General features: G+C 62.4%; 107 protein-coding genes and 5 pseudogenes (1 of these 112 only partly in view). 59 read left to right on the top strand and 53 right to left on the bottom strand.

The features are described from left to right. The 3 genes and pseudogenes from AC58EF_RS08555 to AC58EF_RS08545 all read left to right on the top strand — a co-directional run. A protein-coding gene (locus AC58EF_RS08555) for a glycosyl hydrolase family 28-related protein (RefSeq protein ID WP_497275608.1) crosses the window boundary here: on the top strand, positions 1-2,889 show its 3' portion. The gene continues 162 nt to the left of window position 1, outside the view; only the last 2,889 of its 3,051 coding nucleotides appear in the window; the start codon falls outside the window, past its left edge; it ends in the stop codon at positions 2,887-2,889. Then, positions 2,886-3,023, top strand: a complete 138-nt coding sequence (locus AC58EF_RS08550) for a hypothetical protein (RefSeq protein ID WP_497275606.1) — start codon at positions 2,886-2,888, stop codon at positions 3,021-3,023. Before AC58EF_RS08555 ends, AC58EF_RS08550 begins: the two co-directional genes overlap by 4 nt. A gap of 11 nt (positions 3,024-3,034) precedes the next feature. Continuing rightward, a pseudogene (locus tag AC58EF_RS08545) lies at positions 3,035-3,491 on the top strand (transposase); the annotation flags it as partial. 20 nt (positions 3,492-3,511) lie between these two features. Here the strand turns inward: AC58EF_RS08545 and AC58EF_RS08540 are convergent. Together AC58EF_RS08540 and AC58EF_RS08535 are read right to left on the bottom strand one after the other, a co-directional pair. Beyond that, a complete protein-coding gene (locus AC58EF_RS08540) occupies positions 3,512-4,015 on the bottom strand; it encodes a hypothetical protein (RefSeq protein WP_497275604.1) in 504 nt (167 codons plus the stop codon). Between the two features lie 82 nt (positions 4,016-4,097). Beyond that, entirely contained in the window at positions 4,098-6,947 is a 2,850-nt protein-coding gene (locus AC58EF_RS08535) for a TonB-dependent receptor domain-containing protein (RefSeq protein ID WP_497275602.1), read from the bottom strand. Positions 6,948-7,242: 295 nt separating this feature from the next. On the opposite strand from AC58EF_RS08535, the gene AC58EF_RS08530 reads away from it, so the two are divergent. Further along, a complete protein-coding gene (locus AC58EF_RS08530) occupies positions 7,243-8,007 on the top strand; it encodes an MBL fold metallo-hydrolase (protein ID WP_497275601.1) in 765 nt (254 codons plus the stop codon). 41 nt (positions 8,008-8,048) lie between these two features. Next, entirely contained in the window at positions 8,049-8,351 is a 303-nt protein-coding gene (locus AC58EF_RS08525) for a hypothetical protein (RefSeq protein WP_497275599.1), read from the top strand. Positions 8,352-8,366: 15 nt separating this feature from the next. Here AC58EF_RS08525 and AC58EF_RS08520 read toward each other — a convergent pair whose 3' ends face one another. After that, the gene (locus AC58EF_RS08520; RefSeq protein WP_497275844.1) at positions 8,367-8,828 is read right to left on the bottom strand and encodes a MarR family winged helix-turn-helix transcriptional regulator; all 462 of its coding nucleotides are present in this window, start codon (positions 8,826-8,828) and stop codon (positions 8,367-8,369) included. A gap of 74 nt (positions 8,829-8,902) precedes the next feature. Here AC58EF_RS08520 and hppD point away from each other — a divergent pair, with 74 nt between their 5' ends. From hppD to AC58EF_RS08490, 6 genes and pseudogenes are all read left to right on the top strand, one after another. Next, positions 8,903-9,949 carry a 4-hydroxyphenylpyruvate dioxygenase gene (gene hppD, locus AC58EF_RS08515; RefSeq protein ID WP_497275597.1) on the top strand — a complete coding sequence of 349 codons (1,047 nt, stop codon included), beginning with the start codon at positions 8,903-8,905 and terminating at the stop codon, positions 9,947-9,949. Positions 9,950-10,032: 83 nt separating this feature from the next. Further along, complete coding sequence (gene hmgA, locus AC58EF_RS08510) at positions 10,033-11,325, top strand: homogentisate 1,2-dioxygenase (RefSeq protein WP_497275843.1); 1,293 nt, start codon at positions 10,033-10,035, stop codon at positions 11,323-11,325. After that, positions 11,322-12,620: a fumarylacetoacetase gene (gene fahA, locus AC58EF_RS08505; protein WP_497275595.1), complete on the top strand. Its 1,299-nt coding sequence runs from the start codon at positions 11,322-11,324 to the stop codon at positions 12,618-12,620. The genes hmgA and fahA overlap by 4 nt, the downstream gene beginning before the upstream one ends. Next, positions 12,620-13,258, top strand: coding sequence for a maleylacetoacetate isomerase (gene maiA, locus AC58EF_RS08500; protein ID WP_497275593.1), 639 nt, complete (start codon positions 12,620-12,622; stop codon positions 13,256-13,258). The genes fahA and maiA overlap by 1 nt, the downstream gene beginning before the upstream one ends. Next, entirely contained in the window at positions 13,255-13,653 is a 399-nt protein-coding gene (locus tag AC58EF_RS08495) for a Rieske (2Fe-2S) protein (RefSeq protein ID WP_497275592.1), read from the top strand. The genes maiA and AC58EF_RS08495 overlap by 4 nt, the downstream gene beginning before the upstream one ends. After that, positions 13,650-14,429 (top strand): annotated as a pseudogene (locus tag AC58EF_RS08490) (alpha/beta fold hydrolase); the annotation flags it as partial. The gene AC58EF_RS08495 and the pseudogene AC58EF_RS08490, both read left to right, overlap by 4 nt. Here AC58EF_RS08490 and AC58EF_RS08485 read toward each other — a convergent pair. From AC58EF_RS08485 to AC58EF_RS08475, 3 genes are read right to left on the bottom strand one after another with little or no spacing between them, the layout of a single operon-like run. After that, on the bottom strand, positions 14,388-14,666 hold the full coding sequence (locus AC58EF_RS08485; RefSeq protein ID WP_497275853.1) for a hypothetical protein: 279 nt from the start codon (positions 14,664-14,666) through the stop codon (positions 14,388-14,390). The pseudogene AC58EF_RS08490 and the gene AC58EF_RS08485 overlap by 42 nt on opposite strands. Further along, entirely contained in the window at positions 14,663-16,015 is a 1,353-nt protein-coding gene (locus AC58EF_RS08480) for an ATP-binding protein (protein ID WP_497275590.1), read from the bottom strand. The genes AC58EF_RS08485 and AC58EF_RS08480 overlap by 4 nt, the downstream gene beginning before the upstream one ends. Before the next feature lie 23 nt (positions 16,016-16,038). Then, on the bottom strand, positions 16,039-16,824 hold the full coding sequence (locus AC58EF_RS08475; protein ID WP_497275589.1) for a response regulator: 786 nt from the start codon (positions 16,822-16,824) through the stop codon (positions 16,039-16,041). Positions 16,825-17,094: 270 nt separating this feature from the next. On the opposite strand from AC58EF_RS08475, the gene AC58EF_RS08470 reads away from it, so the two are divergent. The 8 genes from AC58EF_RS08470 (at position 17,095) to AC58EF_RS08435 (ending at position 25,609) form a co-directional block, all read left to right on the top strand. Next, positions 17,095-17,523, top strand: a complete 429-nt coding sequence (locus tag AC58EF_RS08470; protein WP_497275587.1) for a DUF6152 family protein — start codon at positions 17,095-17,097, stop codon at positions 17,521-17,523. 40 nt (positions 17,524-17,563) lie between these two features. Then, complete coding sequence (locus AC58EF_RS08465; RefSeq protein WP_497275586.1) at positions 17,564-18,316, top strand: hypothetical protein; 753 nt, start codon at positions 17,564-17,566, stop codon at positions 18,314-18,316. Positions 18,317-18,343: 27 nt separating this feature from the next. Further along, positions 18,344-18,643, top strand: a complete 300-nt coding sequence (locus AC58EF_RS08460; RefSeq protein ID WP_497275584.1) for a hypothetical protein — start codon at positions 18,344-18,346, stop codon at positions 18,641-18,643. Positions 18,644-18,684: 41 nt separating this feature from the next. Next, positions 18,685-20,712 (top strand): PHB depolymerase family esterase, encoded by a 2,028-nt coding sequence (locus tag AC58EF_RS08455; RefSeq protein ID WP_497275582.1) that lies wholly within the window; start codon positions 18,685-18,687, stop codon positions 20,710-20,712. 41 nt (positions 20,713-20,753) lie between these two features. Next, on the top strand, positions 20,754-22,079 hold the full coding sequence (locus tag AC58EF_RS08450; protein WP_497275581.1) for an MFS transporter: 1,326 nt from the start codon (positions 20,754-20,756) through the stop codon (positions 22,077-22,079). Between the two features lie 154 nt (positions 22,080-22,233). Then, positions 22,234-22,734, top strand: coding sequence for a DUF6644 family protein (locus AC58EF_RS08445; protein WP_497275580.1), 501 nt, complete (start codon positions 22,234-22,236; stop codon positions 22,732-22,734). A 15-nt stretch (positions 22,735-22,749) separates the two neighbouring features. Continuing rightward, positions 22,750-23,238 carry a DUF6644 family protein gene (locus AC58EF_RS08440; RefSeq protein ID WP_497275578.1) on the top strand — a complete coding sequence of 163 codons (489 nt, stop codon included), beginning with the start codon at positions 22,750-22,752 and terminating at the stop codon, positions 23,236-23,238. Positions 23,239-23,545: 307 nt separating this feature from the next. Then, positions 23,546-25,609: a TonB-dependent receptor gene (locus tag AC58EF_RS08435; RefSeq protein ID WP_497275576.1), complete on the top strand. Its 2,064-nt coding sequence runs from the start codon at positions 23,546-23,548 to the stop codon at positions 25,607-25,609. 11 nt (positions 25,610-25,620) lie between these two features. Here AC58EF_RS08435 and AC58EF_RS08430 read toward each other — a convergent pair whose 3' ends face one another. The 4 genes from AC58EF_RS08430 to AC58EF_RS08415 all read right to left on the bottom strand — a co-directional run bounded on the left by AC58EF_RS08430 (position 25,621) and on the right by AC58EF_RS08415 (position 28,928). Beyond that, positions 25,621-26,859 (bottom strand): helix-turn-helix domain-containing protein, encoded by a 1,239-nt coding sequence (locus AC58EF_RS08430; protein WP_497275575.1) that lies wholly within the window; start codon positions 26,857-26,859, stop codon positions 25,621-25,623. A gap of 306 nt (positions 26,860-27,165) precedes the next feature. After that, on the bottom strand, positions 27,166-28,026 hold the full coding sequence (locus AC58EF_RS08425; RefSeq protein ID WP_497275574.1) for a fumarylacetoacetate hydrolase family protein: 861 nt from the start codon (positions 28,024-28,026) through the stop codon (positions 27,166-27,168). A 14-nt stretch (positions 28,027-28,040) separates the two neighbouring features. Beyond that, on the bottom strand, positions 28,041-28,481 hold the full coding sequence (locus AC58EF_RS08420; RefSeq protein ID WP_497275572.1) for a GlcG/HbpS family heme-binding protein: 441 nt from the start codon (positions 28,479-28,481) through the stop codon (positions 28,041-28,043). 9 nt (positions 28,482-28,490) lie between these two features. Then, positions 28,491-28,928, bottom strand: a complete 438-nt coding sequence (locus AC58EF_RS08415; RefSeq protein WP_497275571.1) for a nuclear transport factor 2 family protein — start codon at positions 28,926-28,928, stop codon at positions 28,491-28,493. Positions 28,929-29,333: 405 nt separating this feature from the next. On the opposite strand from AC58EF_RS08415, the gene AC58EF_RS08410 reads away from it, so the two are divergent. Continuing rightward, positions 29,334-32,171, top strand: a complete 2,838-nt coding sequence (locus tag AC58EF_RS08410; RefSeq protein WP_497275570.1) for a TonB-dependent receptor domain-containing protein — start codon at positions 29,334-29,336, stop codon at positions 32,169-32,171. Between the two features lie 271 nt (positions 32,172-32,442). Here the strand turns inward: AC58EF_RS08410 and AC58EF_RS08405 are convergent, their stop codons facing one another. Then, positions 32,443-33,354, bottom strand: a complete 912-nt coding sequence (locus tag AC58EF_RS08405; protein ID WP_497275569.1) for a LysR family transcriptional regulator — start codon at positions 33,352-33,354, stop codon at positions 32,443-32,445. Positions 33,355-33,453: 99 nt separating this feature from the next. Here AC58EF_RS08405 and AC58EF_RS08400 point away from each other — a divergent pair, with 99 nt between their 5' ends. The 9 genes and pseudogenes from AC58EF_RS08400 to AC58EF_RS08360 all read left to right on the top strand — a co-directional run. Continuing rightward, positions 33,454-34,926, top strand: a complete 1,473-nt coding sequence (locus AC58EF_RS08400) for an aldehyde dehydrogenase family protein (RefSeq protein ID WP_497275567.1) — start codon at positions 33,454-33,456, stop codon at positions 34,924-34,926. Between the two features lie 26 nt (positions 34,927-34,952). Further along, entirely contained in the window at positions 34,953-35,831 is an 879-nt protein-coding gene (locus AC58EF_RS08395) for a DODA-type extradiol aromatic ring-opening family dioxygenase (RefSeq protein WP_497275565.1), read from the top strand. Continuing rightward, complete coding sequence (locus AC58EF_RS08390; protein ID WP_497275564.1) at positions 35,828-36,736, top strand: fumarylacetoacetate hydrolase family protein; 909 nt, start codon at positions 35,828-35,830, stop codon at positions 36,734-36,736. The genes AC58EF_RS08395 and AC58EF_RS08390 overlap by 4 nt, the downstream gene beginning before the upstream one ends. Next, complete coding sequence (locus tag AC58EF_RS08385) at positions 36,733-38,133, top strand: FAD-binding oxidoreductase (protein ID WP_497275562.1); 1,401 nt, start codon at positions 36,733-36,735, stop codon at positions 38,131-38,133. Before AC58EF_RS08390 ends, AC58EF_RS08385 begins: the two co-directional genes overlap by 4 nt. Further along, positions 38,130-39,587 (top strand): aldehyde dehydrogenase family protein, encoded by a 1,458-nt coding sequence (locus AC58EF_RS08380; protein WP_497275560.1) that lies wholly within the window; start codon positions 38,130-38,132, stop codon positions 39,585-39,587. Before AC58EF_RS08385 ends, AC58EF_RS08380 begins: the two co-directional genes overlap by 4 nt. Further along, positions 39,574-40,380, top strand: a complete 807-nt coding sequence (hpaH, locus tag AC58EF_RS08375) for a 2-oxo-hept-4-ene-1,7-dioate hydratase (RefSeq protein ID WP_497275559.1) — start codon at positions 39,574-39,576, stop codon at positions 40,378-40,380. The genes AC58EF_RS08380 and hpaH overlap by 14 nt, the downstream gene beginning before the upstream one ends. Beyond that, on the top strand, positions 40,377-41,186 hold the full coding sequence (locus AC58EF_RS08370) for an aldolase/citrate lyase family protein (protein WP_497275558.1): 810 nt from the start codon (positions 40,377-40,379) through the stop codon (positions 41,184-41,186). Before hpaH ends, AC58EF_RS08370 begins: the two co-directional genes overlap by 4 nt. A gap of 15 nt (positions 41,187-41,201) precedes the next feature. After that, positions 41,202-42,185 (top strand): 2-dehydropantoate 2-reductase, encoded by a 984-nt coding sequence (locus AC58EF_RS08365; RefSeq protein ID WP_497275556.1) that lies wholly within the window; start codon positions 41,202-41,204, stop codon positions 42,183-42,185. 38 nt (positions 42,186-42,223) lie between these two features. Then, positions 42,224-42,514 (top strand): annotated as a pseudogene (locus tag AC58EF_RS08360) (transposase); the annotation flags it as partial. A gap of 237 nt (positions 42,515-42,751) precedes the next feature. On the opposite strand, the gene AC58EF_RS08355 reads toward AC58EF_RS08360, so the two are convergent. From AC58EF_RS08355 to AC58EF_RS08340, 4 genes are all read right to left on the bottom strand, one after another. After that, positions 42,752-42,997 carry a hypothetical protein gene (locus tag AC58EF_RS08355; RefSeq protein WP_497275555.1) on the bottom strand — a complete coding sequence of 82 codons (246 nt, stop codon included), beginning with the start codon at positions 42,995-42,997 and terminating at the stop codon, positions 42,752-42,754. Between the two features lie 116 nt (positions 42,998-43,113). After that, positions 43,114-43,644, bottom strand: coding sequence for a GNAT family N-acetyltransferase (locus AC58EF_RS08350; protein ID WP_497275553.1), 531 nt, complete (start codon positions 43,642-43,644; stop codon positions 43,114-43,116). A gap of 21 nt (positions 43,645-43,665) precedes the next feature. Continuing rightward, complete coding sequence (locus AC58EF_RS08345; protein ID WP_497275551.1) at positions 43,666-43,974, bottom strand: type II toxin-antitoxin system TacA family antitoxin; 309 nt, start codon at positions 43,972-43,974, stop codon at positions 43,666-43,668. Between the two features lie 172 nt (positions 43,975-44,146). After that, positions 44,147-44,407 (bottom strand): helix-turn-helix transcriptional regulator, encoded by a 261-nt coding sequence (locus tag AC58EF_RS08340; RefSeq protein ID WP_497275550.1) that lies wholly within the window; start codon positions 44,405-44,407, stop codon positions 44,147-44,149. Between the two features lie 220 nt (positions 44,408-44,627). Between AC58EF_RS08340 and AC58EF_RS08335 the strand changes: the two genes are divergently transcribed. Then, a complete protein-coding gene (locus tag AC58EF_RS08335; protein ID WP_497275549.1) occupies positions 44,628-45,155 on the top strand; it encodes a hypothetical protein in 528 nt (175 codons plus the stop codon). Here the strand turns inward: AC58EF_RS08335 and AC58EF_RS08330 are convergent. The 9 genes from AC58EF_RS08330 to AC58EF_RS08290 all read right to left on the bottom strand — a co-directional run bounded on the left by AC58EF_RS08330 (position 45,139) and on the right by AC58EF_RS08290 (position 57,649). Beyond that, entirely contained in the window at positions 45,139-48,858 is a 3,720-nt protein-coding gene (locus AC58EF_RS08330; RefSeq protein ID WP_497275547.1) for a conjugal transfer protein TraG N-terminal domain-containing protein, read from the bottom strand. The genes AC58EF_RS08335 and AC58EF_RS08330 overlap by 17 nt on opposite strands. A gap of 15 nt (positions 48,859-48,873) precedes the next feature. Next, positions 48,874-50,259 (bottom strand): conjugal transfer protein TraH, encoded by a 1,386-nt coding sequence (locus AC58EF_RS08325; RefSeq protein ID WP_497275842.1) that lies wholly within the window; start codon positions 50,257-50,259, stop codon positions 48,874-48,876. Between the two features lie 127 nt (positions 50,260-50,386). Beyond that, positions 50,387-50,986 (bottom strand): hypothetical protein, encoded by a 600-nt coding sequence (locus tag AC58EF_RS08320; RefSeq protein WP_497275545.1) that lies wholly within the window; start codon positions 50,984-50,986, stop codon positions 50,387-50,389. Next, on the bottom strand, positions 50,983-51,825 hold the full coding sequence (locus AC58EF_RS08315; protein WP_497275544.1) for a conjugal transfer protein TraF: 843 nt from the start codon (positions 51,823-51,825) through the stop codon (positions 50,983-50,985). Before AC58EF_RS08315 ends, AC58EF_RS08320 begins: the two co-directional genes overlap by 4 nt. After that, positions 51,822-52,376 (bottom strand): S26 family signal peptidase, encoded by a 555-nt coding sequence (locus AC58EF_RS08310; protein ID WP_497275543.1) that lies wholly within the window; start codon positions 52,374-52,376, stop codon positions 51,822-51,824. The genes AC58EF_RS08315 and AC58EF_RS08310 overlap by 4 nt, the downstream gene beginning before the upstream one ends. Before the next feature lie 16 nt (positions 52,377-52,392). After that, the gene (locus tag AC58EF_RS08305) at positions 52,393-53,223 is read right to left on the bottom strand and encodes a type-F conjugative transfer system pilin assembly protein TrbC (protein ID WP_497275541.1); all 831 of its coding nucleotides are present in this window, start codon (positions 53,221-53,223) and stop codon (positions 52,393-52,395) included. Further along, positions 53,195-54,280: a conjugal transfer protein TraN gene (gene traN, locus AC58EF_RS08300; protein ID WP_497275841.1), complete on the bottom strand. Its 1,086-nt coding sequence runs from the start codon at positions 54,278-54,280 to the stop codon at positions 53,195-53,197. Before traN ends, AC58EF_RS08305 begins: the two co-directional genes overlap by 29 nt. Beyond that, the gene (locus AC58EF_RS08295; RefSeq protein WP_497275840.1) at positions 54,280-56,139 is read right to left on the bottom strand and encodes a hypothetical protein; all 1,860 of its coding nucleotides are present in this window, start codon (positions 56,137-56,139) and stop codon (positions 54,280-54,282) included. Before AC58EF_RS08295 ends, traN begins: the two co-directional genes overlap by 1 nt. A gap of 454 nt (positions 56,140-56,593) precedes the next feature. After that, a complete protein-coding gene (locus AC58EF_RS08290) occupies positions 56,594-57,649 on the bottom strand; it encodes a TraU family protein (RefSeq protein ID WP_497275539.1) in 1,056 nt (351 codons plus the stop codon). A 33-nt stretch (positions 57,650-57,682) separates the two neighbouring features. Here AC58EF_RS08290 and AC58EF_RS08285 point away from each other — a divergent pair, with 33 nt between their 5' ends. Both AC58EF_RS08285 and AC58EF_RS08280 read left to right on the top strand, forming a co-directional pair. Further along, a complete protein-coding gene (locus AC58EF_RS08285) occupies positions 57,683-57,991 on the top strand; it encodes a type II toxin-antitoxin system TacA family antitoxin (protein WP_497275537.1) in 309 nt (102 codons plus the stop codon). A 12-nt stretch (positions 57,992-58,003) separates the two neighbouring features. Further along, on the top strand, positions 58,004-58,540 hold the full coding sequence (locus tag AC58EF_RS08280) for a GNAT family N-acetyltransferase (RefSeq protein WP_497275536.1): 537 nt from the start codon (positions 58,004-58,006) through the stop codon (positions 58,538-58,540). Between the two features lie 47 nt (positions 58,541-58,587). Here the strand turns inward: AC58EF_RS08280 and AC58EF_RS08275 are convergent, their stop codons facing one another. From AC58EF_RS08275 to AC58EF_RS08220, 12 genes are all read right to left on the bottom strand, one after another. Next, positions 58,588-59,223, bottom strand: a complete 636-nt coding sequence (locus tag AC58EF_RS08275; RefSeq protein ID WP_497275535.1) for a conjugal transfer protein TraW — start codon at positions 59,221-59,223, stop codon at positions 58,588-58,590. Then, positions 59,213-59,383 (bottom strand): hypothetical protein, encoded by a 171-nt coding sequence (locus AC58EF_RS08270; RefSeq protein ID WP_497275533.1) that lies wholly within the window; start codon positions 59,381-59,383, stop codon positions 59,213-59,215. Before AC58EF_RS08270 ends, AC58EF_RS08275 begins: the two co-directional genes overlap by 11 nt. A 62-nt stretch (positions 59,384-59,445) precedes the next feature. Next, on the bottom strand, positions 59,446-59,775 hold the full coding sequence (locus AC58EF_RS08265) for a hypothetical protein (protein ID WP_497275531.1): 330 nt from the start codon (positions 59,773-59,775) through the stop codon (positions 59,446-59,448). After that, positions 59,775-62,294: a TraC family protein gene (locus AC58EF_RS08260; RefSeq protein WP_497275529.1), complete on the bottom strand. Its 2,520-nt coding sequence runs from the start codon at positions 62,292-62,294 to the stop codon at positions 59,775-59,777. The genes AC58EF_RS08265 and AC58EF_RS08260 overlap by 1 nt, the downstream gene beginning before the upstream one ends. Beyond that, positions 62,291-62,911, bottom strand: coding sequence for a TraV family lipoprotein (locus AC58EF_RS08255; RefSeq protein ID WP_497275527.1), 621 nt, complete (start codon positions 62,909-62,911; stop codon positions 62,291-62,293). The genes AC58EF_RS08260 and AC58EF_RS08255 overlap by 4 nt, the downstream gene beginning before the upstream one ends. A gap of 32 nt (positions 62,912-62,943) precedes the next feature. Beyond that, positions 62,944-64,233: a TraB/VirB10 family protein gene (locus tag AC58EF_RS08250; RefSeq protein WP_497275839.1), complete on the bottom strand. Its 1,290-nt coding sequence runs from the start codon at positions 64,231-64,233 to the stop codon at positions 62,944-62,946. Between the two features lie 80 nt (positions 64,234-64,313). Next, a complete protein-coding gene (locus AC58EF_RS08245) occupies positions 64,314-65,087 on the bottom strand; it encodes a type-F conjugative transfer system secretin TraK (RefSeq protein ID WP_497275526.1) in 774 nt (257 codons plus the stop codon). Beyond that, positions 65,071-65,706, bottom strand: coding sequence for a TraE/TraK family type IV conjugative transfer system protein (locus tag AC58EF_RS08240; protein ID WP_497275525.1), 636 nt, complete (start codon positions 65,704-65,706; stop codon positions 65,071-65,073). The genes AC58EF_RS08245 and AC58EF_RS08240 overlap by 17 nt, the downstream gene beginning before the upstream one ends. 8 nt (positions 65,707-65,714) lie before the next feature. Beyond that, positions 65,715-65,981, bottom strand: coding sequence for a type IV conjugative transfer system protein TraL (locus AC58EF_RS08235; protein WP_497275523.1), 267 nt, complete (start codon positions 65,979-65,981; stop codon positions 65,715-65,717). Positions 65,982-66,119: 138 nt separating this feature from the next. Next, complete coding sequence (locus AC58EF_RS08230) at positions 66,120-66,464, bottom strand: hypothetical protein (RefSeq protein WP_192669483.1); 345 nt, start codon at positions 66,462-66,464, stop codon at positions 66,120-66,122. A gap of 180 nt (positions 66,465-66,644) precedes the next feature. Then, positions 66,645-67,427 carry a DsbC family protein gene (locus tag AC58EF_RS08225; protein WP_497275520.1) on the bottom strand — a complete coding sequence of 261 codons (783 nt, stop codon included), beginning with the start codon at positions 67,425-67,427 and terminating at the stop codon, positions 66,645-66,647. Then, entirely contained in the window at positions 67,424-67,942 is a 519-nt protein-coding gene (locus AC58EF_RS08220; RefSeq protein ID WP_497275519.1) for a hypothetical protein, read from the bottom strand. The genes AC58EF_RS08225 and AC58EF_RS08220 overlap by 4 nt, the downstream gene beginning before the upstream one ends. 56 nt (positions 67,943-67,998) lie before the next feature. On the opposite strand from AC58EF_RS08220, the gene AC58EF_RS08215 reads away from it, so the two are divergent. The 6 genes from AC58EF_RS08215 (at position 67,999) to AC58EF_RS08190 (ending at position 72,505) form a co-directional block, all read left to right on the top strand. Then, a complete protein-coding gene (locus AC58EF_RS08215; RefSeq protein ID WP_497275517.1) occupies positions 67,999-68,418 on the top strand; it encodes a hypothetical protein in 420 nt (139 codons plus the stop codon). 251 nt (positions 68,419-68,669) lie between these two features. After that, positions 68,670-69,089: a helix-turn-helix domain-containing protein gene (locus AC58EF_RS08210; protein WP_497275515.1), complete on the top strand. Its 420-nt coding sequence runs from the start codon at positions 68,670-68,672 to the stop codon at positions 69,087-69,089. 10 nt (positions 69,090-69,099) lie between these two features. Further along, positions 69,100-69,732, top strand: coding sequence for a GntR family transcriptional regulator (locus tag AC58EF_RS08205; protein ID WP_497275513.1), 633 nt, complete (start codon positions 69,100-69,102; stop codon positions 69,730-69,732). A gap of 159 nt (positions 69,733-69,891) precedes the next feature. Continuing rightward, positions 69,892-70,026, top strand: a complete 135-nt coding sequence (locus AC58EF_RS08200; RefSeq protein ID WP_497275511.1) for a benenodin family lasso peptide — start codon at positions 69,892-69,894, stop codon at positions 70,024-70,026. Between the two features lie 65 nt (positions 70,027-70,091). Further along, on the top strand, positions 70,092-70,745 hold the full coding sequence (locus AC58EF_RS08195; RefSeq protein ID WP_497275510.1) for a lasso peptide biosynthesis B2 protein: 654 nt from the start codon (positions 70,092-70,094) through the stop codon (positions 70,743-70,745). Beyond that, entirely contained in the window at positions 70,745-72,505 is a 1,761-nt protein-coding gene (locus AC58EF_RS08190) for an asparagine synthase-related protein (protein WP_497275509.1), read from the top strand. Before AC58EF_RS08195 ends, AC58EF_RS08190 begins: the two co-directional genes overlap by 1 nt. An 80-nt stretch (positions 72,506-72,585) precedes the next feature. On the opposite strand, the gene parT is transcribed toward AC58EF_RS08190, so the two are convergent. The 6 genes from parT to AC58EF_RS08160 form a co-directional block, all read right to left on the bottom strand. Beyond that, positions 72,586-73,071, bottom strand: coding sequence for a type II toxin-antitoxin system Prs ADP-ribosylating toxin ParT (gene parT, locus AC58EF_RS08185; protein WP_497275507.1), 486 nt, complete (start codon positions 73,069-73,071; stop codon positions 72,586-72,588). Beyond that, positions 73,068-73,547: a type II toxin-antitoxin system Prs ADP-ribosylating antitoxin ParS gene (gene parS, locus AC58EF_RS08180; RefSeq protein WP_497275506.1), complete on the bottom strand. Its 480-nt coding sequence runs from the start codon at positions 73,545-73,547 to the stop codon at positions 73,068-73,070. The genes parT and parS overlap by 4 nt, the downstream gene beginning before the upstream one ends. Before the next feature lie 86 nt (positions 73,548-73,633). Continuing rightward, positions 73,634-75,697, bottom strand: a complete 2,064-nt coding sequence (locus tag AC58EF_RS08175) for an Atxe2 family lasso peptide isopeptidase (RefSeq protein WP_497275504.1) — start codon at positions 75,695-75,697, stop codon at positions 73,634-73,636. Next, on the bottom strand, positions 75,697-78,261 hold the full coding sequence (locus tag AC58EF_RS08170) for a TonB-dependent receptor domain-containing protein (RefSeq protein ID WP_497275502.1): 2,565 nt from the start codon (positions 78,259-78,261) through the stop codon (positions 75,697-75,699). The genes AC58EF_RS08175 and AC58EF_RS08170 overlap by 1 nt, the downstream gene beginning before the upstream one ends. Positions 78,262-78,351: 90 nt before the next feature. Next, positions 78,352-79,353, bottom strand: a complete 1,002-nt coding sequence (locus AC58EF_RS08165) for a FecR family protein (RefSeq protein WP_497275500.1) — start codon at positions 79,351-79,353, stop codon at positions 78,352-78,354. Next, positions 79,346-79,912 carry an RNA polymerase sigma factor gene (locus AC58EF_RS08160; RefSeq protein ID WP_497275498.1) on the bottom strand — a complete coding sequence of 189 codons (567 nt, stop codon included), beginning with the start codon at positions 79,910-79,912 and terminating at the stop codon, positions 79,346-79,348. The genes AC58EF_RS08165 and AC58EF_RS08160 overlap by 8 nt, the downstream gene beginning before the upstream one ends. Before the next feature lie 776 nt (positions 79,913-80,688). Between AC58EF_RS08160 and AC58EF_RS08155 the strand changes: the two genes are divergently transcribed. From AC58EF_RS08155 to AC58EF_RS08145, 3 genes are all read left to right on the top strand, one after another. After that, complete coding sequence (locus tag AC58EF_RS08155) at positions 80,689-80,841, top strand: hypothetical protein (protein ID WP_497275496.1); 153 nt, start codon at positions 80,689-80,691, stop codon at positions 80,839-80,841. A gap of 159 nt (positions 80,842-81,000) precedes the next feature. Next, entirely contained in the window at positions 81,001-81,777 is a 777-nt protein-coding gene (locus AC58EF_RS08150; protein ID WP_497275494.1) for a hypothetical protein, read from the top strand. A 776-nt stretch (positions 81,778-82,553) separates the two neighbouring features. After that, positions 82,554-83,603: a rod shape-determining protein gene (locus AC58EF_RS08145; RefSeq protein ID WP_497275838.1), complete on the top strand. Its 1,050-nt coding sequence runs from the start codon at positions 82,554-82,556 to the stop codon at positions 83,601-83,603. A 388-nt stretch (positions 83,604-83,991) separates the two neighbouring features. Here the strand turns inward: AC58EF_RS08145 and AC58EF_RS08140 are convergent, their stop codons facing one another. Together AC58EF_RS08140 and AC58EF_RS08135 are read right to left on the bottom strand one after the other, a co-directional pair. Next, positions 83,992-85,065 carry an alpha/beta hydrolase gene (locus tag AC58EF_RS08140; protein ID WP_497275492.1) on the bottom strand — a complete coding sequence of 358 codons (1,074 nt, stop codon included), beginning with the start codon at positions 85,063-85,065 and terminating at the stop codon, positions 83,992-83,994. Positions 85,066-85,081: 16 nt separating this feature from the next. Continuing rightward, positions 85,082-86,281, bottom strand: coding sequence for an MFS transporter (locus AC58EF_RS08135; protein ID WP_497275490.1), 1,200 nt, complete (start codon positions 86,279-86,281; stop codon positions 85,082-85,084). Between the two features lie 107 nt (positions 86,282-86,388). Here AC58EF_RS08135 and AC58EF_RS08130 point away from each other — a divergent pair, with 107 nt between their 5' ends. After that, positions 86,389-87,312 carry a LysR family transcriptional regulator gene (locus AC58EF_RS08130; protein ID WP_497275488.1) on the top strand — a complete coding sequence of 308 codons (924 nt, stop codon included), beginning with the start codon at positions 86,389-86,391 and terminating at the stop codon, positions 87,310-87,312. A 281-nt stretch (positions 87,313-87,593) separates the two neighbouring features. On the opposite strand, the gene AC58EF_RS08125 is transcribed toward AC58EF_RS08130, so the two are convergent. Next, positions 87,594-87,827 (bottom strand): hypothetical protein, encoded by a 234-nt coding sequence (locus tag AC58EF_RS08125; RefSeq protein ID WP_497275852.1) that lies wholly within the window; start codon positions 87,825-87,827, stop codon positions 87,594-87,596. On the opposite strand from AC58EF_RS08125, the gene AC58EF_RS08120 reads away from it, so the two are divergent. Both AC58EF_RS08120 and AC58EF_RS08115 read left to right on the top strand, forming a co-directional pair. Then, positions 87,726-88,676 (top strand): nucleoid-associated protein, encoded by a 951-nt coding sequence (locus AC58EF_RS08120; protein ID WP_497275837.1) that lies wholly within the window; start codon positions 87,726-87,728, stop codon positions 88,674-88,676. The two genes, AC58EF_RS08125 and AC58EF_RS08120, sit on opposite strands and share 102 nt — an antisense overlap. After that, positions 88,663-89,976 carry a hypothetical protein gene (locus tag AC58EF_RS08115; RefSeq protein ID WP_497275486.1) on the top strand — a complete coding sequence of 438 codons (1,314 nt, stop codon included), beginning with the start codon at positions 88,663-88,665 and terminating at the stop codon, positions 89,974-89,976. The genes AC58EF_RS08120 and AC58EF_RS08115 overlap by 14 nt, the downstream gene beginning before the upstream one ends. A gap of 49 nt (positions 89,977-90,025) precedes the next feature. On the opposite strand, the gene AC58EF_RS08110 is transcribed toward AC58EF_RS08115, so the two are convergent. From AC58EF_RS08110 to AC58EF_RS08100, 3 genes are read right to left on the bottom strand one after another with little or no spacing between them, the layout of a single operon-like run. After that, a complete protein-coding gene (locus AC58EF_RS08110) occupies positions 90,026-91,849 on the bottom strand; it encodes a hypothetical protein (RefSeq protein WP_497275484.1) in 1,824 nt (607 codons plus the stop codon). Beyond that, complete coding sequence (locus tag AC58EF_RS08105; protein ID WP_497275482.1) at positions 91,839-92,309, bottom strand: hypothetical protein; 471 nt, start codon at positions 92,307-92,309, stop codon at positions 91,839-91,841. The genes AC58EF_RS08110 and AC58EF_RS08105 overlap by 11 nt, the downstream gene beginning before the upstream one ends. Before the next feature lie 39 nt (positions 92,310-92,348). Next, positions 92,349-94,649 (bottom strand): DNA/RNA non-specific endonuclease, encoded by a 2,301-nt coding sequence (locus tag AC58EF_RS08100; RefSeq protein ID WP_497275480.1) that lies wholly within the window; start codon positions 94,647-94,649, stop codon positions 92,349-92,351. 326 nt (positions 94,650-94,975) lie between these two features. On the opposite strand from AC58EF_RS08100, the pseudogene AC58EF_RS08095 reads away from it, so the two are divergent. Together AC58EF_RS08095 and AC58EF_RS08090 are read left to right on the top strand one after the other, a co-directional pair. Further along, positions 94,976-96,006: pseudogene (locus AC58EF_RS08095) on the top strand (IS110 family RNA-guided transposase). A 100-nt stretch (positions 96,007-96,106) separates the two neighbouring features. Next, a pseudogene (locus tag AC58EF_RS08090) lies at positions 96,107-96,631 on the top strand (tyrosine-type recombinase/integrase); the annotation flags it as partial. Positions 96,632-97,061: 430 nt separating this feature from the next. Here AC58EF_RS08090 and AC58EF_RS08085 read toward each other — a convergent pair. Continuing rightward, on the bottom strand, positions 97,062-97,859 hold the full coding sequence (locus AC58EF_RS08085; protein ID WP_497275478.1) for an SDR family NAD(P)-dependent oxidoreductase: 798 nt from the start codon (positions 97,857-97,859) through the stop codon (positions 97,062-97,064). Between the two features lie 182 nt (positions 97,860-98,041). Between AC58EF_RS08085 and AC58EF_RS08080 the strand changes: the two genes are divergently transcribed. From AC58EF_RS08080 to AC58EF_RS08020, 13 genes are all read left to right on the top strand, one after another. After that, a complete protein-coding gene (locus tag AC58EF_RS08080; RefSeq protein WP_497275476.1) occupies positions 98,042-99,304 on the top strand; it encodes a thiolase family protein in 1,263 nt (420 codons plus the stop codon). Positions 99,305-99,416: 112 nt separating this feature from the next. After that, positions 99,417-99,821: a hypothetical protein gene (locus tag AC58EF_RS08075; RefSeq protein WP_497275474.1), complete on the top strand. Its 405-nt coding sequence runs from the start codon at positions 99,417-99,419 to the stop codon at positions 99,819-99,821. Positions 99,822-100,029: 208 nt separating this feature from the next. Continuing rightward, a complete protein-coding gene (locus AC58EF_RS08070; RefSeq protein ID WP_497275472.1) occupies positions 100,030-100,458 on the top strand; it encodes an organic hydroperoxide resistance protein in 429 nt (142 codons plus the stop codon). A 43-nt stretch (positions 100,459-100,501) separates the two neighbouring features. Further along, on the top strand, positions 100,502-100,660 hold the full coding sequence (locus tag AC58EF_RS08065; protein WP_497275470.1) for a hypothetical protein: 159 nt from the start codon (positions 100,502-100,504) through the stop codon (positions 100,658-100,660). Beyond that, entirely contained in the window at positions 100,654-100,890 is a 237-nt protein-coding gene (locus AC58EF_RS08060) for an OsmC family protein (RefSeq protein WP_497275469.1), read from the top strand. The genes AC58EF_RS08065 and AC58EF_RS08060 overlap by 7 nt, the downstream gene beginning before the upstream one ends. Before the next feature lie 33 nt (positions 100,891-100,923). Further along, positions 100,924-102,120 (top strand): acyl-CoA dehydrogenase family protein, encoded by a 1,197-nt coding sequence (locus AC58EF_RS08055; protein ID WP_497275467.1) that lies wholly within the window; start codon positions 100,924-100,926, stop codon positions 102,118-102,120. A 25-nt stretch (positions 102,121-102,145) separates the two neighbouring features. Continuing rightward, the gene (locus AC58EF_RS08050; protein ID WP_497275465.1) at positions 102,146-102,967 is read left to right on the top strand and encodes an enoyl-CoA hydratase-related protein; all 822 of its coding nucleotides are present in this window, start codon (positions 102,146-102,148) and stop codon (positions 102,965-102,967) included. Between the two features lie 24 nt (positions 102,968-102,991). After that, a complete protein-coding gene (locus tag AC58EF_RS08045) occupies positions 102,992-104,218 on the top strand; it encodes a CaiB/BaiF CoA transferase family protein (RefSeq protein WP_497275464.1) in 1,227 nt (408 codons plus the stop codon). A 15-nt stretch (positions 104,219-104,233) separates the two neighbouring features. Then, the gene (locus tag AC58EF_RS08040) at positions 104,234-105,151 is read left to right on the top strand and encodes a hypothetical protein (protein ID WP_497275462.1); all 918 of its coding nucleotides are present in this window, start codon (positions 104,234-104,236) and stop codon (positions 105,149-105,151) included. 15 nt (positions 105,152-105,166) lie between these two features. Then, complete coding sequence (locus tag AC58EF_RS08035; RefSeq protein ID WP_497275461.1) at positions 105,167-106,138, top strand: 3-hydroxyacyl-CoA dehydrogenase NAD-binding domain-containing protein; 972 nt, start codon at positions 105,167-105,169, stop codon at positions 106,136-106,138. A gap of 13 nt (positions 106,139-106,151) precedes the next feature. Further along, complete coding sequence (locus tag AC58EF_RS08030) at positions 106,152-106,868, top strand: hypothetical protein (RefSeq protein WP_497275459.1); 717 nt, start codon at positions 106,152-106,154, stop codon at positions 106,866-106,868. A gap of 10 nt (positions 106,869-106,878) precedes the next feature. Beyond that, positions 106,879-107,499, top strand: coding sequence for a DJ-1/PfpI family protein (locus tag AC58EF_RS08025; protein ID WP_497275457.1), 621 nt, complete (start codon positions 106,879-106,881; stop codon positions 107,497-107,499). A 72-nt stretch (positions 107,500-107,571) separates the two neighbouring features. Beyond that, positions 107,572-108,504, top strand: coding sequence for a LysR family transcriptional regulator (locus AC58EF_RS08020; protein ID WP_497275456.1), 933 nt, complete (start codon positions 107,572-107,574; stop codon positions 108,502-108,504). Here AC58EF_RS08020 and AC58EF_RS08015 read toward each other — a convergent pair. The 4 genes from AC58EF_RS08015 to AC58EF_RS08000 all read right to left on the bottom strand — a co-directional run bounded on the left by AC58EF_RS08015 (position 108,501) and on the right by AC58EF_RS08000 (position 112,287). Further along, positions 108,501-109,100 carry a TolC family protein gene (locus AC58EF_RS08015; RefSeq protein WP_497275454.1) on the bottom strand — a complete coding sequence of 200 codons (600 nt, stop codon included), beginning with the start codon at positions 109,098-109,100 and terminating at the stop codon, positions 108,501-108,503. The genes AC58EF_RS08020 and AC58EF_RS08015 overlap by 4 nt on opposite strands. Before the next feature lie 4 nt (positions 109,101-109,104). Next, positions 109,105-110,073, bottom strand: coding sequence for an alpha/beta fold hydrolase (locus AC58EF_RS08010; RefSeq protein ID WP_497275452.1), 969 nt, complete (start codon positions 110,071-110,073; stop codon positions 109,105-109,107). Between the two features lie 41 nt (positions 110,074-110,114). After that, positions 110,115-110,903 carry an alpha/beta fold hydrolase gene (locus tag AC58EF_RS08005; RefSeq protein WP_497275450.1) on the bottom strand — a complete coding sequence of 263 codons (789 nt, stop codon included), beginning with the start codon at positions 110,901-110,903 and terminating at the stop codon, positions 110,115-110,117. Positions 110,904-110,985: 82 nt separating this feature from the next. Continuing rightward, positions 110,986-112,287, bottom strand: a complete 1,302-nt coding sequence (locus AC58EF_RS08000; protein WP_497275449.1) for an epoxide hydrolase family protein — start codon at positions 112,285-112,287, stop codon at positions 110,986-110,988. Positions 112,288-112,923: the final 636 nt, after the last annotated feature.

Below are 112,923 nucleotides of genomic sequence, written 5' to 3'. Positions count from 1 at the left end.
ATCCAGGAGGCAATCGACAAGGCGGCGGAGAAGGGCGGTGGTGGCATCGTTTTTTTGCCCGCCGGGACCTATCGGATCAGCCGCACCCTGTTCCTCTGGCCGGGGGTCCGCATCTTCGGCATCGGTGAGAAACGGCCGATCATCCTGCTCGGCAAGAACACGCCCGGCTTCCAGCGCGGCGTCGCCCATATGCTGATGTTCACCGGTAGCACGCGTCAGACCGACAAGGACACCCGGCCTGCCGCCTTCCCGCCTGCCGGCACTGTGCCCTTCAACAAGGACATAGCCGACGCCAATCCCGGCACCTTCTATTCCGCGCTTGCCAATATCGATTTCCGTATCCTGGACGGCAATCCGGCCGCCACCGCGATCCGTTTCCATTCCGCGCAGCATAGCTTCGTCAGCCATGTCGATTTCGACATCGGCTCTGGCCTGGCCGGTCTCTACCATGTCGCCAACGAAGCCGAAGACCTGCATTTCAGGGGTGGCCGCTATGGCATATTGGCCGAGAAGCCGTCGCCCGCCTGGCCGTTCGCGCTGGTCGACGCGACCTTCGAAGGGCAGCGTGACGCGGCCATTCGCGAGCATGAAGCGGGCCTGACCCTCGTCAACGTCGCTTTCCGCAATGTGCCGGTCGGAATCGAGATCGATCGCGGCTATGGCGACTGGCTCTGGGGCCAGGATGTCCGGTTCGAAAATGTGTCGAAGGCCGGCGTCCTCATCTCCAACGAGAAGAATGTCTATACCCAGATCGGCTTCCAGAATGTGCTGGCCGCCAATAGCCCGACTTTCGCCCGCTTCCGCGAGAGCGGCCGGACGGTGGCAGGCGCGGGCGCGGCTTATAAGGTCACATCCTTCACCCATGGCCTGACCCTGCCCGGTCTTGGCCGCATCGGCGAATATAGAACCGAGATGGAGGCGGAACGCATCGCGAGCCTGCCCGCGCCGGCCGCGCCCGCCATTCGTGCGCTGCCGTCGGTATCCGAATGGGTGAGCGTCCGCACATTCGGTGCAAAGGGCGATGACAGCACGGACGATACGGCCGCGATCCAGAAGGCGATCGATAGCCATCGTGTCGTCTATCTGCCCGCGGGCTTCTATCGGGTCAGCGATACGCTGCGTCTACGCCCCGGCACGGTGCTGCTGGGCTTGCACCCCAGCCTGACGCAGATCGTGCTGCCCGACACGACCCCCGCCTGGGCGGGGGTCGGTGCGCCCAAGGCGCTGGTCGAAAGCGCCCAGGGCGGCGATGCGATCGTCGCGGGCCTTGGCCTCAACACCAACGGCGCCAATCCGCGCGCCACCGCGCTGCTGTGGAAAGCGGGCGCCCACTCGATGGTCAACGACGTCAAGTTCCAGGGTGGCCATGGCACCGATCGCTTCGATGGCAGCCGCGTCACGCCCTATAATAACAATGCTACCGCTGATCCCGACGCCGCGCGCCGCTGGGCCGGCCAATATGCCAGCCTCTGGGTCACGCAGGGCGGTGGTGGCACCTTCGCCAATATCTGGAGTCCCAGCACCTTCGGTCATCCCGGCATATTGATATCCGACACGGACACGCCCGGTCGTCTGATCCAGGCGTCGGTCGAACATCATGTCCGCACCGAAATCGGCCTCAACCGCGTTTCCAACTGGGAATTGCTGGCGCCCCAGACCGAAGGTGAAGCGGGCGAGAGCGGCAATGCCGTCGCGCTGGAGATCCGCAATTCCCACAATATATTGGTCGCCAACTTCCACGGCTATCGCGTCACCCGCACCCGTGAGCCTGCGCCGGCCGCCGTCACCCTCTATAATTCCCATGATATCCGTTTCCGCAACGTCCATGTGAATGGCGAAAGCGGCCTTGCCACCTGCGACGAAAATGGCTGCGCGACCTTTTTGCGGCTCACCAAATTCCCGTTCGAGAATAGCATAAGGGACGTGACCCATGGGCTCGACGTGCGCGAGCGGGAGTTTGCCGTGCTGGATGTGCCGGCCAAGCCCGATCCGGTCACGCCCTCCACCTTCCTGGGCGCCAGGGTGGAGAAACTCGCAGCAGGTTTCCACTCTGCCGGCGGCGGCGCAGTGGACGCGCAAGGGCGTTTCTATTTCATCGACCGCAAGTTCCAGCGCATCTGGCGCTGGTCCGATCAAGGACGGCTGGAAATGGTGCGCGACGCCACGCTCGATCCGGTCAACCTGACTGTGGATCGTTCGGGCAACTTGCTGGTTCTTTCCTCCTATGGCCGCAACGGCACGGTCTATAGCGTCAGGCCCGATGCGCCGGACAGCGAGATCAGCGTCATTCCCGCGACATCCGTGGCTCCGCATCCAGGCGCAGCCACGGTGCTGCCCGTCAACTGGTGGAACAATGGTGAGTTCAAGGATCAGATCGATCCCAAGACCTATGCATTCACGACGTTGGCGGACATGTTCGCGCGCGATATGGCGCTGCCCAAGGCCAGGGAATATGTCTCGCCCGACGGCAGCGTCACCCTGCCGGCATGGCGCGTCTTCGCGCAGGGACCGGCGGACCATCGCGGCCTGCGCTTTTCGGACTCGCTCGACAGCTACGGGTTCATCCAGGGCAAGCCGGGCGAGCGCGTCTACATAACCAACGGCTCTGAAAACCGGACATATAGCGCCGTGGTCGGCGCAGGCGGCGCCATGACCGACCTGGCCATCTTCGCGGAGCGGGGCGGCGAGGGCGTCGTGCGCGACCGGGAAGGGCGGGTCTATATCGCCAATGGGCAGATTTTCGTCCACGCCGCCGATGGGCGGGAAATCGGGCGGATCGACGTGCCTGAACGCCCGTTGCAACTGGTTATCGGGGGGAAAGAGGGGCGAACGCTGTTCATCCTGTCCCACCATGGTCTGTATGCCGTGACGCTGGAGCAGGGCGCATGACCATGATTGCGCGCCTGCTTGCCCTTCTGCTGTCCCTGTTCGCGGTCACGGCGGCGCTTGCTATCCCGACCTGGAAGATGGTCAAGGGCGGGCGGGATCGCGCCCTTGCGCATGTCGACCTGGGTCTCGGGTGACGCCAGGCGATATCCTCAGCGATACCCAAGGGTATCTGGTCCATGCCGTCATTCACACCGCCGATATTCAGGATCGAGACGGTGCGCCACTGGTGCTCACAGAGATCCTGGGATGCTTCCCGTGGCTACGCCACGTGTTTGCCGACGGCGGCTATTCGGGAAGCAAGCTCAAGGACGCCTTGAAGCGCACCGGGGAATGGACGGTAGAGATCATCAAACGCTTAGACGCTGCCAGCGGCTTCGAAGTCCTGCCAAGGCGCTGGGTTGTCGAGCGAACTCTTGCATGGCTCAACCGAAACCGCCGCCTGCCAAGGACTTCGAACAGACTATCGCATCCGCGACCGCCTAGGGATCTCCGTCGCCTCGATCCAGCTCGCCACCAGGCGGATCGCAAGGCATCTATGCAGTTTAATTTCGGCACCGACTCTGAGACCACCACAGAGGATAATCGCGATAAAACTGCGATAAAGGAGGTGTCTAATGAGAGCTCATTCCTGTGGCTTGGCGAATGTCGGATCGTAGCGTTCGTGGCAGCTGTCGCAGGCGACATCGAGATCACCTCCGGCTTTCAGAAAAGCGCTCGGGTCCCGTTTTTCCGCTGCCGCGGCGGCCTCCAGCGCGACGCTTCTGACCCGTTTGACTGCCTCGTCCCAAGCCGGCTCTTCTACTCGTCGGCCCGGGATCAGCAGGACATTGGTCATTTCCGCAAGGGCGAGACTTGCACTTTCGGCATCTTCCCATTCGCCATCGTTCTTCGGGAACAATGAATGATCGCCGCTGGCATTGCTCACCCAGCCCTGCCGCTTCCAGATCCCATCACCGGAATATTGCATCACGTGGAGCATGAACTCCTTCGTGGGCAACTTCGTGTAGAAGACGGGTTCGCCCGCTTCGGCCTTATTCTCGACGACGGGTTTGTCCGCTGCTTGATGTTCGGAGCAGCCGGATAGTGCCATCGCGGTCAGGATCAGAGTACGGAATGCTCGAGTCATGTCAGTCCTTCTTGCGACTGTTCACCGAAGGCAGGATAAAGTCGCGGCCCGCCGAAGCGGGCCCCGACCCTGGGAAAGAGCCTCAGAAGTTCAGGCGGAGGCCTGCGGTGTAGTAACGTCCGATCGAGTCGTCGCCAGACACCGCTGGGTTGGCGGTCCCCGGTGCGCTCGTCCTGAGCAGAGCCGGAGAAATGCGGGGAGCGGTGTCGAACAGATTGCCGACGTTGAAGAAGAATTGGGCCGTACCGTTACTGCGGAAGGGCACGTCGTACGACAGGTTCAAGTCCGTATAGAAGGCGGATCGCAGATAGGGATCGGCATACACGGCTTCCAGCGTTTCCTGGCGCTTCTGCTTGCCCAGGTAACGCATCTGAAGGTCCAGGCCGAAACCACCGCTTCTGTAGCTGACCATGCCCGTTAGACGATGCTTGGACATCCCTACCTGGCCCGCATCATCATCAGGAAGGGCGTCGGGATACGACCGAGTCTCGAGATGGGGCTGGTAGCTGTACAAGGCACGAAGTCGCAATTCACCGGGAAGCTTCGCGGCGATTTCGCTCAGAGAGAAATTATAGCTTGCTTCCGCGTCGAGGCCTTCCGTCCTGGCATCGGCGATATTGAGGCTGATCGTCCGCGTCAGTGTCGGGAAGTTCGCTGCCGTCGTATTGGTATAAGGGAACGGGCGAACGATGAGTTGGCACAGCTGCGAGGCGCCACCCGATGCTGCGCATTGCTGCAGGATCGATGCGTTGGTGCCGGCAAGCGAGCTGATCGCATTGTTGATGCGGATATTGTAGTAATCGAGCGCGAGAGTCAGGCGAGGAAGCCATTTGGGCTGATAGACGACGCCCGCGGTATAGGTCCTGGCGACCTCGGGCACGAGATCGGGATTTCCGCTCGTCTGGACGTTGACGTTGCCGGTGACGCCAGTGAGCGGATCGACGATTCTCGTGAAGCTGAGGCCCGTGATCGGAGAAAGGTCGGCGAGGGTGGGTGCGCGGATGTCCCGCGACTTTGCTGCACGGAATTTGAGACCCTCTATGGGTTCGTACGTCAGGCCCAACTTGTAGGTCGTGACGGACCCGCTGCTGTCATAATGGGTGTAGCGCACGGCTCCGTTGAAATCGACCTTTCGGGCAAAAGGCAGGTCTGCCAGAAGCGGGAACAGAATTTCACCGCCGACTTCCCAAACCTCGTTCTGGCCCTCGCGCGGAGGTTCGGTCGTATAGCCCCATAGCGGCGGCAAGCTGGTCGCGTTGACGCCTCTGACCCCCGTGTAGATGCCGGGAGGTAGGTAATTGGGATCGTCGCTCGTCGTCTGTTTCATCGACACCTTGCGATATTCCGCATTGATCGACGCCACGACCTTGCCGGCCCAGTTTTCGAATGCCGTACCCGAGATGCTCGCACCCAGGTCATCCATCTTGTTGACGGCCTGCCACGAGGTGTCGCCCAGAACATAGTCCAGGGCGGCCTGACTCTGGTTGCCGACGCCGAACATATTGATCGGCGCGCAGCCCGCGGCCAGAGGGCTGGAAGGGTTGGTGAGCGTGATGCGGCATACCGCGTTGCCGTTGACGTCGCGTACGGCATCGAGAGCCGCATAGAGATTCGGGTAATTGACGTTGTTCCTCGTGACCGACGTCACCTTCGCTTCATCATGTGAATAGTAGAGCCGCCAATCCAGATCGCCGAAGATCTTGCCTTCCAGCCCGGCACTTCCGCGGTAGACCCTCGTCTTCTGGTCCGTCGAGGCATAGATCGAGAGATCGTTGTTGATCCTGTTCATGACGAATGATGGAGCGTTGGCAGCCGTGAGCATGGCTTGTGCGGATGTCGGTAGAAAGGCGTTGCCACTGTAGATCGTGTAACTCGCGACCCGCTCATTCAGATTCTGGGTCTGGGTCGATCCATCGGAATAGCTGCCTTCGGCGAAGAATCTGAGATCGTCCCCCAATTGATAATCGAACCTGGCGAATATCTGGTTGGTTTCGAGGTTGTTGACCAGGGTCCCCTGGAAGTAACCTCCATCGCCCCCGCTCGCGATGTTCTGGGTCCGCGTGGGCGTGCCGGGATTGAAGGTCGCTAACGTGCCGGAGCCCACGAATTGCCGCCCTGCGAATGGACCGCTCGTGACCAAGCCTCCGAATGCGGCGTTGGACACGGTAGCATGATCGGTGAGGACATAGGGGTTGGTCGCCGTGCCGCCCCCGGTGTAGACCGGGCGATCGGCAGCGAAATCGCGCTCCGATTGTCCGGGTATCCCCTTGTTGTCGTAATGTTCGGCGCTGAACTCGAAGTGTCCGCGATCACCGATGTCGAACCCTCCGGCGACGCCGACGCGCCATGACGGAGCGTCACCGCGGTCCGAAATACCTTGTTGGACATTGAATTTCAGGCCGTTGAACTTCTTGTCCAAGATGAAGTTCACGACCCCGGTCACGGCGTCGGAGCCGTAAACCGCCGAAGCGCCGCCGGTCACGACTTCCACGCGTTCGACCAGCATCTGCGGAATGGTGTTGGTGTCGACCTGACCGTTCACCGCGGTGGCCCCCAAGCGGCGCCCGTCCTGCAACACGAGCGTACGGATGGCGCCGAAGTTTCGCAGGTTGAGATAATTGCCGGTGAAGATGTTCGAGCGACCGGCTCCCGCTCCATTGCCTGCGCCGACGCTCGTGGTCGAGCCAGCGAACTGGGGTAGCTTGTTGAGCGCGTCGGGAATGTTGGACGGCGTCACCTGCAATTGCTGCGCCGAGGTGATCGTCACCGGTGTGGGGGCATCCTGTCCGTCGCGAATGACACGCGAACCGGTCACCACGATATCTTCGAGGGCGGCGGGTTCGGTTTCGGTCGATCCGGCATCCTGCCCCCATGCCGGTGTAGCCATTGCGATCAAGGCTGCGCCTGAAAGCCAAGCTCTCTTGCGGTACATATCTCTCCCTTCGCTCTCATATTTCTAGCAGACTCGGTTGGTCTGTACTTTAATTTTTCCAGTAGAAATTATGATGAGCAATATATTTATTAGTTTGTCATGATTTATCAAAGTTTGTTCGACAAATTATCTTATTTGATGGATATATTATCTTGTGTAAGACTTAAATTGCAGCTGAGTCATCATGACTCGACTCTACCGAAGCGTAGGGGTGGGCCATTGGTCGACCATGGGTAGGGGCTCGGTCGGGTTGCCCGAAGTTGGGCGGAAATCGCAAGTAGGTAGGAGTGAATAAATGGCCTTCGGATCGCGCATTCCTATACTGGCGTTCGTTCTGGCAGCATTGCCGGTGCTCGGCTGCATCTCCGCATCGTTCGCACAGGACCGGCTGCCGACGAAGTCGGGGGATCTGGAGATCCAGCCGATCAAGCATGCGAGCTTCGTGCTGCGATGGTCCGGCAAGACGGTCTTCGTGGATCCTGCCTGGGACAAGTCGCTTTATGACGGATTGCCCAAGCCGGATCTGATCCTCTTCACCGACATCCATCGCGATCATTTCGACGTATCGATCGCCGAAGCCGTCGTGGGTCCCGAGACGCATATCATTGCGCCAGCGGCCGTTCGCGATCTGATGCCACCCGGCTTGCAGGCTCGGACCACGGTACTCGCCAACGGCGCTTCATCGACGGCGCTCGGGGCGAAGATAGAAGCCGTCCCGATGTACAACATCAGCCCTGACAGGCTGCGCTTCCATTCCAAGGGGCGCGGTAACGGTTACGTCCTCGATGTCGGCGGACGCCGAATATACATAGCCGGTGATACGGAAGATACGGCGGAGATGCGTGCGCTCGAAAGGATCGACGTGGCATTCATTCCCATGAACCTTCCATACACGATGACGATCGAGCAGGCGGCGGACGCGGTGAAGGCGTTTCGGCCCGCTGTAGTCATCCCGTATCACTATGGGCAGAGCGATGTCCGCAAATTCGCCGACCTCGTGAAGGCCTTGCCTGGTGTGCAGGTCTGGCTGAGGGATTGGAGAGAGGAAGGGGCGAGGTAGCAGCCTCAGCGCGTTCGCCCCAATCCATTGCGGAGTTAGATTTGAGTTTCCTTATCCCCAATATCCGCCCATTCAACGAAGCTCGCGCCAATCTCGCGAGTGCGCAGGTGACGGCCAACCAGATCGATCCGCTGGCGATAATCCAGCGTCTCGATCCGATATTCGGGGACATCCAGCAGTCGAGCGCGGATCCGCTGGAGCTCCGGCGAGCGCTTGCCGGCGGCGGCGCCATATTCCCGACGAACATACGCCAGGAGCGCGCCGCCAACCTTATCACGCTTTTCCGGGTGATGGGTGGTGATCGTGCAGTAGGCGAGGCAGGAACGACTGACGGAGGCGAGTAGATGTCAGGTCTCTCATCATGCAGCAGTCGAGTCCGAGGCCAATACGATGGCGTCCACTCTCCTGAGCATGTTCTCGAACTGATCAATCTCTTGCTTCGTGAACGCGCCGAAAATGCGCTGTTCGAGATCGAGAGCCTTGGGAACCACCGCTTCGTAGAGTTCGCGGCCGGCAGCAGTGAGCGTGAGGAGGTGCGAGCGTTGGTCCGCAGGGTTGGGCTGGCGCGCGATGAGGCCTCGGTCGATGAGGCTGGTCGCCGCCCGGCTGACGGAGACTTTATCCATTCTGGTCTTGAGACCGATCGCCTGCTGAGTGATCCCCGCCGGGTTCTCCGCGATCACGGCGATGAGGCGCCACTCGGGAATTCGCAAGGCGAACAGCGCTTCATACGCGCTCGCAACGGTGTCGCTCACCAGATTGCTCGTGAACGACAGGCGATAGGGAAGGAATCGTTCCAGCAGCAGAAGTTTCTCGGTCATCGGCATGTAGTAACATTTGACACCAATTCCACAACGCGCATATTGGTTTCAAATGTAACTAAATGGAGATTCGCGTGACTGGCATCGACAATCCCCTGGGCCTTGATGGTTTCGCATTCTGCGAGTTCACTTCGCCCGATCCCGCAGCCATGGCGGCGCAGTTCGAACAACTCGGCTTCGTGGCTGCAGCAAGGGTCGAGGCGCGCGGCCTGACACTCTATCGTCAGGGAAGGACGGCGTTCGTCCTCAATTCCGGTGGAGGTCACGCGGAGCGCTTTCGCGCAGAACATGGTCCGTCCGCGAACGGAATGGCGTTCCATGTCGCGAATGCGGCGGATGCTCATGCGAATGCCCTTCAGCGTGGTGCGAATGCGGCGGATACCTCTGAGAGTGCACTACCGGGGGCGTTCGCTATCGAAGGGATCGGAGGAGCATTGCTCTATCTGGTCGAAGCCGACCCGTTCGCATCTTGGGAAGAAGTCGAGGGATGGAAGGAGAAGGCGGCCGAAGCGTCCGTAGGGCTGGATCTGCTCGATCACCTGACCCACAATGTCCGTCGCGGCCAGATGGGTGTCTGGTCGACCTTCTATGGACGGATATTCGGCTTCGAAGAGCAGAAATATTTCGACATCAAGGGCAAGGCGACCGGTCTTTTCAGTCAGGCGATGATCGCCCCTGACCGTGCCATCCGCATCCCGCTCAACGAAAGCCAGGACGACAAGAGTCAGATCGAAGAGTTCATCAAGGATTATAACGGGGAGGGCATCCAACACATCGCACTGTCTACCGACGATATCTACGAGACGGTCGAAAAGCTTCGCTCTCGTGGCGTCCGGCTTCAGGATACGATCGAGACCTACTACGAATTGGTCGACAAACGCGTTCCCGGGCATGGCGAAGATCTGGAGCGCCTGCGGGGGAACCGTATCCTGATCGATGGGGACGTCGAGAATGAGGGAATCTTGCTGCAGATCTTCACCGAGAACATGTTCGGACCGATCTTCTTCGAAATCATCCAGCGCAAGGGCAATGAAGGGTTTGGCAACGGCAACTTCCAAGCATTGTACGAGTCGATCGAACTCGACCAGATCCGCCGTGGCGTGATCACCGTCGACTCTTGATCCACACCGGGGAGACGAAGAAGATGACCGTGATCCAGAAGATTTCCGACGCTACGGCGTCGGCGACCGGCGACGCGAGGATGATGCCCGGCTTCGGGAACCATTTCGCTACCGAGGCGGTCGAGGGGGCGTTGCCGGTGGGCTGCAATTCGCCGCAGACGGTCCCGTTCGGCCTCTATGCGGAGCAACTCTCGGGTTCGGCTTTCACCGCGCCTCGGGCAGAGAACAGGCGTAGCTGGCTGTACAGGCTTCGGCCGACGGCGCAGCATCCTCCATACAAGCCCTATGCCCAGCCTTCGCACGTTCGGTCGGGTCCTTTCGACGAGCATCCCGCGTCCCCGAACCGTCACCGATGGGACCCTTTGCCGATGCCTACCGATCCGACCGATTTCGTCGATGGATTGGTGACCTATTGCGGCAATGGTGCCGTGGAAACGGGGGCCGGGATCGGCGTTCACCTTTACGCATGCAATCTATCCATGACCGGGCGGGCCTTCTTCAACGCGGACGGCGAACTGTTGATCGTGCCCCAGGAGGGCGGGATCGAGCTGATCACGGAAATGGGACGGTTCGATGTCCATCCGCAGCAGATCGCGCTCGTGCCGCGTGGCGTGAGGTTCTGCGTGAACCTTCTCGACGGTGCCGCTCGGGGGTATGTCTGCGAGAATTATGGTGCGCTGTTTCGTCTTCCGGAGTTGGGGCCGATCGGCTCCAATGGTCTGGCCAATCCGCGTGATTTCGAGACGCCTCGGGCCTGGTTCGAAGATTCCGATGCGCCGGGCGAGTTGATTCAGAAGTTCCAGGGGCGCCTCTGGACGACCGATCTGCCGTACTCACCGTTCGACGTCGTCGCCTGGCACGGCAACTTGGTGCCGTACCGCTACGATCTGCGTTGCTTCAACACGATCAACACGGTCAGCTACGACCATCCGGATCCATCGATCTTCACGGTCCTCACCAGCCCTAGCGACACGCCGGGTACCGCCAACTGCGACTTCGTCATCTTTCCTCCACGATGGATGGTCGCGGAAGATACGTTCCGGCCTCCGTGGTTCCACAGAAACGTGATGAGCGAATTCATGGGGCTGATCACTGGCGTATATGACGCGAAGGCAGGAGGATTCGCGCCGGGCGGCGCTTCGCTACACAATCAGATGGCAAGCCATGGTCCGGATCGGACAAGCTATGAGGCGGCAATCTCGTCCGATCTGGTTCCTCACAAGATCGAACAGACCATGGCGTTCATGTTCGAGAGCCGCTTCATGTTCCGTCCCACGCGCTTCGCGGCAGAAGCACCTTTCGCGCAATACGACTACGACACGTGTTGGGACGGATTCCGCAAGGCTCAGGTGCCTTTCGGAGATACGATCCAGTGACCAGCGACATCGATCAGACCCATTCGCGTACGCTCGAAAGCTGGGTGGAGGAGGCGAACGGGCATCCCGATTTTCCCATTCAGAACCTTCCTCTGGGAATATTCTCTCCGAATGGAGGCATTCCTCGAGCAGGGGTAGCGATCGGCGATCATGTACTCGACCTGACCGCCATCCTGTCCGTGCTCCCAGAGACGCTGCACGCGCCGCTCGGCGATGTCCGCCTCAATCGCTTTTTCGCGATGGCAGCAGAAAAGAGACGAGAGCTAAGGCGTATTCTTTCGATCATCCTGTCCGACAGCCGATATCGTGAAGCATTGCTTCCGGCCCTCCATCGCACGGAAGAGTGCGAGATGCATCTCCCGGCTACCATCGGTGATTATACCGATTTCTATGTCGGTATCCATCATGCGACGAACGTGGGCAGGCTGTTCCGGCCGGACAATCCTCTTCTACCCAATTACAAATATGTACCCATCGGCTATCACGGGCGCGCTTCATCCGTTCTTCCTTCGGGTATCGACGTCGTGCGCCCATCGGGTCAAGCAAAGGGTGGGGACCAAGCCTGTCCGAGCTTCGGCCCTTCCAAACGATTGGACTACGAACTGGAGCTGGGGATCTGGATCGGTCGTGGGAACGAATTGGGCGAGCCTATACCGATAGATCGGGCCAATGAACATATTGCAGGCTTCTGCCTGCTTAGCGACTGGTCAGCGCGGGATTTTCAAGCTTGGGAATATGTGCCTCTGGGGCCTTTTCTCGCGAAGAACTTCCATAGCACCATATCGCCCTGGGTGATCACGCCCGAAGCGCTGGCGCCATTCCGGGTTGCGCAACCAAGCCGCGAGAGTGGTGATCCTCGGCCGCTGCCCTATCTCTGGAACGAGCGAGACCAGAGCGAGGGAGCGTTCGCGATCGATCTTTCCGTCTCCCTTTCGAGCCAGGCCATGCGCGACGAGGGGCTGGAGCCCTTGCGCTTGAGCGAAGGGCCTGCAAAAAACATGTATTGGACTGCAGCCCAGATCGTCACCCATCACGCTTCGAACGGCTGCAATCTAAATGCGGGTGATCTGCTTGGAACCGGGACGATCTCAGGCCCCGAGCGAGATGCATTCGGTAGCCTACTCGAGATCACCCGTGGGGGATCCGACCCGATCTTGCTGCCTTCGGGCGAGCAACGTACGTTCCTCGAGGACGGAGACGAGATCATCCTGTCGGCTTCGGCGAGTGCGCTAGGCTATGTTCCCATCGGCTTCGGCGAGTGTCGGGCTCGGATCCTTCCGGCGAGGAGGAGCTGATGCTTCTCCACGGTTACTGGCGCTCCACGGCCTCATATCGGGTTCGGATAGCGCTGGGATTGAAGGGGCTCCCCTACGTACAGAGCAATCACGACCTGCGATCTGGCGAACAGGAAAGTCATGCATACCGTGCAGTCAATCCGCAGGGCCTAGTGCCGGCCATCGAGAGCGAGGGGCTTGTGATATCCCAGTCCTCCGCCATAATCGAGTGGCTGGAGGAAACGCACCCTCTGCCTCCGCTTCTCCCACCTGATCCAGGTGACCGAGCGATCGTCCGAAGCATGGCGGGGCTGATCGCCTGCGACATTCATCCGCTCAATAATCTGCGGGTGCTCAATAGGTTGCGGCAGATCGCCTCTTCGAGTCCGGAAACTCCGCAGGAGTGGATCGGCCATTGGATCAGTGAAGGATTCGCCGCACTGGAAACGCAGATCCGTCGCTATGGGGGCGATTTCGCGTTCGGTGACGAGCCAGGATTGGTGGATTGTTTTCTCCTCCCGCAACTCTACTCGGCGCAGCGCTTCGGTATCGATACGGACTCCTACCCTTCGATCAGGGCGGTGTGCGACCGCTTCGCGAATATCGATGCTGTCGTCGCCGCGCATCCGTCCCGTCAGCCCGATGCCGATCCGGCATGACAGAGAATAGACGGATCGACCGCACTCCGGTAGGCGTCGTACTGGGGGAGCTCGACCTCATTCCCGTCCTCACGGCTCGCAATTTCGTCGTTCGATCGCGCAACGGACTTTTTCATGGGTTCGTGGTCCGGACGCCCAACGGAATCCAGGGCTATGTCGATCGTTGTCCTCATATGGGCCTGCCGTTGGCTCAGGAGCTCGATGCCTACCTCACTCCGGATGCGACACTCATCACATGCAGTTGGCACGGGGCGTTGTTCGATCCCATCAGCGGTGAATGCATCGGGGGCCCGTGTCGGGGCGCTCGATTGACCGAATGGCCGGTCCACATCGAAGGTGACCGCATCGTCACCGGCCCTGGACCGAAGGACGTCGATGTTTCCCGATCGGGATGAAGCCGGCACCGGAAGACGTCGATCGGAGATGGAAGATACGACTTGGACCGAGACGGCCGCACCCGATCGACGTTCACTTCGGTCGCTTTCCGCGCTCGAGCTGTGCGGATCACCGAGATGCAGCATTTTCAATGCCCACGAAACAGGAAAAGGAAAGGAAAGAGAGGATGAGTAGAACGAGGCGTTTCTGGTCGAGTTTGGCTCTTTGTCCGGCCATCCTGCTGCTCGGCGCGGGAGCAGGAGCGGACGCCACGTCCGTGCGTGAATTGGCTTACGGTAAGGACGTGTCGCAGCGGCTCGATTTCTATCCGAGCCGACGTGCGGAAGCGCCGCTCATCATCTTCGTTCATGGAGGTGGATGGTCGGGCGGAGACAAATCCGACGAAGAGGGCATCCCCAAGATCGGCCACTTCCTCGACAAAGGCTATGCCTATGCCTCGGTGAACTATCGACTGGTGCCCGAGGTGGCAGTGGAAGAACAGGTCCAGGATGTCGCCGACGCTGTGGGCTCATTGGTCTCGCGGTCCGCCGAGTTGGGATTCGCGCGCAACCGGATCTTCCTCATGGGCCACAGCTCGGGTGGGCATGTCGCGGCGCTCATCGGCACCGACCCGGTATTCCTCGAGCGAGCGGGCGTCGACGTCTCGTCGATCGCCGGCGTCATTCTCCTGGACGGCGCCGGTCTCGATCCCTCGGTGAATCCACGTCCTGCGCGGCCTGGCGGGGCGTTCGGATCACCGGCCAACCGGCAACGTCTGGCGCCTGTCGGCCACGCCGCTTTGCCCAACGCCAAAAGTTTTCTCATGCTCAATGCGCAGTCGGCGGACCTGCAGGCTCAGGCGCAGTCGCTCCGGGAAGCGCTTGAAAAGCAAGGTACGCCAGCAGCGGTCCACATCATCCCGGGGCGGGATCACAACGCGCTCAATTATGAGCTCGGCACGAAGGGCGATATGGCGACATCCATCATAGATGCCTATCTTTCGAAATCCCTGAACCGAAACAGGGGCGATCACGCTGGCTGTCGGTTCTCCGGTAGAGGCGTTGGATGCGGGGCGCCGGAGCGGCGTTCTATTCCGCGATTGAGGATCAGGCGCGCCTCTAGGCCACTGCCGGGGATATTGCGAAGAGAAAGGTCCGCTTCGTTCTTTTCCGCCAATGTCTTGGCGATGGCGAGGCCCAGCCCTACGCCTGCTGCCGATGCGTCGTTCGATTGCAGGCGAACGAATGGTTCGAAGACTTCGCCCAGCTTGTCTTCAGGGATTCCCCGCCCTTCGTCCTTGACCGTGATCACCGCACGTCCGCCGGCGTAGCACGCACTTATCTCTGCGGACCCACCATATTTGAGGGCGTTGTCCACGAGATTTTCGAGGCATCGCTGGAGTGCTCTTGGACGGACCTCGACATAGCAGTCGCTGCGGTGCGCGAAGCGTACCTGTGCGTTCCCTTCCGAGCTGTCCTCCACGACCAGATCCAGCAACTGATCCAGATCCAAGCTGGCGAACGGTTCGTTTGTCTGATTGCTCCGGGCGTAGTCGAGGCCCTCGCGGATGAGCGCCTGCATCGCACCGAGGTCGTCTATGAGACGGCTGCGCAATGCCGCATCGGAAACCTTCTCCAGGCGGAGCCGCAAGCGGGTCATCGGCGTCTGCAGATCGTGGGTGATCGATGCAAGGAGTTGGGTCCGCTCGACCAGATATGTTCGTAGTCGCATCTGCATATGATTGAATGCACGCGCCGCTTCTCGAACTTCATGAGGCCCACGCTCCGGCAGGGGGCGTCGGTCGAGATCCGCTCCCAAAGCCGTGGCCGCTCGAGCAAGATCGCCTAGCGGCGCTGCCGCCATACGGGCGGCAGCGAGCGCCAGCGTAGCTACGAGAACGGCCAGAACACCAACCACTACGGGGTTCAAGGCAAGTCGATCCGGCTTCATGTGCCCTCGCAGTTGAAGGTGGATTACGCGGCCATCGGACAATGTCGCGGTCACGACCCAGCATTCGAACCGTTCGCCGTTCAATCTGCCGGCCGGTTGCCGCAAGCAGGTGTCGGGGCGCGCGATGCGAGCATCGACATTTTTCCCCGGCAGACGCGATGCGAGGCTGCGACTGAGATCCTCGTCGAATTTGACGATCCGTTCGTCGCCCGTGGCTTGCCGGATGCCCGTGACACCTTTCTGGAGCAGTGCCTGTCGTAAGGGAGAGGGCACGCTATCGGCGACGGAAAGAAAGTCGCTCATTCTGTCGATCAGTCGTTCGAACCGGATTCTGAAGAGATCTTCCTGCCGCTGTCTGTCGGCGAGTGCCAAGGCCAAAGCGGCGGAGCCGGTGACGCCGATCAGGAGAAACAGGAACAACCAGCCCGACATCGTGCTGAAGAAACGGGGGCGCCTCATTCGAACGTGACCGGCGCGGCCAGGACGTAACCTTGCCCTCGAACGGTCATGATGAGGTCGGAAGCGCGAGCATTCTCGTTCAGCTTCTGCCGAAGTCGACTGATCTGGAGATCTGCCAGCCTCTGTTCTGCGTGAAGACCATGCTCCGCGCGGTGCTCCTCTGCCACGAGCGTGAGTATTTCTTCGCGGGTGAGTATCTCGTTCGCATGTTCGACCAGGAACTTGAGAAGACTATATTCGCTTCCCGACAGCATCACGATCCGACCATCGGCCTTGAACAGCCGTCGGTGCTCGAAATCCAGGATCCAATCCCTGAAGCGTGCACGTTTGGCCGGCGGCGTCTCCGGGGGCTTCATGGGAGTATAGGCCCGCCTGATGACGCTTCGCACCCTTGCGATCAGCTCGCGGGGGTCGAAGGGCTTGGCCAGATAATCGTCCGCACCCACTTCCAGCCCGATGATCTTGTCGATGGCCTCGCCGCGTGCCGTCAGCATGATGATGGGAGTGTCGCGTCGCGTGCGCGTCTCACGACATAGAGAGAGGCCGTCCTCGCCGGGCAGGTTGAGATCCAGAATGATCAGGTCGACCTCGTGTCCGGCAAGCGCCGCCCGCATGGTAGGGCCATCGCAGGCGGCGATCACAGAATAGCCGGCGGCTCCCAGCTGCTCCGCGACGAGCGACCGTATTTCGGTGTCGTCGTCGACCAGGAGCAACGTCTGATGTCGGGCCGGGGCCGGCCCGGTTTCCGGGCCATCGGGGGCTTGCGCGAATTGCGTAATCATTCCTCTCCTCCGGGGACTTGGGTGCCCAGGATTCATTCCTGCGCGATCATAGCATGCATCGGCTGCAAAGACACTAATCTGGCCGACCCATAGTCGGTTCGATCGTGTCGAGCAAATTTATCGTAATGTGTCAAAATATATCTAAGTATAGAATTTCACGGAAATAAGACAAAAGTCGCCCAGATAATAAATAACTATCTTGGAGACTATCGAATAGTTATGTGGACTACTACGCATCGAAAGCATGTGAAGACTGATGGAACAAATAATATGGAATCCATGGAGATGGCAATGCATCGACTAAAGACTCGCCCCAAGCAGGCTGTCATGGCGGGTCTCGCTGTGCTGGTGGCTCTGAGTGGCGTGGTGGAGCCTTCGTTCGCGCACCATTCGTTCGCCGGTTTCGACAAGGATCGCAAAGTGACGATCAAGGGAACCGTCAAGCAGTGGCAGTTCACCAATCCTCACAGCTGGCTGCAGCTGATGGTCACCGAGAATGGTCGGGATGTCGAATATAGCCTCGAAGGGGCGAGCGTTAACACACTGATCCGTCGTGGATGGAATCGCACGACGTTCAAGCCGGGCGACAAGATCACGGTGGACATGTACCCGCTGCGCAATGGTCAGAAGGGCGGGGCGTTCCTTTCGGCCACCTTCGCCAATGGCAGGACGATCAGCTCGGGCATCACGCCCAACTAACGCAATCGCTCGACGCACGTGCCTTCGAGGGGAGGAAATTTTGAAGCAGCATTCTCAAGCGCAGCGCCGTCGACATATGGTGGCCGCCGTGGCCCTGTCCGCGTTGATGTCGTTCTCCGGCGTGGCGATCGCCCAAACCGCATCTTATCCGAGCGGAGCCCCGGAAATACCGGATTTGGCCAAGCTCCCAGATTGGGACGGTCTCTGGGAACGTGCGGACGACAATGTCTGGGACAACCGTCTACCTGTCGGCGTGCCACAGGACCCGCCCTATAACAGCGAGTATCAGGCGCTGGCCAAGAGTATCGCGCCCAATCGTGGTTCGGCATTCAACTCCATGCCGGGTTTCATGAGCATGCTGTTCCCGATGGAGCTCCAGATAAGCCGCATGCAAGTGTCCATCATGTCGGAGAACAAGGACAATTTCCGCCGGATCTTCACGGATGGGCGGGTCCATACTCCCGATACGCTTCCGAGCTCGAACGGCCACTCCGTCGGTCGTTGGGTGAACGGGGAGCTGCATGTCGAGACCTGCTGCATCAGGGAAGATACGCGGCTTCCCGGGAACGGCCCGCATAGTGACGAGCTGCGGATCAAGGAGCGCTTCTACCTTCGCGATTTCAAGACGCTCGTGGACGAGATCACCGTGGAGGATCCCAAGGCGTTTACGAAGCCGTGGACGACCGAGAAGGTCTTCTACCGGCGGCCCGATTGGGAACCGGTCGAATATGATCGCAACGAGAACGACAGGGATCGGCCGGCACAGGCCGCTGGCCGCCCTGCTGCCGACTAGCGCGTCGATCGAGTTTCAGGAGGTCTTATGTCCAAGCTTTCATATGGCGGTGCCTGCCTGGCTGCACTGCTTCTGTTCCAACAAGCGTTGAACGCTCAAGTGACGAGCGACCGGCGCATGTTCTTCAAACCGCACACGCCCGATCAGACCGAGACGCTTCAACGCGCGACGAGCCTCGCCATCGGCAACCTCGCCTGGGAGAGCGTGTCGGTGTCCCAGGTCGAAAAGGCCAAGGGGGTAATCAAATGGATCGGCACGACGCGGTCGAACAAATATTTCTGTTCGGCCGATCCCGACGGTCAGAACCCCGCCTGCCATCGTCCATGACGATCGGCGCTAGTGACAGAAGAATTATAGAGGAGGATCGGGTGCATATTTCGTCGTTCCAGAAGACCAGGCGGGCAATCGGCATCTCGGCCGCCCGCATGACCCTCGCCATGGTTTTAGGGGCTACTCTGGCGATACCGCTCGGACTGATCGCTTCGCCTCAAGCACTGGCGGCAGAAGCTGCACCGCTTCTGCGCAACATGGTCAGCGTCAAGGGGCGCGACCGAGCCTATCTCTATCATGTGCCGGCGAATTACCGAGCCGATGGTTTCAACTATGTCGTCTACGTGCTTGCCGACGACGATCAGCCGGCCGAAGCATTCGCGCGGGACTCAGGGTGGCTCAAGCTTGCGGACGAGCAGAATTTCGTCGTCGTCTTCCTGCAGCCCGAGGGTCGACGGTGGGCTTCCAATAGCGGCGGCGAGGATGCCTATGTGAAGGCGGTCTACGACCACGCGATCGGGCACTTGTTCGTCGGTGGTGGCGCACGACCGGGACGAGAAGGCGCTGGCGGCGGCGGTAATCGGCCCGATCCCCAAGCCGGAGGCCGGCCAGGTGCGGATGGCCCGGCAGCGCCAGGCGCGCGCGCCGCGGCGGGCGAAGGCGAAGGCGGCGGTGGACGCGGAGGCGCGCGCGCGCCTCGGGCGCAGACGTGGGTACCGTTCCACTATGTAACGGGAGTGGGGGCTGGCGCTACCGTCGCTCAGGAATTCGTCATCAACAATCCTGGCGTCTTCGCGGCGATCGCGACGCTCGATGGTGCCCCCTTCGATGCGGCCTATCGCAAGGGCGATGATCCGGCACAGGCATATTTCCAATATATGCGCGCCGACAAGAATGCGCTGCCGGTCTGGAAGCAGCTCAAGAAAGAGGTGCCCGTCGCGGCGTGGCTCTTGACGACGGGCGAGGCTTCTCCGGCAGAGGTCAAGGTCGCCGACTATTGGAAGCGGAGCAACGCTGTCGCTTCCTCCGCGGAAGACCGCGAGGTCGGAGGGATACCTGCTAAGATCTTCCGCAATGCGGTCAATCCCCACGAGCAGGTTCGTATGACGAGCCTCGATTTCAATACCAAATACGACGCGAAGCTATCTAGCGTCATATGGAGCGACTTCTTCGCCCATATCGCTCGATGGACTTCCTCGCCCAATGGGGACCTGGGACGTCTCATGACAGAGGCGGAGGTTCGCTCGACGTTCGACGCTCGAACGCTCCAGGTCGATGGGAAGACATACGGCTACTATGTGAAGACTCCCAGCAACTACACCAAGGGGCAGTCGCTTCCATTGGTCGTCGCGGCGCATGGCGCCTTCTTCCCGGCGTGGATGTATGCGAGTCAGATTCGTATGCACGAGGTCGGAGAGAAGGAGGGCTTCATCACCGTCTATGTGAACGGTCAGCAGAACCGTTGGCAGTTCGATAACCCGGACGGATCCGACGCCAAGTTCATCACCGGTGTCATCGACGATCTCGCCGCGAACTACGGCATAGACCGCAGCCGCGTGTACATGCAGGGCTTCTCGCTCGGCAGTGGCATGAGCTACATGATGGGCACGACCCATCCACAGATTTTCGCGGCCGTTTCGCCCAACAACGGTATTGGGCCGATGGCGAAACCGGTCGTTGATCGCGTGGCGGAGCTCAAGTCCAAGGGAGACGTGCGTCTTCCGATGATCCTTCTCTACGGCGATGTCGACTCCGGCGGATCGACCGACGCGAAGATTCCGGCCCAAGGGGTGCTTCGCGGAGCTATCGACGAGATGAAGGCATACAACAACATCAAGACCGCCGATCGGATCGTGACGTTCAACAGCCCGAACACGGTGCCGTACGAAGTCCTCGTTCCGGGCGCGAAACTCGTGAAGGAGGGGATCGATAAGCGCTACAAGGATGGACGCTTCCAGATCAGCGCCTACATGAGCGCGGATCCCAAGCCCCTCAATCTGTTTAAATTCGTCTGGGTGACCGACATGTCTCACGGTCAGGATCCGCGCAGCGCCCAACTCGAATGGGACTATTTCAAGCAGTGGCGACGCAATCAGGACGGATCGCTGTCCTACAGTGGTCGATGACGAATGTCGGCCGGACAACGGATTACGGGAATGGACCGAAAATGATAAGCACAACCGAGGGCGTGCCGGCGGCCGGCCTGACACCCGAGATCTCGCTCACTCCCCATCAGATCACCACTTTCCTCCTTTGTGCGATGGTGGCGTTGATTGATGGATTCGATACACAGGCGATCGCGCTCGCGGCTCCCGAAATTGCCACTGCGTGGGAGATAGAGGCGGCTCGGTTCGGCAGCGTGTTCGCCGCCGGGCTCTTCGGGGCGCTCTTCGGGGCGCTCGGGTTCGGCATGGCGGCCGATCGCTTCGGCCGCAAGCCGAGCCTGATCGTTGCGATCCTTCTGTTCGGAGCAGTGACGCTTCTGACGCCGTTCGCGACGTCGTTGACGGATCTGTTCGTGATACGCTTCGTGACGGGCCTCGGTCTCGGAGGCGCGCTGCCGGGCGTCATCGCGGTGACGTCCGAATATGCGCCGCCGCGCCGCCGTGCGACGATCGTTTCGCTGATGTTCTGCGGCTTTCCGCTCGGCGCGGTCATCGGCGGTATAGTCGCCGCGCAGCTGATCCCGACCTTCGGGTGGCCGATCCTCTTCTACATCGGAGGAGTGGTGCCGCTTCTGCTTCTGCCGCTGGTCACTCTGCTTGTGCCGGAATCCATGCGGTTTCTGCTCTTCAAGGAGGACCATGCCGCGGCGGACCGCGTGAAACGACGCATGAACTTTCTTCAGGCGGAAGAATTCGGCGATGGCGCCGAGTCCAATCGGGCACCGATCTTCCTTCTCTTCTCTGAAAGCAAACTGGTCGGCACGTCGATCCTGACCGTCACTTTTCTCCTCAGCCTGATGCTCGCCTACTTCCTGGTCAATTGGTTGCCGCTTCTCGCGCGCCAGGCCGGGGTCGGAATGGAAGGTGCGGTGTTGGGCGTGGCGGCTCTCAATCTCGGTGCCATTCTGGGGTGCCTCGTCATCGGCCGTCTAGCCGATCGAATGGGGCCGACACGTCCGATCGGGTGGGGCTACCTGCTCGGCGCCTTCGCGATCGCGGTCATCGGTGCGAGCGCGCACTCGACCGGGTTGCTCCTGCTCACTTGCTTCATCGCGGGGGCATTGAGCATCGGCGCTCAAATGTGCGTCGTCGCTCTGGGGGCGAGCTTCTACGAGACTGCCATTCGGGCGACGGGCATCGGATGGTTGATGGGAACCGGGCGTATCGGCGCCATCATGGGACCCGTGCTGGGTGGTCTGCTGATCGGCGCAGGCATGTCGGCCGCGAATCTCTTCGTCGTCGCCGGCGGGGTCTCGTTGCTTGCCGCCATTGGGGTGTTCGCCATGGGCCGTTTCGTTCTCGGCACGAGCCGTCCGGCCTCGGTTTGAACCAAAATCTCCCTGGCGGAGCGATCGGCCAGGACACTTGGTCCCGATCCGATCCTACGGTCGCACGAGCGATGTCGGCGGCCCGATCTCGCCGCGCGTCAATCGATGCCTCCGCGAACGGTCCGAAACGAAAAAACTAGGCAGAGGAAATAGAATGACCATGCAAGCCATAAGTGATTGGTTATCCTCCACGGACGCTTCGCAATTCATCGCGAACACCGCATGGGTGGTGCCGGTCGTCCAAAGCATTCACATATTGGCGATCGCGATCGTGATGGCGTCCATCGGAATGCTCGATCTCAGGCTCGTCGGATTCATCGGCCGTGAACATTCCCTGCATGGGCTGGCGCAACGCTTCTTTCCTTGGATATGGGGAGCACTGGTCGTTCTGTTCCTAACAGGAATTGCCATGATTCTGAGCGAGCCTGCCCGTGAACTGCTGAATTGGATCTTCTGGACGAAGATGGGTCTGCTCGTGTTCGCCGTCGCAGTGACCCTGCCGGTCCGCAATCTGCTCGAGGACCATCGCTTCCGGGACCTGGCGCCGGACAAGCGTAACCTCATACGACTTTGCGGCGGCCTTTCGTTGGTCGCTTGGGTGGCGATCGTGACCTGTGGGCGCTGGATCGCCTACGCGGGCGGCAATGCGGTCTGAGGCGGGAGACGAGTGATGGATTTTCTTGGTTTTTTCACCTGGCTCGAGAATACAAGCGTGGCGCTCGCGATCGCGGAATCGTCCTGGATGTTTCCGACCATCGAGACCCTGCATGTTCTCGCCCTGGTGCTCGTCGTAGGTTCGATCGCGATGCTCGATCTGCGACTTCTGGGTGTTTCATCCCGGAACATGGGTGTCCTGCAGCTTTCCGACGAAGTCCTGCCGTGGACCTGGAGCGCCTTCGTAGTCGCGGTGATCACCGGAGTGCTGATGTTCGTTTCGTCGGCATCCCGCTATTTCGAGAACATCCCCTTCCGCATCAAGATCGTGCTTCTCTTGCTTGCGGGTATCAACATGGCGATCTTTCACGTCACGAGTTTCCGTTCGGTGCATGATTGGAACAACAATATTCCGACCCCCATCATGGCCCGGGTCGCCGCGAGTTTGTCTCTCTGCTTCTGGGTCGCGGTGGTATTCGCCGGCAGGTGGATCGGGTTCGTGTGACGCGCCTCGGGGAGCAAAACTCCCGGTGTAGAGAAGGGGTAGAGCAAGCCCATCGCCCGATGTGCAGGATATTCCTGCGCGACGACCTCGATAGAACGGTCTCGTCCAAGTCGCTATCGCGGGGGCTCGGCATTCACGAAACCCATGAAACTGCAGAGCGGTCCGGTCGGTGACGATGACGACACGTCTAGAGATCGGGGCCTCGCCTGCTAGATCGGCCACATGGTAACGGAGGCGTGATAACGTTCCGTAACGAATACGGAACTGTTCGTTGCTTGCTGCAGCTCTCGAGAAATGAGGATGCACGATGGCTGAAAGGATCGACCTCATGCCCGTTGCACCGTCTCTCTACCGTTATGCGCTTCTTCTCACCGGTTGTGCTGTTACACCCGGCGTGTTGGCGCAGACCGCCGTCTCCGCCGACCCCGTCCCGAACGAAGCGGATGTGAATGGAGAGAATGAGATAGTCGTGTTCGGGCGGGCGGAGGCGAAGATCGGCGTGGCTCATGCCGCGAGCGAAGGAACCGTTTCGGGCGCCGATCTACTCGTCCGTCCGTTGTTGCGCACTGCCGAGCTGCTCGAAGCGGTCCCAGGCATGGTCGCCGCCCAACATTCCGGCAGCGGCAAGGCCAACCAATATTTCCTCCGGGGCTTTAATCTCGACCATGGATCGGATTTCACGACCTATATCGATGGTGTGCAGATGAACCTGAGAACGCACGGGCATGGCCAGGGCTATCTCGATCTCAATGGTCTCATCCCCGAGATCATAGAGCGGGAGGACTATCGTAAGGGGCCGTATCGCGCCGACGGGGGCGACTTCGCTCTTGCGGGCGCGAGCTACATGCGAACGATCGAGGGGTTCGATCGTCCGTGGGTCGCGGTCGAATGGGGTTCCTTTGGAGGACGTAAGATCGCCGGCGGGGGCACGATCGAGGGGGTCGGTCCGGGCGATCTGACGCTCATCGGTCAGGTCAAGCGATATGACGGGCCCTGGGAGGAGGCCGAGCATCTGCGACACTATGCCGGCTTCGCGAAATATGCCCTTCCTCTCGGAGACAAGCAGCTCGATCTCAGTCTTCAGGGCTATCGCGGTTCATGGAGACCCACCGAACAGATTCCCGAGCGCATCGTCGGGTCGGCACAATGCGCCGACGTCTTCTGTTCCCCCGACCCGAGTGCCAGGGGGGAGACGACGCGTTTCATAGCCAACGCGCAGCTCGCGGCGCCGAGTTTTCGTGGCAACGTCTACGCACAATTCTACGACTGGAAGATGTCTTCCAACCCGACCTACGCCAATGCGGATGGCAGCAGCGCACAGATCACGCAGTTCGACAAACGCTGGATCTTCGGCGTCAAGGCCGATTGGGAACACGCGCTCTCCGATCGATTGACGCTCCGCTTGGGAACCGAGGATCGCTACGACGATATAGGGAATGTCGGTGTCGCGAACAGCGATCAGGGCATCATCATCGCGAGCCTCGGGACCTATTCGGTACGCGAGGCATCGGCCTCTGCCTATGCCGAGACGAGTTGGAAGCCCTTGACGGCATTGCGACTGACGGCGGGCCTGAGGGGCGACTATTATGCGTTCGACGTGTCGGCTCAGGACATACAGGCTGCGGCGTTGGGGGAAGGCAGCGGGCACAAGGCGCTGGTTTCCCCCAAATTGGGTGCCGCTTACGAGATATCGAGCCGGTTCGAACTCTATGCCAATTGGGGGAGGGGGTTCCACTCCAACGATGCGCGTGGAGCGGTGACGCAGACGCCCGTTCCTCTCCTGGTCGCAGGCACCGGCAAGGAGCTCGGGGCCCGCCTTCAGCTCGGTAAGCTCAACATGACGGCTACCTATTGGTGGCTGGACGTCGGCAGCGAACTCAGGTTCGTGGGTGACTCGAACGCCGTAGAACCGACGGGCGCCAGCCGCCGACATGGTTATGAGTTCGTAGCATTCTGGCGACCGTTCTCCTGGCTCGCTATCGACGGGAATTTCACGGCCAGCCATTCGCGCTACGACAATGGCGATTACATCCCGAACGCTTTCGAGAATGCCGGGCAGCTGGGAGCCTCGGTCGTGCGTGGGCGCTGGGAAGGGTCGTTGCGATGGCGGCATCTGGGCCCCTATCCACTGCTCGAGGACGACAGCGTGCGTGACAAGGGCAGCGACGTGGTCAACGCGCGTGCGGGGTTCAAGCCGGGCCGGCTCGAGATCTACGGCGAAATCCTCAACATCTTGAACAGCCGGGACAAGGATATCGCTTATTATTACGAATCCTACATACCCGGTTTCGATGCTGCTCCGACCGATGGTCGACTGAGCCGAGTGGTCGAACCGCGTACCGTCAGGGTCGGCTTCAAATACAAGTTATAGGAGAAGGAGCATCAAAGCGTGGTGCTCTTCGTTCGCCTTGCCAAGACGAGCCGGCTCGACAGATTCTGGTTGCCCAGCGTCTTGACGGCGAAGAGCGCCTCGAAGGAATTCGCCTTGGACACGTCATCAGGGATGGCGGCGAGTTGATGGGGATCCGAGGCGATCTCGGCCGCCTGCATCACTGCCGCATCCCTCGTACCTGCGATCACGATGATCCGGTTGCCGGTAGGGCCGGGCAGGGCGGCGATATAGGCATAGTCGAGGCGCGGCGTTCGGTCCGCCACGACATTCTCCCAATCGGACATGTAGTGAAGTCCGGATTTCCGGTCGACCAATTCATCGAAACTCGAGCCGATCGAAAATCCCGACAGATCGAATACGCTATCGCGCAATTCGCCGAGGCCGCTGAGGAAGCCGACATAGACGATATCCGGATTGCGGATGGCATCCGTGGGTAGCTGCGACATGGAGATAACCCTGGGTCGGGTAGGGGATCGAGCCGCTGCCGCCTCCAGCAGCGGCGATATTCGCTGAAGGGCGGGCGCGATGCTGGTGGGAAGATAGTGGAGATCGAGATCGAGATAGTTGCCGTTCCGCTCGGGTCGCTCCATGATCGCCTGATCCAGATCCTTACGAGAATTGATGGTGAAGGAGCGGACCAGCTTGGTCACGCTGCCGCCCGGCGCCGCTTCGCCGAAGATGTAATAGTCTCCTGTGACGACCAGCTTCAAGCGATCGTCCTTCATCAAGGGAGACCAAAGGCCCGTCGAGGCTGCAGGCGGTCCCGCGCTATATTTGAGATGCGCGGCCCAGTATCCACCGGCGACGAGCAGGAGGGACAAGCCCGCGATCAATCCGATCCTGCGCGCGCGCGATCCGGTCGGCGCGACGATGGCTCGTGGAACCTCGGGTGAGATCGCGATCGGTTCTCCCAACACGATCCGGTAGGCACCGCGGGGAATGACGATGCGTGCGCCCGGACGACCGGCATAATGTTCGTCGAGCTTGCGCCGAAGCCGGTGGACATGAACGCGAACCGACGCGTCGGTCGTGGCATCATAGCCCTCGAACTTCCCGAATACCTCCTGCGCGATCTCCACTTCGCGTGCGGTTCGGCCTTCGAGCGAACGCTGAAAGAGGAATTCGAACACGCGTCGTAGGACGTCCGTCTGTCCCCAGGCCAGATTCTGTCGAAGCTCGTCAGCCGCGGCTTCCAGGGCGGTCTGCCCGTCTCCAACGCACATATCCATGATCTCGGTACCTATTCACCCCGCCCCGCAACGCTCGTCATGCTTCGCGAAGCTGTCCTCTTTACGCGAGCCCGCCGCTCGCTCGAGGCGGGACACCTTTCCTCGATCGGTCCGCCCATATCCTCGCCATCCCCCACTGATCCGGTCACTGGTCGATGGTGCTGCCAGGACGGGCCGGCAGTGGAGCGAAGAGTTGCCGCGAACGTAGATCGATCAGACCACGGCCTTCGTGTCGCGCTCGACGAGGCGAGCCAGGAACGCATGCGGCGGCCTGCCCCAGAATGCGGGTGGGGCGGCCGCCGGACATCACGGCTCTGCCACAACGCTGTTCTCGATATAGCCCAGACCCTCGATCTCGACGCGTACCACTTGTCCGACCGTGAGGAAGCGCGGAGGATCGAAGCCTTGGCCGACACCGGCCGGCGTGCCCGTGGACAAGATGTCGCCAGGCTCCAGAGTAAAGACCGAGGTGAGTTCCTCCAGCATCTGCCCGAAGGTCCAGATCATCTCCTGCGTATTGCCATCCTGTCGAAGTTCGCCGTCCACCCAGGTCCGCACCGCGAGGTTGCCCGGATCAGGAATTTCGTCCGCCGTGGTCAACCATGGTCCCACCGGGCCGTGAGTATCGAACGACTTGCCGAGCGTCGCGGTGGGAGATCGCTGCTGCCAGTCCCGCACCGACACGTCGTTACAGATCATGTAGCCGGCGATCGCGGACGATGCGTCTTGCGCCTTGAGATGTCTGACCTTGCGCCCGATCACGATGGCGAGCTCGCCTTCATAGTCGAGATGCGAGGACACGCGCGGCAGATGGATCGGATCATAGGGACCGTTCAGAGCGGTGACCTGTTTATTGAACCAGACCTGATGCTTGGGGATGACCTGCCCCCTACGTTCCATCTCGCGAGCGTGTGATCGATAGCAAAGGCCGAGACCGAGGAACTTGCGCGGTGTGATGGGTGGACCGAATTGCACGGACGAAAGCGGTCGGCGGATGCCCGATGCCGCTGCACGTCTCGCCAAGGCGAGAGCCTGTTCGCCGCCCGCGACGATCCGGGTGACGGAAGCGGGGACCCCGGCATCGCCCGAGAGCAGGTCGATGATCTCGTCACCCTCCACCGCGCCGGGACGCCATTGGGTGCCATCATGGAATTGAGCGAGCTTCAACTGTCTTCTCCGGGTTAGTGGCTACCGCCGACGTCCGCGTCGAAACCGGCCATGCTGATCCCTTGGACAGCACATGCTTCGTCCTTGTCGGGCATGTCGCCGCTGATTCCGACGGCGCCGATGATGTCGCCGGACGCATCGCGGATGAGTACGCCTCCGGGCACGGGGATGACCCGGCCTGCAGATGCGCCGACGAGAGCCGTGTAGAAGGCCGGTGCGATTTCGCTCCGCTGAGCGAGGGATCTACCTCCCAGGCCCATACCGAGGGTGCCCCAAGCCTTGCCCATGGCGATTTCGGGACGCAATATGCCGGACCGGTCCTGGCGCTTGAACGCGACGAGATGACCGCCTGCATCGAGTACGGCCACGGTCAGAGGATTGAGGCCGAGCGTCGAGGCATGAGCGAGAGCTCCATCCACGATCGTCGCGGCGGTTTCGAGGGTCATTGATGGCATGTTCGATTCCTATCGCGGCCCGGCCGCACTGAGGGGAAGTACGAGAGCGAAGGTCTTTTCGTAGGATTGCTCGGCGAAGAGCCAGGTACCCCGCGCGTCGCGCACGAGCTCACACGTGACCCGACCGATGCGAAGCTGGACCTCCGTTTCGGAGATCTGCGGTTCCAACGCATAGTTCGAGAGTGTCGCGCTGACTGCGACATGGTCTTCGTCGACCCTGTCGATGAGTATGTTGGCCCAGATATGGCTGGTCCTTCGCCGCGGATCGGCAAGACGCCGCTCATAGAAGGCCTCGATCTGCGACACGCCTTCTATGAGTGTTTCCCCTGGACGGAAAGATCCGTTCTCCGCAAAACAGGCCGCCGCTGCCTCGTGGTCGCGCCGATCGACCGCTGCGGTGAAGCGAAGCAGGATATCTGCGGGGTTGTCGTCAGCCTTCATGTCCATGAACTCTCCTTGCAGCCGTCGGCCGGGTATCCGCAGTGTCCGTGCGTCGGAAACCGATCACTTCACTGCGGCGGTCGAAGTCGCCGTGGTGTGAAGAGGCGCACCATACCCCCGGAATTGATCTTGCACCGCTCGGTCTATGAGCGGATATTTCTCCTTTCGAGATGTAATAGTCAAGATTTCTGCCAATAAATATTAATTGTTATCTTTGTGTTCAAAGATGTATATTCTATAAATGAAGATAAGAACCGACAAACTTCGACATAATATCAAAAATACAGAAATTATTTGCTTATTAGTTTCATTTGAAACAAAGCACGGCGCAGCATGTCCAGGCATTTCGAAAAGGAGGCCGGAATGGACTGCAGCCCATCGTTTCGAATCTGAAGACTGCTGGAGGGGAATATGAAGTTGTTCGTGGCTCTAAACGCGGGTGTGTGCCTGCTGGCGCTCTCGCCGACGGCGCTGGCGCAACAGGCCGTCGAAACCGACGCCGGTGGGAAAGCCGAGGAAGCGGCCACTGCGAACCCCGCAGACATCATCGTCACCGGGTCGCGCGCCATCAGAGACGGCCGAGATGCGCCCACGCCCCTCACCGTGGCAGGAACTCAGCAGCTCCAATTGACGCCTTCGAGCATTCCCGAGGCGCTCAACAAGATGCCGCAATTCGCGGGCTCGACGAACAACGTCGGTGCCGGGAACGGTGCCGGCAGCGGACGTTCCAACATATTCTCGGGCAACTTCATCAATCTGCGTTCCTTCGGTGCCATCCGCACGCTGGTGCTACAGGACGGTCGTAGGGTTCCGGCGACTGCATTGAATGGACAGGTCGACGCCAACACGATCCCGCAGATGCTGGTCGAACGCGTCGAAGTGGTGACCGGCGGCGCCTCGGCGGTCTACGGCTCGGATGCCGTCACGGGTGTGGTGAACTTCATCCTCGATCGTGATTTCAAGGGACTCAAGGCCCAAATCCAGAGCGGTATCGCCGAAGCCGGCGACGCCGCTTCCTGGCGAGCGGGCGTCGCCGGCGGTTTCGACATCGGCGATCGGGGACACTTCCTGTTCAGCGCCGAGCGCTACGAGAACAAGGGGATCGCCTCGACCGCGGATCGGGATTGGAGCGCCACCGCGCCGACCTATGCCGGCCTCGGGACGAGTTCGCAGCCTTTCGTGCTGGTGAACAATGGCCGGATCTCCAATGTGTCGGACGGCGGTCTGGCGCGTAGTGGCCCCTTCACCGGTCGTCAGTTCGTGGGAAGCGGCACGCTCGCGTCCTTCAATGCCGGGGTGCCGACTTCGACGCCCAATCTCGCGATAGGCGGCGATGGCTCCTATTATCAGGGGGTCAATCTCGTCCCACCCATCGAAACCAATCAGTTCTTCGGGCGCTTCGATTACGAACTCAGCGACTCCGTGCGCTTCTATGCTCAGGCCAGTTGGGCGGAGTCCAAGACCAACGGAATGCACAATTCCAACGAGAGGCCCAATAATTACCGGATATACAGCGGCAATCCCTTCCTTCCCGCAGACGCCCAAGCGCTGCTCACCGCCACGAACACACCCTTCTTCGGATTGGGGCGCCTCAACAACGATCTGTCGGCCGATTCCACGCTCGATCAAAGCACGCGCTCGCAACGCTATACCGTCGGGCTCACCGGAACCGTGCTGGGTGATTTTCGTTGGGACGCTTATTACACCTACGGTCAGGCAGACGTAGATTCCGTCACGCACAACAATATCAACTACCCGAATTTCTATGCTGCGCTCGATGCCGTCCGCGACAATCAGGGTGCGATCGTCTGCCGTGTCTCCATCACGAATCCCGGCCTCTATCCGGGATGTGCGCCGATCAACATGTTCGGTGTCGGAAACCAGAGCCAAGCGGCCAAGGACTTCATCTACGAAGACACCTCCTGGTCCGCGCGCAACAAGATGCACGACTTCGGAGCGAGCATCAACGGTTCTCCATTCTCGACCTGGGCCGGGCCGGTCTCCGTATCGCTGAACTTCGAATATCGTGAAGAGAGCTTGGTCCAGACGACGGATTCCAGTTCGCTCACGGTCCCCGACTTCACCGGCATCCGGCTCGCAACGCCTCCCACGCTGATGTGGGCCTACCCGACCGAGTCCGCCATGTCGGGGCGCAACGACGTCTGGGAAGTCGGAGGCGAAGTGTTGGTGCCACTGCTCGAGGATGTTCCCTTCGCGCAGCGGCTCGCCATCAACGGCGCGCTGCGCCAGACCCACTACAAGACATCCGGAGACGCCACGACCTGGAAGGTCGGGGCCATTTGGCAGCCGTTCGATCAGTTGCGCTTTCGAGGGGCCGTTTCCCAAGATATCCGCGCACCCACGCTTTCGGACTTGTTCGCGGGTCGTGCGCTGAGTTTCGCCAACATCTACGATCCTCATACCGGTGTGTCGGGCATCGTGGACGTGCAGAAGAGCGGGAACGTCGATTTGGTGCCCGAAGTCGCTCGCACCTACACGGTCGGCTTCCTCTACACCCCGGCATGGCTTCCGCGTTTCTCTCTGTCGGTCGATTATTTCAGTATCCGGATCAACAACGCGATCGGGACGATCAATGGCGCCGACGCCTCGATCCTTCAGGACTGCGAGCAATCGAACGGTGCCTCGCCCGTCTGCGCGGCGATCGTGCGTCCCTTGCCGTTCAGCGACACGTCCGCGGCGAACTTTCCAACGATGGTCCTCAACAGCAACCTCAACGTGGCCGAGACCTTCACCCGCGGCATCGATCTCGAGAGCAGCTACAATTTCGATCTCGGTGCAGGGAAGGTCGATCTGCGGGCATTCTACACCTATCAGCCGGTGCTCAAGACGCGCGCTTTTCCCACCTCGACCCTGCTCAATCTCGCGGGGGCTCCAGGTCTATCGAAGCATCGCGTGACCGGTTTCCTCGGCTACACGGTCGACGGGTTCAATGCCAATCTGCAACTGCGCTATTATAGCGCACAGACGCGGAGCGAGAATCCGAACCTGATCTTCGCGGACGGGGATCTCTCATCGGCTTTCTATGCCGATCTGGGTCTCAGCAAGGCGATCGATGTCGGGAACAAGTCGCTCGAATTGTTCCTGAACGTGAACAACCTGTTCGATCGCGACCCACGTATCGCGCCGTCGACCACCCGCGTCGGGACGCCGGGTACGGGCAATCCGGCCGTGAACGGCGACGACGCGATCGGCCGCTATTATACGATCGGGCTGCGCTTCAAGATGTGACGGACCCACCGAGGCACCAGCCTGCCCTGGCTGTGGTGCGCAAACTGGGCGGGGAAACCTCTGGTTTCCCCCTTTTCTTTGTGCCTCGCTTCGCGGTCTTGGTTCCGTTCAGGGCTCTTCTCCGGGAGGCACGATCCTGCCGATCTGATCGCTCGTCGTCGAACCGGGCAACGCGCACGGCTTCATGATCGAGCTGCGTTCCCCCAGGTGAGGCGTTTCCACTCCGCTTCAGGCCTCGATCGCGATCATGGCGAGCTTTTCGGGTTTCGTGCTATTCTCCGTTCGTCGCGCCGAGTTCGACCGCGAGATAGGCACTGAAGTGACCGGCAGCGGACGATAAGGGTCTGTCTGCCGGCTGATAGAGGGTCATGTATCGAACTACTCGCGGGGAAATGAGTGGCCGTTTCACGAGGCCGAGCGCCTGGGCGAAAGGGGTGACATAGTCCGGTGAGAAGGTGACGCCGAGGCCGGCTGCTGCGATCCCGAGTGCAGTCGAGAGGTTCTCCACGATCTGAACGGGACGAACCTGGACGGCGTCGGATCCAGCCGGCAGATAGGCGCCGATGCTGTGCTCATGATCACGCCCAGCGGCATACACGTCGGCATCGCACAATTCTCGCCACTCTATCTCGTCGCCTTTCGCTGCGAGTGGATGCTGGGGATGACACCAGAGAACCCAGTACGTCGGAAAGATATCCGCTTTGGCGATGTCGACCGATACGGCGCGGTCCGGGCCGAGGGCGAGATCCGCCTCCCCGATCTGAACCCGGTCGGCCAGCCATTCGACGCCGGTATCGAGAATCCGCACGAGCGTCTTCGGCTTGCCGCGGCGATAGGCGGCTATGAGGGGCGGCAATATCAGAGCGGCGATGGCCATCGGAGCGGCGACGCGCACGACGTCGATGGCGCGATTTCCGATGTCTGCAGCGGCGAAGGAGGCTCGGCTGATCTGCTGTTGCACTGCCAGCGCGGAAGGCAGGAATTCTCGGCCCTCCGCCGTCAGAGAGACCTTGCGGGTCGTCCGTTCGAAGAGAGTGAAACCGAACGATCCCTCCAGATCGTTGATGAGATTGCTGACCGCCGATGGAGTCAACCCCAGGCGACGCGCCGTCAATGTGAAGTTGGAGAGCTCGGCTGCAGCGACGAACGCGTCGATCTGCCGGGGCGTGAAATGCGGGGACATGGGCTTAGATTATACAGAAAAATTCAAAAAGACTATCGGATATTTCGCTTCTAGTAGATAAAGCCCGAGGGTAGTTCCTCCTCGGACAGGAGGAACGGCATGACGGAAGCGGTTCTCATCGGCGGCGAACAAATCTCCGCCCTACATTATATCGACGGACGACGCATCGACGCCGACGAGCGGTTCGAGATATTTTCACCCATCGACGGGAGGGTCTTGGGTGACGTGGCGCTCGGTGGGGCGGCCGAGGTGGAACTGGCGGTCGAAGCGGCGTCGCGAGCCTTTCCCGCTTGGGCCGCCCTCGGCGCCGAGGGACGACTTCCCTATCTCGTTCGTTTCGCCGAGGAAATCGGCAAGCGTGCGGATCTGCTCTGCCTTGCCGAATCCAACGATGCGGGTGTGCTTCTCTCGCGCATGCGGCACGGCATCGTGCCCCGAGCGATGCTCAATATCACCTTCTTCGCGGACGCGGCCCTGAGGCTTCAGGACAAGGTCATCGAGACCGCCCAGGCCACGCATCTAATCCGTCATGATCCGGCGGGGGTATGCGTGATCATCACGCCCTGGAACGCACCGCTGATGCTGTCGACATGGAAGGCGGGGCCGGCCCTCGCATCCGGTGACACGGTCATCATCAAACCGCCCGAATGGGCGCCCTTGACCTGTTCGCTGCTTGCCGATGCCGCTTCGGCGGCGGAACTGCCGCCGGGCGTCTTCAATATCGTCCAGGGAACGGGTGCGAAGACAGGGGCTGCCCTCGTGGCGGATCCACGTGTGGCGCGCATCTCCTTCACCGGATCGGTGGAAACCGCGAAGACCGTAGCGCAGGCCGCGGGTGCGAACCTCACTCCCTGCAGTCTCGAATTGGGGGGCAAGTCTCCGTTCATCGTCTTGGCCGATGCCGATCTGGATCGAGCCGCAGAGACCGGTGCGCTCATGTATCGCAACGCGACCCAGGTCTGTCTCGCGGGTACCCGCTTTCTGGTCCACGAAGCCGTGCGCGAGGCGTTCATCAATAAGATGAGCCGGCTTGTCGCCGAACTCGTAATCGGCGATCCGCGAGATGCGGCGACCGAGGTGGGACCGATCATCCATCCTCGCCAGATCGAGCGCGTCGAGGGTTTCGTCGATCGTGCGAAGGCCGCGGGAGCCGAAGTCCTCTGGGGTGGAGGGCGCGACGCCTTCGGTGATCTCTATTACCGACCGACCATGCTGACCGGGGTTGAGCAGGGCTCCGAGGTCGTGCAATCCGAGATATTCGGTCCCGTTCTCGTCATGCAGGGCTTCCGCGACGATGACGAGGCGATCGCGCTGGCCAACGACAGCAGATATGGGTTGGGGGGCGTCTGCTTCGGCGAAACCGAGCGCGCGCGTGCCGTCGCGGAAAGGGTGCGTACCGGTTTCATCTGGGTCAACAGCTTCGGCATCCGGGACCTCGCCGCACCTTTCGGCGGCTGTCGCCAGAGCGGAATCGGGCGTGAAGGAGGCGACTGGAGCTTCGAGTTCTTCAGTGACGTCAAGGACGTCATCCTGCCCAAGCAGCCCTTCGTGCCCAGCTTCAGCCATCGTTGACCGATCGCACGAGCGGAGAACAGATCATGGGACAAATCGTAGGAGCGGCTCTCGTCTCTCACCATCCCGGCCTGATGCAATCGGATGATTTTCGGCTGCAGGTCGGGGCCGGGCGGGATTCCGATCTTATTGCAGGCTATCGGCGGTTGAGGCGAAAGATCGATGAGGTCGCGCCCGACGTCCTGCTGATTTTCGACACCCATTGGTTCACGACCGGCTTTCATCTTCTCGATGCCGGTGAAGGCTATTCGGGCAACTATATTTCCGATGAAATGCCATGGTATCTGCATGGACAGGCGTATGATTATCGGGGGGCGCCGGATCTCGCGCATCTGATCCAAAGCGTTGCGGAGGAGCGGAGCGTTCCCGCTCTGGCGATCGACGCGCCCGATCTGCCGCGCCACTATGCCACGATCAACGTCGTAAATCTGCTGAACGCGAAGGAGAGGGTACTCACCGCGAGCAACTGCCAGAACTGCAAGCCCGATCATTTCATCGCGATGGGGCAAGCGGTCGGAGAGGCCATCGGCCGATCGGATTCGAGGGTCGTTCTTCTGGCAAGCGGAGCCCTCAGCCACAAGTTCAACGACATCGATAGCGTACAACGTCACCAGCGGATATTCGATGCTGCCAACGTCTCGAGCGAAGCGAATAGGTGTAGCGATCTGGAAGTCGTGGAGCTGTTCCGCCAAGGACGCCATGACGTGATCCTCGAGCGCTTTCCCACCGAATACGCGCGCATTCCCTGGGAGGGCTTTGGCGGGCACTATCTCCAGATGATCGGAGCTCTCGGCGGCGCGGCGTGCCGTGCAAGGGGCGAGCCTCTGTCGGAATATGAGAACGCTCGGGGGACGGGCAACATCCACATCTGGTTCGACCTAGAGGACGAGGGAAGTGCGGCATGAGCGTCCTTGATGGCCCACGTATCGAGCGGCGCAAGGTTCTCGTAGAAGGCAGCGCATGCTGGGGAACCATGGTAGGGGCATCTGAGCTGCGGCTCGACGACGGCCGGGTGGTCGACCCAAGCGCGCTCGTCCACCTGCCGCCTTGCGCGACGGCACCAAGCAAGATCATCGCCGTGCATCTGAGCTACGCCTCGCGCGGTGTGGAAACGCGGAACGACCCGAGGCCCACGCTCACGCCCACCTATTTCACCAAGCCGTTCACGTCGCTCAACGGGCACAATGGCACGCTCGTCAAGCCGGCGGACGTCCGCTACCTCAATTATGAAGGCGAGTTCGCGGCGATCATCGGCAGGGTGACGCGGAACATCCTTCCCGAGGAGGCGTGGGATCACATAGCGGGCTTCGCGCCGGTTCTCGATATGGGCGCTCAGGATTTCCGCGATACCGATCAGGGATCGATGCTGCGGGTGAAGGGAATGGACGGCTTCTGTCCGATCGGGCCGGGTATCGTGTCGGGCGTCGATCCGCGCGAACAGACACTGCGCACCTACCGGAACGGTCTCATCGTCCAGGAAGCGGACATCGGGGAGGAGATGATCTGGGGTCCCGACTATATGATCGCCGATATCGCCCGCCACATCACGCTTCTTCCCGGTGATATCGTCTGTACCGGAACACCGGCGCATTCACGCTCCATCGACCCTGGCGACACGATCGAAGTCGAGATCACCAACATCGGTCGCCTCACCAACAGGGTCGTCGAAGGTCCTGCTCCCAGAGCGATCGACATCGGCCATCCGCCTATGGATACGCCCGAAGTAAGACGGGTGGCGCTGGGGTTCGACGAGAGAGTTCGAGCCGATCTCAAGGCGAACTATCGCGCGTCCGTAAGGGAAGCGAGATGAGCGGGCTCGCGAGTCTGTCCTCCCGGTTCTCGGGCCGACTGCTGACCGAGCAGGCCGACGTCGCGCCCTTCCTCACGGACTGGCGGGACATGTGGCACGGTCGAGCGTTGGGCGTCGCCCAGCCGGACACACCACAGGATGTCGCCGCCGTGGTGGGCTGGTGCTCGGAACATGATGTCCCCATCGTGCCTCAGGGCGGAAATACCGGCATGTCGGGTGGAGCTACTCCCGATGGGAGTGGCAATGCTCTCGTGCTTTCGCTTTCGCGGCTCGATCGCATCCGCGGTATCGATCCCGTGAACGATACTATCAGCGTGGATGCCGGATGCATCCTGGCGACGGTCCAAGCAGCGGCGCGCGAGGCAAGGCGCTTCTTTCCGTTGAGCCTGGGCGCTGAAGGATCCTGCACCATCGGCGGCAATCTCGCGACGAACGCGGGAGGCACCGGCGTACTGCGCTACGGCAACGCCCGCGATCTGTGTCTCGGTATCGAGGTCGTCACCGCCGAGGGGAAGATATGGGATGGTATGCGGGCGTTGCGCAAGGACAATAGCGGCTACGATCTGAGGGATCTGATGATCGGCTCCGAAGGGACGCTCGGGATCATCACCGGGGCGGTGCTCAAGCTCTTTCCAGCACCGGCGGCGCACATCACCGCATTCATCGGCTTGCCCTCCGTTCGATCCGCGCTTGAGCTGTTCCACGACATCAAGGCGCGTTTCGGCGAAGCTCTCTCGGCCTTCGAGATGGTTTCGAGCCAGGCGATGGATTTGGTCGAAGCGCACATCCCCGGAAGCCGCAATCCCATCGGATCAGCGGCCTGGTATACCCTTGTCGAGCTCTCCCCGTTCGGCGGGGACGAGAAGAGTCGGGACGTCTTCGAAGCGCTCCTCGCCGATGCTTTCGAACGTGGCACGATATGTGACGCCACGATCGCCGCGTCACAAGCACAGGGTCTCGCAATCTGGCGGATTCGTGAGAGCATTTCGGAGGCGCAAAGCTCGGCAGGCAAGACGATCAAGCACGACATCGCGCTCCCGCTCTCGAGCATCGCGTCATTCCTGGAAGCCGCCCAAGCCGCCATCCGGCCTCTCGTGGCGGACATGATCCCCGTCACTTTCGGGCATCTGGGAGATGGCAATCTCCACTATAATTTCTCGCCCCGGCCGGGCGCGAGCCAAAGTCGCTTCCTGGCATCGCAAAGCGCGCTCAATACCGTGATCCACGATCTGGCAGTCGACCATGGCGGTACGTTCTCGGCCGAGCACGGCCTGGGAGCCCTGCGCACCTCCGAAGCCGAACGGCTGAAGTCGCCCGTGGAAATGGCACTCATGGCTTCGGTCAAGCAAGCTCTCGATCCGAAGGGGATACTCAACCCCGGCAAGGTGTTCGCATGAATTCGCACGCCAACCTCATCGGCGGCGAGTGGTCGGCAGGCATATCGACGCCGAACGTCAATCCTTCCGATCTTTCCGATGTCGTCGGTCATTACGACCATGCGAACGAAGAGCAGGTGCGCTGCGCTTTGGCTGCGGCACGGTACGCGTTCAGGTCCTGGTCGACCAGTTCGGTCGGAACGAGAGCCGATCTGCTCGAAAGGGTGGCGCGGGAAATCTCCGTGCGCCGGGAAGAGCTGGCCGACCTGCTCGCTCGGGAGGAAGGTAAGGCCCTTGCCGATGCCCGAAAGGAAGTCGTTCGAGCCAGCCAGATATTCTCCTTCTTCGCCGCGGAGGTGTATCGGATGCGGGGTGAGAAGCTGCCTTCGCTTCGACCGGACGTCGGCGTGGAGATCACGCGTGAGCCGATCGGGGTCGTCGCGCTCGTGACGCCTTGGAACTTTCCTCTCGCGATACCGGCGTGGAAGATCGCACCCGCGCTCGCCTATGGGAACACGGTCGTCTTCAAGCCGGCGGAATCGACGCCCGCCAGTGCTTGGATGCTCGCCGAGATCATCCATCGGGCGGGTGCTCCTGCGGGCGTGTTCAATCTGGTCATGGGGCGTGGCGACGTGCTTGGCGATGCCCTGTGCGGTCCGGGGATCGCCGCCATCAGCTTCACGGGGTCTGCGCGGGTCGGCCGTGATATCCTTGCCAAGGCGAGCGCGCACGGCGCGCGGGTCCAGCTCGAGATGGGCGGGAAGAATGCGTTCGTCGTTCTGAATGACGCGCGTCTCGATCTGGCGGTCCGCTGCGCGCTCGATGGCGCCTTCTTCTCGACCGGTCAAAGATGCACGGCATCATCCAGGCTGATCGTGGAAGAAGGGATACATGATGCCTTCCTGGAAGCGTTGATCGCGGCCATGGGTCGAGAGAGGGTAGGAGATGCGAGGGATCCATCGACGACCATCGGTCCGGTAGCCAGCGAGCGACAATTGGAGATCGACCTCGACTATATCGCCGTGGCGCAGGGGGAAGGCGCGACGCTGGTGAAGGGCGGAGAAAGGCTGGAACGGGGAACGGACGGATATTTCCTCTCCCCGGCGCTTTTCGCCGGCAGTGAGTCCGGCATGCGCATCAATCAGGAAGAGGTGTTCGGCCCGGTCGCCTCCATCATTAAGGCGGCCGATTTCGAAGACGCGCTCGCCATCGCCAACGACGTTCCCTTCGGCCTGTGTGCGGGGATCGCGACGAATTCGCTGCGCCATGCCAAGGAATTTCAGCGGAGGGCGGAAGCCGGCATGGTGATGGTGAACCTTGCTACGGCCGGCGTCGACCATCACGTGCCGTTCGGAGGCCGCAAGCAGTCCAGCTACGGGCCGCGTGAACAGGGGACCTACGCCGCCGAATTCTACACTGCCGTCAAGACGGCCTACGTCAACGCGGATTCGGAGATAGCTGATGCCGCTCGATAATGATCTTGTTTCGCGCCTCGCGAACGAGCTGGACGAAGCCGAACGCTCCCGTCGTCAGGTGGATCTGTTCTCCCTGCGCTATCCTCACATGACGTTCGAAGATGCATATGCGGTGCAGACCGCCTGGGTCGCCAAGAAGATCGGCGGTGGTCGGCGGGCCGTCGGACACAAGATCGGGCTCACCAGCAAGGCCATGCAAAGGGCCGGAAATATCGACGAGCCGGATTACGGAACGTTGCTGGACGACATGCTTCTGCCCGAGGGGGGAGATCTTCCGTTTGATCGGTTCATCGAGCCGCGCATCGAAGTCGAACTTTCGTTCATTCTCGGGCGGCCGTTGAAGGGACCGGAAGTGACCATCATCGACGTCCTGGAGGCGGCCGACTGGGTAATCCCGACGCTCGAAGTGATCGATGCACGTATTCGTAGGTCCGACCCCGCAAGTGGCAGGACACGTACGATGATCGATACGATCGCGGACAATGCGGCGAATGCGGCCATCATAACGGGTGGTCGGCCGGTCCGGACAGACGCTCTGGATCTTCGCTGGATATCGGCCCTGATCTACAAGAACGGCGTCATCGAGGAATCCGGCGTCGCGGCCGCGGTACTCAATCATCCGGCGAAGGGCATCGCGTGGCTGGCGAACAAGCTTGCTCCCTTCGACGTCGGTCTGGAGCCCGGCGAAATCGTTCTGAGCGGCTCTTTCACGGCTCCTGTCCCTATCGCGCGGGGCGACACTTTTCATGTCGACTATGGCCCCCTGGGTTCGATCGCTGCGCGGTTCGTATGAAGATGGGACGAAACGGTTTCAAAAAGGCGATCATGCGAGGGCAGCGGCAGATCGGCCTCTGGCAGGCGCTCGCGAACCCCTACACGGCCGAAATATGTGCCGGAGCGGGTTTCGATTGGCTTCTCTTCGATGGCGAGCATGCGCCCAACGACATTCCTGGCATGGTCGCGCAGTTGCAAGCCGTCGCGCCCTATCCATCTCATCCCGTGGCGCGATTGCCGTGCGGCGACACAGCCTTGATCAAGCAATATCTGGACATCGGGTTCCAGACCCTCCTCATCCCGTTCGTCGATACGGCGTTGCAGGCTTCAGATCTGGTTCGAGCGACGCGCTATCCGCCGAAAGGTGTGCGCGGCATCGGCGTCGGACTGTCGCGAGCGGCGCGATGGAACCGCCTTCCTCGATATCTGGAGGAGGCCGACGAGGATATCTGTCTGCTGGTGCAGATCGAGACCGTCGCTGGCCTCGGGAATCTCGAAGCGATAGCGGCTTTGGACGGCGTGGATGGAATTTTCATCGGTCCTTCGGATCTGTCGGCGGCATTGGGATATCGCGGTCAGCCGGACCATCCCGTGATGGTCGAGACGATCCGACGGGCGATCCATATGGCTCACGCCAGTGGGAAAGCCGTCGGAACCTTGGCGCTGGATGAAGTCGGTTTCGATCGCGCGGTGGAGGCGGGTTGCACGTTCATCGCGGTGGGTACGGATGTCTCCCTGCTGGCGCGATCCAGCGAACGGCTCGCCGCGCTTCGCGGCGCCAAGGCGGCCGATGTCGATTCCGGGCTCACCGCGAAGGGCTATTGAACGGATGGAGGTAGAATGCGCATAGGTATCGTCGGGGCCGGTGCGATCGGCGGATGGATCGGCGTTCGTCTCGCAAGACGCGGACATGATGTCAGCGTCCTCGCGCGGGGCGACACGCTGGAGGCCATAAGAGCGGACGGCTGGAAGCTCGATATCGGTGGAGAGACGCTGGTCGCATCGGTCGCAGCTTCTGACAGCGTGGCGGATCTGGGGCCTCAAGATATCGTACTCATCTCGGTGAAGGGGCCGGCCTTGGCGGCATTGGCGCCTCGAATCTTGCCGATGATCACCCCCTGGACATCGATCGTGCCGATGATGAACGGCGTACCTTGGTGGTTTCTCCTGGAGAACGACGGCGATCGGCCTTCTTTGCCGCTCCTGTCGGTGGACGAGAGCGGCATCATTGCCGAAACGCTTCCCTATGATCAGGTGATCGGCAATGTCGTCCATGCGAGTGCGATGTCGAAGGCGCCGGGGCATATCGTTCATAAGGCCGGCAATGGCCTGATATTCGGGGAGCCGGGGGGGCGACATTCGGAGCGCCTCGACCGGCTCGCCGGCATCTTCGAGGACGCCGACTTCGACGTCGAACGGAGCTCAAGGATCAGATACGAGATCTGGTACAAGCTCTGGGGCAACATGACGATGAATCCGATTTCTGCCGTCACGGGTGCGACCTGCGACAGGATCTTGGATGATCCGCTGGCAGCGTCGTTCATTCTCGCCGTCATGGCCGAAGCTCAAGCCATCGGCGCCATGATCGGCTGTCTCATCATGGAGCGGGGGGAAGATCGCCAGGCGGTGACGCGACGACTGGGAGCCTTCAAGACGTCGATGCTTCAGGATGTAGAAGCGGGACGACCGTTGGAGGTCGACCAGCTGCTCGGGGCGCCGCGAGAAATCGCGCAGCAGCTCGGTATCGAGACCCCGATGTTGGACGCACTCATAGGGATCACGCGACTCTTCGCGGTCCAGCGCGGACTCTATCCTGGATCCTGACCGGAGAAGGCTCGCCGCAGAGCGTGCGCTGCTTTCGGGTCCATACCGAGGGCAAGCGCGAGATCGTCGGCCTCCATATCGGCCCGAGCGAGGCCGAGCCGTTCTGGTCGACCTTCCTCAAGGACTTGGCGCGCCGCGGGCTCAAGGGCGTGAAGCTCGTCATCTCTGATGACCACGAAGGCCTCAAGGCCGCAATCACCCGCGTGCTCGGCGCCACCTGGCAGCGCTGTCGCGTCCACTTCATGAGGAACGAGCTGGGCTACGTGCCCAAGGGGCAGAACACCGTCGTTGCCGCCGCGATCCGGCAGGTCTTTCTTCAGCCCGATCATCGCATTTTAGAATCTGGCCAATAACTTCAGCAGCTTAGCTCCAATGTAGAATCCAGATTCGCAATGAATTCGTAACATTTGATCGGAGGTTAGCGATAAAAATTGCCTAGCCAGAACCCACGGGTTTCCGTGAGTTTTTGCAGTTTGGCAGATAGGCATCCATTCTTCAACCAATACCGCGATAAAAACCGCGATAAATAGGTTTGCGATGCATGTAGTGGGCCGTGATCAGAGTGCTTAGGGTCGCATGATCGATGACACCGTCACCTTCATAGCACGGACCGCTAAAGCGCTGACACCCATCTCCCTGAGAAAATCGCGTTGAATGTCAGGAGGAATCTCCGAGAAGAAAGAAAAGGAAATAGCGTTAAAGGTGTTCACTCTTTCGAGATCGATGAGAAGTTCGGCCAGATTATAAGCGGAAAGGTTCGTCCCATAAGGAGCGTTGACCGTCGTCATAACCTGCGGCGCTACGCTGCTCATCGAACTACCTGTAATTTTCTCCAATGGATTAAAATAGCCAGATATTGTCTTAGGTTATCAACGCAAAAAAAGCATAAGCCACTATTTATCTTCGATAGGTCTTGCGGAAATCTGGACTAATCGACCGTTTCGTCATCCATAAGCGACCTGACCGTTTCGATAGGCAGCAGCATCACCAGATCGCCCAATGGCGAAGCTATGAAACCGTGCCGGGCGTAGAACGCGGCTGCCTTTTCATCGATAGCATGAACGATCACGGCCCGGGCACCGACGACTTCCGATGCTGCCGCGCAGCGCCGCAGCGCATCGGCCAGCAGGTCGGCGCCAAGGCCAATAGCTTGATACCCCGCATCGACGGCGAGCCGGGCAATCAGCAGCAGCGGGACTTGCTCGGGCATGCCGCGCCGCAGCTTTGCTGACGGCAGGGCCACGCGCTGCTCCATCGCGGTGGTGATCGTGTAATAGCCGACCACCCGCTGGGGCTGTGCTGCGTCACACACCACATAGGTGCGCGCCGAATTGCCTTCGCTTGCGAGTGCGCGATCGTTCAACCAGGCGTCCAGCGATCCATGCGCGCCATTTGCAAAGTTTTTGACGTCATGTTGCGCGGCCAGACGCTCTGGCGCGGTGATGCGGATTCTCGCCATGAAGCTATCGCTAGCCGGGTGTTAGCTTTCCCACACCGGTTTCCGCTGCATCAGCTTTTTCAGCCGTTCTGACGGCGCAGGCGGAGAGTCGAGCATGGCCAGGAACTGATCATGCTGCTCGGCGTCCAGAAAGAAGGTGCGCTGGTCCAAGATTGCGTCCTCTGCCTCCCGGCGCGCGCTGTCGAGCATGAATTCGGAGAGCTTCTGGCCGCGCAAAGACGCGGCACGGGTGAGGATGGCCTTCATGCTTGCAGAGGCTCGAATCTGAATGACATCATTCTTGGGTGCCGGAGAACGTCGGTTCGAATGAGGCTGTGCCGTCTGCGCCATGGTTTCATGCTTTCCTTTGTGCCTCTAATATATCGATCTGTAACGACAATGTCAATACATTACAGGCGATGAGAGGTGGTAAGGCGGGACCGGTGGATATTGTCGAGCTACCTTCCGTTGCCGAACTGGATCGTCGCAACTGCGTAACTGCATTTAGTCGCAGGACCGGCCGTCATCGCCGAGGAGATCGCCTTTCCACGGATCGAATGAAGGCAATCGGGTTTGCGATGAAATCCTCGATATCGCTTCCATACCATCCGACGCACCTTGGGCTGATCTGCTGTCGGCGGGGGAAGTTGCCCGCCGCTTCCAGCCTGTAAATGGTTGCGCGGGAGAGACCTGTTCGCTTAGCAACCGTGGCAATGCGCCAAAGGGTATCGGTACGGCGATCTTTCGCAGCAGATGTGACGACCTCCGGCGCAGCCGATGGCATCGAAATTTTTTAGGCATTATCCACCTCATGAACGAGGTCTGCCCGGCCAACGGTAAGATGCCCTCGAATTGCAAGAGAATCAATTAAATTGCTGATCTTACCCAAGGGAAACCACATTCAGTGAGATGGGAAACTTCCGGGGAAAGTTGGACGTGCAGGAAGGGAAGAGGGAGGGCAAGCTCAGTGGCGCGCGGAGGATCAAGCTGCTCCACGAGAGCAGATGAGCAAAGGTCGAAACATCCTTATATCCGATGGTTCGCTATTTTCGGAGTCGGGCCAAGATGATAGGTTTGGTGAAGAGGAATTGATGATGGCTTCAACCATTGAACCCGACGGCACGGAACAAGAACGCAGCGAACTCCATCTCAGGAATTGGATTTGGCGACCGTGGCATGCAAAGCTCTGGTGGAGTGGCGTACCCGTCTATTGGCTGGGCATGCTCGCATCGCTCAAGATTGACGCCCTGGCTGAAATTTATCATTCCGCTGCCGGTGGATATCTGAACGTCTTCTTCTTTCCGCCAATCGTAGCGCTCGTCCTCTCGTTTGGATTTCTCAAATGCTGGCTGGCCCGATTGCCTGCGACTGACGAGGATGAGATGGACGAGGAGGAATATTGGAGAAAACGGAAACTCGGCCCATCAGGGATGCCGAAAGAGGTCGATCCGCTTGAACCTACCTCTGGCGCTTTCTGGATCGGCAGTCCCTTGAACCCTCTCAATCCGGGCTACATCAATCGCGGGTCTTGAACTCTGGGTTCCCATCCATGGGTCCGTGACCGAGATCGGTTGAAAGGCGGCCCGTATGCAGAATCGACGATTGCTCCATGGACGTAACAGGCGCGTTGATGTCTGCCGTTCCCCGACTGCTATCCCCCTCGCGCAAATATCTATTTCGCAGGCCTTGCGGGCCGAGGATTTCGGTCGCGAGATGGCTGGTGAATGCTTCTGCCGGGTTCCCAGATTTAGATGCAGCGCGTTCGGAATCTGAGATCGCTTGTCGAACATCGTAATTCACCACGCTCAGTTGAGCGCTTGCCACTTCGTTAGTCGATCCGGTCTCCTGTGTTGAAAAGCCGATCGATCCGCCCACGCGCCCGGCAGCAGCATTCGGTAGAGCTCGGCCGCTTGAGCCGCGTCCACTCGATGTAGAACCTGCAATCTCGCCTTGTGCCGATATGCTGAATGTATTCTGATCTTGTGCCGATCTTGCGATCGAGCGCTCCCACCCTGTCTGAGCTATGATCGCCTGCACGTCGCGCTGTAGCGTGTCCGCGACCTGCGGTTTGAGACGCCAATTGCCCTTTCGGTCCATTTCGAACCCGCCGCGCAGCCAGTTCGCCATGGCAGCCCGGCCTTCGGCGCCGCCGCCCATGAAATGCTCGATCGTGTCGGGGCCAGCTTGTTTGCCCGCTTCGAACCGTGTGCTGGTGTCGTTGCGGGCGGATTTCTCGAACCCGGCGCTGCTGGAGACGAGAAGGTCATTATGAGCGAGGCTGAACCGCGCATGGCCGCCATTGGCGACCGCGCCAAGCTGGCTCTCGTTGAGCAGGCCCGCCTTCCACATCTGCGCTGTGGTCGCGGGTGTCAGGTTGAGGCTGAAGTCGCCATTCTGGTCCATGGCGATCTGCCGCTTGCTCATATCGATGCCGTTGGCGCGCAGCAGCCCCTGCATCCGCGACAGGCGCTCGCGTTCGACGATGCTGGTCATCCGGGCGTTTCGCGCCCGGTCGGCAATGCCATCTGCGCCGCCTTCCGCCATGTCGAGCTGATTGCCGCTTGCATCGGCCAGGGTCCGAATGAAGCTGTCGAGACGGGCGGCTTCCCGCGTCGACATGCCTGCCGCCTCGGCGCCTTGCGCAAAGCCAAAATTCTCCGACTGCCGTCGCTGTTCTCCGATACGCGCGGCGCTGCGGGTGCCGTCATGGCCGACCTCGCGCTGGGCATCGAGCTTGCCTGATCGCTCGGCAAAGTCATATCCTGCGGCCTCCCGGGTCCGACCATAGACGCTCGATCCCTCGCGCGCCGCCTCGGCGGTCGCCCCATCTGCGGTGCCGAGCTCCGTGGCGGCCCGATACGTTTCAAGGGCCTTGGCGACCTGGGCCTCATTGCGGCCAGTGGCGCGGGAGAGCTGTGTGATGGCAGACGAACGCGCTTCGCCGGAGAGGGCGTTGATGAAGGCGATGCGGCGGCTCATCTCGTCAACGGGCAGGCCCAGCATGACAACAGCGTTGCGCTGGCCTTCGTTGCCGCCCGTGCGGTGGGCCTGTTCGGTCGCGACATTGCCGCGCTCCACCCGTGCGACCCTGTCTCCCGCATAGTCGCGCCGTCCTTCCATCGCCCCGACCTGCACCTGCGCTGCCGTCAGATCATTGCGAAGCATTGCCTCCTGCGCGAAGCTATTGGCGATGAGCTTGGCGAACGTCGGATCGGCGCTGGCCTCGGCCACGACGCCGCTCGCCTTGAGTTCGGCATCCTGGGTGCCATAACCAGCCCGTTCAAAATGCCGGGTAGCCGCCTGCATCATCATGCCATAAGCGCGGGTGTCGCCGAAGGCCCGCCACTGGACCAGCCCCTGGGTGAAGGCGCCGAACGCCTTCTCGCCGGCCTCACCTGCGCCAAAATAGCGGTTTCCGAGGCTCCGCAGCGCATCCTTCTCGGCAAAATTGTGGATGGCGCCGGTAGCCGCCGCCGCGCGAACCGCGCTGATCGTTGCCGGGTCACCCAGGTCCCGGCCATGAAGCGCGGGCGCAAGGCCGCCCATCTCGCGGGCGGAATCGAGCGCGCCAAGCCCCATCGCCGCGCCGCCGGGCGCGCCAGTGCCATGGGATGCCATGACCGCGCCCGCCGCGCCGAAACTCCGATTGGCGCCGAAGCTCGATCGCTCGCCAAAATCCCCGAAGGTCGACGCGGCACCACGGCGCGCGCCCGTGCCCATGGCCGAGGCCTGCGCTTCGAGCGCGGAAGCGAGACCCTCGGATGTGGACACGCCAGCGGCGGCAGCCGATCCTTGCGCCTGGACACCCAGCGACCCGCCGGTAAAGGAGGAGAAGACATTGCCCGAAAAGCGGAACACCGTGAACACGAACGCGCCGGCCAGGCCCGCCGCCGCAGTGCGAAAGCTCCCGAAGATCGCCAGCGCCTTCATCGCCGAGGAAGGGGCCAGCATCCAGGCATTGGCCGCCAGATGGTTGGACCGCATCTCGGCCAGCACCGCCATCGCCCGACCCAGCGTCAGCTGATAGATGCCCGCATCGATGACGCCCCAGAGCGCTACGAACACGAACAGCCCCAGCGCAAAGCTCGCGACCCGCAGGTTGATGGGGGTGAGGACGAACAGGAGGGCGATCGGCATCATGAACAGCATGATCCCGAACACGGTCGCGCGGATCGTCGGCATCCATTCATTGGCGGTCGACATGGTCGCCAGGCCGCCCGCGGCCACGGCCCGGTTGGCCATCACCCGCGAGGCGGTCGCCGGACTGTCCTCGAACAATACATCGCCTACGCTGGTTCCCAGCAGCACATCAGTGAGGAAGGCCTGGGCGGTGAGCGGCGTACCCAGCATCATGTCGCCCATCTCGGAAAGATTGCTGCGGCAGCGGGCGAGCTGGTCGGGCTTGTCGATGTCATAGCCGGTGCGCTGGCAGACCTGCATCGAATAGCCTTCGAACACCGCCGGATCGGACAGCCGGTCCGCGATATGCTCCCAGGCCTCGTTGCAGCTGACCGTCGTCCCGCCCTTGTCGGCAGCGGTAAACACCGTGCTGAACGTCGCCGGCCCCGCCATCGCCGCGAAGGATGCGGGGAGGTCGGTGCTGGTGCGGAACAACTGGTCGTCGTCGATCGCGTAAGCGGGCGAAACCCGGGCCACCGGATAGCATTGGCGCACATAATCCTTGATCGTGGCATCGAGAAAGGCATCGGTCATGGGACCGCGCGGGCTCACCGCATTCAGGAACAGGTCGAAGGCATGGCCGCCAGCGCCAAACTCGAGCTTGGCATGGGGGGCGAGCGTGTTGTCGTCGATCGTCTCGGCGAGCGCGCGCTCCATCATGTTGGTGACGCCCGCCACCAGGACGATCAGGTTCGGAACATCGCCGACCGGCTGATAGGCATTGCGCACCCGGTCATAGACATGGACGGTGCCGGTGGTCGCGACCAGGCCGACGAAAAGACCGATACCAACCAGCATCTGGAGGCCGAAGGCGACCAAGCCCATGCCGGTGCCACGGATCATGGCGAGCACGGCGCCCAGCGCGAGGCCCACCACCGCGACGATCAGCACCAGCGTCTCATAGCGCGGATCGGCGAAGATCATCGAGACGAGGCGGAAGGCATCGACCGTTTCGGCAAAGCCGTCATAGCTGTGGAAACTTGTCTCCAGCGCGAGAGCAGGGGAGGTGATCGAGATCGCCGTCAGGCTGGCGAGGGTGCGGGCAAAGCGTTGCATCAATCGTGTCCCCACTCAGCGATTGCGGTTGGCGGCCGCGCCGGCCGCATCGCGCGCATCGCGGTCGCGCTGGCGGATGAGGCCCGCATAGCCGGTCGAGAGATTGGCCTGGGAGAGGGCGGCGAGATAGGATTGGCGCATCTGCGCGCGCTGGCGCAGCACCTCCTCGCGCAGGTCCCGCAGTTGCTCGATCCCCTTGGTGAGAATGCGGGTCTGGCAGATATTGGCGCTCGTCCCGTTGCTGGCGCCCGCGGCATTGGTGCCGCGCTCCGCGTTGGAGAGCGCGAAATCGATGCTGCGCGAAAGGTCGTTCAGCATCTGATAGGCAAGGGTCAGCGCAACCAGCTCGTCGGTATCGCCGATCACCGAATCCACCACATCCTGGCGCACACCCCATTCGAGCATGCGGTAGACCGGCAGGGTGCGGACATTGGCGACGAACTGCCGCTCCTCGGCCGTCAGCGCCGCGCGCGTGCGGATTTTCTCGGCGATGGCAGTCATGCGCTCGCGGGTGAGCGCCAGCGCGCCCTTGCCGCCATCCTGGGTGCAGTCGGCGGCGGTCGGCGGCATGGCGAGCGCGCGGCGCATCACCCGGCCGCTCAGGAAATCATCGGAGGATTCGGTATCCTGCGCCGCGCAGGCGGGGATAGCGGCAAACAGTGGCACCTTGTCGGTGGCGTCCCAGCGCATATACACGTCACCCACCCGGGCGCGCATCACGCCCGCCCAGTCCGACGCGCCGACGCGCGAGGCGGCATGCGCGAGCAGCGACCCGGTGCGGAAGATGTCGGTTACTTCCGCCGGACAGTTGGCGAGCGCATCCTTCAGATCCTCCGTCGGACTGTTGCCGTTCGCCTGGATCTTCTCGCGGCTCTGCTGATAGCTTTTGGCGTAACCTTCTTTCACCGATTTGTAGCCGGTCATCTCCTCGATGATGCCCGACATATTATCGTCACCTTTGGCGATCTGAACCATGCGGTTGGCGAGGCGGCAGTCGTTGACCTGGATGGAATTGAGGAAATTGGTTGCCGCCTCCATCTTCGAGATGATGTTCCCCATCTTCTCGTCGAGCGTCTCGAGCAGATATTGGAAGGCGACGGCGGGCGCGGCCTGGAGGATGCTTTCGAGCTTCTGGACGAGATAGTCGGGGTCGAGGAAGGACATGCCCCCTAAGAACATGTCGATGCCGCCGCAGCCCGCCTTCACCTTGGGGAGGGTGAGGCTAGTCAGATAATCGCTATGGACATCGATCCGGCCCGACATGCCGCCGGCGGTCACATAGCCGCGGGTCTGGTCCTCGAAACTGCCGGGGCTGGTATAGGTCACATTGTCGAACCAATGCTCGGCCCAGCTTTGGGCATGGGCGGGCGCGACGGTCATGCCGCAGCTTGCGACCAGCATTGCCCCCAGCAAGGGGATCGGACGGCAAAGGCGGCGCAGGTTCAAAAATGCAGGGGCAAGGACGGCGAGGGCCATGGCGGACTCCGAAAGCATGGGGGGGAAGGAGAGAGACCGAGCCCGCCATTGCTCAGCCTTTCCGACGATGGGAGGGTGCGGATTGCGCCGGTAGCCCGACGATCCCGGTGAATTTGGCCATGGCCCGCACGCCGACGGCCGGACGTACGCCGGTCTGCATCTTAATGCCGAGATAGAGATTGCGCGCGATATTGACCGCATGATCGGTACCGATCGCCATCGGCAGGGTGCGGCCGCTGTCGGAGACCGGGCGTAGCCAGAGGACCGGATGGCCGATCCAGGGGAGACCTAGTCGCCCCGATCGCAGCATGGCTTCCGGTTCCCCGATCGTGCGGACTGTCAGGCCGTATCGGGACTTGAGCGCAAGCAGCCTGGTCCAGAGATCGCCGCAAGGGACGCAGCCGGGGGTGGTGCTCATCTCGATGATGAACGCCGCGCCCTGACCTTTGAGCGTGGCGTCGAAGTCTGGAGGATAGTCGCGGGTTTGCGGAACCCGGGCGAGCCAGGCCCGCATCTCCGCCTGGGTTGTGACGGGATGGATGGCGGCGCGTGCGGCCAAGGCGCGATCCGGCTCGGCGACAGCAGCGTAGATTGGAGCGAGCACAAGCATTGGCAGGACGGCGAAGATCGCGAAGGTGGCCGCCTTCTTCATGGCCGCGCTCCCGTCGTGCCTGCAGGATCACCCGCCGCCACCGGCCCATTGGCCAGCGCATCGAAGAAGCCATTCTCCTCGCCCGCGCCGGTCAGGAACTGTTCGGGCCGGATATCGCCGGAGAGAAGCTTGACCGCCTGATAGGCGGTCTGGATCAGCGTCGGGAAGGCCTCGACGCCATTGGCGATGACCATGCGCTGGCTTGAGTTGCGGCGGATGACCATGGTGGTGGGCGTCACCTCGACCCCGAAGCGGGCGCTGAGCTCAGGCTTCTGGTCGAGATCCTGACGCATCACCTGCCAGCCCGTCTCCTCCTGGAAGCGCTGGATGATCGGCCATTGCACCCGGCAATAGCCGCAGGAGGCGCGCGAGAACATGACCAGCGCAAACTCGCTCCCGCGCGAGCGGAGGTAGGAGCGACGAACGGCGTCCTTCTCCGCCCCCAGCGCATCGCGCGCGTCGCCGACCATGGGATTGGCGGATTTGGCGCTCAGTTCAGGATGGGCGAGCATGGCGAGCTGAGTGACGCCGGCAAAGGCGCGGGCCTTGCGGCGGGCAAAATCCTGCAGCCGCCAGAAATCCGACACAGCCTCAACCGTCAGCACGGTCGCGGCATAATCGCGCTGCTCGATGATGAGCCTGGCGATCCGAGGTGGCGACCATCTGGCAAGATCGGCCATGGGCGGAATGACGGGCGCCTTGATGTCCGCTGCGCCGGGCTCAGCCGGATCGGGCTTGGGGACATACCACCAATATCCCTGTCGCGCCGAAGGTTCCTGCGCGACCGCCGGGATGGACAGCAGCATCGTCAGCGCCGGCGCAAGGATGCGCGCCCTCACAGGATGCGCTCCATGCGGGTCAGGCGCTCGATCCGCACCGGCCCGAAATAGCGGCTGTCAAAACCGCCGGCATGATCGGAGCCGACATAGATATAGCCGGGCGGGATCGGCCGATCGCCCCAGCGCAGATGGGGAAGGATCTGACCATCGCGGCCGAAGGGCCGGCTCGCGCCGAGGAAGCTTCGCCCACAATAATACCAACTGCGGCTTCCCGGCTTACCGTCAACCGCCGGACGCTCGATTTCGCGCAGCCGCTCGCCGGGCATGCAGAGGGCGCGCTTGGTGACGCTGACGGGCCTTGGCCCCGCCACCGGATGGGAGAGCATGAACTGAACGAGGTCGCCCTTGCTGATCGGCCCGGGCACAGGGCTGACCGCCCAGGCGTCGATCGACGGGCTCATCACCAGCGTGACGCGGGAGAGACCGAGCGAGGTAAGCGAAGCGACGGGCAGGATCAGCGCCAGCATCGTCCAGAAGCGCCGACCATTGGCCGGCTGACCCCCGACCGCGCCGCCCAGCGCCAAGGCGGCGTCGGCAGGGAGCGCCCTCATGCGAGGCCAGGCGGCCCTAGCGGCGAGACAGGCGAGACGCAGCATCGCTGACCTCCTCCTTTCCGCCAAGGCGGGCATATTCTTCGATCAGGCCCGATAGCGCGGCATCGCCATAGACGATGTGGCTCGCGCGAGGGCCGCTCTCCTCGTCGCGCTCGCAATAGGGGAGGGTGGGATCGCCCGGTACCATCGCGAAGGCAGGCACGCGGGCAATGCCATGCTGGCGGAACAGGATCGGGTCGACGACGAGCTGGACACTGCGCATGGCGCAGGCCGGTCCCTCGCATCCCGGATCAAGCCGCAATATCCGAGCGCTCAGTTTCGCCATCGGGCCGATGTGGCTGAGGCCGCCCGGCACGCCGCGAAAAGCGATGACGCCGCCCGCCTTTTCGAGCTGCGCGGCATAATTGCGCAGGGTCGGGATCGGCATGGAGGAAGAGGCGAAGATCAGCGGCACCCAGGCCTTGCTTGTAGGGGTGCGAGGCTTTGGCGCAGTGGGATCATTGGGAATAGCAAGGCCAAGCGCCTGGTAAAGCCTCGCCTGCATGGCGTCATGTTCTGCCGCCATGCGCTCGGTCGCCGCCTGCCGGTCCGCTTTCGCCCGGGCTTCGATCTCGGGGAAGCGGCCCCTGCGCCCGAGCGCGTCGAAAGCCCGCCTGCGCATCGCTTCGCCCGGAACGGGAATGGACGTTGGACCCGCTTGTGCTTTTGTCGGCGTCGGCGGTTCGGCATCGACCGGTTCGGTCGCGCCTGCCGGGCTGGCAACGCCAATCGAAGCGAAGGCTAACAGCAGCGAGGGGCTGACCCGTTGCCGCCGGTCAGGGCGTGATGGTGCGCAGATAGGCATCGACCTTGTCCTTCATGTCGATCTGGATGTCGGATTGGGCGCGGGCCTCGATGTCGGCATAATATTCGGAGAGATCCATCCGGCTGAAATCGAGCGCCTGAAACTCTTGCGGAGAAAAGCCGCGGCAATAAGGATGTTTGGGGGTGCCCCAGCCAAGCTCATTGAAGGCCGCGAGTTGGGGCCGGCCCTGTTCCTGGATGATCCGGCCAAGCTTGGTGTTGAAGCAGCAATGGCCGATCGCCTTCTGGATGCAGACGCCAAGGATGCTCGACACGCAATAGCTGCCGACCTCATGGCACATGTCCGAGCCCCGCAGCATGCCGGTCTCCATATCCTGTTGGTCGCAGCCCTGGAGCAACAGTTCGATCATATAGTTGACGGCGAGGCTGATCGCGATCGAGGTGGGATCGATACCGACGATGATCGCGTTAGCGCCCGCGCTCGCCGCCTCGCTCGCGGTCGCACCGGCTTTAAAGGCGGTGTAGGCCGCTTTCATGCCCGTGAAGACGCCCTTGGCGATCGCGATCTTGGTCGTGATCGAACTGAGTGAACCGCCCATCCCGTCTTTGACGATTCTACCCTTATCCTTGCAGCAATTCTGGAAAATAGTGCTCGCCCCTGGCGGGCGGCAACGCAGCGCGCGTCCGCCGAAAATCTCGATGGTGCCAAGGCAATTGCCCTCGGCATCGACCGGCCCGTCGGCGGGTGCGCCCGGATCATCGACCGGCTCCTCCGTCTCGATCGGGGTGACGCTCGTATCGATGCAGCTATGGGAAGAGCAGGCGGGCACGCCGCCGCCGAACGGGGTGAGGCAGGCATAGGCCGCGCCCAGAGGGCAGCCATAGGCCCCGCTGCTATCCGCCACACAATCGACCTTGCCGATCGGACAGAGCGATACGCCATCGGCTGTCGTCAGGCACTGCGCCATTTCGCCCGCGTCGGCGGCATCGCCATTGCCATTGAGGTCTGCGGCGCAGAGCTGTGCGGCATGGGTCGGGGACGCCAAAGCTACAAGGGAGAGGGGCGCTACAGCGCAGGCGATGGCGAGGCGACGCATCATCGGCTGGCGGCCGTGCAGGCCAGATCGGAACCGGCGAGCCTTACAGTCTGCATCATGACGACCGCCTCGGGAAAATCATCAAGGCAGCCGCAGTTTGAGACGATCTCTTCGCCCGGACCCAGCGGACAGACATTGTCGCTGGCGCAGACATGATAGAAGCTGTCCCAGCCTACCGGCACATTCTGCTTTTGCGCGACGGTTCCGGCCGGCGCGACGCCACTATTGGCGCTGGGTGCTCTGGTCTTGCAGACGGATTCGCAGGCTGCCACCGTGGGGCGGTCGGGCAGGGTAAAGGCGCGGGTGGTCTGGCTGAGCGAGCCGTCGGCACCACGCGTCTGATCGGCGAGCAGCGTCTCGGTCGAATGATCGATGATATAGGCGGCGCGTGAAAGATCGGGCTGCGTGGTTCCCGATGTGTCGATCAGGCAGGCGTAGCGCCGGGTTCGCAGGAAAAAGTCGCGGCTATATTGGTAGGTGCATCTTCCAGTGCCGAACAGCCTGGTCTGGGGCAGGGGCTTGAGTCCGGTATTGACGCCGTTGCGGACCGTCTCGACGCCATCGACATCCTCCTGGGTGAGGCGGCAGGCGGTGTCGCCCGCATAGCCTGCGCACAGGTTCACCAGCCGCTCGGAGACCTCGCAGTCTGTGTCGACCTGGATCTCGACGGTCACATAGCCCCAATTGCCGCCGCCCCCGCCGCGCATGCGCGCGCCGACCGCGGTAGCGCCGGCCTGCAATTGCGCAGTGAAGTCGACGGGATTGCGGTTGTACCAGGGATCGTCGCTGATGCGGCAGTCGCCCGAGGGGAGGGCATCGCCGGTCCAGGGCCGCTTTCCGGCATAGCCCACGACCACGCCGTTGATCCGGGCCTGGACCCAGTCGTCCGCGCCCATCTCGACGATCCGCGCCGATCGGATACGCGCGGCATCGAGCGGCGTGAAGTTGACCGCATAGACGGGCGGGTTGCTGCCGCAACTGCCCGCGCCCCGGATCTCGAACCGGAGGCACCCGGTGCCACAGCTGCTGGTCGATGTGATGGAGCCGCTGGCCGCGACGATATCTTCAAAATCCCATGCCTTGACGGTGATCTCGCGCTCGATCGTGCAGCTGCGTGTCTCCTCCGCCTTGCCATTGCCGGCGGGAGAGGCGGCGAGCGCGGTAAAGACCGAACTTGTCTTCGAGGCCGAAGACGCGTCCCCGCTGATCGCGGTCGGATTGGCGCGATAGGCGGTGGCCAAGACCTGCGGCGAATTTGTACAGGCGGTGGTCTGCGCGCCTGTATAGCGGATGACCGGTCCCTCGATGCTCGCCTGCGCGACGCCGATCCGGGGATCTGCGGTCGTGAGCGCGCCGACGACCCCGCCGCCCAGATCCTTCAGCACCGAGGGCAGGTTGCCCGCGACGAGGTTCGCGCCGCAGCTGGCATTGACGCAATAGCAGCCGGAAAGCGCGGGCAAATCGACTTGCGTGAGCTTGAGGTCGCCAGACGCGGCGACGTCCCATTGGAAGGACCGGCAATTGTTCCAGCTCCCCGGATCGCAGGCAATGACGCCATTGGCGCAAATGCCCGAGACCGGGACCGGCACGGTCAGGTTGGAATCGAAATGGCCATCCAGATCCTTGTCCTGCGCGATCGAAAGATGGGTGATGTCGCCGGTGGCGCCGGGCTGGACCAGCAGTTCGAGCATGGTGGCGCTCTGCTGGCAGGCAAGGTTGGGCGTGAAGCTGCGGCTGTTGTCGACTGTGCTTATCGGCTGGTTGGCAAGGCCCGGCGTCAGATAATTGGTGGTGATCGCCTCGCTGTCCGATGACCTGGCGCGCGAGGCCGCCGCGGCGGCCCGCGCCCGTGCATCCATGTCCTGCGTGCTGGCCGTTTGCGCCTGTGCGAGCTGTGCGAGTAGCACGCAGAGGCCGGCCAGGCCGGCGGAGATATGGAGTTTCACGACTGACCCTCGTCTCTGCCGGAGCCACCCACCCAGCGCAGGCGAAACAGGGGGCAAAGTGCGGCGACGTCGGAAGGCGCCGACAGACAGCGGAAGGCTGCCCGTCCATTTACTATGGTCAGCACGGCCGAAGCGAACGGGGCTTCAGGCAGAGGGGGGTAGCCTCGCTCGCCGGGGGTATATCCGGCCGTGCCGACCTCCTTCTCCTGCGTCTTCCAAGCCACAGGAGAAGAAACCGGGAAAGGAGCGGCGCCGGATGGCGCCGGCGCCGCTCCACCCGCGCAGCGTCCGGCCGGGCCGACATGGCCTTGGCGGGCAGACCGGGCAGAGAGCCGGGTCGCTGCGGGGCTTGGGGGAGGGGATCGGCTCATGGGGTCGAGACCCCCGCGCAGCAGATCACCTTTTCAAAGGACATGAACTGGGCGTTGTCCTTGCCCGGAGCATGTTTGGCCGAGGACCAGAGTGCGCCGGGACGGCCGATATTGACGCATTTGCCGCCCTTGACCGGCTCCATGATCTGGAGCTTGTAGCGGCTCTTGGTCCAGATCGGCTGGGCCTTGAACGAACAGCCGTCGGCCGAGCTGATGGTGAGCGCGCCAAGCCGCCCCATCAGATAAGTGCCGCGCGCCGCAAGCCCGGCCCAGGCCTCGACGCTGTCGCCAAAATGGATGTCGCCCGCCACGGGATAGGTCGCCCCCCAGCTTCCCATGCACCAGAAGAGTGGGTCGATGACCTTGCCGGCCGCCGCCGCCGCGCTGTCGGCCATGCAGGCAAGACCCGCTGCGGGATTGCCGAAGAGAATGCCCTCGGGCTGGATGATTGCGCCCAGCGTCCCCGACTGCCAGGTTGGCAGGACTTCGGTGATCATGGCGACGTCGAAACCGTCGTCCTCGATGCAGGGGAGGTCGGTGAACATGTCGAGCATCTTCCAGACCGGCGAGATATAATAGTGCATCTGGGCGAACAGCTTCTGGCTGTTCGTGCCGTCGGCGATGGAGGACTGACTGCCCTGGAGCCGGCCACCGGTCGGCAGCAGATCGGCGCCAAGGGCCATCATGCATCCGGGTTCGGTGACCACGTCGATCATCCGGTTGGGCGACCAGAAGCTCACCTTCACGCCGAACCAGAAGGTCGCGCCCTTGCGGCAGGCGCAGAGCGGCTTCGAGGCGGATTGGGCGTCGAGTTCCTTGTCGAGCTTGTCGAAACTGCCGACCCGCACGCCGCCAATGGTGATCGGGAAGATGCAGGTCCAGCGCACCTTGGTCAGCGGATTGAAAATGGTGCCTGCCTCGCATTTGGAGGCATGTGCCGGCGCCGCCGTTCCAGCTGCGAAACCGACCAGACCAAGGGCCAGAATTTGCCTAATCCGCCGTGCCGGCTGGAAAACCGATAGACTTGTAATGTGCGCCTCCAAGGCGTACATAATGCTTCGAACGGGAAAGATGAGGTTCTGGCGATGCGAGCGTTTGACGATGCGACCGCTGCAATCAACGAGCGCAGCACGGTGCGCATGAATTTTCGGACCAAGCCGCATATCAAGCAGGCGATCCAGCAGGCTGCGGCCTGGTGCGGCGTCGATGATTCCGCCTTCGTGATGAATGCGGCCTATAAGGCGGCCCTGGAAACGATCCAGACCCATGAGCGGACGATCGTCAGTCGGCAGGATTTCGATGCGATCCTCCAGGCGCTTGAACATCCGGCCCCGCCCTCCGACGCGCTGCGTGAGGCATTTGCCCGGCACGAGCAGACGATCGAGGGCCGCTAGGAGCGAGGATTTGTGGACGGATCGCGCATGATCATCGAGCCGCTCGATCCGGCGCGGCATGACCGGACGGCATTTGTCTCGGGGACAGACCAGGTCGACAATTATCTGCGCAAGACGGCGAGCAAGCTCGCGCGGGCGGACAATGTCCGCGCCTTCGCTTTGCTGTCTCCAGGCGAAGAGCTGATCGGTTTCTACACGCTCAACGCGCATAGCGTCGATTATTCGCACCTGCCTGTCTCGTTCACGCGCAGCAGGCCGGGGCATGGCCAGATCCCGGCCGCGTTCATATCGATGATCGGGGTCGACGCCCGTTTCCAGGGCAAGGGGTTTGGGAGCCTGCTGCTCGCCGATGCCTTGAAGCGCATCGGTCGCGCCGCGAAGGATGTCGGTATCACCATCGTGCTGCTCGACATTCTTGACTGCGGTGACGCGGCGAAGGTTGAACGGCGTAAACAGCTTTATATGCGCTACGGCTTCATGCCCTTGCCGGACGTGCCTCTGCGTCTTTATCTCCCCGTCGCGCAGATCCACGCACTGCTCGGCGCCTAGAGCGGTCTTGGGCGACAGATCGCGGTCCGCTGATCGTCTGATCTTGCTCATCGGGCGTCTGCGCCGGCGACGGACCGGCGCTCCGGGCCGAATTCGGTCAGGATGAGCCGCTTTCCCGACTGCCGGACGATCACCGGCGCGACGGTGAGGCCGAGGCGCGCCTTGACTCGTTCCTCCAGGATGAAGAGCGGACGGCCGGTGCGTTCGGACAGGTCGAGCGCGTCGCCCGCGGTCAGCAGAATGAAATCGGTGAGGCGCACCTGGCGCAGCGCCCAATCAAGGTCGCGCGGATGGACGATGACGAGGCGCTGGGGCAGCGACACATGGTCGAGTGGATTGAAGGTAAAGCCCCTGGGGTAGAGGATGCGCCCATCGGGCAGCGTGATATCGCTCTCGACCGTATAGAAGGGGATGAGGCTGCGAACCCGGTCGGCCTTTGCAACCCCAAGCTGCGCCGCGTGCATCGCCGACCAGTTCGATCGCGGCCCGAATTGCCGCGCCATGTCCGGAGCTTTCGCGACGCGGGCCTCGATCTCGCTCATCGCGTCAGGTTCGGCGATGGGCCAGGTGCGGCCGATCGTCGAGGTCGCGGCGCTCGCCTGGGTTTCGCAGGAGACAGCCAGCATCAGCGCGCCGATCAGAGCGTGCCGGGTAAAGTCAGGGAAGCGCTGCTCAACGATCATGGCGGCGCCTCCACCAGGGTTCGCCTTCATCCTGGCCGCCGCGGACCGCAGCGATGAGCGCGGCGGTGCCCAATATCCAGGTCGCGAGCAGAAGGAACTGCAGCGCGGAGGGCAGCGCGTCCGACGCTTCGTAGAGCAGCAGGGACTGGACGAGCAGCATGAGCTGGGTTCCTACCAGGAGCCGGATGGGCCCAGGTGCTGGGCACGGGGAGAGGATGCCGCTCATCGCGTGCGCCACCATGTGCGCAGGCGGAGCAGCCCCTTGTCGATCGCGCCAGTGAGGCCGATGAGGAGGATGCCGCTCGCAAAACAGCCGGCGGCGACCATGACGGCGGCGCGCAAGACGAGGAAGGGAGGTTTGCCGAGCGCAAGGCCCGCGGCGCCGACGAGCAGGCCCATCATCAGCGTTTCGATCGTGACGAGGCGGAAGCGCCAGGTGAGCGCCTGCGCCTCGGCCTTGGCCGCCGCGCGCCTCTCGATGAAGGCTTCGAGCGCGGGATCGGGCTCGAACTCGAAGCGGGGCTGGTTGCTGTCGAAAGAGGGTTTGCTCATCACAGCGCCTCCCAATGTCCGGCAGGTCCAAGTATCTCTGTCGCATCGACGCCGGCGAGATCGCAGATCGCTTCGAGCGGCGAGAGCCCCGCGCGCAGCCGCGCCTCGAACGCCGCCACCTCCTGCGGCGCGCTGGTGTTGATCCAGTAGGAGAAGGGGTCGACCACGAGCCGGGCGATGCCGAGCCCCAGGGGCGAGTCGATGAAGACCTCGCTATAATGGGGCTTGTTGTTACGGACCGACTTCAGGAGGTCGAGGACGAAGCCCGAATAATCGAGGATCTTGTTCTCGACCGCCCTGTCATAGGTCGATCCCTGGAGCAGGAACCGCGTCGCGGCATTTTCGAGGATCACCTGACCTGTTCCGCCAAAGAGCAGCAGGTCGTTCATCGACTGGAGGACAACGCCGAAGCTTCCCTGATATTTGCGCGCGCGCCTGTAGCCCTGGCCGAACACTTCGGCGAGGCGCGAGAGGTCCTGGCCGTCGGTGCGGGTCATGAACTGGGCGGCCTCGTCGCACAGCACGAAACGGGGCCGGTCGCGGGCGGAGAGATAGAGTTCCTGGGTGACCGCGTTCACGACCACCATGACGATGACGTTGAAGAGGTCGGGCATGGCCTTGAGGCGTTCGAGTTCCAGCACGACAAATTCGTCGGTGGAAATGTCGAAGGTCGAGGGGCCGTTGAAATAATGGCCATAAGCGCCTGAACTCGCAAAATCGCGCAGGTTGAAGGCGAGCTCGCGCGCGGCGGGCACCAGATGATCGACCTTGTCGAGATCGCTGGTCGCCTGAGCGGGGTAGGCGCCGAGCCAGTCGCGCACCGCGTCGATCCCCGCTTCCGACCGGCCACTGTCGATCGTCCACTGCACCGCGGACTTGAGCAGGTTCCATTCGGACGTGCTGACGCCCTTGCGGGTCGCGGCATTGGCCATTTCCGCGACGATGGCGACCGCCATGGAAATGGCCGACTGTCGATCGTCGCCGTCGAGCGCGAAGCCCATGTCGAACGGATTGAGGACGAGATGCTCCTCGCCAATGTCGATATAGCGGCCTGAGCAAAGCGTGCAGAGCTTCCGGTAGCTACCGCCGATATCGATAATCCGGATGAGCGCGCCTTGCGCATAATATTGTTGGCACAGGTTATTGAGGAGGAAGCTTTTGCCGGCGCCGCTCTCGGCCGAGACGATGAAATTATAATTGTTGATGCGCGGATCGAAGAGATCGAGCGTGATAAGCTGGCCCTTGCGTCCGGCATAGAGAAGGGCGGGGCGCCCGCCGCCGCGAAAGTCAGTCTGAACCGGCGCCAGAAGCGCTGCCGCCTTGGCGGGCATGGGAAGGTCGCGCTCCAGCATCCGCACCGTCCTGCGGTCGGGATAGAAGCCGAAGGGGAGCGCCATTGGTAGCAGGACCGGATTGAGATAGCTCTCCTCCTGCATCATCCAGGGCAGTGGCTCGCTTTCCCACAGGCGCTTGGCGCGCGCCGCCATCTCGCGGGCCTGCGCGCTGTCGCGGCCGAACACCCAGACGGTCGGGATTACCGAGACGAACCGGCTGTTGCCCGCCTCGTCGAGCACCCAGCCGATCTCCTCGATCTGCTTGCCGACCTCGACGGCAAAGCTGCCGGCGGCCTTTTGCGCGGAGAGAATCTGCGCGCGCTTGTGGATCTCGAAGCTCGAATGATCGAAGAGGATGTTGAGCGTGTAGAGGAAGGGGCCGCCGATCTGGTCGCTGTCCTCCGAGGCGCCGCGCATCCCGCCCAGGAGACGATTGCAGCGCTCGGCGGTGACACATCGGGCCGGCGATTTCGGTGTCAGGCACCGCGCGACCTGGTCGCCCAGGAACAGTTCCGGGCCATCGAAGACGAGATCCGGGCCGGCATCGATCAGTTGCTTGCGGACCGGGCGCGCGGGCATGTCGTCGCTGCCGCGAGCAAAAACCCCCGGTGCGTTCTCGAACACGCCGTTGAAGATGCGGCGATAGAAGGTGACGAGCGCCTCGGGCGCGAGGCGGGCGATGCCGAGCTTGGAGAGCTGTTCCTCAATCTGCCGCCGCAGGTCGGCCCCAAGCGGCTTCCTGGTCTTGATCGAGAGGAGCAGGCGGAAATTGCGCAGCGGAATGCCATGTAGGGCGTCAAGGCCCTGGGTCCCGTCTCGCAGATAATCGCGGGTCCGGCGCGCCGAGGCCTGGATCAGCGGATCGGGACGGGATTTCAAATCAAGGAAGGCGTCGAGCGCATCGTCGATCAGCGGGTCGGCGAAGCAATGGAGCTGAACCACCGTGCCAGGCGCGAACTGGATGTTGAGGAGGCCGAGCAGCGCCTGATGGACGTGCGCGAAGAGATAGGCGGAGGGAATGAGTTCCCAGGCCTGGCCCCAGCCATCGTCGATGCAGAGAAAGGCTTCCTCGTCCTCGACCCAGGCGACCATCGGCAGAAAATCCGAATAGGCATCGCGCGAGACGCTCTGGCGAAGCCGCTCGAAGGTCATGCCGCCGCCATGGCGGGTGCCGGGCGCCTTCATTGCCCTTGCTCCTGCGGCGGCGCGGGAAGGTCGCTCGTCTCCATCGGCGTGGGCTTGGCCTTCACCTGCTCGAGAACGGGTACGGGGGCCGCCGGATTGACGGGGTTCACCAGATAGTCGCCGACCACCCATTGGGGCTTGTCGAGGATCGAATAGACATAGCGCGGCATGTAGAGCCGGTCGGGCCGCTCCCGGTCGGCATAGGGAAGGATCAGCGTACGGATCGTGCGGCCGGGGCGCAGCATTGGCGTCACTGGCGCCTCGACCAGTCCCTGAAGCTCGCGATAGACGCTGTCGCGATAGCCGAGATAAGGTGTGGCGCCCTTGCCCCTGGCGCGTCCCATCGGTGCGGGCGCTGCGGCGGTACTGCCTTTCAGCATCTTCTTGTCGTTCGTGACATTGGGATCGGACCGCGACACCGCGCCTGCGACCGCATCCTCATAGGCGCGTTCGGGATGGATGCACTGGCCATGGTCGCTATTCTTGCAGCTGAACTTTTCGGGATAGGGCGACATGACTGAGCCGATCGCGGTGCAGGCGGGCAGTGAGGCGAGCATCAGCAGCGGGGCGCCTGTGCAGCGGATAGACGAGGCTGATGGCATTGCGAGGAGCGGCATGGGCATGTCTCCTTGTTTGAGGCGCGGGCGCATCAGAATTTGCTCCCCGCAGTCGGCTTGATTTCGAGGGCGACGCCTTCCTGGATCACGACCACCACATCCTTGGCGGCGCCCACCTCGACGATAGGACCGGCTTGGCGCGCGAGATCGAGATAGAAGTCGGTGAGCTTGTCGGAGGATTTGGAGAGGCCGCCGGCAATGCCGGACTTGGCCGCGTCGCCCGCATCGAGCGAGCGGACGGTGCCGAGCGCGGAGACCGAGGTGTCGCCGAAGGTGTTTTCGACGCTCTGGCTCATGCCCGAGATCGTGCCGGCAATGAAGCTGCGCGCGAGCGCGGCGCCGGCGCGGGTGACGACCCGGCCCGACAGCCCCTTCTTTCCGTCGGTATCGACGAAGAACCCTTTGATCGGCTGATCGACCACCGAGCGTTCATCGAAGTCGACGCAGGAGAGGGAGACGAGCTGGACCTCGACCCGCTCCTTGGCGAGGCTGCCGGTCGCATTGCCGATGACGAAGCAACCGGACAGGTTCGCCTTGACGTCATTGGGCAGCACGGCGGGCGCCTGGACGCGTGCGATCAGCGGTTCGGGGTTGCTGGTCGCGTCGCGGCTGGCGAGCGCGTCGATCCCGGTCAGCAGCCGTGCCTTCATGAAACCAGGTGGCAAATAGATGGCCCGGGTCTTTTTTTTAACGCTCGTTGCCCCTTTGTCGCCCGCGTCAGCGGTGAGCGCGGCGGTCGCGGTCCCGATCGAGCCGACCTGCCGTTCGACCGCCGGGGCTGGCGGTGCGGGTGGAGCCGAAGGCATGGGAGGCGGTGGCAGGCTGCCATCAGCGCTCTCAAGTTCATGGGCGCTGGGGCTTGGCGGGAAGGCCGGGATGTCGCCGGGCATGGCGCTGGGGAGATCGCCTTCTGCCGCGTCCATGGCGGATCGCCCGCCCGGGGCGACCTTGCCTTCCTCGATCGCGGTCACCCGGTCGCCCAGCAGCGCCTGGCCATCGAGGATTTTCTTCAAGTCCCCGCGCACCTTGGTCTCAAGGCTGTCGCCGCGCAGCCCCGCGCCCATGTCGAGGCGCGATGCCGCCGGTGCCGCTGGCGCCTCGTCCTTCGATCCGCTCGAGGCAGTGTAGAGGCCATAGCCGAATAGCGCGATGACGATCCCGACACCTGTCTGGCGGGCGCGTAGCTGCTGACGGGCACTTAAGGCCGCCCAGCGGGCCTTCAGGTCGAGGAGGGCAGGGCCACGACCTGCATTCTGCGCGCTGCCTTGCCTTTCGCCATCGCTCGCGCCCTCTTTCTTTGGCGGGCGGGAATAACCCTGCATCCCGGCACGCCTGCGCGGGGTGTCGACGGGCTTGGCGGGATTGCCACTGTCGGCGCCGGGGCCATCATTGTCGGGGCCGCTCACAGCGCTTCGCCCCGACGGAGCAGAATGAGCCGCGCGCTCTCACCGGCGCGCAGCGACAGGCGATCGAGGGTGACGCTGAAGATGCGCGCGCCCATGGCGGTGCCCAGGAACAGCCGCTCGTCAATCTCGCTATCGGCGCTCGCCTCGACCCAATATTCCGACGCCGAAAGGCCCGTGCCCTCGATCGCGACGCGCCGGCGCTCGGTGATGCGCAGCGCTGGCGCGGCGCTGAACGCAAGCGGCCTTGGCGAAACCGCGACCTCGGTAAAGCTCGCCGGCACCCGGTCCTGCAGCATCGCGAGGGTGATCGAGACCGCGCGCTCCTCTTCGACCAGCGGCCCCAGCAGCTCCCCATTGGCGCGGGCACGCTGGCTGGCACCGGGCGCGAGGGTCACGGTCTGGGCGGGAATGTCGGAGGGCTCGGCATAGAGCGGATAGATCGCGCCGTTACACGTCACGAAGAATTCCGAAGGGGTGGTGACGAAGCTGCGCGTCACCTGACCCGCATCGTCGCTTTCCTTGACGAGGAACTTGACCCAGGCATCAGCGCCCGCCTTTTCGACCGCGATCGCCTTTTCCGCCGAGAATTTGACATCCTCGATCTCGCCGCCCTGGCAGACAAGATGGTTGACGTCCCGGTTCGAGAGGCGAATGGTGCTCGTCTGGTCAGGGAGCGCGGTGATGGTCTGGGCCAGTGCCGCTGTGGGCAGCAGGGCGCCGATCGCGCTCGCCGCGAGGGGCACGCAAAGGCGCTTACCGAAGTTCGGCATCGAAATTTTCCTCAGCTAGCGACAGGAGCCAGAAGCGGCCGGCGTCGATCGTGTAGCGGATGCGCAGATTGCCCCGGAACTTGCGGATGACACCGCCAATGACGCGCACCTTTTCCACCGGTACGAGGATCTGGCGATCCGTCCAGGTCACGGGTTGATCGGGCCGAATATAGGCGGCGATCGAGAGCGTCGGGTTGTTGGCGAGCTCGTCGAGGATCGCGTTCAGACTGTCCCTTATGCCGTTATAGGCGGTCGGGTGAACAATGCTGAGCAGCTCCTCGAACTGCCGGTCGGCCGAGAGCGCCGAATAGGTGCCCGAGAGCGCGACGATATTGCGCGTCATGGCGCGCAGATAGGCGGCGGAGGGCTTGCCGCCCGTCACATAGAGATCGCCGCCAGCGCCGAAAGGCACGACCACGGTGCGCTGGTTCTGGGACGTTGTGTAGAGCGCGATGCCCAGCACTGCGGTGATGCCGAAGAGACCGGCGATCGAGAATTTGAGCAGCCTGTTCTCCTCGAACAGGTTGGACGAGCCCTGGAGGTAGCGGTGGATGCCGAAACTGGACGGCTTGCCGAGCAACGGGTCGCTGGCCTCTTTCGAAATTGTCTTGCCGAACATGGTTTGCCTCACTCGCAAAAGCGGGTCTGGGTGGGACCGGGGTAGCGGGGGAGGCGCAAGAGCCCCCAGCGCCAGGCGAGGTGTGGCATGAAGCCGCGCGGCTTGGTCCGCTTCCAGGGAATGAAGAGGAGAAGGACGCCGACGAGCGACCAGCCCACGAGGCCGCCGACGATGACGGCGACGAAGATCGTCGAGATGACGACGATGAACTCCTGCGCGTCGAACCAGAGGATCTGGACCGGCTTGTGCAGGAATTGCGGCAATCTCTCATCCACGTCCTTCTCCCTTGCTTCATCACGCCTGGACCAGGCGTGATTGTTACGAAGAGCGACCATTCGCTCCCCGACCCGGCGCAGGCCCAAAAGGAAGACCTGCGCCAGTTCCGATGGTGATGGGGCTCGATCCTGCGGCGGTCAGACCATCATGCCGAAGGTCTGGAGGATGGAGTCGGCCCGGATCAGGCAGACCGCCGCGACGATCGTGGGGATGCCGATCATGATGTTGGAAAAGAGGCGGCTGACCCCGAACAGAAAGGCGGCGACGCCGCCCACGAAGCCGAGCGGACCCTTCACCCCCTGGTTCACCACGATATCGTAGATGTCGTAGCCAAGGTCGCCGGCGGCCGGCGCCTGGAAGGCGTGGGCGGCCGATGCCAGGGTCATCGCGACGAGGAGGGTTCCCACGGCATCGGCCGACGCAAAAGAGAGGCGGCGGATCCGGGGCATTGAGAGGTGAGGTAGGTTTACGGTCTTGAGCATGGCTTTTCTCCAGGCAAAAAGGAGCCGTCCCATCGACATGCCTGCCGGCATCGACTTGGGCGATCGCTGTCGGCCAGCGAGGGGCAGGGCGGCTCCAGGAGGAAGGCCCATCGCCGGCATCTCGTGCCCGGGGGCTGCACAGTGCGCGCATCCTCCCAGGGCCCGCCAAAGTTTCTGCGGTCAGCTGGGCGGCTTTCGCGGCGCCCGCTTTTGATCGAGCCAGGCCTCGATCTCGGCCTGCTGGAAGCCGGAGATGATGCGGCCGTCGAGGATGAGGGTTGGGGTCCCCGATATCCCCATGGCCTTGACCGCTTGCGCATTCGCCGCGACGCGGGCCGCGCCCTCCTTGCAGGTTGTGAGGGGCTTTGGCGCCTCTCCGGCATAGGTGGCGCGGAACGCGGCAGCCTGGTCCTTTGAACAGAGGATATGCTGGGCCTTCGACGCGGCTTCCGGGTGGATGCCGCTCACGAAATAGATTTGCCGCCGCGCCGGCTTGCCTTCCGCGGCCTTGGCCGCCCAGAAGCGGTCGAGGGCGCGGCAATAGGGACAGTCGGGATCGGTGAACTCGATGACGGTCGGAGCCCCGGGTGGGCCGATGGTGAGCGCCTGGGTGGGATCGAGTTGACCCAGCTTCTTGCGCGCGCTGGCATCCTGCGCGAGAGCGGTCAGGTTGACGCCGTTCCTGTCATAGATGGTGGCGAAGAGGAGATGCTCGCTCTCCGGCGCATAATAGAGGATGCGCCCTCCCGCGCTCGCCTGGAACAGCGGTCCCTTGACCGGCGCCGGCCCGAAATCCTCGAACTGGAGGTTGGTGAAGCTTTGGCGGAGGCTGGCTTCGGCGGCGCGTGCCGCTGCGCTGAGATCCGTGGGTGTCGCCTGTGTCTGGGCGGCGGCAGCGGCGCCTGACGCCAGCAAGGCGACGCTCGCAAGGAGCGATGGAAGCGAGCAGGGCGAACGGGTCATCGTGTCATCTCCTTGATAGGCCGGGGCTGGCGGATGAGGAGGTCGGCATCCATTTTGACGGTGGCGCCGATCTGTTGCGGCGGCATGGACCTCGCTGCGAGTTTCCGGGCGGCGCGGATGACGAAATCACCATCTGCCTGCGCGATGCTGAGTGGACCGACGAGGGGCGGTGCGGGCGGTAGCGCACCGGGGCGCGCCGGGGCGCATGGGCTCGCGATCAGGCCGGACAGGAGCAGTCCAGCCAAGATCGCCGGTCGAGTGGCCGGCATCATATTCGTCTCCAGATGCAGGGCGAAGCTGCGTGCCTCGCCTGTGGCGACATGGACCGATGGAGGCTTTGTCCGCGAGCCGGAACCAGGCGCCTCATCACTCCACGTCGGGATGAGCCGGTGGTGGGCCAGCGTGCCGGATCGGCGCAACGGGTAGGGCACTGAAATGCCGAAACCGGCAGTGAAGTGCCGAAATCGGCATTTCAGTGCCGCTTTGTTGATTTTTTTGCGCCGGCGCAGCTTCAAACCGGATTTTCCCCGTCAGAGCATGGGGACATCATGCGAATCGTGGAAGGGCGGGCATGGCCGGACATCGATCGAAGACGTACAGATTGCAGTTGTCGGACGAGGGAACCGACCTGTTCCTCTCCTGTCACTCCCGCCTGGCAAGGATCGCCCGGAACTTCATACCCTATGGCGCGACCCTCTCGGTCGCGCTGATCCTTGCCGACACCATGGATGCCGAGGAACTGGTCGCAGAGCTCGCAATGCCCTCGTGCAAGCGCCTTGCCGGCAAAAAAGACCATTATGTCGGGGCTTCGGCGCATTTGAGGCCCTTCGCCGCCAATATCCTCGAGCGTATCGCGCGCTCCGATCACATCAGTGTCCGCCCGACGATCGGCAGGCTTTACCTGGCCGCCATCGCGGTGATGGCGGCCAGTGAGGCACCGGCCCTGGCCAGGGCGTATCGGCGGCTTCCCTCCCTGTTCCAGCAAGGCTGAGCAAGGGCCAGCCAGGCGCATTCGCTTTAGCTGTTCCATCTGTTGCTGCCGCAGGTAAGAAAGGGTGTAGTCGCCCGCCGGCGACATGTTGTCGGCAGGATCGAGCGAGAGCTCGGTCATCTGGCTGCCGCTCTTGGGCGGCCCCACTGTCAAAATGGGAGCGATAATATTTGACGGGAAGCGTATTTCCCCCAAAACCTGACCCATCGGAATGTGCATGGGTGCTTTGAGACGCGATCAGCGAGGTCCTGATGAGCGCATCTCAAGGCAACGCCTCTGAAGAGGGGGCGTCGATACTGGCCGAGGTCAAGTCGATCTCAGGTCGCCGCATCGAAGAACGGCGCAGGCGCCAGCGCATTACACAAGAGCAATTTGCCGCCGTTGTCGGGATCGGTGTGCGATGGCTCAGGGAAATCGAATCGGGCAACCCGAAGTCCCGGATCGATGATCATATCGCCTGCGCCCATGCCCTCGGGCTTTCGTCGGCGCATCTCCTCATTCCCATGATGCTTCTGGAGCACCATATGCACGTCCCCAGGCATTTCTTCCTCGACGACATGTTCGAAATGGAGCGGCTTTGCGTCGAGTTCATCGCAAGCCTCAATCTGCGGACCTTCCTCAAGCCCAAAGGCGGCGGCGGCGGATCGGCTGGACAAGGTCCTTCTGCATGAAGAACCTGTGATGGCGCCGGAGACAGTCACCGCCGACCGCATCTATCGGGAACTCAAGCAGTTGATCCTGAGCGGAGAGCCACCTCCGACAGCGCCGCTGGTGGTGCAGGCCCTGGCGGAGCGATATGGCACAAGTATCGCGCCGGTGCGCGATGCGCTTCATCGCCTCGTCGGCGAGCGGCTGGTATCGGTGCAGGGCGGGGGCGGTTTCGCCATGCCGGCCATGACGCGGCTGCGGGCCTATAATCTCTATAGCTGGCATGCCGACATCGTGCGCGCGGCGCTCAAGGTCATGGTGCGATTCGAACGGATCGGGCCGCCGCCGCCCTTCCTTGATGACGAGGCGCTTGATTCGGTTCGGATTGCCGCAGCCACTGCGGATCTTTTTACGCGGATCTGCGCCTGTTCGCCCAATGATGAGCATCTCGATGCCATCATCATCGTTGGCGAACGTCTCCACATATTGCGGCTGCGCGAAGAGGTGATCAACCGAAGGGCACAGGAATTGCGCTCCTTGTGGACCTCTGCCTTTGCGGGAAACAGGCGCGAAACCGGCGCCGCCATTTCCCAATATCACAAGCGTCGCCTGGTGCGGGTGGAGCAGATCGTCAATACAGTGCTTCTCGCATCGATTGCAGACTGAGTTCTCTAGGGTTGAAGATCAAGGATTCGACTTCACAGCCTTGCTTCTATTGCAAGCTTATAAGCTGTCAGAATGGTACCTTATAAGTTCGGATATAAGCGCATCCTTTCATAGCATCAGTCCTGCCGCAAAAGTTGCGGTGACATGATGGAGATGAAGATGAGCAACATTCACGAGCATGAAGACAGCGTCGTCGATTTCGGCGTCGCCTCGATCGAAACCCAGGGCGCGGCGCTGGACGATTCCGACAATATCGGTGGCCAGGTTCGCCAGCTCGGCATCGCCGACGACTGAGAAGAGGACGCGCGTCCCTGCGGCGCGCGTCTTTTGCCATCGGCATGAAGCGTCGGAGGGCCAGCATGGGATACAGGTTGAGGGACGGGCTTTCCTTTTGCGTCACGGGAAACCGGGCGATCTTCCTTGACGTTGCGGCGGATCGCTATTTCGGGCTGCAACCTAAGCAAGATCTGGCATTTCAGCGGTTGCTCCAGGGGAAGGCTCCAGCGGCGGCGCTGGCTTCGCTGGTGGGAGGCGGCATCCTTGTCGAGGATGAGGGCACCGCAGGCTTGCCGCAGCCGGTCATCGTCGCGCGCGCGACCCGCGAGGTGGCGCTCAATCCTGACGCTGCACATTGGAAATACCGGCTCGCATTCCTGTACGCGCAAATCAGCGCCATCGCCCGCCTGCGCTTCCGGGACTTCGGCACCGTCGTCGAGCAGATCGAACGGCGATCGCGCGCGGCGGACGTCAAGGCGACTGCCTCGCAACGCGATTGGACGGCTCTCGCATCCTCCTTCGCCGCGGTCGCCTGGCTTCTTCCGCGCAGCGGACAATGCCTGCTCCGGTCGATCGCATTTTTCGAGGTTCTGCTGTCGGCTGGATATCGGGCAAAGCTCGTCATCGGCGTCAGCGCGTCGCCCTTTTCCGCCCATTGCTGGGTCCAGGCCGATGACCTGGTTTTGAACGACCGCCTCGAACATATCCGCCCCTTCGAACCGATCCTGGCCATCTGATGCTTGGTCGATATCTGATCCTGCTCGGCTGGGACGAGGACGACCTTGCCCCTGACACGCAGGCGATCGCGGAGCGGACCGGCCTTCCCGCCTGCGGCAGCGTGCCCCATGGTCGGCTCTGGGCGAGCTCTCCCGATCTTGTCCTGCCGCTTGGCAGCCGCGAGCATGTGGTCGTCGGTACGCTGTTCCCAAGGCACGGCCCCGCGTCTCGCGTTACGCCGCAGGACAGACTGGCGCAGGAGGAACTGTCGGCCTCGTCCGTCCTGTCGGTTCTCAAGGAGCGCTATTGGGGCGGCTATGTCCTGCTTGGCCGCGAGGACGGCCTGGTCCGTCTTGCACGCGATCCGGGCGGGGCGATGCCCTGCTATTTTCTGGAATTGCCCTCGGGCTGGGCCATTTCGTCCGACGTGCATTTGCTGGTCGATGCCGGCTTCCTGAAACCCCGCATCGCCTGGGACCAGATCCCGCGCTATCTGGTTGCCAAGGACTTGCCGAGTGCGACGACCGCGATCGATGGCGTGCAAGAATTGCTGCCGGGAACCGCCGTCGCCCTGACCCCGGGTGCCTCCGCGCTGTCATCCTTCTGGTCGCCCTGGGAGCATGTCAAGGAACGCGAGGGCTGGGACAGCGAACGTGAAGCGGAGCGACTGGGGCGAACGATCGATCATTGCGTAGCTGCCTGGGCTTCCACCTCGTCCAATATTCTCTCGACCCTGTCGGGCGGGCTCGATTCCTCGATCGTGGCGGCCGCGTTGTCGCGGACCAGGACGCTCTTCCGGTGCGTCACGCTGGTCACCGAAAATCGCAATGGCGACGAGCGGGACTATGCGCGGGCGATGGCGTCATCGGTCGGCGTGGATTTGCTCGAGGGGCATTATGACCATGCGGATGTCGATCTTGCGCGATCGGTCGCCCGGCATTTTCCAAAGCCGATCGGACAGATCCACGAGGTCGCCTATCACGCCCTCGTCATGCGTCGGGCGGCAGGCTGTGGTGCTGAAGCCGTTTACACAGGGAATGGCGGCGACAATGTCTTCTATAACAGCAGTTCGATCCGGCCCTTTTTCGATTGTCTCCGGGCCAGGGGAATCGGAGCTGAGGCCTTTTCGACCCTGCGCAATATCGCGGCGGTGACCGAGACGCCGCTGCCCTCGGCGATCTGGGCTACGGCGCGCGCTATCGGCCCGATGCGGCAGGCTTACAGCTGGCGCCGAAATATCGAGGCGGTGGCGCAGGCGGTCGTCGCGGACATGAAGCCTGACGCGCTTCATCACGCCTGGCTCGATGAGCAGCAGCTGAGCCGTCCCGGCAAGGCCGGACAGGTCGCCTTTCTCCTGCGGGTCCAGAATCATCTCGAAGGCTATTTGCGCGAATATGGGATGCCGATGATTAATCCGCTCATGTCCCAGCCAGTGGTGGAGGCGGCGCTCGCTGTCCCGACCTGGAAGATGATCGAGGGCGGGCGGGATCGCGCCCTTGTCCGCCGAGCCTATCATGATCGCCTGCCGCCGCTGGTGAGGGAGCGGTGGCGCAAGGGAAGCCCCAGCGGCTTCGCCATGGAAGTGCTGAGCCGCAACAGTGCAGCGGTGCGCGAGCGGCTTCTGGATGGCGAACTCGCCCGTCGGCGGCTGGTCGACAGGCAGGCGATTGAGACGGCGCTTGGGCGCGGTCCGGCGATGGGGCTTTCCTACGTCCGCCTGCTCACTTTCCTCGATATGGAAGCCTGGATCGCGCACTGGAACGGCAGGCGCAGCGGATAGCGGACTGGCTGTGGACGGTGTTGGCGCTGCGCGGGCACCATGGCGCAGTCATTTCCGTCGCCGTTCGATCCGGGGTCGCGTCAGACTTTACGGATCATCCGCGGGTCATAGAGCCATTTACGGACCTTGCGGGCCATGATCCGTCCTGCGTCCGGGTGCGCGGGATTGATGAGCAGATTCTGCTCCTCGGGCACGATGACCGAGGGGACGAGCATCAACGCCGTGCGCAAGGACTGCGCCCATGCTGATCCGATCGAAATGCTGACCCTGCCGGCCGGCTCGGCATCCCAACCGACCGGCAGACTTCCGCTCGTGGCGACTTCGGCCGCAGCCAGCATCTCGTCGGGTACCGTGATCTCGACAAGATAGCGGTTGAGCGGCAGCCCCCCGCTATTGAGATGGACGACGGTTTCAAGGCAGGCGAGCGCCCGGTTGCTCGCCGCATAGACAAGAGCGACGCCCACGTCATTCCAGCGACCGCCCGTGATCTTCGCGCCGGCGCCCGACATGTCGTCGGCCTCATAGGCCCTGGTATCAGTGGCGATCCTCCAGAAGATCGTCGTCACGCAAAGGCGCCGCTCTGGATTTGCGCCAATGTGCGGGAGACCAGAGCCTGGCCTTCCATCGTGTCGAGCAGGTCGATCGGGTTCACGCCGGCAAGAGCGGGAAGCGGCTGCCGCAGCCAGGTCGAGAGCCATTCGGGCGCATCGAACCCTTCGGCATCGCCCGACTCCTCGACCATGTCTTCAAGCTGGCCGACCAGTTTGGCGAGGCCGAGCACGCGTTCGCTGTCTTCGGTCGAAAGCGGCTGGTTGTTCGCCGCCTTCTTGTTCACCGTCGCGGTCTTGAGGTTGAGCGCGTCGAACATCACCTTCTGGTCCACATGCAGTGCGGCGATGAAACGCTTGAGATCGCTGGCTGCCACGCCCTTCTTGATGAACCCGATCCGGTCGACGGGCGACGCACGATAGAGCGCCTTATAGGCGAAAGGCGGTGGGTTTTTCCCCTGCGGCTTGCGGCGGCCAACCTCGACTTCGGACATGATGATGCTCCTTTGAGCATTCATATAGCTCCTTTGAGCATTGCCTGCAAGATTGCATATCGGGGAGGCGGGGCGATAGTGCGCCGTCAGTAGCCGCTGGCTGCGGCGCCTTGAGACTGCCGCTGCATCTCCGCCCATCGCGCCACTTCATCGGCATCCTGACCCGGCCTGCTGGGTTTCTTTCCCTTCAGCCAGAAATCGAACCATAAGAGGTTTCGCCGATAGATACCGGCCCGGTGAGCGGGATGGCGCTTGATGTGGACCTCGTCGGGAAACACATAGAGATCGACCGGGCGTGTGGCGGCTTTGAGCGCCCGGACCGCTTCGAGGGCAACGAGATATTCGCCGTCCGCCGCTTGCATGAGGATCGGGAAGGCGACGCGGGAGGCGTTGCGGGTGAGCGAGATATCCGCCCACATTTGGGGCTTGTCATCCGGGGATGCGGGCCAGCCCAACCGCTCATAATTGGCCTGGAGAGATGGCCCCAGCACCCATGTCTGGGAGGGTTCCCAGCAGCAGCCGCTCACCGCCGCGGCCTTGAACAGGTTGCTATGAAGCGCGGCATATTGAACGGTCGTCGAGCCATCGCTGAGCCCGGTAATGCCGATTCGCTCGGGGTCGGCGATGCCGGCCGCGATCAACTGCCTGACCTTGGTTTCATAGGCTGACAGGATGCTGCGCCTCTCGTCGAACCCCTCATTCTGGTGCCGCTGCCGTTCGATCGAGGAAAGGCCCAGGCCAAAAAGGGGCGAGCGTGGCCGTTGGACGGTGAGAACAAGATAGCCCTCGCGGGCAAAGAGCTGGACGGGATATTCATCGCCCGTGCCGCCGCGCAGGAAACCCCGGCTCTCATATTGGACGACGAGCAGCGGATAGCGGTGGCCTGATTGGTAGTTGGGCGGATAGGTGAGGTCGCCAAAGCATTCTATGCCTCGGTCATTCTTCCATTGGAGCCGCTCGACGCGGCCGAGCGACAGCTTGCCGAAGGCCGGATTGGGATCGAACAGCGCGGAGGATTTGCCTTTTCCAAGGCCGATGCGATCGAGATAGCGGGGTCGGGTCGAACCCTCGCGACCGCACAGCACGTCATCCGCGATCGGCGTGCAGTCGATGAGCAGGTCGGAGGTCGCATAGAGCCGGTGCGGCTGGGCCGAGCCGATCGTCCACTCATAGATGGCCATCTCGCTTTTCGCCCAACCTTCGCGTCGCAGGTAGCGAACAGCGCCTTTCACGGACAGCCACGGCATCCCTTCGACCTGGGCGCAGGCCTCGCTCTCGCAGCGAATTTCGCTGGCTCCCTTGATGGCCGCGACATGGTCGACGCCATTTGCATCCCTTATGGTCTTGGCGCGGACGGTGGTTGCCGATCGAGTGAGGCCAACCGGTTCGTCCAGCCATGCGACCTCGGCTTGGGTGGCGGTGCGAACAGTGCCGTCGGCGAGGCGCACGGCCTTGTACACATAGGGTGGCCGGCCCTTGGGGAAGGGCCAGGTCGAGGCGAAAGGGAAGTAGCGATCGTCATAGCGGAACCCCGATCGCAATTCCTGTTTCAGGGCCGAGATCTGTGCGGCTTCATCCCGGACCTTGTAGATAATCATGGCGCCGTCAGCGCTGAACTGGAAATCCGCGATGTCTTGCGTGTCGGCGCCTATGGTTCGGGCACCACGCTTTTCATTCCAAAGGCGAAGTTGCAGCCTGCCGTCGACAAGCTTGAGATAGGCCAGCATCCTGCCGTCAGCGGACCAGCGCGGAGTGATCAGCTTGGTGATCCCTGAGGAAAATCCATTCGTTCCGTAGAAATCCTCGAACCGGAAGAAGGCGACGCCTGGTCCGGAATCGATCAGGCGCGCCGACCCATTGCGATCGATGACGGTGATGCCGGTGCAATAGCTGTCGTCCGAGACGCTGGCGCGCCGGACACCGACCGCGACCTTTCCGGTGCCGGGCGATACGGTGAAAAAGGGACCGGCTTCCATCGCTGCATTCGGCCCCAGGTCGAGCGTCTCGATGAGATCGCGGTCGGTGACCGGGCGAGGGCGGGTGAGCGGCGTGCCCGGCTGCAGGACATGGGCGCAGTCTTGCGATGCAGGTGCGGCCGAGCCTGCAGCCGCACCTGCCCCGGATATGCCCATGACAAGGGATATGAGCATTACCAGGCCTTCGAGACAGTGAAGCTGATGAGGCGCCCGATGCTGGAATAGTTGGTGGCATCATAGGTCGGATTGGTGGCGGTGGCGCGGATCGCCGAGGGCTTTTCATTGAAGATATTCTGGCCCGAGAGCAGGAAGGACCAGCCATTCCAGAGGCCGCTTCCCTCCGGCTGCCAGCTCAGCGTGGCATCGGCGGAATGAAAGCCCTTGACCTTGTAGGTCGTTGTCGTGCGCCGGTCGTCGGTGCCGCCGATATAATTATAGGCCAGGGTCGAGCCGAAGGCTCCGCGCCGCCAGCCGGCACTGGCCCGGCCCCGCCAGTGGGGCGGATTGAAGATCGTGCCGGCCCTGACGATCGTCGGCTGGCTCGCGCTCAGCTTCTGATCGCTTTTGAGATAGCTCCCGCTCGCCTCCAGATGGAACTGATTGTCGCCTTCCCAAAATTCATAGGAAGCGGAGGCATCGACGCCACGGATATGTTGGCGCGCGGCGTTCTGAAGCTGGTTGAAGATGATAGCCGCCAGATTTGCAGGGTCGTAGACGCCGCCGGTCTGGTTCTGGACGCCCAAAGGGAGGCCGGTCGTCGCCGCCAGAACCTGCTCTAGGGTCGGATTGAGAAGGATGAGATCGGCATATTCGGCTTTGAAGGCCTGGGAACTGTCGGCGATCGGGCGGACGACGCGGTTCCTGTAGCGGACGTCGAAATAGCTTGCCTCGAGCCGCAGGCCGGGCACCTTGTGCGGTTTGAATTCCGCGGTCAGGGTGAGTGTGGTCGCCTTTTCCGGCTCCAGATCCTTGCTGCCGCCACTGATTTGGAGGACGTTCCGGCTGGTGGGCGGCGCGGGGAGATAATAAGCGGGGAAGAGGAGCACGCCCTGCCGGACGGTGTTTTGCTGACTGAGCGTCGGCGCCTTGAACGATTTGCCCCAGGCGCCCTTGAGTGTGAGGTCGCCGATCGGCTGGTAGCTGATACCGATCTTGGGTGTCGCGAGTCCGCCAATCTCGTCGTAGCGCTCATAGCGGACGGCGCCTGAGAGTTGGAGCGACCGGATGAGGGGAACCGCGTTGCGATCCGCGACCAGGGGCAGGAAAAGTTCACCATAGGCGAAGGTCGCCGTCTGACCATCGCTATAGTTGAGGAGGGATGTCGTCGCCGTCGCGGTGACCCGCCTGATCGACGCATCCAGGCCGTTGGAGCGAAGGCCGGCACCGACGGCAAGGCGCGCGTCGCCGCCGGGCAGCGGGAACAGCGGACCCTCGCCGCTGAATTCGGCGGACCAGAGATCATTCTTGTAGCGGACGTGGTTGACGGCCGAAGCGCTGCCTCCCGAATAGATTTCTGCGGTGATCTTGCTGTCGCTGACGGCGCGCGTCGCGCGCGCTATGACTTCCCATCCGGCCGGCAGGCGGAACTTGACGGACGGACTGATGGAGTAGCCTTCAATGTCGGGACGGCTGATGACGCCGCTCTGCCGCACATCGAGCGTCGCGCTATAGGGGAGGGCCGCAACCGATTTGTGGCGGTTATAATGGGCGTCGATCTCGAACTCGAGGACATCGGCAAGCGCCTGATGCCCTGCCAACACGGCGCTCACCTGCCGCTGGGAGGGCAGCAGGGTCATGCTGGACTGGCGCGAACGCATATAGGAGCGCTGGGAGGCTGTGACGTCGGTTGCCTTGTTGAAATCGCCCGCAACCATGAACCCACCATCATTCCAGCGGCGGCCGGTCACAGCGCTATATTGCTGCTGGACATCCCCGCCATCGGTGGCCGCGCCGAAGCGAGCGGTCGTCAGCAGACCGTCATAGTCCCGGCGCAGCAGGATGTTGGCGACGCCCCCTACCGCGTCTGACCCGTAGAGGGCCGATGAGCCGTCCGCGACAATCTCGACACGTTCGATGGCGGCCAGGGGTATCGCGGAAATGTCGATCCCCTGGCTCACGGCATCGTAGGCGACCCGATGGCCGTTAAGCAGCGTCAGCGTGGCGTCGGCACCGAGACCGCGCAAATTGAGCGTGGATGAGGCGGTTGTGTTTTCCGAGCCGGTCTGGATGCTGGAAATGACCCCCGGATTTTGTCCGCCGCTGAAATTCTGCGGGATCGTGCGCATATAGGAACCAAGGTCCGTATAGCCCGATCCCTGGATTTTCTCTCGTGACGCGGCAATGAGGGGAGAGGTAGGTTTTGCCCCGCGGATCCGTGAGCCGGTCACGAAAAGCTGATTATCCGCCGCGCCTTCTACTTCGTCGCGCGACGGTGCTTCTCGCCCCCGAAGGTAGATCGTGCGCCCCCTGATATCCGCGGTCAGGCTCGATCCGTAGAGAAGCGCTCCCACCGCCTCCTCGACGCTATACTTCCCAGAAATCGCTGGCGCGCGGCGGCCGTTCAGAGCTTTGGGGTCGGCGGCAAGCTGGTAGTCGCTTTCTCGGGCGACGGCGCGAAGGCTTTGCCCAAGTTCCTGGGCCGGGAGGTCATAGTTGCGCTTCGTCTCCTGCGCCAGCGCAGCCGGAGCCACCATGCTCGCGCAAATCGCGGCGCTCCCCAGCAGCGCGAACTTTCCCATGCCCATCTTCTGCCCCTTTTTCGAACCGCCCCTTTGTGGGGCTCAGTTCGAAAGACGGGGCAGGCTGGCTTTGAAGCTGCGGCAGCGAATTTATTTGTCGGCTCTCAGTATCAGGCGGCTTTTTTCCGAGCGATCGATGCGCAGATCGAGGAAACCACTGATCGCTTCAGCCACACGTTCGATATCCCGGATATGGATGTCGGCGAATATCTCCCGATCACCGAGGCTCGCGGGGTCCAGCTCGATTTTGGTCTCGCTATAGCTGTTCGCCTCCGCGATCACCTCGCGGATAGGCACATTGTCGAAACTCTTCACGCCGCTCACCCACTGCTGATCGGACCTGCGGGCAGGAATGACAACAGTTTGAGCGCCTTGTCCATGGCTTAGCGCTATAATTTGTCCGGGACGCAGCAGCAATTTCCTGCCGTCGTTCATGCCTTGTGGCGCAAGCTTTACCTCAACGCCGCCCTCGATCAGATGTACCGCGACGTTGTTTCGGTAAAGCACGTCGAAGACCGTGCCGGTCGCGCGGACTTCGAGGCCACCCGCCCGCACAAAAAATGGCCGGTCCAGGTCATGGGCGACGATGAACCTTGCGCGCCCCCGCTTGAGGACGATTTCGCGGCGGTCGGCCGCCATTCTCACGGAAATGGCCGTGTCCGTGTCGAGGGTAACCTTGCTGCCATCGGCGAGCTTGAGCGTTCGCACTTCTCCGAGCTTCGTGACGAGCGGAGCGGCCATTTCACCCCTTTCCGCTACCTGCCGGGAAGAGCCGTGGCGCTCTTTGAAAAGTGAGGTTGCCGCGATCAGAACGCAAAGGAGTGATGCCGCCGCGACGACTGGAATGGCCTTGTTCCACCACGGACGGGCAGCCGATGGACGCGCGGGCGGAAGGTCGAACTGCGCCCCGGCATGACCGGCGGCCTGCACATCCCTCATGAGGCGGACAAACAATGCGTGCCGCTCCGGTTTCTCGGCTATCCAGTCCGATAGGCCCTGCGCATGGCGCTCGGGTTCGTCGAGCATCCGCAGCACCCACTTCTGGGCAACACGCCGATCCCGGGCCGTGATCGAAGCGCGGTCTTCAATCATCGTCAGCTCCGCGATGCAGATCGACGAGCCTGATTGCCTTCAGCATATGCTTTTGAACGACCCAAAGCGGCACCTCAAGATCCGACGCGATCTGCCGGTAGCTACAGCCTTCTACCCGATTGAGAAGGAAAATTTCGAGAGTGCGCGTGGGAAGCTGCTCCAAAATGCCTTTCCAGCGGGCAAGTTCCTGACGGTAGTGCACATCGCTATGGGGATCGAGGGTGGATAGTGCGTGATAGCCGTCCTCAAGTTGCGTCGTCTGCCGCGCGAGGCGGGTCGATCCACGCTCGGCATAGTCACGAAGGAGGTTGGTTGCGATCCGCGTCAGATAGGCGCGGGGGTTATCCAGTGCCGGGTGAGGGGCGGCGCGCACGAAGCGGGTGAGGGTTTCCTGGCTCAGTTCGTCCGCATCTGCTGGATTTCCGAGCTGACGGGTGAAGAAGCGCATCAGGCGAGGTCGCTCTCGTCGATAGAAGTCGGTGAAGCTGAACCGCTCGCCGTTGTCATTGCTCACAATCTGAAGATCGATACTTCGACCTTCGCTTTTGCCCTGGCCCATTCGTCGCACCTATGTCCACTCGGGGCGACGGCCAAAGCCGGATGTTCGAAACCTGGCATACACACAGGCGCATGCGCCTTTACCGTTGCCGGCTGGACATACGCGCATGCCACCCGGCCCCAGTGAAACTGTGACCGAGCTGTATATGCTGGGGTTTCGAAGCCCCGCTTCCGTGCTTTCATCGGAAGCCGGTTTACCTTGCCGGATTGACCAAGATCTTCAACCTAAAAGATTGGCAATGTGACGTTTATGTGTCGGGGGCGTGCCTTGCAGCGCGCGAAACATGAGTTATTCCTCACCTGCCGGGAGGAGCGTGCCGTTGGCCAGTCCGAGGTTGACTGTTGGGCGGATATGCAATGATGAAACGGATAGAAGGACCCGTCTGCTTATGGCAAGATCGGGGACATTCGCGACAGGCGGCTTATGGACCGCGAATCGAAGGAAGCGGACATTCCGAGCATGTAATCGAAAGCCAGTCACGCGAGCGAAATACGTTGGAGACCGGTCGTTCATCGTTCGTAGACCCGGCCCTAGTTGCCGCCGTTCGAGTAGATTGCACGAGCATTTTTTTCTGGCTTTATCAGCCTGAACAGGAATTATGCGGCTTTGCACATACTAGCCCGCCCGCCCATGTCGTCCGACCGAGCGGTTTTACTTTAGCCCAATCGCACGAAAAAGATTGACTTCGGCGAAATTGCAATGAGCGCCATTCCAGCGGCCCTCGGTGCACTGCATTTCACGTGGATGGCGACTAGCAGATCTGCGCCCGCATTGTTATGGAAAGGCTGGCAAAAGCATTCGGGGGAATGATGGGGGGCTGTGAAAATGTGGAGTTGGTATCAAAGCTCGAGGCGATCGATGATGATGTTGATGGCGATCTGGTTGCCATCCTGATCCAGCACCTGCTGGCGGCGGCGGCCAATGCCTGATCCTGTTGTCTTTCAGATGTTGGCGCTGGAAGGCTTCCTGGCCTATGGCCCAAGGCAGCCCTCTTGGTCGCAAAGGTTGGGACATTGAGCGCACGAGGAACGACGCGCCGGTGGCCGAAAGGGATGAATCGGCGGACAGACGCTAATTTTGATCGGCAGTTGATCGGGCGTACCGGGGATCTGGGAATAACGGGCGATCTGCCGCTTGCCCATGTGACCGCGGCCTGGCCAGCAAAAGAGATAATTAGGGCAGGCAAGCTGGTCACCAAGCTGTGCGACGTATTTGCCTTGAAGTTACTTTACTTCTTCGTCATGCGCCCAGCATATGTCTCGCGGTACAGCGAGGAACCCTCGCATCAGATAACGCGATTCCCGGCTGTGTTTGTAGTCGACCCTGGCGCGGTGACGCAGCCAGTTCACGTCTATCCGTTCGATAGCGGAGGCGGTGCCAAGGGGGCGTTCCAAGAACAGGCGGACAAGTACGTTCCATTGGAAGACTACGCGCTCGAGTCGAGGCTTGGTGCAGCCAAGGAGTTCATTGCCTGGGCCTTCGGAAGCATCGAGGCATACTTCGAAGGCCGTACGCGCTTGGAGTTGTCGCGAGAGATCATGCCTCATGAAAGTGTCGCGATCAGCTACCTCGATATCGCCCGGATGGGCGTTGACGGCAGTAACGTGCACGACAAGCGTGCCTCCACGATCGAAATAGCAGCATCACATAATGTGGATTTGCCTGGAAATCTGCGTCTTCTCATCATCCCGAAGCAGTTTCTCGAGGGCAACACTGGACTTGAACGGGATGTCGCCGTCTTGAAGCAGCATGGTACCGATATCGAACTCTATGATTGGCAGCCCAACCGACGCCCAAGTGAATTTCAACGAGATCTGATGCGCATCACGCGCGAGTGGTATGCGCGTCAGGGGCTCATAAGATGAACCGCGAATTAGCGCACATTTCCATGGAGATCATGGGATATGTCCCTTTGGCCGACATAGGCTTCGCGCTGCCTGTCTATCGAGCCGCCGGCCATGGCGGCAACGCGTATTACACTGCGATTCCTTCGGTTGAGGGCGATAGACAGTCAGCGATAGCCGATTTCGAAGTCTATGAGCACAATATTCCTGAAACTGCCAGATATCATCGCCGCGTCGGCGCCAGCGATCCTTGGATCGACGTGTTCATTTGGGATGGCCAAGCGTATGTCGGGACGGCAGAAGAACTCTGCGCCGCCTTGCATTCAGACTTTGACGACATTCTTGCGGTTTCCCCCACCACTTTGTTGGATCTCCTTCTCGCGTCGAAGGCAGAAGGTACCGCGGCAGTAGCCGCGACTGCACGGAAGTTCCTTGAGCTCGCGCTGGGAAGTGACCGCGCGCCCAGAATCTTCGGTGACATAGTCGTCCGACCGGGCGTGATGACGCGGATCTTCCGTGTCCTTCGGAATGACGTTGCGATCGAAGAAGTGCCGGATGCACTCCTCAATGTCGGTATCACCCCGCTCCCGCAGAATCGCTACTGTGTCACATTTCATCTGCCGATTGAAAACTGGCTCAAGCCAGGAGCAAGCGTGAACTCGCTGCAACAAGAGATCGACAGTTTTGGCATATCGATCGGCATATTGTTTGAGTTCGAGGGTTTAGAGACTGACGACGAGCCAGACCTGCCAAAGATCATCCCTCCGCCCGCTGCAAACACAGGGTTCGAGGATCCTATACAGCGCGCGGCCCGATCCCGCCTGCTCGGTTTGGCACAGGAACTGGCAATTGATCTTGGTTCCGAGAACACGCGAATATTCGCGCGGGATCGAGGAGTGGTATTGGAGGTTCCCTCCATAGTCACGGTCGATTGCAGTTCGCCTAAACGCCCAATCATTGCCGTGGGCGAGGAAGCGAAGATGATGGTCAATAGGACCCCCGACCATCTCGAGGTCGTGCGGCCGATACGCGATGGAGCAATCGCGGACATTGATATCGCCGGGGAGATGATCAAATATTTCATCGGGTCGGTCTTCAAGCGTCGCTGGAAGATACGCCCTTTGGACGTGATCATCTGCGTGCCTGCCAACTCCACCCCAATGGAGCGGCGTGCGCTGAAAAACGCCGCCGAGAAGGCAGGAGCAAGCCGGATATTTTTGATCGAAGCCCCAATGGCGGCTGCAATCGGAGCCGGGATGCCAGTCCTAGAACCTATAGGCTCAATGGTCTTGAATATAGGTGCCGGAACCACCGAAATCGGTATACTTGCGCTGCGAGGTCTGGCTTATGTCACAGCCGTCAGGGTCGGCGGCCACCAGATGGATCAGGCGATCGTCTCCTATCTCCGACGGCACTATAATCTCATGATCGGCGAGGCCACCGCCGAAAAGATCAAAAAAGCATATGGTATTGCGGTCCGCCCTGCGGATGGCCGCGGTCTCAGCTTCGCAGTCCGCGGACGCGATTTGGCGAATGCGGTGCCGCGGGAAATCACCATCACCCAACACGATCTGTATCAGGCGATGGCTGGAACCATTGACGTCATCATCACTGCTGTACGAATTGCCTTGGAAGGTACGGCTCCAGAACTTGCTGCGGATATTCTCGAAGGGGGACTAACCCTGACCGGCGGCGGTGCGCTGCTCGACCGGATAGCCGAAAGAATCGAAACCGAAACCGGACTATTCGTGACCGTGCCACAGGACCCGATTACGTGCGTAGCGCGCGGCATCGGGCGTGTGCTTGAGGATGCGGCCTTCCGTAATGCAGTTCTTTTGCCGAACTGACTTCCACAACAAGCCATGCTGTAGGACTTTCAGCAGCTCAGGGCCAACATGCTCAGTTGGAGAAAAAGGTTTGGCCTGCTGTTATAGTAAGGAAGAGCGGATATTTCGCATGCGCCGCTTGGAACCGACTGTACTGTAATCAACAAACCTTGGGCATCATTTCAGATAGCTGACCGTCTCGATCTAGGCATCGAAAATTAGCCCGTAGGCGGCAAGGAAGGGTCGATGGCAGCGGCCGCGCGTTCATCCCTGTCGCGGCCGCCACGGGAGCCCTTCTCAAAGCCAGCCGATTTCGCAAGTCTGGCATCTGTCAGGCAAAATCGCCCTAGTATTGGGAATGCGTCGCCTTGACAGCATAGTAGGTGGGCATGACGCCCACCCACTTGTTTCAGGCTGCGAGGTGGTCATTGAAGAATGCCGTGAGCTTGTCGAACGGGATGATTTCTACCTGATCGTAGAGGTCCGTGTGGGTGGCGCCCGGGATGATCATCAGTTCCTTGGGCTCGGCCGCTGCCGCATAGGCGGTCTCGCTGAAATAGCGCGAGTGGGCCTTCTCGCCATGGATCAGCAGCACCGGTCGGGGAGCGATCTCCGCGATATAGGTGAGGATCGGCAGGTTCATGAACGATAAGGGGGTCGTGAGCGACCATGCGGCATTTGAGTTGACTGCACGCGGATGGAAGCCGCGCTTCGTCTTGTAATAGGCCGCATATTGCACGACGAACACCGGCTCGCCGCCCTTCAGCTCCAGTGAAACCGGGCCATAGGCGGGGCTGCCCTTCTCGGCGTCGGTCCAGCGCTGACGGCTCAACTGCTCCAGCGTTTCTGTGCGCTGCTGCGGCGTCACGCTGTCATTATAGCCCTTCGACATCACGCGGGTCATGTCGTACATGGTGCTGGCGACCACGGCCTTGATCCGCTTTTCGATGGCGGCGGTGCTAAGTGCCATGCCGCCCCAGCCGCAAATGCCGATGACGCCGATCCGCTCGCGATCGATCTCCGGGTGCAGCCCGATGAAATCGACGGCGGCACTGAAATCTTCGGTGTTGATGTCGGGCGATGCGACGTTACGTGGCTCTCCGCCACTCTCGCCGGTATAGGAAGGATCGAAGGCAAGCGTCGCGAAGCCGCGCTCGGCCATGGTCTGGGCATAGAGGCCCGAGGACTGCTCCTTCACAGCGCCGAATGGTCCGCTGACGACGATCGCCGCGAGCTTGCCCGCTCCGCGGTCCTTGGGGATGTACAGATCGGCAGCGAGGGTGATGCCGTAGCGGTTCTTGAACGAGACCTTCTGGTGATCAATGTCGTTGCTGCGCGGGAACGTCTTGTCCCAATCCTGTGTCATGGTTCGTGCCTTTGCTGAAGAAATATTGGAGATCGAAAGCGTACCGAGGGTGGCGAGACCGGCTGCGCCAGCCTTCAGCACGCGCCGGCGCTCGAATGGGAACGATGCGTTGGTCATGACTGGATTCTCCCTGTCAGGCCGGTTGTTCGGCGAAGCTTTGCGTGGCACCGGTGCGGGACGCGACGATCGCCAGCAGCGAGGCGATCACGAGAAGTCCGGCCGCCAAGCTGAATGGACCGCGATAGCCCCAGGCGTCGAACAGCGTGCCGCCGACTATCGCGCCCAGCATGATCGCAAGCTGGATGATCGCGACCATCAGCCCGCCGCCGGCCTCCGCTTCGTGCGGCATGGTCTTGGCCAGCCAAGTCCACCATCCGACCGGCGCGGCGGTTGCGAGTAGGCCCCAGAGTGTGAGCAACAGGCCGACGTTCAATGGCGTGCCATCGATCTCGACCAACGTGACGGCGATGATCGCCATCATGGCCGGGATTGTGATCAGCAAGCTGTAGAGATGCGACTTGAGCAGCCAGCCGATCACGATCGTGCCGACGAAGCCCGCAACCCCGAGCGCCAGCAACATGGCCGAGATAAGCGGCGCGTCGTTACCTGTCACCAGGTCCAGAAACGGGCGCAGATAGGTGAAGAGCGTGAACTGGCCGAAAAAGAACAGCGACACGGCGATCATGCCGATTGCAAATTGACGATGCTTCAGGAGAGCGAAGACGTCGCGGGCGCGGATCGTCGCCTTTTCAGGCGGCAGTGTCGGTAGGCTGCGCCATTGCCACAAGAACGCGATGATTGCGAGCGGCACCACGCAGAAGAAGGCGCCGCGCCAGCCGATCAGACCGCCTAACAGGCTGCCGATGGGCGCGCCCAATGTAGTCGCCACCGCGTTGCCGCCGTTCAGCAGGGCCAACGCCTTGGGCACCGACTCCTTGGGCACGAGCCGCATGACAATCGCGGCCGATATCGACCAGAAACCGCCGATCGCGACGCCCAGCAATGCGCGCCCTACCATGAGCAGCGGGGCATTGGGCGCGAGTGCGACCATCACGCCGGATACGACCATCAGCGCCGTGAAGATCAGTACGACGCGGCGGCGATCCGACACGCCGATGATCGCCGAAATGAATAGGCTGGTGATGAGCGCGAAGAAGCCGGAGATGGAGATCGACTGCCCGGCATGCCCCTCGGTGATCGCCAGATCGCGCGCCATCGGTGTCAACAGGCTGACGGGCATGAACTCCGACGCAATCAATATGGTGGCGCACAGCGCCATCGCGATCACCGCGCCCCAAACGGGCGCCGTCGCCGCTTTGCCGGATGCCGGCATGGTTTACCTCATTTTTCTCGGATAAATTTCTCCTCTCCTACCTAGCCCAAGCGTTGATCCATTATTAGATGCATAAGTCTTCTGACAATCAGTAGGAATTGTAATCAATGGCGCGCGACACGCTGAGCGACATCACCGCCTTCGTAGCAGTGGCCCGCGAGCGCGGCTTCACTAGGGCAGCCGCAAAGCTTGGACTTTCCCAGTCCGCGATCAGCCAGATCGTCAAGAAGCTGGAGGATCGGCTCGGGGTTCAGTTGCTGGTTCGCACGACCCGCAGCGTGGCGCCGACCGAGATCGGCGAGCGGCTGCTTCAGAAGGTCAGTCCCTATCTGGACGGGATCGAGGCGGAGCTGGCGGCCGTCAACGAAGCGCGAGACAGGCCTACCGGCAAGATCCGCATCAGTGCGTCGGACCATGCGATCAACGAGCTCCTGCTGCCAAAACTGGCCGACTTCATGAAGAAATATCCCGACGTTCAGGTCGAGATGATTACCGATTACGGCCTGATCGACATCATAAGTGAGCGCTATGACGCAGGCGTGCGCTACGGCGAAACTCTGGCGAAGGACATGATCGCCGTCCGCATCGGCCCGGACGCGCGCATGGTCGCCGTCGGCTCACCGGGCTATTTCGAGCTTTATGGTCGGCCTCAAAGTCCATCTGATCTCCAGTCGCACAATTGCATCGGGCTGCGCCAAACCTCCGGACGGCTCTACGCCTGGGAATTGCAGCGGGAGGGCGAGGCCGAGATTAAGGTGCAGGTCAGCGGGCAGTTGATCTTTAACAACAGCTATTCCTGCCTTAGCGCAGCCCTCGCGGGACTTGGTCTCGCCTTCATTCCGGAGGATCTGGCGGAGGCCCATCTGCAAGCCGGCAGGCTGGAACTCGTGCTCGATGAGTGGAGCCTGCCCTTCCCGGGCTTCTACCTATATTACCCGACGGTCACGCAGCCATCCCCGGCCTTCTCATTATTGGTGGAGGCATTGCGGTATCAATGGCCGGAACGGACCATAAGATTGGACGGCAAGTGATCGTGGAGTTGTGGGGTACAGGGCGACCAGGGAAAGCGGACTGACAGCACCTAGCAATCGAAAATCGTCCCTTGGATGGCGGCAAGGGGTCGGCTTTGCCGAGCGCCAAACGCCGCGTGGTGGGACAAGCCGTCGTTCCAAGGTTGCCACTTGAACAACGGCTTTCAGCGCGAGCAGACGCTGCAGCCTGCACGGGTGCAACTTTGTCTGACTGTCGCTGGCCCGGCAGCGGACTGTTCAGAACGGGCTTAAAAGGTAGCTAATCAAGGGGCGCAGCAGCATTATGTTGATGAGACCGGCCGAGAAATGGCATTGATGAAGTTGGGCGGAGTGAATTGGGGGACTTGATGCCAAACACGATCATTCATGTCGGGGTCCATGACCTTCGCAGGACCGATGAGGGCTTGCAGGTTGTGCTTGGTCAGGATGGCTTGCCCGTCAATCCCACGACGCAGCGCGTCGTCGACCTGCTTGATGAACTCTATGGAAAGCGCGCTTCGAAGGCGCATGGTCAATTTTCCGACGATCTCGAAAATTACCCGACGTTGGGCTATTTCACCGACTATGTCGCCGAGGAAAATGGAGACTTCGCGACGCTCACCAGCCGGTTGATGACAACGCTGCAGGCTCGGGCGCGTAGCGTGCCGAACGCTGGCGCGGGCCATGTCTTCTTTGCGCATTTCGAGCGTGACGGACGCCAGCTGGCATTGATTGCCATCGTCAACGAGAAGCTCGGCGCGCTCCTGACCAATGATTTCGAGATTCGCGATGTCACGCATCTCGATCTTGATGGCTTCCGCTTTGCGGGTCGTATCGATCTCACCGCGTGGCGGGCGGGAGAAGAGCGGTATATCGGGTTTCTGCGAGGCCGCGGCGAGGTCGCCGAGTATTTCAAGGAGTTTCTCGGCTGCGTTTCGACATCGACCGACAAGGCTAAAACCCAGGAACTGGTGACGGCGCTCAAGAACTTCGCCGCCGATCAGGGGATGGCACCCAACGTGCGCGATGAGTTCATGGTTCGCGCCAAGTCGATCCTCGACAAGACAGCGCGCGACGGCGGCGAACTTGAATTCCAGACCCTGGCCAACGAGCTTGTTCCCGCTGAGCCCGAGGTGCTGACCGAATATCTTGGCGAGGCCGACCGGGCGCTTGGCGACGGTTTCGTGCCCGATCGGCGTATGATCAATATGCTCGTCAAGTTCCGCGCCCGCACGGCGCAATGGTCGATCGAGATCGACCGGGCCGCGCTCCGGGACGGCCAGGTCGTGTTCGATCCTGAGAACAGGACCCTGACAATCACCACGCTGCCCGACGATTTCGTCGCCGATCTGCGCGCAGAGTTCGCCGACAATGCCGCCGATTGAGTTCAGCGACCTCGTCGGTCTTTATTGCAACACGACATTTGGCCCGGGCGGCGATGAGGATGAGTCGAGGCTGAGGGTCGCCTCGCAGGGCATCGTCGACCTGCTGACGCGGTTGGAAAGTGATGGCCAGGCGGCGCGCGACGCCAACATCATCCTGCTTGACGATCTCAAGGATGTGACGATCGGCGCGGAGGTCAAAGTGCGGGTGCTTGCCCCACGAACTGGCCTCGGCATCCTCGCGCGAACCTTGGATGAATTGCTGGCCAGCCCGTCGGCGAAGCTGTCCGAACCCAGGCACCTCTATCTTGCCAAGCCGGCTTATGCCTCGGGCGATCAGAAAATACCCGATCCGATCGCGCGCTATCGCAAGGTCCTGGCGGTGATCGATCTGTTCGCGCAGGCGGCGTCGTTTCTCGATGCGACGCGCGGCGAGCTCGTGTTCGTAAAGGATAGCCGGGTCGTTGTGCCCGTAAAATACGTGGCCGCTGACGTCACCGGCTTCGACGTGGACGGAGCGGACAGGCTACTTGAGCAGTTCAACGACGACCTGCACAAGGATCAGAAGCTCGAGATTTTGTTCGAAGCGCTGGTCGAACTCTGCCGCGGTCCTTCGCAAAGCACGCGGATGAGCGTCGCCTTGCACGCCGTCGATGACCTCGCGACGGCGGTGAGGAGCGGGTACAAGCTCTTTGCGTCCAGCTTTTCCTACAACAAGATCCGCAGCGAGATCGAAGACGCCCGGATCGACTATACGCAGAAGATCCATAAAACGATCGTCGATATCCAGAGCCAGCTGCTCGGCATACCGGTCGCAACCGTCGTCGTAGCCTCGCAGATGAAGGCGCCGACGACCTGCGGCGCTGAATTGCTCGTCAATTCGGCCATCCTGGTCGGCGCATGGATATTTCTTGTTTTGCTGATTATCGCGATCGTCAACCAGTGGCTCACCTTAGGGGTGATCAAGGCGGAGATCGAACGTCAGCGGTCGAAGATGATTGCAGACTTCCCGACGGTCAGCGATGATTTCGCAGGGACGTTCGACGCACTCAAGGGGCGCATCTGGTGGCACCGGGCCGGGCTCGTTGTGGTGGCGATCATCGGTGTAGGAGGCGCCGTCGCAGGCTCCTGCTTCCACGACCGTATTGCCGGAATGATGCCCCAGCCCTGCGCCGCCTCGAACAAGACTGGAGCCACGCCGACTCCTGCCGTCACCAACGGCCCGCAGGAAATCTCCGCCCCGACGAACACTGTCGTTGAGGTACCGGAAGCTTTGTCAGGAAATTCCTTCGCGACCCCATAGAACAAAACCATGTTACAAATTTACAAGCAAGAGAAGGCATCCAATCAGCCTATATGGTATCGGAAACAGGAGTTTGATGCTTCACAGGCCGCCAGATGAGCAATGTGGCGAAAATAATGCCCGCAAGCTGGGGCAACGCGAGGCGTAGCCAGGCCGCTGAGGCAAGGAGTTTCGTGTCATCGAGATAGTCACTGACCCGGAACGCGGTGATGCTCACGCCATCACGCGCCGTCGCCGGCAACCAATAGCCTCTGTTAGGTTCGTCATTCTGGCTCGACCAGCCGTAAGCGATAGCTTCGGCTACGGCTTGCAGTTGCGGTTGGAAAAAGCCGTAGCTCACCAGCAAGGAGCAAAGGGCAACGAGCGCCCCCACGACGAAGATACGGAAATTTGACGGGTGCCGTATTTTAACTGTCCGGTTGATGGCAAGATAACTGCCGCCGGCGATTATAAAAGCGAGCGGACATAGAGCGCCGCCGATCGCTTCCCATGCGAAGCGAAAAAATTCTGCCAGCGTCGTTCTAACATCGCCAAAGACATCGGCATCGCTCGCCCCAAAGCCGCCTGGCATGACGAGCATGGCGGTTAGATGCATCGCGAGATAAGCAAGCCCTTCGATGGAGATCAGCGGGAGCGCCTGAAGAGCAAGCGTGCCGATGGCCAGCACCGTTGCCCGGGCCGGCGACAAAGCGAGTCGTCCCGCAACGACCAGCACAGAACCGACAGTCAGCCCCTGCAAAAGAGCCACCGACAGCGCAAGAAGAAGTCGATCCCAGCCCTGGCTGCCTTGATGAAATTGGAGAAACCATAGGCACAGGATGGCAATAGTAAAATAGCGCATCTTAGGCGTCGCGAGCCGCTGAGGATCGCGCAGAAGAGCGACCCGCTCGCGCGACGGAAAGTGGCTGAGCACAGTAGAAATATAGGCAAGTCCTTGATCGAGCATTGAGACGGGCTTCACGGTCGCGTCCCGTTCGACTTGTGACGAGAATTCCTTTAGCCCGCCGCCCCACAAGCCGGCGCTGACATCGGCGCGCATTTCGGCAAGGGCGACAAGCAAGCCGGAATAGCGCTGCAGCGCATAGCGCCCGAGCAGCAGAGGCAGGACCACGATCAGCGTGGCGAATGCGATCGCAGCGTGGACAAGCACGATATTGGCCAGGTTTGGCGATTTTGGAAACGGGCCGAAGTCGGTCAGGATGACCACGACCGCGGCGGCGAACAGACAGATCAGCATCGCCCAATTCGCCGAGAAGAGGGCTGCGCCCGCCAGCAAGCTTTGCAGGCGGATCGCGGGAAGGTCGTCGTGGACCAGATGCGCCATTTCATGCCGAAGGATCGTCAGGCCGAGCGGGTCGTTTTGGACAAGTCGGGTTGCGAGGCCCGAGCTGATCTCGATCGCGCACCCGGTGGGGCCATCATATGCGTGGGCGGTGATACGAAAATTAGGTAGGCAGATGAGCCGTGGCGCGCTGCCAGCACCGCCAAGATCCCGCCAAACACGCTCGTAGATTTCGCAAAGCTTTGCCCCCTGTCGATCTGGCAGGCGCATTCCGACGATCAATGCAGCCTGATCCGCCTTCGCGCGCTGTGCACGCTCGCGAAACCAGCCAACGGTCAGCGTGACGACAGGCAAGCCAAAGCCGATCAGCCAGGGCGCGAGCGCGCCGGGACCGCTCGACATGTCGTGTTCAGCGACGCTGGCTAACGTGATGAGCGCAAAGGCGAACCCTAAGGAGAACATCAGGGCGGGTAACCAATAGCCGAGCAATGGGACGAGCACGAACAAGAAGAGAATGCGGTGAACGCGAATTTCGAGGCTCGTTGCGTCGATGAGCCATTTGTCGATTACTGGGATCGCCTCAGGGCGCAATCAACGTCTCGGCTAGTCGAGGGTTATTGAGCGTGACAATCAGCTTGTCGGCCTGCTCCGCATTGAGTCCCGACGTGATCGCGATCGAATGCAATTGCTGTTCGGCCTCGCTCATCCCCTCAGGCGTCTTCAGCTTGGCGACAAAGAGCGATTTGACCTTTTCGACCGTGAGGTCTGCCAGCGCCTTGCCGCCCTTGTCGACCAATGCCTTGCTGTAGCTCCGCCAGACCATCCGACCGAGCTCGACAAATAGGATTGGCAGTAGCGGACCGATGAACTCCATGCCGAAGTCGCCTGGGCGGACGTCCTGCGACGCGGCAGCCTCCAGCTTCGCAGAGAAATCGGAAGAACTCTTAGCTTCTTCAAATAGCTGACCAAGGCTTTCCGCTGCAAATTCATCCTCGTCTGCGCGGAGCATCCCGTCCGCGAGCCAGACCGCGAAATTGTCCTCCTCGTCCATCATGTCCCCCCGTTGTTCGCACAGATCTGCGCGGGCCAGTTACTTTTTTCGCCGCCGCCTCCGCGAAAGCGGGATGTCGCTCGCCTGATCGACTCGTTCCTCCGCAGCCCCCTTGCGCACATCGGCGTCACGCACAGCCTTTCCGAAATCGAGGCCGGTCGCGTCCTCGACCGCGGTGATCGTCGACAGAAAGTCTTCGACCTTGTCGAGTTCGCCCTCGTCCATGAAGGCTTCCGCCGCGCCCAGCGCTTCGCCGCCGGTAAAGAGCGCCTCGGGCCAGACCTCGATCAGTTGGCTTTGATCGACGATCATCGCGAGCGATTGCAGATCGCCGTCTTCGACCCAGACTGTGACCTTGAAGAATCTGCCCGGCACGAGGACGCCGCGATAGTCGCGATCCTCGTCGGTGAAAATCGGGCCTGTGAACGAGGTGACGCGCTGCTTCTCGGCGACGGCATTACGCAGGACGTAGTTTTCGGCGGCGCGCCACAGCTGGCCGCGGCCGGTGCCAGGTTTGTTTTGCGCGGCGGTGCCCTGGTTGAAGAAGCCTACCTGCGGCGAGCAGTTGGTCCAGTGGAAGCTGTCTTCCTCGGCCAGGAGCGCGATGCTGTCGTCGCCCCAGCACGGATCGAGCCGGCGCACGAGATGTCCTTTCTGGAACATCCGCGCGATGCGGCGCTTGTCGTTAGGATTGGGGAAGCCCGGGATCACCTGCTTTGCGTAGAAGGCCTCGCCGGTATACTCGTCCGGCTCAATGCGGGGATCGCGACGCCATGTGTCTGCCTCGGCGTCGGTCGTCATCGCTTCCAGTCCGGCGCTGTCTGGCTTGAGCGGCGTGACCCGCTTCGTATCGCGGTCGATGCTCTTGGCCGATCGGCCATCGATGTTGCAGGCGGTGAAGAAGGCGAGCTTGCGCTCGCCATTCATCACCAGACTGAAGTGATGATATTTGAGCTCGAAAGGATCGTCGCCCGCTTCGGCAGTCTGGTTGCGCGCCGCCACTTGCTGCTGTTCGTCGGACAGCGCGGGCATCGGCACGTCGAAACCTGGCAGAAAACCGCGCTTGTAGCCGCTTCGGTCGCGGTAACGGTCGGCCGTCGTCCGCTCGGCGACCGGCGGGGTGTCGCTTTGCACCGCTGCCGGCCCGGCCGGCGCCATCGGCGCGCCGGCCAGGGCCGGGATCTGCACCGACAGCTCGAGCGGAATGGTCCAGGTCACCCGGCCGGTCGGATCGACTTTGGGCGTTTGCGTGCCGGTCTGGCCCCGGCCGACCTCGTCGCTCGGCTCCAGCTTGATCGGATTGGTCTCCGGCTGCTCGCCCATATCGAGCGCCGCAGCGATCCGCGCGCGTGTCGCGGCCGGCATATCGCTGAGCCGCGCGCGCAACTGGCGCACGATGGCGCTGACACGGATGCCTTCGTTGATGTCCACGCGCGCCGGCGTGCCGTCGTCGCCGAACACTTCGCGCCACGGACCGCCCCAGTGATGGAGCGCGATCGGCCGCCATTCGCTATTGAATACTGGCGAGCCCGACGAGCCGGGCTCGGTGTCGGCGACATAGTGGAGGGCGTTGTCATAGCGGCCGACCAGGCGGTTCTCGCGCAGGACGACCTCCTTGTAGCGACCGCTGGGATGTTGGACGATATTGGCGAACTCGCCGAGCATATGCTTGTCGCCAGCATCGGACAGGCCGCTCCAGCCGAAGGTCTCGATCGGTAAATTCCCCTGCAGCAAGGGGCCGACCGCGACGATGGAGTAATCGAGCCCGTCCTGCGTGTCGGGATCGGTGACGAACAGGCTCGGATCGATTCTGAACCGCGTCACCGAGCGGCGATTGCCGACGATGTCGAGTTCATAATCGAAATCGAGGGCGAGTTCCTTGGCGAACTGCGCCGAAGGAATGACGTGGTTATTGGTGATGAACAGGCCGTTCCCGATCAGGAAGCCGCTGCCGAGCGGGGTCTCATTCTCATACGAAACCCGACCGACCGCGCGAGCGATCCGCGCGCCTTTTTCGAGGAAGCTCACGTTGACGAAGTCGACAGTGTCGCCCCAGATTTTCTCCGGACCGCCGGTGCTAGGCAAGACCGCCTTGGTGAAGGCAATCTCCGCGCTGTCCGCGAGGTCACGCACGGTGCCCATCGATCGGATCGTCGCGTCGATCGCTTCCGCTTCGCGATGGGACAGGTTAGCCTTGCTCTGGAGCCGCGCTACCCGGCGCCCGGTGTCTGGCTCCGCCGCGAGCGGATTGCCGGCGTTGGCGGCCTGCATCGAATGGGTGATTTCATTGTGATTGGCGCGCAGCCGTGACTTGATCGTTTCAACAGATGTCGGAGTCATAGAATCCCCCTGTCGCCCGGCAGGACAATAGCATGGTTAAAGACGGATTCGAACATCTTGCTGCGTTCGATTTGCGACAATTAGCATGGGCAGCGTTATAATTCGGCGTCAGACAGAACAATTATTTCAAAATAAAGGAAAACCTTTTGCTCTCCGCCTAATGCCGTCTGAAAGCCGCCTCGACGGGCGGACGTCTTCATTGGCTTCCTAGACGCCGTAATGGGCCGGCGTCTCACGGCTAGGCAGTTGGGTGGCTGTCCCTCAGAATGATGGTGTTGGAAACGAGGTCCGAGCGATCGGCCTCAAGCATCATGAGAGGAACAGCCATGGAGCATTATGCCGGAATCGATGTCTCTCTGAAAAAGAGCAGCGTGTGCATTGTGGACGCGAAGGGCAAGGTGGTTCGCGAGGCCAAGGTCGCCAGCGAGCCTGAATGCCTCGTCGGCTATTTCGACGAATTGGATTTGTTGGTGGTCCGCGTCGGCCTTGAAGCAGGTCCGCTTTCTTAATGGTTGCATGCTGCCCTTGCCGCATCAGGGCGGGAGGTCGTGCTGCTGGAGACCCGGCACGTGAAGGCGGCGCTTTCAGCCATGACGGTGAAGACCGATCGCAAGGATGCGCGGGGAATCGCGCAGCTGCTCCGCATGGGTTGGTATCGCCCGGTTCACGCAAAGTCATCACCCGCCCAGGACACCCGGGCGCTACTGGTTGGACGCAAGCTTTTGCAGGGCAAGCTTCTCGACGTGGAGCTGAGCATTCGGGGCATTCTGCGCGGCTACGGATTGAAGGTTGGCGAGATCAGCCGTGGTCGCTTCGAAGCGCGCATTTTCGAGCTGATCGCAGGACACGCCACGTTGTCGATGGTGTCGGCGGGATGCTGGCAGCGCGGTCCGCACTGTGGGGTGAGTTCACGAGGCTCCACCGGGAGATGCTGAAGATTGCCCGTACGGACCAGGTGTGCCAAAGATTGATGACGACCCCTGGGGTTGGAGCGCTCGTCGCCCTGACCTGTCGATCGGCTGTGGACGATCCGACCCGGTTCGGGAAATCGAGTACGGTGGGTGCCTATTTCGGGCTCACACCGAAGAAATATCAATCGGGCGAAACAGACCGGGATGGCGGCGTCAGCAAAGTCGGCGACGCCATGGCGCGGACGGCTCTGTTCGAGGCAGCGCATATCATGCTGACGCGGGCGACGCGCTTTTCCAGCCTTAAGCGCTGGGCGCTGAATGTGGCCCAGCGTCGCGGCATGAAGCGTGCAAAGGTGGCTCTCGCCCGCAAGCTTGGCGTAATCCTGCACCGTATGTGGATGGATACGACCGATTTCCGCTGGGGCGCGGCGCCGATGGCAGTGTGAGGCAAGATATCTGATTGAGGCGGACCGGATAAAGGTCAGCTTCGAATGAGGTCCCGTCGCTGGGACGCAGGCTTGGCAAGGTCGTGTGTAGTGCTGTGATCGCCTCTACCTCAACCACCGCCGCCGCCTGCGAGATCGTGCACTGTTCGATCTGGCGATCGACAGCAAGCTCCGCGGTTGCGACCTCGTGCAGATGAAGATCGGCGATCTTGTCAGCGGCGGGCAGATTCGAACGCGGGCGATCGTGATGCAGCAGAAAACAGGGCGGCCCGTTCAATTCGAACTGCTGCCAGATGCTCGGGCCAGCTTGTTGGCATGGCTCGAACGTCGGGGCGGCACAGTGGACGACTATGTGTTCCCAAGCCGGGTTGATCACAATGGGCACCTGAGCACACGGCAGTATGCTCGGCTTGTCGACGAATGGGTGTCAGGGGTCGGCCTCATGCGGAGCGAGTATGGCACCCACTCGCTTAGGCGAACGAAGGCATCGATCATCTACAGGGCGACCGGCAATCTACGGGCTGTCCAGATTCTTCTCGGTCATAGCAAGATCGAGAATACCGTGCGCTATCTCGGAATCGACGTGGAGGATGCGCTTGCCCTTGCCGAAAACACCGAGATCTGAACCCTTGGGCGCCCGTTTCCGGTAGAGAGCCGGACACGTGCGCCTGGGACATGTACGTTCGCGCGCGACCGGCCCGACGGCAGCTTTCGTCAGAAGCAGACGTTCAACATTAGCCCGGCCGGCGTCGAGTAGGACAGAACCCGGGCCGGGAGCAGAAGGTCTGCTTCAGGCCTATATTCTATGACAGGGGACATCAAGGATATGTAACTCGCTGCCCCTTGGCGACCTCTCGCCTAATTTCACTTCATGATCTGAGATACGCGGGGCTAGGCTTACGCCTGCACCATCGCCTCTTCCGCGCGGCGATGGAGATTTTTTGGCAACAAGATCCCATCTCCCCTGCAGCACCACCATCTGCGGGTCGAACTCGGCGAGGGGCACTCTGGTTCAGGAGTCGCCCCTGATTAACCGGGAAAGCCCGTGAAATGGTTCAGGCGGTTGCCTGGTAACGCGGAGCCGGGCTGGCGCTGGAGAGCTTGCCGGCCATCGCCATACGGGCCTCCTCATAGGCTTCGTACAGCGTGCCATCCTGCAGCGAAGGAATGCAGGCGAACTCGCCGCGATCGAGCCCGACCAGCGCCGCATCGACTAAGTCCTCGCCGCGCATCACGGTCGCGCTGGGCAGCAACTCGACCGGGCGGCCGGCGATCTCCCAGAAGTCGGTCGCGGTCGCGCCAGGCAGCAGCACCTGGACGCGGACGCCGGTGCCCTCCAGCTCGTGGCGCAGGTTCTGGCTGAACGCGACGACGAACGCCTTGGAGCCGCCATAGACGCCGTTGAGCGTCTCCGGGTTGATCGCAACGATCGAGGCGATGTTGATGATCGTGCCCGCGCCGCGAGCGATGAACTCCGGTACGACGGCGTATGTCAGCCGCGTCAGCGCGGTGACATTGACCGCGATCAGCGACGTCATCTGGTCGACATCGGAGTCGATGAGCTTCAGCGCGCCGCCCAGACCAGCATTGTTTACGAGCATCGTGATGGCCGGCGTAGCCTTCAGAAAGGTCTCGACGCGGGCGAGATCGGCGGGGTCGGCCAGATCGGCGGGAAGAATGTCGACCTTGCGGCCGGTCTCGGCGCGGATGCGCTCGGCGACCTGCGCCAGCTTGTCGGCGCTGCGGGCGACCAGGACGAGGTCATAGCCTCGCGCCGCGAGGCGATCGGCATAGACGGTGCCAATCCCGGTCGATGCGCCGGTTACGACGGCGGTTCCCAATGCATGTTCCATGACGGTAGCTCCTAGACCCTGTGGGAAGCGTCGCTCTGCGCGACCTCCGGCAACGTCGAGATACCTAATGGTGTAGATTGGCAGCGGCAGTGCCGCGGAACGATAAGCAGCCTCTCGAAATGCCGCACTGTACGATCGCCGGCGCAGTTCCTAGGTCCGCAGGACCCTATTGGAGAAATGCCATGACCCGTTTTGCCCAGAAGACCTATATCGCCGCCGGCCTGCGCACGCCGTTCGGCAAAGGCGGTGGCGCGCTTGCCGATTATGACGCCAGCAGCCTGTCGGTCCCGCTCGCCAAGGCGATGGCCGACCAGGCCAGGCCGGACCTGTTCGCCTGGGGCACGGTGATCCCCAGTCTGGGCTGGAGCAACATCGCCCGCGAGATCTGGCTCGATGCCAAGCTCGATCCCACCGTGCCGGCCTATTCCACCATCCTCGCCTGCTCGACCAGCATGGTCGCGGCGCTCACCGTGGCGGGGCTGCTGGGCGGCGACAAGGACCTCGCGCTGGTCGGCGGCGCGGAGGTGATGAGCAATCCCTTTATCGGCCTCACGGTGGAAGCTTCCAAGCGGATCACCAAGCTGTTCCGCCAGAACCCGGCCGAGGCGATGGCCGCGCTGCAGGGGCTGAGCGCGAACGACCTCACCCTGCCGATCAAGGGCTGGGCCAATCGCATCACCGGCCGCACGATGGGCGACCATATGGAGGAAACCGCCAAGATCTGGTCGATCGGCCGCGAGGCGCAGGATGACTGGTCGCTCAAGAGCCATCAGCGCGCGGTTGCGAGCTGGGAGAGCGGCTTCTTCGACGATCTCGTCCTGGCGCTCCCCGAGATCAGCCGCGACGCGCATCCGCGCGCCGATACCTCGGCCGAAAAGCTCGCCGCGCTCAAGCCGGCGTTCGACAAGACGGGCAGCGGCTCGCTGACCGCGGGCAACAGCTCGCCGATCACCGATGGCGCCGCCGCTTGCTGGGTCGCAACCGAGACCGGCCTGACCCGGCTGCCGGAAGGGACCTTCCATGCCGAGCTCGTCGATCACGAGATCGCCGCGGTCGATCACGCTGTCGATGGCCTGTTGATGGCGCCGAGCTTCGCGATCGCGCGCCTGCTTGCGCGCCACGGCCTCAAATATGCCGATGTCGCGTTGTGGGAAATCCATGAAGCCTTCTCGGCCCAGGTGCTCGCCAATGTCGCGGCACTCGAGAAGCCGGGCTGGACGCGCGACCGCGTGGGCATCGACTTTGATTTCGGGCCTTTCCCCTGGGATCGGGTCAACCCCAATGGCGGTTCGGTGGCGATCGGTCATCCCTTCGCCGCGACCGGTGCGCGCGACCTGAGCCAGGCGGTGAAGGAGCTCTGGGCGATGCCTTCGGGCAGCTATGCGGTCGTCAGCATCTGTGCCGATGGCGGGCATGGCACGGTGGCGCTGCTGCGCCGCCCGTGATCCCGGAACAGCGGCGGAATGAGAGGGCTCCTCTCGTTCCGCCGGTCTGCTGGGCGGGCGCGGGCGCGCCTAACTCTCCTTCGTGAAGTCCTCACATTTGGGAGAAGTCGTCATGCATCCGTTACGTGAATTGCGCGAAGCCGGTAAACCCACCCAGGCGCAGGTGAGCGCGCTGCTCGCCGACAATGTCGTGTTCAACAGCCCGATCCTGATCCGCGCGATCGACGGGCGCGAGACCGTCGCGGCGATCTTCGCCCAGTCGAGTTCCACGCGCGGATCGGGCGCCTATACCGCCGAGTACAAGGTCGATGACCGCACCACTTTCCTGCGCTGGGAAGGAACGATGGACGGCCACAAGCTTGAAAGCTTCGAGGTCATCATCGACAATGAAGAGGGCAAGATCGTCGAGCGCACGATCGCGCTTCGCCCGTTTCCGGCAGTGAAGCTGTTCCGCGACGCGATGTATGCCTCGCTCAAGGACAAACTGCCGGACGATGTGTGGGATTATGCGGACTAATCCCCGCTACGCCCTATTCGTTGCACAAGGCGCGGTCCCGCCATCGGGGCTGCGCCTTTTCATATGTGCGCAGCTTCCGATGCTCCGTTTCCGAGAGGCTGGTTATCACTTTCCATGGCTGCCGGCCGCCGCCGCGCCTCTCTAGATAAATCGGCGTCGCCAGACGTCGCTGAACGTGGCGCCTCGCGTTTCCAGAGGAGTTACGAAGATGAGTTCGAAGACCCTGTACACTGCGAACGTCCACACTGTCGGCGGCCGCGAAGGCGCCGCGCGTAGCACGGACGGCCAGCTCGACATCAAGCTTTCTTCGCCCGGCTCGGGCAAGCCCGGGACCAATCCCGAGCAGCTATTCGCCGCCGGCTGGTCCGCCTGTTATGAAGGCGCGCTGGGCATCGCGGCCAAGGAAGCCGGCGTCGCGCTGCCGGCGGAGACCGCGGTCGATGCCCAGGTCGAGCTGCATTTCGGCCTGGACGAGGGCTATTTCCTCACCGCCGAGCTCGACGTGAGCCTTCCGGGCGTTCCGGAAGAGACCGCCAACTGGCTGGTCGAGCGGGCGCACCAGGCCTGCCCCTATTCCAAGATGACCCGCAATGGGATCGAAGCACGCGTCGCGCTTCGTTCGGCGGAGACCGCCTGACCCACACCTGCCGGGCGAAATGGTTCGAACAAGGAGATCCGAGATGAGGAATAATCTTCAGACCAGGCCGGTCGAGAATGACCGGGTGCTCGAAGCCGGGATCGAATGGATCGTCGCCCGGCAGCTGGCGCCGTTGCAGGACGAGCTGACGCGCCTGCGCGCCTATGTCGAGGCGCTGCGCGCGGTGGTCGAGCCGTGGTGACCGCCGCTCCCCAGGCCGAGCCGTTCGCGCTCGCCGAGGCAACCGGCGCGGGCCTCTTCCAGGCACGCGTCCGGAGCGGCGGCCACGACCTGCTGATGAACGAGCCGGTCGATGTCGGCGGGCTCGATACCGGGCCCAACCCGTTCGGTCTGCTGCGCGTCGCCCAGCGTTGCCCGGTGCATCTGCTGCTCGAAAGCGGCGCGGACACGCCCATTTCGCTCGCCCCCTGAACCCCTTTGCCAAGACCCCTGAAAGGAACCGACATGGCCACTGCAATCAAGCCTTCGGGCCCCAAGCCGCTCCCCGTGCCGCATGGCGATTTCTACCATATCGAAGGCACGCTGACGCCGGACGAACAGGCGATCCTCACCAAAGTTCGCGACTTCATGCAGACCAAGGTCGCGCCGATCATCAACGAATATTGGGTGCGCGATGCGTTCCCGTTCGAGCTGATCCCCGAGCTCAAGAAGCTCGATATCGGCAACCTCCACGCCCAGGGTGTGCGCGATCGGCTGATGGGCATGCTGATCATGGAGATGTGCCGCGTCGATGCGTCGTTCGCGACCTTTTTCGGCGTGCATACCGGCCTATCGATGGGCTCGATCGCGCTGCTCGGCTCGGAGGAGCAGAAGACGAAATGGCTGCCCGCCATGGCCGCGCTCGATCGGATCGGCGCCTTCGGCCTCACCGAGCCGCTGGTCGGATCGGGGACCGGCGGCGGCCTCACCACCACCGCGAAGCGCGACGGCGACAGCTGGGTCCTCAATGGCCAGAAGAAATGGATCGGCAATGCGCCTTGGTGTGACATAACGGTGATCTGGGCGCGCGACGTCGAGGACAATCAGGTCAAGGGCTTCATCGTCGAAAACAAGACTACGCCGGGCTTCAGCGTCGAGAAGATCGAGAACAAGATGGCGCTCAAGGTCGTCCAGAACGGCCTGATCACGATGACCGATTGCCGCGTGCCCGAGGCCAACCGGCTGCAGAACGCGAACAGCTTCCGCGACACCGCCCATGTGCTCAAGCTCACCCGCTCGGGCGTGGGCTGGATGGCGACGGGCGTGCAAATGGGTGCCTATGAGGCTGCGCTCAAATATGCGCAGGAGCGCGTGCAGTTCGGCAAGCCGATCGCATCGTTCCAGATGGTGCAGGACCTGATCGCCAAGATGCTCGGCAACCTCACCGCCAGCCAGGCGCTGATGCTGCGCCTCGCCGAGATCGAGGAAGCCGGCAAGCTGGAGGACCAGCACGCCTCGCTCGCCAAGGCCTTCACTACGGCGCGGATGCGCGAGACGGTTGCCTGGGCGCGCGAGATCTTCGGCGCCAACGGCATCATCGTCGACAATGATATCGGCCGGCTCTTCTCCGACGCGGAGGCGCTCTATTCCTATGAGGGCACCTTCCAGATGCAAAATCTGATCGTCGGCAAGGCGGTCTCGGGGTTCAGCGCCTTCGTCTGATCCCCCTCCAACCAGGAGAAACATCATGACTTCGCTTCAGGCCGCTTCGGCGGCCCAGGGAACCCGTGTGCCCGCGCTCCAGCTCGAGACCATGGTCTATGAGAAGGCCGACGGCATCGCCTATCTGACCTTCAACCGGCCGGCAGTGTTCAACGCCGTCGACGTCGCGACGCTCACCGATATGCGCACGGCGCTGGCCGATGCGCAGGCGGACGAGACGGTCCACGGCGTCATCCTCACCGGCGCGGGCGACAAGGCCTTTGCCGCCGGCGCGGATATCTCCGGCCTCGCCACGCTCGATGCGATCAAAGGGCAGGGGCTCAGCGCCTTCATCCAGGAGACGCTCGGCCTGCTCGAGACGCTCGGCAAGCCGGTGATCGCTGCGATCAACGGCTTCGCGCTGGGCGGCGGCTGCGAAGTGGTGATGGCCTGCACGCTGCGCATCGCCGCTGAGCACGCCCGGTTCGGCCAGCCCGAGGTCAAGCTCGGCCTGCTGCCGGGCGGCGGCGGCACCCAGCGGCTGCCGGCTTTGGTCGGCAAGGGCAGGGCGCTCCAGCTCATCCTCACCGGCGGCATGATCGGCGCCGAGGAGGCGCACCGCATCGGGCTGGTCAACGAAGTCGTTCCCGCCGCCGATCTGATCGCGCGGGCCGAAGCGATCCTGCGCGAGATTGCCGCCAACGCCCCGCTCGCCATCCGCTACGCGTTGCTCGCGGCGAATGCGGACGGGGAGGCGGGCTATGCGCTCGAGGCTTCGTATTTCGGCCTGCTCGCCGGCACCGAGGATCGCCGGGAAGGCACCGCCGCCTTTCTCGAAAAACGCGCGCCGCAGTTTCGCGGACGCTGACGCACGCTCTCCAGGAGACTGAACATGACGGACGAAAACATCTTTTCGGGGCTCAAGGTCGTCGACCTGTCGAGCTTCGTCGCCGGGCCGGGTGCCGCGGTCATCCTCTCCGATTTCGGGGCGGAGGTGATCAAGGTCGAGCCGCCGCATGGCGATCTGTGGCGGCGCGCGAACAAGACGCCGATCCAGCCGCAATCGGATCAGGCCTATCAGTGGCACCTCGCCAATCGCAACAAGCGCGGCATCGCGCTCGATCTCAAATCGCCTGGCGCGCACCAGGTGCTGTTCGAGCTGGCCAATTGGGCGGACATATTCATCGTCAACACCCCGCATGAGGCGCGCCGCCGTCTGCAGCTCGAATATGAGGATGTCGCGGAATGGAATCCGCGACTGATCTATGCCGATCTGACCGGGTTCGGCGAGAACGGCCCCGATGCCGGGCTGCCGGGGTTCGACATCACCGCCTATTGGGCCCGCAGCGGGCTGCTCGCGCTCACGCGTGACGCCGGAGCGCCGCCGCCCTGGCCGGTGAGCGGCAGCGGCGACAACGCCACCGCAGTCGGACTCTATGCCGCGATCGCGACCGCGCTCTATCGGCGTGAGCGCACCGGCAAGGGCTCCTATGTCACCACCTCGCTGCTCGCCGAGGGCGTGTGGTCGGCCAGCGTCTCGATCCAGGCCGCGCTAGCCGGTGCCCATTTCCCGGCCCCGCATGACCGCGCCAATCCGGCCAACGCCGCGATGAACCATTATCGTGCGGGCGACGGCGCGTGGTTCGTGCTGATCGTCACACCGGACAAGTTCGCCGCCGTCGCCAATGCGATCGGCCGTCCGGAGCTACTCACTGATCCGCGCTTCACCAGCGCGGAGGCGCTGGCGGAAAATATGGGCGCGCTCGCCGCGATCTTCGACGAAGTGTTCGCCGCGCATCCGATGGCGCACTGGCACAGGGTGCTGACCGAGACCTATGCCACCTTCGGCGAGATCAACGGGCCGGAGGCGGTGATCGCCGATCCGCAGCTTACCGCGAACGGCATCGTCGTGCCGCTCGAAGGCGCCGGCGGCACGATGACCCGGACGATCAGCAGCCCCTTCCAGATCCACGGCGTCGCCAAGGCACCCGCCCGGCGCGCGCCCAGCATCGGCGAGCATACCGAGGAGATCCTTAGCGAGCTCGGCTTCGACGCGAAGAGCATCGAGGCGCTGCGCCAAGAAGGCGTCATCCCCAGCGCGGCCAAGCGCGCCGCCTGACCCGAAGGAAGGATCATGACCGTGCATCAGCTCTTCAAGCCAGCGCGTGAGCCGGCCACCTCCCGCACCGGCCGCCTATTCGTCCTCGAGCTGAGCGGCGGGCGGATCCACGCGATGAACCCGGACGGTTCGGGCCGCCGGGTCATCGTCAGCGATTGCCGCCACCCGGACGGCATCGTCGTCGATGCCGAGGCCAGGCATATCTATTGGACCAATATGGGCGTGCCCAATCAGGGCGACGGCTCGATCGAACGCGCCAATCTCGATGGCGCCAACCGGGTGGTGATCGTGCCGGCGGGCGTCGCCTTCACCCCCAAACAGCTTCATCTCGATAGTGCCGGCGGCAAGCTCTACTGGTCGGATCGCGAGGGGATGCGCGTGATGCGCGCCAATCTCGATGGGTCGCATGTCGAGACGCTGATCGAGACCGGGCATGGCGATGCCGATCGGCGCGACGCGAGGCGCTGGTGCGTGGGGATCACCGTCGATCCGGTCGGCGGCAAATTCTACTGGACGCAGAAGGGCGGCGACAATGAAGGCGTCGGCCGCATCCTGCGCGCCGGGATCGACATGCCGCAGGGCGAAGACCCGGCGCACCGGTCGGACGTCGAGCTGCTGTTCGGCGCGCTGCCGGAGCCGATCGACCTCGAGCTCGATGTCGAAAACCGCATCCTCTACTGGACCGATCGCGGCGATCCGCCCGACGGCAACACCGTCAATTGCGCGGCGATCGACGAATGCGATGCCGAGCCGCAGATCCTTGTCACCCGTCTGATGGAGGGCATCGGCATCGCGCTCGACGTGCCCGGCAACCGCATGTTCGTCACCGATCTGGGCGGCTCGATCTACGTCGCCGAGCTCGACGGATCGCACAAGCGCACCCTGCTCGGTGTCCAGGGCAATCTTGCCGGCATCGCCTACGCCGAAATCTGAACCCGGAGACCTGACATGACCGACCGCAACATCCGCCGCATCGCCATTGTCGGCAGCGGCGTCATCGGCGCGAGCTGGGCCGCGCTTTACCTCGCCAAGGGGTTCGAGGTGATCGCCACCGATCCCGCGCCCGACGCGAGCCACAAGGTCCGCAACTTCATCCAGAAGGCCTGGCCGGCGCTGGAGCAGCTTGGCCTCGCGCCCGACGCCTCGCTCGACAAGTTCGCGTTCAATGCCGATCTCGCTGAGGCGCTGGCGAGTGTCGACTTCGTCCAGGAGAATGGCCCCGAGCGGATCGAGCTCAAGCAGCAGCTTTATGGCCAGCTCGACGCGCTGCTGCCGCCCGATGTGATCATCGCGTCGAGCTCGTCGGGGCTGCCGATGAGCGAAATCCAGCGCGGTGCCACCGCGCATCCCGAGCGCTGCATCATCGGCCACCCGTTCAACCCGCCGCACCTGATCCCGCTGGTCGAGCTGGTCGCGGGCGAGAAGACCGCGGAAGACGCGATCCGCCGCGCCGATGCCTTTTACACTGCGATCGGCCGGCGCACGGTGCGGATCCACAAGGAGATGCCGGGCCATGTCGCCAACCGGCTGCAGGCCGCGCTGGCGCGCGAAGTCTATTATCTCGTCACCGAAGGCGTGGTGAGCGCCACCGATGTCGATACCGCTTTGTCCTGGGGCCCCGGGCTGCGCTGGGGGCTGATGGGCAATATGATGCTCAACCATCTCGGTGGCGGCGGCGGCGGGATCGAGCATTTCCTCGCGCAGTTCGCCGTACCAATGATGCGTTCGTGGAAGAGCCTGGGCCAACCCGATCTGACGCCGGAAGTGCAGCAGCGGCTGATCGACAGCGTGCACGAAGAAGTCGGCGGGCGTAGTATCGAGCAGCTCGAGATCGAGCGCGACGCGCTGCTGCTCGGCCTGCTCGATTTGCGCGCGCGCCACGAGGCCGCGGCTTCGGCGCCCGACGCCAAGGCCGCCTGAGGGGAGGATGGACATGCCATTGCTGGACGATGTGATCGAAGCGCATGGCGGCCTCGCCCGCCGCGCGGCATTCGAGCGGGTGGAGGCGGACGCCGTCACCACCGGCGGGCTGTTCCCGCTCAAGGGCCTGGCCACGGATACGACTCGGCGGCGCATGTCGGTGTGGTTGCACGAACTGCGCGCTTCGGTCTCGCCCTTCGGCGCGCCGGATCAGCGCACCGCCTTCACCGCCGATCGCGTGGCGGTCGAGAAGACGGACGGCGCGGTCGTCGCTGAGAGCCGCGATCTTCCGGGGCTGTTCGCCGGCCACGGGCTGAGCACGCCCTGGGGCCCGCTCCACCGCGCCTATTTCAACGGCTATGCGATGTGGCTCTACCTCAACTCGCCCTTCGCGCTTGCGATGCCCGGAGTTGAGGTTCGCGAGCTCGATCCGTGGCGCGAAGGCGAGGAGGAATGGCGGGTGCTGCGCGCTTCCTTCCCTGGCGACATGGTCACGCACAGCCGGCAGCAGGACCTTTATTTCGACAAGGCGCTCGACCTTCGCCGGCACGATTATCGCGTCGACGTCGCCGGCGGCTTCGCGGCCGTGCAACTGGTCAGCAATCCGGTCGAGGTCCAGGGTATCCGCGTGCCCACGCGGCGCCGCGCCTATGTCCGCGGGCCCGACAATCGGCCGGTCGAGGATATGCTGATGGTGTCGATCGATCTAAGCGACGTGCGATTCAGCTGAGGAAGCGTTGATGCAGATTGCGATCCTGACCTTCGATGGCTTCAACGAGATCGACTCCTTCGTCGCGCTCTCCATCCTCAACGGGATGAAGGCGCAAGGCTGGGCGGCCTATATCACTGCGCCCACCGAGCAGGTCCGCTCGATGAACGGCGTCGTCGTCCAGCGCCAAAAGCCGCTCGCGTTCGCCGCTGAGGCCAATGCCGTGCTGATCGGCAGCGGCATCCTAACGCGCGACATCGCCGCTGACTCCGATCTGCTCGCCCGGATCAGGCTCGATCCTTCGCGCCAGCTCATCGGTTCGCAATGTTCGGGCGCACTGCTGCTGGCGAAACTTGGATTGCTCCAGGGGCATCCAGCCTGTGCCGACCTGACGACCAGGCCCTGGCTGATCGAGGCCGGCGTCGAAGTGCTCGATGCGCCCTTCAATGCAAACGGCAATGTGGCGACCGCGGGCGGCTGCCTTTCGTCGCAATATATCGCGACCTGGATCATCGCTCGCGGCGCTTCGATGCGCGCCGCCGAGGAGGTGCTGCATTATGTCGCCCCGGCCGGCGAGGAAGCGGCCTATATCGAGCACGTCCGCGCGGCGGTCGCTCCATTCCTGCCTGCGGACAGAGCTGCCGCCGCCTGAGCCCGGGCGGCCCAGCTTGGCACCCGCATCGCGTACCGCTATTGTCGCCCGACGCAGGCGATGGGGGATCGCATGGACCGTCTCGATGCAATGCAGGTGTTGTTGGCCGTCGTCGATAGCGGCAGCCTCTCGGCCGGCAGCCGCAAGCTCAACGCGCCATTGCCCAGCGTGAGCCGCAAGGTCGCCGATCTCGAGCGCCATCTCGGCACGCAATTGCTGATCCGCACCAGCCGCAACGTCCAGCTTACCGATGCCGGGCGCGACTATGTCGATGCGGCGCGTCAGATCGTCGCCCAGATCAGGGACGCGGAGCTGCGTGCGTCGGGCGAATATGAAGTGCCGCGCGGCGAGCTGAGCATCACGGTGTCCATGGCATTCGGGCGGCTGCACGTCCTGCCGCTCGCCTATCAGTTCCTGTGCGACTATCCCGAGATCAACCTCAACGTGCTGTCGGTCGATCGCACCGTGCATCTAGTCGAGGAGCGGGTCGATGTCGGGTTCCGGCTCGGCGCCCTCGAGGACAGTTCGCTCCACGCGACCAAGCTGGGCGAGTTCCGCATGCTGACCTGCGCCAGCCCCGCCTATCTGGAGCGCGCCGGCTACCCAGTCTCGCCCGCGGACCTCGCCGGGCACGAGAGCATCGTCTTCGCGCCGATCCGCGACACCGCATGGATCTATCAGCGCGACGGGCAGAGGGTGATGGGCGCGCCGCACGTCCGCGTCTTCTCGAATTCGGCCGCAGGCGCGGTCAGCGCCGCGGCCCAGGGCATCGGCATCGCGCGCTTACCGAGCTACCAAATCTCGAAGGAACTCGAATCGGGGGCCTTGGTCACGGTGCTCGACGATTGCGACGAACGCGCATTCCCTATACATCTGATCTACGTCCGGCAGGGCCTGTTGCCGCTCAAGACCCGTGTGTTCATCGACTGGATCACCCCGAGGCTGCGCAAGGCGATGTCCGACATCTCGAAGCTCGAACCCGCCGCACGGGCGCGCCCAATCTAGAAGCGCGCCTCGCCGTCGCCCGGCGACCAGCCCCCACCCATCGCCTGGAACATCTCCACGCGTGCCAGCAGCGCGTCGGCGCGCAACTGGACGAGCGACAGCTCAGCGCTTAGCAGGCTGCGCTGTTCGTCGAGCTGCTCGAGATAGGGCGAAGAGCCCTCGCGGTAGCGGTTGGTCGCCAGCCGTAGCCCCTTGGCCCATGTGTCGCGCTGCGACTGGGCGAGCAGGATTTGCCGGTCGGCGAATTTCACCGTCGCCAGCGCGTCTTCGACTTCGCGGAAGGCCGTGAGCGCGGTACGGCGATAGCCCAACGCCGCCTGGTCGCGTTGCGCTCCCGCAATCAGCAGCAGATTGGCGGTGACGTTCGTCATGTAATAGGAAGCGATCAGCCACGCGCTTTCGTCGGTGTTGAGCCCGAGCGTACCCTGCGCGAAGTTCAGATTGACCGCGACCAGCGCGTTGCCCAGCCCGCCGGTGATCCCGATCAGGCAGCCGATGATGAAGTAGATCACTCGCCGCCGGGCCGGATGATCCGGATTGGCGGGCGATCCCGGCAAGGTCGGCCGCTCATGGAGCTTGAAGACATAGGCCGTCATCGTCCTATCCCATCGCGGCCATGTCGATCACCGCTTGGGCGAAGGCGGCAGGTGCTTCCTGGGGTAGGTTGTGGCCGATGCCGCCGGTGATCGTCCGGTGCTGGTAGCGGCCGGTGTACTTGGCAGCATAGGCGACGGGCTCCGGATGCGGCGCGCCGTTGGCGTCGCCTTCCATCGTGATCGTCGGCACGCTGATCACCGGCGCAGCGGCGAGCAGTTGCTCGGTCGCGTCGTAGCGCGGTTCGCCCTGTGCCAACCCCAGCCGCCAGCGGTAATTATGGATCACGACCGCGACCTGATCGACATTGTCGAGCGCCGTCGCCGAGCGCTCGAATGTCGCGTCGTCGAATACCCAGCGCGGCGAGGCCGTCTGCCAGATCAGTCGGGCGAAGGCATGGCGGTTCTTCTCATAGCCCAGCCGACCGCGCTCGGTCGCGAAATAGAATTGGTACCACCATTGTTGCTCGGCTTCGGGCGGCAACGGCTTCTGCCCCGCTGCCTGGCTACCGATCAGATAGCCGCTGACTGCGACCAGCCCCTTCACCCGTGCCGGCCAAAGCGCGGCGATGATGTCGGCGGTGCGCGCGCCCCAGTCGAACCCGGCCAGGATCGCGCTGGGGATACCCAGCGCGTCCATCATCGCGACGGTGTCGAGCGCCAGCGCCGCGGGCTGGCCGTTGCGCAACGTATCGGCCGACAGGAAGCGCGTTGCGCCATAGCCGCGCAAGTAAGGCGCGATCACGCGAAAGCCCTTGGCTGCCAGCACCGGCGCGACTTCGGCAAAGGCGTGGATGTCGTAAGGCCAGCCATGAAGCAAGATCACCGGCGCGCCCCCCGCCGGGCCATATTCGGCATAGGCGATCTCGAGCAGGTCGGTCCGCACCGTCTTGAGCGGCGGCAAGGCCGGCGGCTCCGCCACACCGGCAAGAGCCGGCACGACGGGTGCCACGACGGCGATTATCGCCGCCCTCAACAGCGTGCGGCGAGTCGGAGCGATCGTTTCCATAGCGTTAACTACTGCGCCTTGGCCACGTTTGCAGCATCTTCGATCATCGTTGCGACTTCGTGCGGATGCGAGATCATCACGACATGCGAGGCGCCGGGTATCTGGACGACCTTCCTGGCGCCGGCACGCGCGGCCATGAACTGCAGCGCCGCCGGCGGGATGGCGAGGTCCTTCGAACCGAAGATCGTCCAGGACGGGATCGATTTCCACGCCGCGACGCTTACCTTCTCGTTGCCCGCTTCGTTGGTCAGCGGACGCTGGGCATAGCCGGCGATCTGCGCCACCAATGCCGGCAGATCACCCGCGAAGGCGGCGGCGAAGCGATCGGTGCGGATATAGAGGTCGTGCAGACCCTCGGGCGTCGTCACCGGCTGCGCCAGCACATCGCCAAGCACCGAGCCGGGGAACTTGCCGGCGAGCTCGAAGCTGCTCTCGCCGACATCGGGCGCGAATGCGGAGACATAGACCAGAGCCTTGACGTTGGGCGTGTTCGCGGCGGCCTGGGTGATCACCGTGCCGCCATAGCTATGGCCGACCAGCACGACCGGGCCGTTCACCGAATGGACGATCGAGGCGACATAGGCGGCGTCGCTCGCCGCGCCGCGCAGCGGATTGGCCGCGGCGATCACCGGATAGCCGTCCCTGGTCAGCTCGGCGACGACGCCGTTCCAGCTGGTCGAATCGGCAAAGGCGCCGTGGACGAGCACGATGGTCGGCATCCGGGCGGGCTCGGGCGAAGGCGCGGCGGCGGTGAGCAACAGGCCGGCGGCAATGGCGGCGGATTTGAGGAAAGGCATCGGAAAGGGTCCTTTGTAGGGGAGCAGAGGGTTGGGTGGCGCGCTTGGGGGACTGCGCGCCGCCCGGCTCCGCTCTGGGGGATCAGCGGAGCGAACGGAACGCGGTGCGCATCTCGCCGGCAAAGGCGGCGGGCTGCTCCCAGGCGGCGAAATGGCCGCCCTTGGGCATGCGATTATAATGGATCAGCCGGGGATAGGCCTTTTCCACCCAGCTGCGCGGCGCCTGATAGATCTCGTCGGGGAACGCGCTGATCGCCGCCGGCAGCTTGACGCCCTTGGGCGCGAAGAAGGCGAGCTTGCTCTCCCAATAGAGCCGGGCGGACGAGACCGCGGTGTTGGTCAGCCAGTAGAGCGCGACATTGTCAATCAGGTCCTCGCGCGACAGGCCTTCTTGGGCACCGTCGAACACGCGGGTGATCAGTCCCATGCTGCGCGCGTCATGGTCGAACATCCATGCGGCCAGCCCGATCGGCGAATCCGCCAGCGCGTAGAGCGTCTGCGGGCGCTTCGCCATCTCGGTCGCATAGCCCAGGCCGTTCTTGTAGAAATCGTCGAGCTGGCCATAAGCGCGCTGCTCGTCGGCGGAGAGGCCGGCAAGTGCCGGGCCGCCCGTGGCGAGGGCCTTGGCGATGTCGTCGGGGATCGAGGCGGGCATGTTGGTGTGGATGCCGATCAGGCCCTGCGGTTCGAGCAGCGCGAGCTGTTCGGTCACAGCATTGCCCCAGTCGCCGCCCTGGGCGACATAGCGGGAATAGCCCAGGCGCTGCATCAGCACGGCCCAGGCCTTGGCGATGCGGATGGGATCCCAGCCGAGCTCGGTCGGCTTGCCCGAAAAGCCATGCCCGGGCAGCGACGGGATGATCACGTCAAACGCGTCCGCCTCGGTGCCGCCATGCGCAGTCGGATCGGTCAGCGGGCCGATGATCTTGAGCTGCTCGAAGATCGAGCCTGGCCAGCCATGGGTGATAAGGATCGGCAGCGCGTTCGCATGCTTCGACTTCACATGGATGAAGTGGATGTCGACGCCGTCGATCTCGGTGACGAAATTGGGGAGGTTGTTGAGATAGGCCTCGGCCTTGCGCCAGTCATAGCCGGTCGCCCAGTAGCGCGCGACCTTCTGCATCGTGGCCAGCTTCAGGCCCTGCGAGGTATCGGCCACCGTCTCGCGGTCCGGCCAGTTGGTCGCCAGGATGCGGCGCCGCATGTCGGTCAGCTTCGCCTCGGGCACATGGATGTGGAAGGGGCGGATGGCAGCCGGACCGGTGGGGGCGGACGCCGTTTCCGCGATCGCCTTGAGAGGCGCAACGCCGGCCAGGCCGACTACACCCGCGATCGACGTGGCGGCAATGAAGCCCCGTCGGTTGAATTTAATATCAGCGTGCATCGTTGATCTCCGATCGGGCGGCGATCAGGCGCCGCGGAACCGACCGGGATATGCGACCGTCGAAGCGGCCACGGCAGATGTTGAAATCGAAAGCAACCCTTCCACGCGGTGAAAGGTGGAGTGCGTGGGGGCGGTTTCATCCGTATCTGCTGCGTCCACTTTTTGGGAGCTCGGAATACGAAAGGAATGCTGTTGAAGCCTCCTAGCATTCGGAAACGGCCAGTTTATTTGCGGCATTCAATGCACGCGTAGATAAGCATGAGCCTGCTGAGCTAGTCGCCAAACGCTAGGCGTAACCTATTGCTCATCCCCTTTTTAACTTTGCCCCTGACCGCTTCCTGGACAGGCAAGACGGGAAGCTGCGTGACAGCAAAATCACAAATGTTGGGCATTCTGGGGTCGTTCAGAGCGAGATGAACGAATGACGGGTTTCGAGATTGCGCCGAACGCATCCGAACGACTGAGTTTGGGGCGCCTTCTTGACGGACTCCATTGCAGCGGTCCATCGGCAACCTCTGTCAGGAGCAGACGTTCGCGGTGCCTGATTTTAACGACCGGCTCTGGTCGGCTGCTGCTATATGATTACCCCTTCGCTATCCGCGTCATTGCCATTCGCACACTGGTCAGGTCTTTCCC

Source organism: Sphingobium sp. WR1 (assembly GCF_059693745.1).
Note: the sequence above shows the minus strand (reverse complement) of the source record. Positions and strands in the feature narration are given on the sequence as shown.

Bases quoted from the DNA above. Each gene is read 5' to 3' on its own strand.
- AC58EF_RS08195 (WP_497275510.1), top strand. From the start codon at position 70,092: ATGGGATACAGGTTGAGGGACGGGCTTTCCTTTTGCGTCACGGGAAAC.
- AC58EF_RS08530 (WP_497275601.1), top strand. From the start codon at position 7,243: ATGGCCTTCGGATCGCGCATTCCTATACTGGCGTTCGTTCTGGCAGCA.
- AC58EF_RS08340 (WP_497275550.1), bottom strand. From the start codon at position 44,407: ATGCCATCGGCTGCGCCGGAGGTCGTCACATCTGCTGCGAAAGATCGC.
- AC58EF_RS08450 (WP_497275581.1), top strand. From the start codon at position 20,754: ATGATAAGCACAACCGAGGGCGTGCCGGCGGCCGGCCTGACACCCGAG.
- AC58EF_RS08000 (WP_497275449.1), bottom strand. From the start codon at position 112,287: ATGCACGCTGATATTAAATTCAACCGACGGGGCTTCATTGCCGCCACG.
- AC58EF_RS08395 (WP_497275565.1), top strand. From the start codon at position 34,953: ATGGGACAAATCGTAGGAGCGGCTCTCGTCTCTCACCATCCCGGCCTG.
- AC58EF_RS08445 (WP_497275580.1), top strand. From the start codon at position 22,234: ATGACCATGCAAGCCATAAGTGATTGGTTATCCTCCACGGACGCTTCG.
- AC58EF_RS08210 (WP_497275515.1), top strand. From the start codon at position 68,670: ATGAGCGCATCTCAAGGCAACGCCTCTGAAGAGGGGGCGTCGATACTG.
- AC58EF_RS08290 (WP_497275539.1), bottom strand. From the start codon at position 57,649: ATGTACGCCTTGGAGGCGCACATTACAAGTCTATCGGTTTTCCAGCCG.
- AC58EF_RS08410 (WP_497275570.1), top strand. From the start codon at position 29,334: ATGAAGTTGTTCGTGGCTCTAAACGCGGGTGTGTGCCTGCTGGCGCTC.
- AC58EF_RS08205 (WP_497275513.1), top strand. From the start codon at position 69,100: ATGGCGCCGGAGACAGTCACCGCCGACCGCATCTATCGGGAACTCAAG.
- traN (WP_497275841.1), bottom strand. From the start codon at position 54,280: ATGCGTCGCCTCGCCATCGCCTGCGCTGTAGCGCCCCTCTCCCTTGTA.
- AC58EF_RS08350 (WP_497275553.1), bottom strand. From the start codon at position 43,644: ATGGCGAGAATCCGCATCACCGCGCCAGAGCGTCTGGCCGCGCAACAT.
- AC58EF_RS08320 (WP_497275545.1), bottom strand. From the start codon at position 50,986: ATGAAGAAGGCGGCCACCTTCGCGATCTTCGCCGTCCTGCCAATGCTT.
- AC58EF_RS08130 (WP_497275488.1), top strand. From the start codon at position 86,389: ATGGCGCGCGACACGCTGAGCGACATCACCGCCTTCGTAGCAGTGGCC.
- hpaH (WP_497275559.1), top strand. From the start codon at position 39,574: ATGCCGCTCGATAATGATCTTGTTTCGCGCCTCGCGAACGAGCTGGAC.
- AC58EF_RS08030 (WP_497275459.1), top strand. From the start codon at position 106,152: ATGCCATTGCTGGACGATGTGATCGAAGCGCATGGCGGCCTCGCCCGC.
- AC58EF_RS08535 (WP_497275602.1), bottom strand. From the start codon at position 6,947: ATGTACCGCAAGAGAGCTTGGCTTTCAGGCGCAGCCTTGATCGCAATG.
- AC58EF_RS08430 (WP_497275575.1), bottom strand. From the start codon at position 26,859: ATGGATATGTGCGTTGGAGACGGGCAGACCGCCCTGGAAGCCGCGGCT.
- maiA (WP_497275593.1), top strand. From the start codon at position 12,620: ATGCTTCTCCACGGTTACTGGCGCTCCACGGCCTCATATCGGGTTCGG.
- AC58EF_RS08325 (WP_497275842.1), bottom strand. From the start codon at position 50,259: ATGCTGGTCGCAAGCTGCGGCATGACCGTCGCGCCCGCCCATGCCCAA.
- AC58EF_RS08240 (WP_497275525.1), bottom strand. From the start codon at position 65,706: ATGTTCGGCAAGACAATTTCGAAAGAGGCCAGCGACCCGTTGCTCGGC.
- AC58EF_RS08470 (WP_497275587.1), top strand. From the start codon at position 17,095: ATGGAATCCATGGAGATGGCAATGCATCGACTAAAGACTCGCCCCAAG.
- AC58EF_RS08215 (WP_497275517.1), top strand. From the start codon at position 67,999: ATGGCCGGACATCGATCGAAGACGTACAGATTGCAGTTGTCGGACGAG.
- AC58EF_RS08245 (WP_497275526.1), bottom strand. From the start codon at position 65,087: ATGCCGAACTTCGGTAAGCGCCTTTGCGTGCCCCTCGCGGCGAGCGCG.
- AC58EF_RS08370 (WP_497275558.1), top strand. From the start codon at position 40,377: ATGAAGATGGGACGAAACGGTTTCAAAAAGGCGATCATGCGAGGGCAG.
- AC58EF_RS08155 (WP_497275496.1), top strand. From the start codon at position 80,689: ATGGAAAGGCTGGCAAAAGCATTCGGGGGAATGATGGGGGGCTGTGAA.
- AC58EF_RS08135 (WP_497275490.1), bottom strand. From the start codon at position 86,281: ATGCCGGCATCCGGCAAAGCGGCGACGGCGCCCGTTTGGGGCGCGGTG.
- AC58EF_RS08310 (WP_497275543.1), bottom strand. From the start codon at position 52,376: ATGAGGGCGCTCCCTGCCGACGCCGCCTTGGCGCTGGGCGGCGCGGTC.
- AC58EF_RS08420 (WP_497275572.1), bottom strand. From the start codon at position 28,481: ATGCCATCAATGACCCTCGAAACCGCCGCGACGATCGTGGATGGAGCT.
- AC58EF_RS08520 (WP_497275844.1), bottom strand. From the start codon at position 8,828: ATGACCGAGAAACTTCTGCTGCTGGAACGATTCCTTCCCTATCGCCTG.
- AC58EF_RS08330 (WP_497275547.1), bottom strand. From the start codon at position 48,858: ATGCAACGCTTTGCCCGCACCCTCGCCAGCCTGACGGCGATCTCGATC.
- AC58EF_RS08540 (WP_497275604.1), bottom strand. From the start codon at position 4,015: ATGACTCGAGCATTCCGTACTCTGATCCTGACCGCGATGGCACTATCC.
- AC58EF_RS08285 (WP_497275537.1), top strand. From the start codon at position 57,683: ATGCGAGCGTTTGACGATGCGACCGCTGCAATCAACGAGCGCAGCACG.
- AC58EF_RS08085 (WP_497275478.1), bottom strand. From the start codon at position 97,859: ATGGAACATGCATTGGGAACCGCCGTCGTAACCGGCGCATCGACCGGG.
- AC58EF_RS08025 (WP_497275457.1), top strand. From the start codon at position 106,879: ATGCAGATTGCGATCCTGACCTTCGATGGCTTCAACGAGATCGACTCC.
- AC58EF_RS08050 (WP_497275465.1), top strand. From the start codon at position 102,146: ATGACTTCGCTTCAGGCCGCTTCGGCGGCCCAGGGAACCCGTGTGCCC.
- AC58EF_RS08170 (WP_497275502.1), bottom strand. From the start codon at position 78,261: ATGGGAAAGTTCGCGCTGCTGGGGAGCGCCGCGATTTGCGCGAGCATG.
- AC58EF_RS08175 (WP_497275504.1), bottom strand. From the start codon at position 75,697: ATGCTCATATCCCTTGTCATGGGCATATCCGGGGCAGGTGCGGCTGCA.
- AC58EF_RS08115 (WP_497275486.1), top strand. From the start codon at position 88,663: ATGCCGCCGATTGAGTTCAGCGACCTCGTCGGTCTTTATTGCAACACG.
- AC58EF_RS08495 (WP_497275592.1), top strand. From the start codon at position 13,255: ATGACAGAGAATAGACGGATCGACCGCACTCCGGTAGGCGTCGTACTG.
- AC58EF_RS08160 (WP_497275498.1), bottom strand. From the start codon at position 79,912: ATGGGCCAGGGCAAAAGCGAAGGTCGAAGTATCGATCTTCAGATTGTG.
- AC58EF_RS08385 (WP_497275562.1), top strand. From the start codon at position 36,733: ATGAGCGGGCTCGCGAGTCTGTCCTCCCGGTTCTCGGGCCGACTGCTG.
- AC58EF_RS08255 (WP_497275527.1), bottom strand. From the start codon at position 62,911: ATGCCGCTCCTCGCAATGCCATCAGCCTCGTCTATCCGCTGCACAGGC.
- AC58EF_RS08345 (WP_497275551.1), bottom strand. From the start codon at position 43,974: ATGGCGCAGACGGCACAGCCTCATTCGAACCGACGTTCTCCGGCACCC.
- AC58EF_RS08070 (WP_497275472.1), top strand. From the start codon at position 100,030: ATGAGTTCGAAGACCCTGTACACTGCGAACGTCCACACTGTCGGCGGC.
- AC58EF_RS08390 (WP_497275564.1), top strand. From the start codon at position 35,828: ATGAGCGTCCTTGATGGCCCACGTATCGAGCGGCGCAAGGTTCTCGTA.
- AC58EF_RS08260 (WP_497275529.1), bottom strand. From the start codon at position 62,294: ATGAAGGCGCCCGGCACCCGCCATGGCGGCGGCATGACCTTCGAGCGG.
- AC58EF_RS08435 (WP_497275576.1), top strand. From the start codon at position 23,546: ATGGCTGAAAGGATCGACCTCATGCCCGTTGCACCGTCTCTCTACCGT.
- AC58EF_RS08100 (WP_497275480.1), bottom strand. From the start codon at position 94,649: ATGACTCCGACATCTGTTGAAACGATCAAGTCACGGCTGCGCGCCAAT.
- AC58EF_RS08480 (WP_497275590.1), bottom strand. From the start codon at position 16,015: ATGTCGGGCTGGTTGTTCCTGTTTCTCCTGATCGGCGTCACCGGCTCC.
- AC58EF_RS08475 (WP_497275589.1), bottom strand. From the start codon at position 16,824: ATGATTACGCAATTCGCGCAAGCCCCCGATGGCCCGGAAACCGGGCCG.
- AC58EF_RS08075 (WP_497275474.1), top strand. From the start codon at position 99,417: ATGCATCCGTTACGTGAATTGCGCGAAGCCGGTAAACCCACCCAGGCG.
- AC58EF_RS08380 (WP_497275560.1), top strand. From the start codon at position 38,130: ATGAATTCGCACGCCAACCTCATCGGCGGCGAGTGGTCGGCAGGCATA.
- AC58EF_RS08365 (WP_497275556.1), top strand. From the start codon at position 41,202: ATGCGCATAGGTATCGTCGGGGCCGGTGCGATCGGCGGATGGATCGGC.
- AC58EF_RS08080 (WP_497275476.1), top strand. From the start codon at position 98,042: ATGACCCGTTTTGCCCAGAAGACCTATATCGCCGCCGGCCTGCGCACG.
- AC58EF_RS08020 (WP_497275456.1), top strand. From the start codon at position 107,572: ATGGACCGTCTCGATGCAATGCAGGTGTTGTTGGCCGTCGTCGATAGC.
- AC58EF_RS08140 (WP_497275492.1), bottom strand. From the start codon at position 85,065: ATGACCAACGCATCGTTCCCATTCGAGCGCCGGCGCGTGCTGAAGGCT.
- AC58EF_RS08305 (WP_497275541.1), bottom strand. From the start codon at position 53,223: ATGCCTATCTGCGCACCATCACGCCCTGACCGGCGGCAACGGGTCAGC.
- AC58EF_RS08550 (WP_497275606.1), top strand. From the start codon at position 2,886: ATGACCATGATTGCGCGCCTGCTTGCCCTTCTGCTGTCCCTGTTCGCG.
- AC58EF_RS08105 (WP_497275482.1), bottom strand. From the start codon at position 92,309: ATGGACGAGGAGGACAATTTCGCGGTCTGGCTCGCGGACGGGATGCTC.
- hmgA (WP_497275843.1), top strand. From the start codon at position 10,033: ATGCCCGGCTTCGGGAACCATTTCGCTACCGAGGCGGTCGAGGGGGCG.
- AC58EF_RS08270 (WP_497275533.1), bottom strand. From the start codon at position 59,383: ATGCTGCTCGTCCAGTCCCTGCTGCTCTACGAAGCGTCGGACGCGCTG.
- AC58EF_RS08035 (WP_497275461.1), top strand. From the start codon at position 105,167: ATGACCGACCGCAACATCCGCCGCATCGCCATTGTCGGCAGCGGCGTC.
- AC58EF_RS08190 (WP_497275509.1), top strand. From the start codon at position 70,745: ATGCTTGGTCGATATCTGATCCTGCTCGGCTGGGACGAGGACGACCTT.
- AC58EF_RS08165 (WP_497275500.1), bottom strand. From the start codon at position 79,353: ATGATTGAAGACCGCGCTTCGATCACGGCCCGGGATCGGCGTGTTGCC.
- parS (WP_497275506.1), bottom strand. From the start codon at position 73,547: ATGTCCGAAGTCGAGGTTGGCCGCCGCAAGCCGCAGGGGAAAAACCCA.
- AC58EF_RS08250 (WP_497275839.1), bottom strand. From the start codon at position 64,233: ATGCAGGGTTATTCCCGCCCGCCAAAGAAAGAGGGCGCGAGCGATGGC.
- AC58EF_RS08230 (WP_192669483.1), bottom strand. From the start codon at position 66,464: ATGCTCAAGACCGTAAACCTACCTCACCTCTCAATGCCCCGGATCCGC.
- AC58EF_RS08275 (WP_497275535.1), bottom strand. From the start codon at position 59,223: ATGATCGTTGAGCAGCGCTTCCCTGACTTTACCCGGCACGCTCTGATC.
- AC58EF_RS08055 (WP_497275467.1), top strand. From the start codon at position 100,924: ATGGCCACTGCAATCAAGCCTTCGGGCCCCAAGCCGCTCCCCGTGCCG.
- AC58EF_RS08005 (WP_497275450.1), bottom strand. From the start codon at position 110,903: ATGCCTTTCCTCAAATCCGCCGCCATTGCCGCCGGCCTGTTGCTCACC.
- AC58EF_RS08225 (WP_497275520.1), bottom strand. From the start codon at position 67,427: ATGACCCGTTCGCCCTGCTCGCTTCCATCGCTCCTTGCGAGCGTCGCC.
- AC58EF_RS08015 (WP_497275454.1), bottom strand. From the start codon at position 109,100: ATGACGGCCTATGTCTTCAAGCTCCATGAGCGGCCGACCTTGCCGGGA.
- AC58EF_RS08415 (WP_497275571.1), bottom strand. From the start codon at position 28,928: ATGGACATGAAGGCTGACGACAACCCCGCAGATATCCTGCTTCGCTTC.
- AC58EF_RS08405 (WP_497275569.1), bottom strand. From the start codon at position 33,354: ATGTCCCCGCATTTCACGCCCCGGCAGATCGACGCGTTCGTCGCTGCA.
- AC58EF_RS08460 (WP_497275584.1), top strand. From the start codon at position 18,344: ATGTCCAAGCTTTCATATGGCGGTGCCTGCCTGGCTGCACTGCTTCTG.
- AC58EF_RS08265 (WP_497275531.1), bottom strand. From the start codon at position 59,775: ATGAGCAAACCCTCTTTCGACAGCAACCAGCCCCGCTTCGAGTTCGAG.
- AC58EF_RS08200 (WP_497275511.1), top strand. From the start codon at position 69,892: ATGAGCAACATTCACGAGCATGAAGACAGCGTCGTCGATTTCGGCGTC.
- AC58EF_RS08295 (WP_497275840.1), bottom strand. From the start codon at position 56,139: ATGGATGCACGGGCGCGGGCCGCCGCGGCGGCCTCGCGCGCCAGGTCA.
- AC58EF_RS08335 (WP_497275549.1), top strand. From the start codon at position 44,628: ATGAGCAAAGGTCGAAACATCCTTATATCCGATGGTTCGCTATTTTCG.
- AC58EF_RS08440 (WP_497275578.1), top strand. From the start codon at position 22,750: ATGGATTTTCTTGGTTTTTTCACCTGGCTCGAGAATACAAGCGTGGCG.
- AC58EF_RS08400 (WP_497275567.1), top strand. From the start codon at position 33,454: ATGACGGAAGCGGTTCTCATCGGCGGCGAACAAATCTCCGCCCTACAT.
- AC58EF_RS08040 (WP_497275462.1), top strand. From the start codon at position 104,234: ATGACCGTGCATCAGCTCTTCAAGCCAGCGCGTGAGCCGGCCACCTCC.
- AC58EF_RS08355 (WP_497275555.1), bottom strand. From the start codon at position 42,997: ATGAGCAGCGTAGCGCCGCAGGTTATGACGACGGTCAACGCTCCTTAT.
- AC58EF_RS08045 (WP_497275464.1), top strand. From the start codon at position 102,992: ATGACGGACGAAAACATCTTTTCGGGGCTCAAGGTCGTCGACCTGTCG.
- AC58EF_RS08065 (WP_497275470.1), top strand. From the start codon at position 100,502: ATGAGGAATAATCTTCAGACCAGGCCGGTCGAGAATGACCGGGTGCTC.